At 49.5% G+C, this 115,343-nt stretch carries 111 protein-coding genes, 1 other RNA gene, 1 pseudogene and 1 other annotated feature (2 of these 114 running past the window's edge); of the genes and pseudogenes, 47 read left to right on the forward strand and 66 right to left on the reverse strand.

The window, feature by feature from the left end; genetic code table 11:
- Together C4F37_RS09475 and C4F37_RS09480 are read left to right on the forward strand one after the other, a co-directional pair.
- Positions 1-113, forward strand: the 3' portion of a protein-coding gene (locus C4F37_RS09475) for a monooxygenase (RefSeq protein ID WP_000212648.1). It extends 193 nt beyond the left edge of the window; only the last 113 of its 306 coding nucleotides appear in the window; its start codon lies beyond the left edge, outside the window; the stop codon is at positions 111-113.
- Between the two features lie 125 nt (positions 114-238).
- Positions 239-1,843 carry an FAD-NAD(P)-binding protein gene (locus C4F37_RS09480; RefSeq protein WP_001538798.1) on the forward strand — a complete coding sequence of 535 codons (1,605 nt, stop codon included), beginning with the start codon at positions 239-241 and terminating at the stop codon, positions 1,841-1,843.
- Positions 1,844-1,854: 11 nt separating this feature from the next.
- Here C4F37_RS09480 and ydhT read toward each other — a convergent pair whose 3' ends face one another.
- The 7 genes from ydhT to fumD form a co-directional block, all read right to left on the reverse strand.
- Complete coding sequence (gene ydhT, locus C4F37_RS09485) at positions 1,855-2,667, reverse strand: protein YdhT (protein ID WP_000587583.1); 813 nt, start codon at positions 2,665-2,667, stop codon at positions 1,855-1,857.
- Positions 2,668-2,670: 3 nt separating this feature from the next.
- Complete coding sequence (gene phsC, locus C4F37_RS09490) at positions 2,671-3,456, reverse strand: thiosulfate reductase cytochrome B subunit (RefSeq protein ID WP_001538799.1); 786 nt, start codon at positions 3,454-3,456, stop codon at positions 2,671-2,673.
- The gene (locus C4F37_RS09495; protein WP_001362847.1) at positions 3,453-4,121 is read right to left on the reverse strand and encodes a 4Fe-4S dicluster domain-containing protein; all 669 of its coding nucleotides are present in this window, start codon (positions 4,119-4,121) and stop codon (positions 3,453-3,455) included. Before C4F37_RS09495 ends, phsC begins: the two co-directional genes overlap by 4 nt.
- 63 nt (positions 4,122-4,184) lie before the next feature.
- Positions 4,185-4,823 (reverse strand): YdhW family putative oxidoreductase system protein, encoded by a 639-nt coding sequence (locus C4F37_RS09500; RefSeq protein WP_001374511.1) that lies wholly within the window; start codon positions 4,821-4,823, stop codon positions 4,185-4,187.
- Positions 4,824-4,835: 12 nt separating this feature from the next.
- A complete protein-coding gene (locus tag C4F37_RS09505; protein WP_001538800.1) occupies positions 4,836-6,938 on the reverse strand; it encodes an aldehyde ferredoxin oxidoreductase in 2,103 nt (700 codons plus the stop codon).
- Positions 6,939-6,958: 20 nt separating this feature from the next.
- A complete protein-coding gene (locus tag C4F37_RS09510; RefSeq protein ID WP_001538801.1) occupies positions 6,959-7,585 on the reverse strand; it encodes a ferredoxin-like protein in 627 nt (208 codons plus the stop codon).
- Positions 7,586-8,040: 455 nt separating this feature from the next.
- Positions 8,041-8,250, reverse strand: a complete 210-nt coding sequence (fumD, locus tag C4F37_RS09515) for a fumarate hydratase FumD (protein ID WP_000528342.1) — start codon at positions 8,248-8,250, stop codon at positions 8,041-8,043.
- 354 nt (positions 8,251-8,604) lie between these two features.
- Here fumD and ynhH point away from each other — a divergent pair, with 354 nt between their 5' ends.
- The 3 genes from ynhH to lpp all read left to right on the forward strand — a co-directional run bounded on the left by ynhH (position 8,605) and on the right by lpp (position 10,766).
- On the forward strand, positions 8,605-8,799 hold the full coding sequence (gene ynhH / locus C4F37_RS28155) for a protein YnhH (RefSeq protein ID WP_242788909.1): 195 nt from the start codon (positions 8,605-8,607) through the stop codon (positions 8,797-8,799).
- Positions 8,800-8,806: 7 nt separating this feature from the next.
- The gene (gene pykF / locus C4F37_RS09520; RefSeq protein ID WP_001295403.1) at positions 8,807-10,219 is read left to right on the forward strand and encodes a pyruvate kinase PykF; all 1,413 of its coding nucleotides are present in this window, start codon (positions 8,807-8,809) and stop codon (positions 10,217-10,219) included.
- A gap of 310 nt (positions 10,220-10,529) precedes the next feature.
- A complete protein-coding gene (lpp, locus tag C4F37_RS09525) occupies positions 10,530-10,766 on the forward strand; it encodes a murein lipoprotein Lpp (RefSeq protein ID WP_000648420.1) in 237 nt (78 codons plus the stop codon).
- A 63-nt stretch (positions 10,767-10,829) separates the two neighbouring features.
- Here lpp and ldtE read toward each other — a convergent pair whose 3' ends face one another.
- The 10 genes from ldtE to ydiJ form a co-directional block, all read right to left on the reverse strand.
- Positions 10,830-11,834, reverse strand: a complete 1,005-nt coding sequence (ldtE, locus tag C4F37_RS09530; protein WP_106106707.1) for a L,D-transpeptidase LdtE — start codon at positions 11,832-11,834, stop codon at positions 10,830-10,832.
- 148 nt (positions 11,835-11,982) lie between these two features.
- A complete protein-coding gene (gene sufE, locus C4F37_RS09535; protein ID WP_001196522.1) occupies positions 11,983-12,399 on the reverse strand; it encodes a cysteine desulfuration protein SufE in 417 nt (138 codons plus the stop codon).
- A gap of 12 nt (positions 12,400-12,411) precedes the next feature.
- On the reverse strand, positions 12,412-13,632 hold the full coding sequence (gene sufS / locus C4F37_RS09540; protein WP_001538803.1) for a cysteine desulfurase SufS: 1,221 nt from the start codon (positions 13,630-13,632) through the stop codon (positions 12,412-12,414).
- Positions 13,629-14,900, reverse strand: a complete 1,272-nt coding sequence (sufD, locus tag C4F37_RS09545; RefSeq protein WP_000907966.1) for a Fe-S cluster assembly protein SufD — start codon at positions 14,898-14,900, stop codon at positions 13,629-13,631. Before sufD ends, sufS begins: the two co-directional genes overlap by 4 nt.
- Positions 14,875-15,621, reverse strand: coding sequence for a Fe-S cluster assembly ATPase SufC (sufC, locus tag C4F37_RS09550; RefSeq protein ID WP_000948882.1), 747 nt, complete (start codon positions 15,619-15,621; stop codon positions 14,875-14,877). Before sufC ends, sufD begins: the two co-directional genes overlap by 26 nt.
- Before the next feature lie 9 nt (positions 15,622-15,630).
- Positions 15,631-17,118 (reverse strand): Fe-S cluster assembly protein SufB, encoded by a 1,488-nt coding sequence (gene sufB, locus C4F37_RS09555; protein ID WP_001304330.1) that lies wholly within the window; start codon positions 17,116-17,118, stop codon positions 15,631-15,633.
- 8 nt (positions 17,119-17,126) lie between these two features.
- Positions 17,127-17,495, reverse strand: a complete 369-nt coding sequence (gene sufA, locus C4F37_RS09560) for a Fe-S cluster assembly scaffold SufA (RefSeq protein WP_000367169.1) — start codon at positions 17,493-17,495, stop codon at positions 17,127-17,129.
- Between the two features lie 548 nt (positions 17,496-18,043).
- On the reverse strand, positions 18,044-18,232 hold the full coding sequence (locus tag C4F37_RS09565; protein ID WP_001296104.1) for a YdiH family protein: 189 nt from the start codon (positions 18,230-18,232) through the stop codon (positions 18,044-18,046).
- Between the two features lie 99 nt (positions 18,233-18,331).
- On the reverse strand, positions 18,332-18,742 hold the full coding sequence (gene menI / locus C4F37_RS09570; protein WP_000637986.1) for a 1,4-dihydroxy-2-naphthoyl-CoA hydrolase: 411 nt from the start codon (positions 18,740-18,742) through the stop codon (positions 18,332-18,334).
- Positions 18,739-21,795, reverse strand: a complete 3,057-nt coding sequence (gene ydiJ, locus C4F37_RS09575) for a D-2-hydroxyglutarate dehydrogenase YdiJ (protein ID WP_001538804.1) — start codon at positions 21,793-21,795, stop codon at positions 18,739-18,741. The genes menI and ydiJ overlap by 4 nt, the downstream gene beginning before the upstream one ends.
- Positions 21,796-22,008: 213 nt before the next feature.
- Here ydiJ and ydiK point away from each other — a divergent pair, with 213 nt between their 5' ends.
- The 9 genes from ydiK (at position 22,009) to C4F37_RS09620 (ending at position 31,286) form a co-directional block, all read left to right on the forward strand.
- Positions 22,009-23,121: an AI-2E family transporter YdiK gene (gene ydiK, locus C4F37_RS09580; protein WP_000248637.1), complete on the forward strand. Its 1,113-nt coding sequence runs from the start codon at positions 22,009-22,011 to the stop codon at positions 23,119-23,121.
- Positions 23,122-23,306: 185 nt separating this feature from the next.
- Positions 23,307-23,414, forward strand: an RNA gene (gene rprA, locus C4F37_RS09585) — antisense sRNA RprA.
- Positions 23,415-23,549: 135 nt separating this feature from the next.
- A complete protein-coding gene (locus tag C4F37_RS09590; RefSeq protein WP_001298235.1) occupies positions 23,550-23,906 on the forward strand; it encodes a YdiL family protein in 357 nt (118 codons plus the stop codon).
- Positions 23,907-24,005: 99 nt separating this feature from the next.
- Positions 24,006-25,220, forward strand: coding sequence for an MFS transporter (locus tag C4F37_RS09595; RefSeq protein WP_000795578.1), 1,215 nt, complete (start codon positions 24,006-24,008; stop codon positions 25,218-25,220).
- 226 nt (positions 25,221-25,446) lie between these two features.
- Entirely contained in the window at positions 25,447-26,712 is a 1,266-nt protein-coding gene (locus C4F37_RS09600) for an MFS transporter (RefSeq protein ID WP_001296106.1), read from the forward strand.
- Positions 26,713-26,723: 11 nt separating this feature from the next.
- Complete coding sequence (gene ydiB / locus C4F37_RS09605; protein WP_001773934.1) at positions 26,724-27,590, forward strand: quinate/shikimate dehydrogenase; 867 nt, start codon at positions 26,724-26,726, stop codon at positions 27,588-27,590.
- 30 nt (positions 27,591-27,620) lie between these two features.
- Positions 27,621-28,379 (forward strand): type I 3-dehydroquinate dehydratase, encoded by a 759-nt coding sequence (gene aroD, locus C4F37_RS09610; RefSeq protein WP_000860201.1) that lies wholly within the window; start codon positions 27,621-27,623, stop codon positions 28,377-28,379.
- A gap of 146 nt (positions 28,380-28,525) precedes the next feature.
- A complete protein-coding gene (locus C4F37_RS09615; protein ID WP_000805657.1) occupies positions 28,526-30,121 on the forward strand; it encodes an acyl CoA:acetate/3-ketoacid CoA transferase in 1,596 nt (531 codons plus the stop codon).
- A 13-nt stretch (positions 30,122-30,134) separates the two neighbouring features.
- Entirely contained in the window at positions 30,135-31,286 is a 1,152-nt protein-coding gene (locus C4F37_RS09620; RefSeq protein WP_000347850.1) for an acyl-CoA dehydrogenase, read from the forward strand.
- A gap of 42 nt (positions 31,287-31,328) precedes the next feature.
- Here the strand turns inward: C4F37_RS09620 and C4F37_RS09625 are convergent, their stop codons facing one another.
- Complete coding sequence (locus tag C4F37_RS09625) at positions 31,329-32,240, reverse strand: AraC family transcriptional regulator (protein ID WP_000284798.1); 912 nt, start codon at positions 32,238-32,240, stop codon at positions 31,329-31,331.
- 315 nt (positions 32,241-32,555) lie between these two features.
- Here C4F37_RS09625 and C4F37_RS09635 point away from each other — a divergent pair, with 315 nt between their 5' ends.
- Genes C4F37_RS09635 through fadK form a run of 5 tightly spaced genes read left to right on the forward strand, consistent with a single transcriptional unit; the run spans position 32,556 to position 37,615 of the window.
- Complete coding sequence (locus tag C4F37_RS09635; protein WP_000692162.1) at positions 32,556-33,320, forward strand: electron transfer flavoprotein; 765 nt, start codon at positions 32,556-32,558, stop codon at positions 33,318-33,320.
- Positions 33,321-33,339: 19 nt separating this feature from the next.
- Positions 33,340-34,278 carry an electron transfer flavoprotein subunit alpha gene (locus C4F37_RS09640; protein ID WP_000080731.1) on the forward strand — a complete coding sequence of 313 codons (939 nt, stop codon included), beginning with the start codon at positions 33,340-33,342 and terminating at the stop codon, positions 34,276-34,278.
- Positions 34,279-34,332: 54 nt separating this feature from the next.
- Positions 34,333-35,622, forward strand: a complete 1,290-nt coding sequence (locus C4F37_RS09645; RefSeq protein ID WP_001538805.1) for an FAD-dependent oxidoreductase — start codon at positions 34,333-34,335, stop codon at positions 35,620-35,622.
- On the forward strand, positions 35,619-35,912 hold the full coding sequence (locus C4F37_RS09650; protein WP_000081072.1) for a ferredoxin family protein: 294 nt from the start codon (positions 35,619-35,621) through the stop codon (positions 35,910-35,912). Before C4F37_RS09645 ends, C4F37_RS09650 begins: the two co-directional genes overlap by 4 nt.
- A gap of 56 nt (positions 35,913-35,968) precedes the next feature.
- Complete coding sequence (gene fadK / locus C4F37_RS09655; RefSeq protein ID WP_001538806.1) at positions 35,969-37,615, forward strand: medium-chain fatty-acid--CoA ligase; 1,647 nt, start codon at positions 35,969-35,971, stop codon at positions 37,613-37,615.
- A 56-nt stretch (positions 37,616-37,671) separates the two neighbouring features.
- Here the strand turns inward: fadK and ppsA are convergent, their stop codons facing one another.
- A complete protein-coding gene (gene ppsA, locus C4F37_RS09660) occupies positions 37,672-40,050 on the reverse strand; it encodes a phosphoenolpyruvate synthase (RefSeq protein WP_000069357.1) in 2,379 nt (792 codons plus the stop codon).
- A gap of 332 nt (positions 40,051-40,382) precedes the next feature.
- Between ppsA and ppsR the strand changes: the two genes are divergently transcribed.
- The 3 genes from ppsR to hemP all read left to right on the forward strand — a co-directional run bounded on the left by ppsR (position 40,383) and on the right by hemP (position 42,742).
- Positions 40,383-41,216 carry a posphoenolpyruvate synthetase regulatory kinase/phosphorylase PpsR gene (gene ppsR / locus C4F37_RS09670; protein WP_000368046.1) on the forward strand — a complete coding sequence of 278 codons (834 nt, stop codon included), beginning with the start codon at positions 40,383-40,385 and terminating at the stop codon, positions 41,214-41,216.
- Positions 41,217-41,372: 156 nt separating this feature from the next.
- Positions 41,373-42,419, forward strand: a complete 1,047-nt coding sequence (gene aroH, locus C4F37_RS09675; protein WP_001082226.1) for a 3-deoxy-7-phosphoheptulonate synthase AroH — start codon at positions 41,373-41,375, stop codon at positions 42,417-42,419.
- Between the two features lie 131 nt (positions 42,420-42,550).
- Positions 42,551-42,742 carry a hemin uptake protein HemP gene (gene hemP / locus C4F37_RS09680; RefSeq protein WP_001313872.1) on the forward strand — a complete coding sequence of 64 codons (192 nt, stop codon included), beginning with the start codon at positions 42,551-42,553 and terminating at the stop codon, positions 42,740-42,742.
- Between the two features lie 3 nt (positions 42,743-42,745).
- Here hemP and selO read toward each other — a convergent pair whose 3' ends face one another.
- The 14 genes from selO to thrS all read right to left on the reverse strand — a co-directional run bounded on the left by selO (position 42,746) and on the right by thrS (position 55,507).
- Positions 42,746-44,182 (reverse strand): protein adenylyltransferase SelO, encoded by a 1,437-nt coding sequence (gene selO, locus C4F37_RS09685; RefSeq protein ID WP_001538808.1) that lies wholly within the window; start codon positions 44,180-44,182, stop codon positions 42,746-42,748.
- Between the two features lie 62 nt (positions 44,183-44,244).
- Positions 44,245-44,958 (reverse strand): anti-FlhDC factor, encoded by a 714-nt coding sequence (gene ydiV, locus C4F37_RS09690; protein WP_001298229.1) that lies wholly within the window; start codon positions 44,956-44,958, stop codon positions 44,245-44,247.
- Positions 44,959-45,204: 246 nt separating this feature from the next.
- The gene (locus C4F37_RS09695) at positions 45,205-45,669 is read right to left on the reverse strand and encodes a C40 family peptidase (RefSeq protein WP_001209785.1); all 465 of its coding nucleotides are present in this window, start codon (positions 45,667-45,669) and stop codon (positions 45,205-45,207) included.
- Positions 45,670-45,746: 77 nt separating this feature from the next.
- A complete protein-coding gene (gene btuD / locus C4F37_RS09700) occupies positions 45,747-46,496 on the reverse strand; it encodes a vitamin B12 ABC transporter ATP-binding protein BtuD (RefSeq protein WP_000029464.1) in 750 nt (249 codons plus the stop codon).
- Positions 46,496-47,047, reverse strand: coding sequence for a bifunctional thioredoxin/glutathione peroxidase (gene btuE, locus C4F37_RS09705; protein ID WP_001154199.1), 552 nt, complete (start codon positions 47,045-47,047; stop codon positions 46,496-46,498). The genes btuD and btuE overlap by 1 nt, the downstream gene beginning before the upstream one ends.
- 61 nt (positions 47,048-47,108) lie before the next feature.
- Positions 47,109-48,089, reverse strand: a complete 981-nt coding sequence (btuC, locus tag C4F37_RS09710; protein WP_000956502.1) for a vitamin B12 ABC transporter permease BtuC — start codon at positions 48,087-48,089, stop codon at positions 47,109-47,111.
- A gap of 100 nt (positions 48,090-48,189) precedes the next feature.
- On the reverse strand, positions 48,190-48,489 hold the full coding sequence (ihfA, locus tag C4F37_RS09715; protein WP_001229265.1) for an integration host factor subunit alpha: 300 nt from the start codon (positions 48,487-48,489) through the stop codon (positions 48,190-48,192).
- A gap of 4 nt (positions 48,490-48,493) precedes the next feature.
- Entirely contained in the window at positions 48,494-50,881 is a 2,388-nt protein-coding gene (gene pheT, locus C4F37_RS09720; protein WP_000672319.1) for a phenylalanine--tRNA ligase subunit beta, read from the reverse strand.
- 14 nt (positions 50,882-50,895) lie between these two features.
- Complete coding sequence (gene pheS, locus C4F37_RS09725) at positions 50,896-51,879, reverse strand: phenylalanine--tRNA ligase subunit alpha (RefSeq protein WP_001538809.1); 984 nt, start codon at positions 51,877-51,879, stop codon at positions 50,896-50,898.
- A 209-nt stretch (positions 51,880-52,088) separates the two neighbouring features.
- Positions 52,089-52,213, reverse strand: a sequence feature (Phe leader region).
- Positions 52,163-52,207 carry a pheST operon leader peptide PheM gene (gene pheM, locus C4F37_RS09730; RefSeq protein ID WP_001386830.1) on the reverse strand — a complete coding sequence of 15 codons (45 nt, stop codon included), beginning with the start codon at positions 52,205-52,207 and terminating at the stop codon, positions 52,163-52,165. It overlaps the preceding feature by 45 nt.
- 116 nt (positions 52,214-52,329) lie before the next feature.
- Positions 52,330-52,686, reverse strand: coding sequence for a 50S ribosomal protein L20 (gene rplT, locus C4F37_RS09735; protein WP_000124850.1), 357 nt, complete (start codon positions 52,684-52,686; stop codon positions 52,330-52,332).
- A 52-nt stretch (positions 52,687-52,738) separates the two neighbouring features.
- The gene (gene rpmI, locus C4F37_RS09740) at positions 52,739-52,936 is read right to left on the reverse strand and encodes a 50S ribosomal protein L35 (protein ID WP_001124225.1); all 198 of its coding nucleotides are present in this window, start codon (positions 52,934-52,936) and stop codon (positions 52,739-52,741) included.
- Between the two features lie 96 nt (positions 52,937-53,032).
- Entirely contained in the window at positions 53,033-53,575 is a 543-nt protein-coding gene (gene infC, locus C4F37_RS09745) for a translation initiation factor IF-3 (protein ID WP_001700733.1), read from the reverse strand.
- A gap of 3 nt (positions 53,576-53,578) precedes the next feature.
- On the reverse strand, positions 53,579-55,507 hold the full coding sequence (thrS, locus tag C4F37_RS09750; protein ID WP_001144202.1) for a threonine--tRNA ligase: 1,929 nt from the start codon (positions 55,505-55,507) through the stop codon (positions 53,579-53,581).
- Positions 55,508-56,029: 522 nt separating this feature from the next.
- Here thrS and C4F37_RS09755 point away from each other — a divergent pair.
- Positions 56,030-57,059 (forward strand): annotated as a pseudogene (locus C4F37_RS09755) (ShET2/EspL2 family type III secretion system effector toxin).
- A 170-nt stretch (positions 57,060-57,229) separates the two neighbouring features.
- Positions 57,230-57,337 carry a small membrane protein YniD gene (gene yniD / locus C4F37_RS09760; protein WP_001142445.1) on the forward strand — a complete coding sequence of 36 codons (108 nt, stop codon included), beginning with the start codon at positions 57,230-57,232 and terminating at the stop codon, positions 57,335-57,337.
- 52 nt (positions 57,338-57,389) lie between these two features.
- Here yniD and C4F37_RS09765 read toward each other — a convergent pair whose 3' ends face one another.
- Positions 57,390-58,148 (reverse strand): DUF481 domain-containing protein, encoded by a 759-nt coding sequence (locus tag C4F37_RS09765; protein ID WP_000771396.1) that lies wholly within the window; start codon positions 58,146-58,148, stop codon positions 57,390-57,392.
- A 286-nt stretch (positions 58,149-58,434) separates the two neighbouring features.
- On the opposite strand from C4F37_RS09765, the gene pfkB reads away from it, so the two are divergent.
- From pfkB to C4F37_RS09780, 3 genes are all read left to right on the forward strand, one after another.
- The gene (pfkB, locus tag C4F37_RS09770; protein WP_001298221.1) at positions 58,435-59,364 is read left to right on the forward strand and encodes a 6-phosphofructokinase II; all 930 of its coding nucleotides are present in this window, start codon (positions 58,435-58,437) and stop codon (positions 59,362-59,364) included.
- Positions 59,365-59,464: 100 nt separating this feature from the next.
- A complete protein-coding gene (ghoS, locus tag C4F37_RS09775) occupies positions 59,465-59,755 on the forward strand; it encodes a type V toxin-antitoxin system endoribonuclease antitoxin GhoS (protein ID WP_000146146.1) in 291 nt (96 codons plus the stop codon).
- A 105-nt stretch (positions 59,756-59,860) separates the two neighbouring features.
- Positions 59,861-60,721: a fructosamine kinase family protein gene (locus tag C4F37_RS09780; RefSeq protein ID WP_000267670.1), complete on the forward strand. Its 861-nt coding sequence runs from the start codon at positions 59,861-59,863 to the stop codon at positions 60,719-60,721.
- Between the two features lie 40 nt (positions 60,722-60,761).
- On the opposite strand, the gene C4F37_RS09785 is transcribed toward C4F37_RS09780, so the two are convergent.
- Positions 60,762-61,298, reverse strand: a complete 537-nt coding sequence (locus tag C4F37_RS09785; RefSeq protein WP_000222172.1) for a YniB family protein — start codon at positions 61,296-61,298, stop codon at positions 60,762-60,764.
- Positions 61,299-61,444: 146 nt separating this feature from the next.
- Between C4F37_RS09785 and hxpB the strand changes: the two genes are divergently transcribed.
- From hxpB to tcyP, 3 genes are all read left to right on the forward strand, one after another.
- A complete protein-coding gene (gene hxpB, locus C4F37_RS09790) occupies positions 61,445-62,113 on the forward strand; it encodes a hexitol phosphatase HxpB (RefSeq protein WP_001557001.1) in 669 nt (222 codons plus the stop codon).
- Positions 62,114-62,276: 163 nt separating this feature from the next.
- The gene (locus tag C4F37_RS09795) at positions 62,277-62,867 is read left to right on the forward strand and encodes a metal-dependent hydrolase (protein WP_001295408.1); all 591 of its coding nucleotides are present in this window, start codon (positions 62,277-62,279) and stop codon (positions 62,865-62,867) included.
- A gap of 132 nt (positions 62,868-62,999) precedes the next feature.
- On the forward strand, positions 63,000-64,391 hold the full coding sequence (gene tcyP / locus C4F37_RS09800; protein WP_001538812.1) for a cystine/sulfocysteine:cation symporter: 1,392 nt from the start codon (positions 63,000-63,002) through the stop codon (positions 64,389-64,391).
- Positions 64,392-64,437: 46 nt separating this feature from the next.
- On the opposite strand, the gene cedA is transcribed toward tcyP, so the two are convergent.
- Positions 64,438-64,701, reverse strand: coding sequence for a cell division activator CedA (gene cedA, locus C4F37_RS09805; protein WP_001241562.1), 264 nt, complete (start codon positions 64,699-64,701; stop codon positions 64,438-64,440).
- Between the two features lie 182 nt (positions 64,702-64,883).
- On the opposite strand from cedA, the gene katE reads away from it, so the two are divergent.
- Positions 64,884-67,145 carry a catalase HPII gene (gene katE / locus C4F37_RS09810; RefSeq protein WP_001538813.1) on the forward strand — a complete coding sequence of 754 codons (2,262 nt, stop codon included), beginning with the start codon at positions 64,884-64,886 and terminating at the stop codon, positions 67,143-67,145.
- A 46-nt stretch (positions 67,146-67,191) separates the two neighbouring features.
- On the opposite strand, the gene chbG is transcribed toward katE, so the two are convergent.
- The 7 genes from chbG to osmE all read right to left on the reverse strand — a co-directional run bounded on the left by chbG (position 67,192) and on the right by osmE (position 73,070).
- Positions 67,192-67,950 carry a chitin disaccharide deacetylase gene (gene chbG / locus C4F37_RS09815; RefSeq protein ID WP_000440434.1) on the reverse strand — a complete coding sequence of 253 codons (759 nt, stop codon included), beginning with the start codon at positions 67,948-67,950 and terminating at the stop codon, positions 67,192-67,194.
- A 12-nt stretch (positions 67,951-67,962) separates the two neighbouring features.
- Positions 67,963-69,315 carry a 6-phospho-beta-glucosidase gene (gene celF / locus C4F37_RS09820; protein ID WP_000078752.1) on the reverse strand — a complete coding sequence of 451 codons (1,353 nt, stop codon included), beginning with the start codon at positions 69,313-69,315 and terminating at the stop codon, positions 67,963-67,965.
- A gap of 103 nt (positions 69,316-69,418) precedes the next feature.
- Positions 69,419-70,261, reverse strand: coding sequence for a transcriptional regulator ChbR (gene chbR, locus C4F37_RS09825; RefSeq protein WP_000983641.1), 843 nt, complete (start codon positions 70,259-70,261; stop codon positions 69,419-69,421).
- Positions 70,262-70,268: 7 nt separating this feature from the next.
- Complete coding sequence (gene chbA / locus C4F37_RS09830; protein ID WP_000968919.1) at positions 70,269-70,619, reverse strand: PTS N,N'-diacetylchitobiose transporter subunit IIA; 351 nt, start codon at positions 70,617-70,619, stop codon at positions 70,269-70,271.
- Between the two features lie 50 nt (positions 70,620-70,669).
- Complete coding sequence (gene chbC, locus C4F37_RS09835; protein ID WP_000073030.1) at positions 70,670-72,028, reverse strand: PTS N,N'-diacetylchitobiose transporter subunit IIC; 1,359 nt, start codon at positions 72,026-72,028, stop codon at positions 70,670-70,672.
- Between the two features lie 84 nt (positions 72,029-72,112).
- On the reverse strand, positions 72,113-72,433 hold the full coding sequence (gene chbB, locus C4F37_RS09840) for a PTS N,N'-diacetylchitobiose transporter subunit IIB (protein ID WP_000412169.1): 321 nt from the start codon (positions 72,431-72,433) through the stop codon (positions 72,113-72,115).
- A gap of 298 nt (positions 72,434-72,731) precedes the next feature.
- Positions 72,732-73,070, reverse strand: coding sequence for an osmotically-inducible lipoprotein OsmE (osmE, locus tag C4F37_RS09850; RefSeq protein WP_001039046.1), 339 nt, complete (start codon positions 73,068-73,070; stop codon positions 72,732-72,734).
- Positions 73,071-73,271: 201 nt separating this feature from the next.
- Here osmE and nadE point away from each other — a divergent pair, with 201 nt between their 5' ends.
- Together nadE and cho are read left to right on the forward strand one after the other, a co-directional pair.
- Complete coding sequence (gene nadE, locus C4F37_RS09855; protein ID WP_000175018.1) at positions 73,272-74,099, forward strand: ammonia-dependent NAD(+) synthetase; 828 nt, start codon at positions 73,272-73,274, stop codon at positions 74,097-74,099.
- A gap of 229 nt (positions 74,100-74,328) precedes the next feature.
- Complete coding sequence (cho, locus tag C4F37_RS09860) at positions 74,329-75,216, forward strand: excinuclease Cho (protein WP_000252384.1); 888 nt, start codon at positions 74,329-74,331, stop codon at positions 75,214-75,216.
- On the opposite strand, the gene ves is transcribed toward cho, so the two are convergent.
- From ves to astC, 7 genes are all read right to left on the reverse strand, one after another.
- Positions 75,176-75,751, reverse strand: a complete 576-nt coding sequence (ves, locus tag C4F37_RS09865) for an environmental stress-induced protein Ves (RefSeq protein ID WP_001538814.1) — start codon at positions 75,749-75,751, stop codon at positions 75,176-75,178. The two genes, cho and ves, sit on opposite strands and share 41 nt — an antisense overlap.
- A 202-nt stretch (positions 75,752-75,953) precedes the next feature.
- Positions 75,954-76,439, reverse strand: coding sequence for an ATP-independent periplasmic protein-refolding chaperone Spy (spy, locus tag C4F37_RS09870; protein ID WP_001228972.1), 486 nt, complete (start codon positions 76,437-76,439; stop codon positions 75,954-75,956).
- 329 nt (positions 76,440-76,768) lie between these two features.
- On the reverse strand, positions 76,769-77,737 hold the full coding sequence (gene astE, locus C4F37_RS09875) for a succinylglutamate desuccinylase (RefSeq protein ID WP_000368502.1): 969 nt from the start codon (positions 77,735-77,737) through the stop codon (positions 76,769-76,771).
- Positions 77,730-79,073 (reverse strand): N-succinylarginine dihydrolase, encoded by a 1,344-nt coding sequence (gene astB, locus C4F37_RS09880; protein WP_001773935.1) that lies wholly within the window; start codon positions 79,071-79,073, stop codon positions 77,730-77,732. Before astB ends, astE begins: the two co-directional genes overlap by 8 nt.
- The gene (gene astD, locus C4F37_RS09885) at positions 79,070-80,548 is read right to left on the reverse strand and encodes a succinylglutamate-semialdehyde dehydrogenase (RefSeq protein WP_001538816.1); all 1,479 of its coding nucleotides are present in this window, start codon (positions 80,546-80,548) and stop codon (positions 79,070-79,072) included. Before astD ends, astB begins: the two co-directional genes overlap by 4 nt.
- Positions 80,545-81,579, reverse strand: a complete 1,035-nt coding sequence (gene astA / locus C4F37_RS09890; RefSeq protein WP_001538817.1) for an arginine N-succinyltransferase — start codon at positions 81,577-81,579, stop codon at positions 80,545-80,547. Before astA ends, astD begins: the two co-directional genes overlap by 4 nt.
- Positions 81,576-82,796 (reverse strand): succinylornithine/acetylornithine transaminase, encoded by a 1,221-nt coding sequence (astC, locus tag C4F37_RS09895; protein WP_001538818.1) that lies wholly within the window; start codon positions 82,794-82,796, stop codon positions 81,576-81,578. The genes astA and astC overlap by 4 nt, the downstream gene beginning before the upstream one ends.
- 445 nt (positions 82,797-83,241) lie before the next feature.
- Here astC and xthA point away from each other — a divergent pair, with 445 nt between their 5' ends.
- The 9 genes from xthA (at position 83,242) to ynjE (ending at position 91,587) form a co-directional block, all read left to right on the forward strand.
- A complete protein-coding gene (xthA, locus tag C4F37_RS09905; RefSeq protein WP_000673927.1) occupies positions 83,242-84,048 on the forward strand; it encodes an exodeoxyribonuclease III in 807 nt (268 codons plus the stop codon).
- A 166-nt stretch (positions 84,049-84,214) separates the two neighbouring features.
- Positions 84,215-84,925, forward strand: coding sequence for a TVP38/TMEM64 family protein (locus C4F37_RS09910; protein WP_001304313.1), 711 nt, complete (start codon positions 84,215-84,217; stop codon positions 84,923-84,925).
- A gap of 4 nt (positions 84,926-84,929) precedes the next feature.
- Positions 84,930-85,607, forward strand: coding sequence for a lipoprotein YdjY (gene ydjY, locus C4F37_RS09915; protein WP_000939207.1), 678 nt, complete (start codon positions 84,930-84,932; stop codon positions 85,605-85,607).
- A gap of 13 nt (positions 85,608-85,620) precedes the next feature.
- Positions 85,621-86,328: a TVP38/TMEM64 family protein gene (locus C4F37_RS09920; RefSeq protein WP_000977153.1), complete on the forward strand. Its 708-nt coding sequence runs from the start codon at positions 85,621-85,623 to the stop codon at positions 86,326-86,328.
- The gene (locus tag C4F37_RS09925) at positions 86,328-86,876 is read left to right on the forward strand and encodes a carboxymuconolactone decarboxylase family protein (protein ID WP_000524093.1); all 549 of its coding nucleotides are present in this window, start codon (positions 86,328-86,330) and stop codon (positions 86,874-86,876) included. Before C4F37_RS09920 ends, C4F37_RS09925 begins: the two co-directional genes overlap by 1 nt.
- Positions 86,877-86,885: 9 nt before the next feature.
- Positions 86,886-88,052: an ABC transporter substrate-binding protein gene (locus tag C4F37_RS09930; protein ID WP_001538819.1), complete on the forward strand. Its 1,167-nt coding sequence runs from the start codon at positions 86,886-86,888 to the stop codon at positions 88,050-88,052.
- Entirely contained in the window at positions 88,025-89,560 is a 1,536-nt protein-coding gene (locus C4F37_RS09935; RefSeq protein WP_001557005.1) for an ABC transporter permease subunit, read from the forward strand. Before C4F37_RS09930 ends, C4F37_RS09935 begins: the two co-directional genes overlap by 28 nt.
- The gene (locus tag C4F37_RS09940; RefSeq protein ID WP_001538821.1) at positions 89,560-90,213 is read left to right on the forward strand and encodes an ATP-binding cassette domain-containing protein; all 654 of its coding nucleotides are present in this window, start codon (positions 89,560-89,562) and stop codon (positions 90,211-90,213) included. The genes C4F37_RS09935 and C4F37_RS09940 overlap by 1 nt, the downstream gene beginning before the upstream one ends.
- Before the next feature lie 66 nt (positions 90,214-90,279).
- The gene (gene ynjE / locus C4F37_RS09945; protein WP_106106708.1) at positions 90,280-91,587 is read left to right on the forward strand and encodes a thiosulfate sulfurtransferase YnjE; all 1,308 of its coding nucleotides are present in this window, start codon (positions 90,280-90,282) and stop codon (positions 91,585-91,587) included.
- Between the two features lie 8 nt (positions 91,588-91,595).
- On the opposite strand, the gene C4F37_RS09950 is transcribed toward ynjE, so the two are convergent.
- Complete coding sequence (locus C4F37_RS09950; RefSeq protein ID WP_001313900.1) at positions 91,596-92,216, reverse strand: CDP-alcohol phosphatidyltransferase family protein; 621 nt, start codon at positions 92,214-92,216, stop codon at positions 91,596-91,598.
- Positions 92,217-92,302: 86 nt separating this feature from the next.
- Here C4F37_RS09950 and nudG point away from each other — a divergent pair, with 86 nt between their 5' ends.
- Positions 92,303-92,710 (forward strand): CTP pyrophosphohydrolase, encoded by a 408-nt coding sequence (gene nudG / locus C4F37_RS09955; RefSeq protein ID WP_000781864.1) that lies wholly within the window; start codon positions 92,303-92,305, stop codon positions 92,708-92,710.
- Here nudG and C4F37_RS09960 read toward each other — a convergent pair.
- Positions 92,676-92,948, reverse strand: coding sequence for a YnjH family protein (locus C4F37_RS09960; protein ID WP_000085248.1), 273 nt, complete (start codon positions 92,946-92,948; stop codon positions 92,676-92,678). The genes nudG and C4F37_RS09960 overlap by 35 nt on opposite strands.
- A gap of 235 nt (positions 92,949-93,183) precedes the next feature.
- Between C4F37_RS09960 and gdhA the strand changes: the two genes are divergently transcribed.
- Positions 93,184-94,527, forward strand: a complete 1,344-nt coding sequence (gdhA, locus tag C4F37_RS09965; protein WP_000373044.1) for an NADP-specific glutamate dehydrogenase — start codon at positions 93,184-93,186, stop codon at positions 94,525-94,527.
- Positions 94,528-94,582: 55 nt separating this feature from the next.
- Here gdhA and C4F37_RS09970 read toward each other — a convergent pair whose 3' ends face one another.
- The 5 genes from C4F37_RS09970 to C4F37_RS09995 all read right to left on the reverse strand — a co-directional run bounded on the left by C4F37_RS09970 (position 94,583) and on the right by C4F37_RS09995 (position 102,252).
- On the reverse strand, positions 94,583-96,526 hold the full coding sequence (locus tag C4F37_RS09970; RefSeq protein WP_001538823.1) for a J domain-containing protein: 1,944 nt from the start codon (positions 96,524-96,526) through the stop codon (positions 94,583-94,585).
- Positions 96,523-98,223 (reverse strand): Hsp70 family protein, encoded by a 1,701-nt coding sequence (locus C4F37_RS09975; protein ID WP_001538824.1) that lies wholly within the window; start codon positions 98,221-98,223, stop codon positions 96,523-96,525. The genes C4F37_RS09970 and C4F37_RS09975 overlap by 4 nt, the downstream gene beginning before the upstream one ends.
- Before the next feature lie 366 nt (positions 98,224-98,589).
- Positions 98,590-100,536 carry a DNA topoisomerase III gene (topB, locus tag C4F37_RS09980; protein ID WP_001538825.1) on the reverse strand — a complete coding sequence of 649 codons (1,947 nt, stop codon included), beginning with the start codon at positions 100,534-100,536 and terminating at the stop codon, positions 98,590-98,592.
- Between the two features lie 4 nt (positions 100,537-100,540).
- Positions 100,541-101,584 (reverse strand): selenide, water dikinase SelD, encoded by a 1,044-nt coding sequence (gene selD / locus C4F37_RS09985; RefSeq protein WP_001298241.1) that lies wholly within the window; start codon positions 101,582-101,584, stop codon positions 100,541-100,543.
- Positions 101,585-101,700: 116 nt separating this feature from the next.
- Positions 101,701-102,252, reverse strand: a complete 552-nt coding sequence (locus C4F37_RS09995) for an NAD(P)H nitroreductase (protein ID WP_000339292.1) — start codon at positions 102,250-102,252, stop codon at positions 101,701-101,703.
- A gap of 160 nt (positions 102,253-102,412) precedes the next feature.
- Here C4F37_RS09995 and sppA point away from each other — a divergent pair, with 160 nt between their 5' ends.
- The 3 genes from sppA to pncA all read left to right on the forward strand — a co-directional run bounded on the left by sppA (position 102,413) and on the right by pncA (position 106,104).
- The gene (gene sppA, locus C4F37_RS10005; RefSeq protein WP_001259833.1) at positions 102,413-104,269 is read left to right on the forward strand and encodes a signal peptide peptidase SppA; all 1,857 of its coding nucleotides are present in this window, start codon (positions 102,413-102,415) and stop codon (positions 104,267-104,269) included.
- A 166-nt stretch (positions 104,270-104,435) separates the two neighbouring features.
- Positions 104,436-105,452, forward strand: coding sequence for an asparaginase (ansA, locus tag C4F37_RS10010; RefSeq protein WP_001538827.1), 1,017 nt, complete (start codon positions 104,436-104,438; stop codon positions 105,450-105,452).
- 10 nt (positions 105,453-105,462) lie between these two features.
- Positions 105,463-106,104 carry a bifunctional nicotinamidase/pyrazinamidase gene (gene pncA / locus C4F37_RS10015; protein WP_001135068.1) on the forward strand — a complete coding sequence of 214 codons (642 nt, stop codon included), beginning with the start codon at positions 105,463-105,465 and terminating at the stop codon, positions 106,102-106,104.
- 92 nt (positions 106,105-106,196) lie between these two features.
- Here the strand turns inward: pncA and C4F37_RS10020 are convergent, their stop codons facing one another.
- From C4F37_RS10020 to C4F37_RS10060, 9 genes are all read right to left on the reverse strand, one after another.
- On the reverse strand, positions 106,197-107,555 hold the full coding sequence (locus C4F37_RS10020) for an MFS transporter (RefSeq protein ID WP_001357805.1): 1,359 nt from the start codon (positions 107,553-107,555) through the stop codon (positions 106,197-106,199).
- Between the two features lie 117 nt (positions 107,556-107,672).
- The gene (locus tag C4F37_RS10025; protein WP_000719088.1) at positions 107,673-108,431 is read right to left on the reverse strand and encodes a DeoR/GlpR family DNA-binding transcription regulator; all 759 of its coding nucleotides are present in this window, start codon (positions 108,429-108,431) and stop codon (positions 107,673-107,675) included.
- Between the two features lie 136 nt (positions 108,432-108,567).
- Entirely contained in the window at positions 108,568-109,548 is a 981-nt protein-coding gene (gene ydjG, locus C4F37_RS10030; RefSeq protein ID WP_000723717.1) for an NADH-dependent methylglyoxal reductase, read from the reverse strand.
- A 9-nt stretch (positions 109,549-109,557) separates the two neighbouring features.
- The gene (locus C4F37_RS10035; RefSeq protein ID WP_001298227.1) at positions 109,558-110,505 is read right to left on the reverse strand and encodes a sugar kinase; all 948 of its coding nucleotides are present in this window, start codon (positions 110,503-110,505) and stop codon (positions 109,558-109,560) included.
- Positions 110,506-110,509: 4 nt separating this feature from the next.
- Positions 110,510-111,346 (reverse strand): ketose-bisphosphate aldolase, encoded by an 837-nt coding sequence (locus C4F37_RS10040; RefSeq protein ID WP_000878891.1) that lies wholly within the window; start codon positions 111,344-111,346, stop codon positions 110,510-110,512.
- A 20-nt stretch (positions 111,347-111,366) separates the two neighbouring features.
- Complete coding sequence (locus tag C4F37_RS10045; RefSeq protein ID WP_001557010.1) at positions 111,367-112,410, reverse strand: NAD(P)-dependent alcohol dehydrogenase; 1,044 nt, start codon at positions 112,408-112,410, stop codon at positions 111,367-111,369.
- Between the two features lie 16 nt (positions 112,411-112,426).
- Positions 112,427-113,806, reverse strand: a complete 1,380-nt coding sequence (locus C4F37_RS10050; RefSeq protein ID WP_000435292.1) for an MFS transporter — start codon at positions 113,804-113,806, stop codon at positions 112,427-112,429.
- A gap of 26 nt (positions 113,807-113,832) precedes the next feature.
- Positions 113,833-114,909, reverse strand: coding sequence for a zinc-binding dehydrogenase (locus C4F37_RS10055; RefSeq protein ID WP_001520669.1), 1,077 nt, complete (start codon positions 114,907-114,909; stop codon positions 113,833-113,835).
- A gap of 369 nt (positions 114,910-115,278) precedes the next feature.
- A protein-coding gene (locus C4F37_RS10060) for a YeaC family protein (RefSeq protein WP_001046792.1) crosses the window boundary here: on the reverse strand, positions 115,279-115,343 show its end. It continues 208 nt past the right edge of the window; the window shows 65 of its 273 coding nt (coding positions 209-273); its start codon lies off the right edge, out of view; it ends in the stop codon at positions 115,279-115,281.

Here is a 115,343-nt window from a genome sequence, read left to right on the forward strand (position 1 = left end):
ATCTGGAAAAACATACTGCCCGACTGAAAAATCTTGGCGTTGAGGAAGTTGTCGCCAAAGTTTTCGATGTCAATGTGCCACTGAGTCAAATCAATCAGGCAAAACTTGCCTGACAGATTTTAATCAAGGGCGGTTAGTGCCCTTTTCATCCCTGTCTGAAATTTCTCAAATTCTAAAAATCTCAACCAAACTTACCTGATAACACTAAATTCGAAAGAATGCGTACAGGTAAGTAACAATGAAAACAATTGCTATTGTGGGTGCCGGGCCTACAGGGATCTACACCTTATTCTCGCTTCTACAGCAACAAACGCCACTTTCTATTTCTATCTTCGAGCAGGCTGACGAAGCCGGTGTCGGGATGCCATACAGTGATGATGAAAACTCAAAACTGATGCTGGCAAACATTGCCAGTATTGAAATACCGCCGATTTATTGCACGTATCTCGAATGGCTACAAAAGCAAGAAGCCAGCCATCTCCAGCGTTATGGCGTTAAAAAAGAAACCTTGCACGATCGTCAGTTTTTACCGCGAATTCTGCTGGGCGAATATTTCCGCGATCAATTTTTACGATTAGTAGACCAGGCACGACAGCAAAAATTTGCAGTGGCTGTTTATGAATCATGCCAGGTTACCGATCTGCAAATTACAAATGCTGGCGTCATGCTCGCTACAAATCTGGATTTACCCAGCGAGACGTTTGATTTAGTGGTGATCGCAACGGGGCACGTCTGGCCTGATGAAGAAGAAGCAACCAGAACGTATTTTCCCAGCCCGTGGTCAGGCCTGATGGAAGCAAAGGTCGATGCGTGTAACGTGGGTATTATGGGAACATCCTTGAGCGGACTGGATGCGGCAATGGCAGTGGCTATTCAGCATGGTTCGTTCATTGAAGATGATAAACAACACGTCATTTTTCACCGCGATAACGCAAGTGAAAAGCTAAATATTACGTTAATGTCGCGCACAGGTATTTTACCCGAAGCCGATTTCTATTGCCCTATTCCCTACGAGCCCTTACACATCGTCACTGATCAAGCATTAAATGCTGAGATTCAAAAAGGCGAAGAGGGCCTTTTGGATCGGGTATTTAGATTGATAGTAGAGGAAATCAAATTTGCTGATCCAGACTGGAGCCAACGCATAGCCTTAGAAAGCCTGAATGTCGATTCCTTTGCTCAAGCCTGGTTTGCCGAGCGCAAACAACGCGACCCATTCGACTGGGCAGAAAAAAATCTCCAGGAGGTCGAACGCAATAAACGAGAAAATCATACTGTTCCCTGGCGTTATGTCATTCTGCGCCTGCATGAAGCCGTACAGGAAATTGTTCCACATCTGAATGAACACGACCATAAACGGTTCAGTAAAGGCCTTGCCCGGGTTTTCATCGATAATTATGCGGCAATCCCTTCAGAGTCTATTCGTCGACTATTGGCCTTACGTGAAGCGGGAATCATTCATATTCTCGCTCTCGGTGAAGACTACGAAATGGAAATTAACGAGTCGCGCACCGTCCTGAAAACGGAAGACAACAGTTACTCGTTTGACGTTTTTATTGATGCCCGCGGGCAGCGTCCGCTTAAAGTGAAAGATATTCCTTTCCCTGGACTACGCGAACAATTACAGAAAACAGGGGATGAAATCCCTGATGTTGGCGAAGATTATACGTTACAGCAACCCGAAGATATTCGTGGGCGCGTAGCGTTCGGCGCGTTGCCCTGGTTGATGCACGACCAGCCTTTCGTTCAGGGACTTACGGCATGTGCAGAAATTGGAGAGGCGATGGCTCGGGCGGTCGTAAAACCTGCATCCCGTGCGCGTCGGCGTCTTTCGTTTGATTAAAGGTAAAGCTATCAGCACTCAACAAACTGATGTTGTTCATTAAGACGATAGCGGACTCCGGCTCGAATATTGTTTTCACCTTCAATGGCGACGGCGAAGCGAACTCTTTCGCCGTCATGATATGCGAGTGCGGCGCATCCCCCTGGCCCGAGAATAATTGAGTCGACCACGCCCGTGCTCACTACTGTTGAATTTTCACCGCTGGCAATGATGTGTACATTGTCGCCGCAGTTGGCAATTCTGGCGTTTGCGCCAAAGCTGGCGATTTGCACCAGGTCACCATTACTGGCGACATGACACCGTTCACCCAATGTACAAACGCGTACTCGCATTCCGGTATTCGCAATCCGACTGCTATCTCCAGCGCTGCTTATCCGCGAAGAATTACCGGTTACAGCAACCCGTGCGCGTGCACCGGAGCTGCCAATGTGACTGTTAAAGCCGACACTTCCAATCCGCACGCTATAACCCATACTGGCAATTTGCGCGGCATACCCAGCGGTTGCGATTCTGGCGTTATCCTCACAACAGCCGATGCGAGCATGATCGTCGCTGCGGGCAAACTGACTGCAAAATAGTCGTTCTCCGGGATCTGTGGCCAGTTTTTGCATAGAAGAAACTTCCTGATGCGCGAAGTTTTCATCCGCCAGCCATTTTTTCCACGCATACTCAACCAGACTCTCCGCCCAGTCCGTATATCCTTCCTCAATCAGTGCATGATGAATATCGGCATAACTACCGCCACGTGGGAAATGGCGCAGAAACCAGCGATACATCACCGCTCCGATACGCCATTCTCGCAGGTCTGCTCGTGTAATGATCATTCGTTAGTGCCGGTGATAGCCATCGACCATACTTTTAAAGGTTTCGTGTGGCGTACGCCCCGTGGTGCAAAGATAAAGATGACCGAAGATAAAAAAGAGGCTTATAAATGCCAGAGCAAAATGCGCCTGCAATAACCAGTATCTTACGCCAGGAAACACATCTCCCACGGCTTGCGGATAGAGACACAGCAGCCCCGTCAATAGTAACAACGGCAGCAATCCATACATGACACCAACATAGGCAACCTGCTGTAAGGGATTAAATTTAGACTGGGTTGTTGCCGGGAAAGGATGTTCTTCCCCCTGCATAATGCCAAACAAATAGAATCGCGTTTGTTTTGCCGCTCGCTCCAGCCACCCCTGACGACGAATGCGATAGTGGTGACCATTACCCCCAACGGCATTGATCAGAACAAAGCCGAGCCAGCATGCCAGTAACAAAAATCCGCAAACTTCATGCACCGCAACCAGACTTTTAACCGCAGTTGCGCCCACCAGCGCAAAGTGATTTATCAGCCCACTTGCCAGCAACAATACAAAGAGTAACGCATTCGACCAGTGCCATAATCTGACCGCTTTGCTGTAAAGATAAACCTTCTCACCATGGTCGGTGGCTGATTTCTTCACGCCACGAGCACGAAGCAAGGCATGCAGCCCCAGCACCAACCACATCCCTACCAGCAATAGTCCGGCAATGATCAACCACACCGGCCAAAATTGGGGAGTGAACAGTGGCACATAGTTCGCCAACTGGCTCTGAAACTGTTCAGCATGTTGCGACAGGTTCATACATTTTCCTTTTTAATCAAATGTTGACCGAACCGGCGATACAGATGCGGTTTCCCGGCACCAGGTAGCTGATATTGATAGTATTTATTTTCCTGCAACCACGCCTGAATTTCTGGGCTATCTTCGCGACCAAAGATCAATGCGTGTTCCGGACAGGCGCTGACGCAAATGGGCGGAAAGCCTTTTGCCAGTCGGGACTCAGCGCAGAAATCACATTTATCTGCCACTTTAGTGACAGGGTTAAGGTAGCGAACCTGGTAAGGACAAGCGCCAATGCAATAACTGCAGCCGATGCACTGCGATTTTTCTACCCGTACGATCCCCTGCTCATCACGCCACGATGCCGCTGTCGGACAAACGTCGATGCACGGAGCATCTTCGCAGTGCTGACATGACTGGCGAAAAAAGTGATACTGCGTTTCGTTGTCGTTATCGGTGACTGGAATGTGTGCTATCGATAAACGGCTTCCCTGAGCGGGGACGTGGTTAGTTTTACGGCATGCGCGGGCGCAAATATTACAGCCATTGCACCGTGACTCGTCATGAATCATGGCATACCGAACTTCCTTTTCTTGCCTCGTGTTCGCTAACAGAGAAGACGCAGAACCAGTAAAAAAGATTACTGTTCCCATCCCCAGAACAAATTTGCGTCGAGTGAAGGACATCTGATTATCCCCTAATGCAGTGGCTGCTACTGTCCACCCTATCCATGACATCTCCCTGAAATTTCAGGGGTTCTGAAACTGCTCTACCTCGAACCATTCGCATAAGCCATACGCCTTGCCATAGGTCATAAATCGCTCGCTAAACAAGTACAACACCGCCGTCGATGACTCCACCTGCCGTATATCGGCATATTCAGGTGCAACATCCATCGCGGCGATCGCGGCTTCAATCTGCGCTTCCTGGAAGTAATATGGCGCTTGCATCAGCATGGCGACTTTGTAAGGACGAGGATACGTCTGGCACTCAAAACGAACGGCGTGTGCAATAGCGCGACAAATGTCCTGCTCCACAACTTGCAAAGACATCGCCGCGTAGTTTTCACTCATGGCCTGCGTTGAGTAATAGTAATCATCCTGGCTTCCCGTCAAACAAGCGATATCCGCGTAGTCTCCGTTCTGCTTAATGTTTTCCAGCAAAACTGACAGTTCCTCTTCTGCAACCGAATAGGGCGGCGAGAGAAACACGGCGCGCGCCACCAGCTGCCCAGCCGCAGAATGCTGACGAATGAACTCTGCCAGGATTTCAGCAGGTTCTGGTTCGGTTACCGTATCAACGGGGTGACGCATCCCCTGCAACCATTGCCGCTTCGCCTCATCAACTTCGCTGACTTTCGCTAACGGCAATTCATCCTGATGGTTCATCTCACCCATTCCTTACGCAGGCAGTAGATTGTGTGCTGCCAGATCGGCGGCAATATCTTCCAGCCCCAGACGCTGCAATGTTTCACGGGTCGGACAACCAAGCTGTGGGTCCCAGCCCATTTCTTTGTAGAACATCGTGAGCGAAGCATGCATATCGTCACGATCCATTTTGTCAGTACCTTCAGTAAAGACCGGGTTCTGCGGATCCTTGTCGAATACCCAGGAACAGATAAGATCGTGTTCATTACGCATATCTTTAGTTTGCATCAGTTTTACCGTGTAGGCGCGATGCAACGTAAAGATACGCTCTGCAACTAAATCTAATTTTTCCTGAGTCATATCTTCGCCAGTGATCGCTTTGAAGAATTTGGCTTCAAGCGCCAGATCGCCCCGGTAATTACGGCTTTTCAGCGGCGAAACGGTCATTGGCCAGACCCAGTTGCACAGGGTGACGGCGTTATGCAAACAGACCCGCAACAGCGACCACTTAGCATATTTAATTTTTGCGTCATTGATTGGCGTGTAGTTTTTGGTTTCATCGTAAGCATCTTCAGAACCAAAAAGTTCTTTCGCCACTTCACGTTGCAGTTTCAATGGCAAGCCGGAACCAATAAAGTTGATATGGGTATGCGTCATGCAGTCACGGTTGAACATACAGTTAACAATGGAACCGACCTGCGCTGACGCTTCATTGGCATGGTGAACCGGATAGCCAAACGGCGACCAGAGTTTATTTTTCGCGTAGCCCCAGTACTCTTCACCCAAATTCCAGCGTTCTGCGATGGTATATGAACCATCAGCCAGGTGACTCAGCTCACCCACACGATGCGCCAGACGGTAGTAAAAATCTTTAATGAAGTTAACGTCACCCGCTTCCAGTTGATCCCAGCGAATTTCCGCATACTCTTCAGCTGGTAGAACACGCTTGAACACCCCTTTGCTGTAACAATAAGTAAAGTCGCGATGCAGCTGCCCATAGTTACACCATAGGCCGTAGTCATCGAATAGATTCAGACCAACCAGGTTACCAATCACACGACCATCGTCTTTATCTTCAAAATCTTTCGGCCCGTTTGGGAAGATAGTGGTATGGACAAAGTTTGCTACACAAGTGTTACCACCGGTGCCAGGCACGCCAAACTCTTTCACCCGAGGAATATTCATTTGGGTCATACAACGGATCGGGCAAGAGTGGCAGCCGCTCATTTTTACTGTGTATTTCTCTGCCGCCGGACCTAAGTCAAAAACGGATTTATAGGTACGAAAGCCGACCGTATTCTGATTGCCTGGCGGAATTTCCCCCGTTTCAATCGGACCACCTTCAGCCGCGCCCCAAAACAGCCCTTTACGTGCTGTCCAACGTGACTTGGGATCTGAATACTCTGCCCACGATTGCGGCGTACTTGGCACGACATGGTTGTTATTCGCACCGATAAGTTCAGTCATCATGTAATCGTTGAGACGCTTCATCTCCTGACGATCGGCAATGTTGACCCCTTTCGTCCCTTCAACCGCAATCGCTTTCAGGTTTTTCGAACCCATTATTGCGCCAGTTCCCGCACCGCCGCTGTGGTTACGGCTATTCAACATGCCAGAGAGAGGAACAAGGTTTTCCCCAGCCTGACCAATAGCCGCCACACAGGTTTCCGGACTGGTCAAGCGACAAATTTCTTCCGTCGTTGCGCGCGTCCCTTTTCCCCATAAGAAATCGGCTTTTTCAAGGCTAACTTTGTCATCTTTAATCTTCAGCCATACCGGTGATTTCGCTTTCCCTTCGATAATAATGACGTCGTATCCAGCGAATTTCATTTGCGCTGCAAAAAAGCCCCCCATATGGGCATCGACGACTAAATTTCCTTTGGTAAAAGTAGAAAGTGAGGTGATATTTACGCGAGAACTACAGGGGGCACCAGATCCAGTTAATGGGCCGGTAGCAAAAACTAATTTATTCGCTTCATCGAAAGGTTTCGTGCCTGGCGGTACTTCGTCATACATAATTTTGTAGCCGAAGCCCATGCCACCGACAAAACTTTTAAACTTACTGGAATCTTCGAGGGTAATATTTCCTGTCGTGAGATTGACTCTTAATATATTACCTGTCCAACCGTTAGCCATGATTTTTTCCTTTGCAAGATTCACACAGTAATATTTTTCCACTCGATAATTTTTAACGCCCCTGTTGGGCAGGCGTTTGCGCATTCACCGCATAACACACATTTCGAGGATTTTTTACTTTCAGTATTTACGGTGGCCATCATCCACGGGCATGCCGTAGTACAGGCGCTACAGCCAATACAACGTTTATGATCGACGGTAATACAGCCTTCTTTCTGCTGCCAGGTAATCGCACCAATCGGGCAGACGTTCATGCATTGCGGCTCTTTGCATTGACGGCAGGTATCCGCGGTATAGTTGAGATCGCCATACAGGCCGCCGCCAGAGCCAACCCCGTTGTCGCCAAAGAAATAATTGCGATGGATTTTGATACGGGAGAAGAATGTCCCTACTGAGCCATCGTTGAAGTTGGTACAAGAGATTTCACAGCGGTGGCAACCCGTGCATCGCGCACGTTGGGTCACCAGCACCCCTTTGGGTGTATTTATCAACCCTACTGTGCCGCTATCAATATCTTCCTGTTTGCAACCCAAAAGTGACAGTAAAGCAGGGGCAATTGTTAAACCAGCAAGGCCTTTTCCTGATATACGCAAGAATTCTAATCGCGTTAAGCCAATATTTAATAGTGGACGATCAACCGGGTTCATTTATTTCGCATCCTCTTCGCAAACACAGTGCTGACAATTCAGCAGCCTGATATTAGGCACTCAACTAATACGCTGCTGACTCTGTCCTCAACACCAGATATTTTCCCTAACCCGATAGTGTATGAGAAAAGATTTAACGCTGATAAACTAATCCTTTATGGCTAGGAGAAAAAATAATGTGATTATTCTGGGCTCTTAACATTGATCGTTATCAATTAAAATCACAAAGCAAGAAATTATAAGTGAACTGATATTTATTATCATTTGAAATAAATTTAACTTAACCGACAATTATTTGTGAAGTTCATCGCAGAAAATAAAAATAACTTTATCGCTATAAATTAAAATATACACCGAAATTCGTATAATTTCAGCAGTTGTTATTTAGAATGATTAACTGGACCGCAACTGAACTAACAATATCAGGATGAAGCTTACCGCCTCATCCTGAATGGTCATTTTACCAGTGCGTTAATGACTGTTTCCATCGCCTGCTTTTCCAGCTCACTGCGCTGAATGCGTTTATTGGCTAATGCTGTACGTAATACGCCTGCGATAACAATATGCTTTGGTTCCTGCCCCAGATCGCGCATTTCCAGCACAACTTTACCGACAACTCTGCACATTTCTCGGTACAGTTCATCCTCTTTTGTCCGGTTTCCCATTCTTTATACCTATTTATCATGCCAACTATCAGCATATATCAATCTAACCAATTAAACAAAAATCAAACAAAATCAGACAAATAACGTGATAAATTATTTTAACTGTAGCAATTGAGCGATGATGTATTTATACACCGGATGAACTTTCACTTATCCTCACACTGACAACCCCGGCACCAGACGTTGCGCAAACAACGAAGTTTTTGCGTAACCTTTTCCCTGGAACGCTGAATCTTTGATAACAATTTATTGTCTTACAAGTTGTATATTTTTTGAAACGCTGTTTTTGTTTTCCTTTTGGATTAATTTCAGCGTATAATGCGCGCCAATTGACTCTTGAATGGTTTCAGCACTTTGGACTGTAGAACTCAACGACTCAAAAACAGGCACTCACGTTGGGCTGAGACACAAGCACACATTCCTCTGCACGCTTTTTCGATGTCACCTATCCTTAGAGCGAGGCACAACCACTTTCGTAATACCGGATTCGCTTTCCGGCAGTGCGCCCAGAAAGCAAGTTTCTCCCATCCTTCTCAACTTAAAGACTAAGACTGTCATGAAAAAGACCAAAATTGTTTGCACCATCGGACCGAAAACCGAATCTGAAGAGATGTTAGCTAAAATGCTGGACGCTGGCATGAACGTTATGCGTCTGAACTTCTCTCATGGTGACTATGCAGAACACGGTCAGCGCATTCAGAATCTGCGCAACGTGATGAGCAAAACTGGTAAAACCGCCGCTATCCTGCTTGATACCAAAGGTCCAGAAATCCGCACCATGAAACTGGAAGGCGGTAACGACGTTTCTCTGAAAGCGGGTCAGACCTTTACTTTCACTACTGATAAATCTGTTATCGGCAACAGCGAAATGGTTGCGGTAACGTATGAAGGTTTCACTACTGACCTGTCTGTTGGCAACACCGTACTGGTTGACGACGGTCTGATCGGTATGGAAGTTACCGCCATTGAAGGTAACAAAGTTATCTGTAAAGTGCTGAACAACGGCGACCTGGGCGAAAACAAAGGTGTGAACCTGCCTGGCGTTTCCATTGCCCTGCCAGCACTGGCTGAAAAAGACAAACAGGACCTGATCTTTGGTTGCGAACAAGGCGTAGACTTTGTTGCTGCTTCCTTTATTCGTAAGCGTTCTGACGTTATCGAAATCCGTGAGCACCTGAAAGCGCACGGCGGCGAAAACATCCACATCATCTCCAAAATCGAAAACCAGGAAGGCCTCAACAACTTCGACGAAATCCTCGAAGCCTCTGACGGCATCATGGTTGCGCGTGGCGACCTGGGTGTAGAAATCCCGGTAGAAGAAGTTATCTTCGCCCAGAAGATGATGATCGAAAAATGTATCCGTGCACGTAAAGTCGTTATCACTGCGACCCAGATGCTGGATTCCATGATCAAAAACCCACGCCCGACTCGCGCAGAAGCCGGTGACGTTGCAAACGCCATCCTCGACGGTACTGACGCAGTGATGCTGTCTGGTGAATCCGCAAAAGGTAAATACCCGCTGGAAGCGGTTTCTATCATGGCGACCATCTGCGAACGTACCGACCGCGTGATGAACAGCCGTCTCGAGTTCAACAATGACAACCGTAAACTGCGTATTACCGAAGCGGTATGCCGTGGTGCCGTTGAAACTGCTGAAAAACTGGATGCTCCACTGATCGTGGTTGCTACTCAGGGCGGTAAATCTGCTCGCGCAGTACGTAAATACTTCCCGGATGCCACCATCCTGGCACTGACCACCAACGAAAAAACGGCTCACCAGTTAGTACTGAGCAAAGGTGTTGTGCCGCAGCTGGTTAAAGAGATCACATCTACTGATGATTTCTACCGTCTGGGTAAAGAACTGGCTCTGCAGAGCGGTCTGGCACACAAAGGTGACGTCGTAGTTATGGTTTCTGGTGCACTGGTACCGAGCGGCACTACTAACACCGCATCTGTTCACGTCCTGTAATATTGCTTTTGTGAATTAATTTGTATATCGAAGCGCCCTGATGGGCGCTTTTTTTATTTAATCGATAACCAGAAGCAATAAAAAATCAAATCGGATTTCACTATATAATCTCACTTTATCTAAGATGAATCCGATGGAAGCATCCTGTTTTCTCTCAATTTTTTTATCTAAAACCCAGCGTTCGATGCTTCTTTGAGCGAACGATCAAAAATAAGTGCCTTCCCATCAAAAAAATATTCTCAACATAAAAAAGTTTGTGTAATACTTGTAACGCTACATGGAGATTAACTCAATCTAGAGGGTATTAATAATGAAAGCTACTAAACTGGTACTGGGCGCGGTAATCCTGGGTTCTACTCTGCTGGCAGGTTGCTCCAGCAACGCTAAAATCGATCAGCTGTCTTCTGACGTTCAGACTCTGAACGCTAAAGTTGACCAGCTGAGCAACGACGTGAACGCAATGCGTTCCGACGTTCAGGCTGCTAAAGATGACGCAGCTCGTGCTAACCAGCGTCTGGACAACATGGCTACTAAATACCGCAAGTAATAGTACCTGTGAAGTGAAAAATGGCGCACATTGTGCGCCATTTTTTTTGCCTGCTATTTACCGCTACTGCGTCGCGCGTAACATATTCCCTTGCTCTGGTTCCCCATTCTGCGCTGACTCTACTGAAGGCGCATTGCTGGCTGCGGGAGTTGCTCCACTGCTCACCGCAACCGGATACCCTGCCCGACGATACAACGCTTTATCGACTAACTTCTGATCTACAGCCTTATTGTCTTTAAATTGCGTAAAGCCTGCTGGCAGCGTGTACGGCATTGTCTGAACGTTCTGCTGTTCTTCTGCCGATAGTGGTCGATGTACTTCAACATAACGCATCCCGTTAGGTTCCACGGAATATTTCACCGGTTCGTTGATCACTTTCACCGGTGTTCCCGTCCGCACGCTGGAGAATAAAGCTTTAATATCCGGTGCATTCATGCGAATACAGCCCGAACTGACGCGCAAACCGACGCTGTCCGGCGCACTGGTGCCATGAATGAGGTATTCGCCATTACCATGCGCGAGGCGCAGTGCGTAACGTCCTAGTGGGTTATTGGGCCCGGCAGGAACGACCGGTGGTAATTTAATGCCACGCTCCAGCGAACGTTGACGAATGCCCGCCGTAGGCGTCCAGGTTGGGTTAGGGATTTTCTGCCCCACACGCGTTTCCATCACCGGCGTTTCCAGCCCCTGCAAACCAATACCTATCGGATAAACCTGCACGATATTTTCTCCCGGCGGATAATAATAAAGGCGCAGCTCTGCAAGGTTTACAATAATCCCCTGACGCGGCGCATCAGGTAATAATAGTTGTGAAGGAATAGTTATCGTCGTACCGGGTTTTGGCACCGGGGCGATAGTGTTATTGGCTTCAAGGATCAACATTGCCGCAGTATCAAAACGTCGGGCGATGGCCTGAAGTTTTTTTTCCCCTTCTTGCACCGTATACGTTTGATTTTGCCCAACCAGTCGACTGCCGGTTGGTGGTAGCGGATAATCAACCGCCCAGGCAGCCTGGATGGCGCTAAAAGCGCCGATAAGCGTGAGTGTAAGCAAAGACGCGCGTTTCATTGTAAACCTCCTGTATTTGCCGGAGACTCACGCTGAAACGTCGGATGGCGCTTATGTTCACCTGAAACCAAAACACTCCTGTGCAGGCCAGTGTAAACATTGACCACCCGGCAATGTGAGCCAACCGGATGAAAGCTGTCCCTTTAGTTTAGCTAAGTGCAGCGGCTTTGGCGCGAATTGCGCGAATCATCGCTTCCAGACCTTGTGAGCGTGATGGGGTGAGATGTTGGGTGAGCGCCATTTTTTCAAACCACGGGCGCACATCGAAATTGACAATATCCTGCGGCGTCATTTGATCGTAAAGAATAAAGACGACCGCAATAAGCCCTTTTACAATGGCCGCATCGCTGTCGCCCTGTAATTCAATAATTCCCTGCGCATTTTGACGCATCACAATCCACACCTGACTCTGGCAGCCCTGGATGCTATTTTGCGGGCTTTTGTCTTCGTCACGTAATTCTGGCAGACGCTGACCCAACTCAATAATGTAGAGATATTTCTCTTCCCAGTTGGCGCAGCGTAAAAAATTACGCAGCAATTTTTCTTTATCCGGCAATAAAGCCATAGTGCCTCCCTGTTATCCCAGCAGACGGTGAATACGTTGCAGGCCGGTCACCAGACGATCCACTTCTTCATGGGTGTTATACATGGCCAGCGATGCCCGACACATCGCAGGGACGTTGTAATAGGCCATTAATGGCATTGCGCAGTGATGTCCGGTACGCACAGCAATGCCGTAATTATCGAGAAAACTGCCAACATCATAGGCGTGGTGTTTACCGAGATTAAAAGCAATAACGCCAAGCCTGTTTTGTGGGCCATAGAGAGTGAGATCCGGTACAGATTCCAACTGTGATAGCGCGTAATGCATCAGATTCTGTTCATACTCGGCTATGTTATTAAGCCCCAGCGCCGAAACATACTCCAGCGCCGCGCCAAGACCAATGATACCTCCGGTATTGGGTGTACCGGCTTCAAACCGCCATGGTGCTTTGGTCCAGGTAGTGCCTTCACTCAGGCTGACGGTGGCGATCATAGAACCGCCCCCTTCCCACGGCGGCATCTCCTGCAACAAGGCTTCTTTGACATAAAGAATGCCAATTCCGGTAGGGCCATACAGTTTATGCCCGGAGAACACATAAAAATCGCAATCCAGCGCCTGAACATCCAGCGGATGATGCATCACCGCCTGAGCGCCATCCACCAGCACTTTTGCGCCATGTTGATGCGCAAGTGTGATCATCTCCGCCAGCGGATTTTCTGTCCCAAGCACGTTGGAGACATGAGTAATTGCCAGCAGGCGAGTTTTCTCATCAAACAGCGTAGGCAGCGTCTCCAGTTGCAGAGTACCGTCGGGGTTGAGCGGGATCACACGCAGCTCTGCGCCAACGCGTGCACAAAGCATCTGCCAGGGGACAATGTTAGCGTGGTGCTCCATCTGACTGATGATGATGTTATCGCCCGCCCGCACATTGCTGTTGCCCCAGCTATTGGCGACCAGATTGATCCCTTCCGTCGTGCCGCGGACGAACACCAGTTCTTCCGCCGAACGGGCATTAATAAACAGCGATGCCCGCTTGCGCACGTTCTCCATTTTCTCGGTCGCCTGGGCGCTTAAGGTATGAATACCGCGATGCACCGCCGCGTAGCCGTGACGATAAAACTCAGCCTCGGCGTCAATCACCTGGCTTGGTTTCTGCGCACTGGCGGCACTGTCGAGATAAGCCAGCGGCAAACCGTTTACCTCACGAGAAAGCACCGGAAAGTCGGCCCGCACTTTGTCGACGGAAAAAGTCATCTTGCACCTCCTGGCAGTCGTTGACCGATTCGGGCCAGCACCTGCTGTTTAAGCCCCTCATCACGCAGTGCTTCCGTCAGTTCGGCAGCAAAGGCGTAAATGATCATCTGCTGGGCATCTTGCTGATTGATCCCGCGCGAGCGCAGATAAAACATCTGTTCGTCATCAATACGCCCCACCGTCGCGCCGTGGCTGCATTTCACATCATCTGCATAGATTTCCAGCTGCGGTTTAGTATCCACTTCCGCCAGTTTGCCCATCAGCAGATTATTGTTGGTCATCTGACCATCCGTTTTGATGGCGTGCTGCGCGACGTTGATCAAACCGTTAAATACCGCGCGGCCTTTGTCGCTGACGATAGTTTTGTGCAACTGTCGGCTGTTACAAAAACCTTTATTGTGTTCCAGCCAGGTACGAGTATCACACACCTCGTTTTTCACCGGCATCGCCAGGCTATTGATCCGCACCGTGCTGTTTTCGCCATTGAGTTGCGTACTGGTGTTGTGTCGTAACACTGCGCCACCCAGCAGGAAACTGTGGCTAAATGCGGTGGCATCATCAGCCAGCAACAAATCGTTATGAGCAAAGTGGTGACTGAGCGGGTTTTCAAACGCCAGCTTGATATGCTGCAAATGGGCGTTCGCTGCGACGTTGATAGTGAACCGTGCGCCGGTGAAGTGACGAGCATCATTAAGGCTGACAAAATGTTCGATCACCGTTGCTTCGGCACCTTCCGCCAGATCCAGATGATGCCGGTAATGGGCAGTATTCACCTCTTCACCTGCCACGCCTTGGGTGATATGCATTAACAGCAATGGCTTTGCCGGCCGTTGACCGCGCTTCACGGCGATATGCGTCACGCTTTGTGCCAGGCTTTCCGTCAAATGCAGAAACACTTCCGCCTGAATAGCGTCGGGTAACCCCTGACGGTCGTCGTTAATGCTCACTTCATATCCGCTGCCTTCAGTTGCATCGCTCAGTGCGGGCACGTAACGTCCATCGACAAACACCAGCCGCACGGCGTCTAATGTTAACGCTAAGGCATCACGCTGCTGTGGGGATATCTCCCCCGCAATGCTGACAAACTGGCTATTGGTCAGCCCGTCCAGCGGCGTATATTTCCAGTTTTCATGTTTACGTGTCGGCAGTCCGGTACGCAGCAATTGTTGTAAATGCTGCTGTGCTTGCGGGGAGCGTTTCGCCCCTTCAGCTTCAAACAAATGATGCCACTGTTGCAGTGCGTTACTGCTGTTCGGTAAGCCAGCCATAACCCTGCTCCTCCAGTTGTTTGACCAACGTGAAATCGCCGGATTTCACAATTCGTCCCTGATACAGCACATGGACGTAATCAGGCTTGATGTAGTCGAGAATGCGTTGGTAGTGCGTAACAATGATGAATGAACGCTTGCCGTCACGCAGCGAGTTCACGCCATCGGCAACCACTTTTAATGCGTCAATATCCAGCCCGGAGTCTGACTCATCAAGAATGCATAACTCCGGTTCCAGCACCGCCATTTGCAAAATATCGTTGCGCTTTTTCTCGCCGCCGGAAAAACCAACGTTTACCGAACGGGTTAATAAATCTTCCGGCATCTTCAGGAGAGCGATTTTCTCTTCCATCAAATCCTGAAAATCAAAGCGGTCGAGCGTTTCCTGGCCGCGATAGCTGCGCACCGCATTAAGTGCCGTTTGCAGGAAAAACTGGTTACTGACGCCGGGAATTTCCACCGGATACTGGAAGGCCATAAAGATGCCTTCACCTGCACGATCTTCCGGCGACAGCGCAAGCAAATCTTTGCCTTTAAACTCAACCGTGCCGCTCGTCACTTCATAATCTTCTCGCCCGGCAAGCGTTGCCGATAAGGTACTTTTGCCCGAACCGTTTGGCCCCATAATGGCGTGAACTTCGCCGGGACGAACGTCGAGGCTTAATCCACGCAGGATAGCTTTATCTTCCACGCTGACGTGTAAATCTTTAATACTTAACATGTTTATTCCTTATCCGACGCTGTGTTCAAGACTGATGGCGAGGAGTTTTTGTGCTTCAACGGCAAATTCCAGCGGCAGTTCTGAGAACACGTCTTTGCAGAAACCGTTAACAATCATCGAGATGGCGTCTTCTTCGCTGATCCCGCGTTGCAGGCAGTAAAACAGTTGATCTTCACCAATACGTGATGTCGTTGCCTCGTGCTCCAGTTGTGCGCTGTTATTGCGACATTCGACATACGGGAAGGTATGCGCCCCACAATTAGCGCCAATCAGCATTGAGTCGCACTGAGTGAAATTGCGCGCATTGGTTGCCGTCGGCATGATTTTCACTAAGCCGCGATAACTGTTCTGACTATGTCCGGCAGAGATCCCTTTCGATATAATGGTCGATTTGGTGTTTTTACCGATGTGGATCATCTTGGTGCCGGTATCCGCTTGCTGATGACCGCTGGTCAGCGCCACTGAGTAAAACTCACCAATGGAGTTATCGCCGCGCAAAATGCAGCTGGGATATTTCCACGTAATCGCTGACCCGGTTTCTGATTGCGTCCATGACATTTTGCTGTTTTCGCCTTCGCACAAAGCACGCTTGGTGACGAAGTTGAGAATACCGCCGGTGTTGTTATCGCCAGGGAACCAGTTTTGTACCGTGGAATATTTCACCTCGGCGTTTTTATGGATGATGACTTCCACCACCGCCGCGTGTAACTGATAGCTGTCACGCACCGGAGCGGAACAGCCTTCAATGTAGCTAACGTAGCTGTCTTCGTCGGCCACCAGAATGGTGCGCTCAAACTGCCCGGTTTTTTCCGCGTTAATGCGAAAATAGGTGGAAAGTTCCATCGGGCAACGCACGCCTTTAGGCACATAAATAAACGTACCGTCAGAGGCTACCGCCGCATTAAGTGCGGCAAAGAAGTTGTCATTCCCCGGCACCACGGTGCCGAGATATTTACGCACCAGTTCCGGGTGATCGTGGATCGCCTCGCCAAAGGAACAAAAAATAATTCCCTGCTCCGCCAGTTTTTCGCGATAAGTAGTGGCAACCGAAACAGAGTCGAAAATGGCATCCACTGCCACCTCTTTGCCTTCCCGCACGGGAACGCCCAACTGCTCAAACGCCGCCTCCACCTCTTTACTTAAAAAGGCGTTCGCGCCAGTTTGCTGCACCGCGCCGGGTTCAGACGCGCAGTTGTCGTCACAATTACCGCACGATGGTGCCGAGTAGTAGCTGTAATCCTGATAATTCAGCTTGTCGTAGTGCGCTTTCAACCAGTGCGGTTCTTCCATCTCCAGCCATGCGTGATAGGCGTTGAGACGAAACTCCAGCATCCACTCCGGCTCATTACGCTTCGCCGAAATTGCGCGCACCACCTCTTCGTTTATCCCCTTTGCCAGCTCATCGGTGGCTAACTGGGTGAAGAATCCTTCTTTATAATTCAGCGGGCCGCCGGTCCAGGTTTTGACATCGTCAGTTGCTTCAGTATTACGAGACATAGTACCGCCTATACCCCAAAGCTTTCGCCACAGCCACATTCATTCTGGGCTTTAGGGTTGTGAAATTTGAATATCTGATTAAGTCCTTCGCGAACGAAATCGACTTCCGTGCCATCAATAAAAGGCATCGCTTGCAGCGGGACAAACAGCTTCGCGCCGTCGTGTTCAAACAGCAGATCGTCTTTGTCCGGCTCGCTAACACTATCGAGCACATAGCCAAAGCCCGCGCAGCCTGTTTGCTTCACGCCTAAGCGCACGCCGATCATACCCGGCTGCTTTGCCACCAGCTCGCGGATGTGGACAGCGGCTGCGGGTGTCAGCGTTAAGCCCTGCCAGGCGAAATCCTGTGGATTAAAGGTTCCTGAATGCATGTCCATCGATTTACCTCACTTCATCGCTTTCAGCGTATAACAGCATGTTAGTGATAATGATTATCAGTTCAACCCAGCAAACGCAGGGGCTTTAGCGTAAAACATGCTTTTTTCCTGCTTTTAATAAGCATAGACCCTGATGTGTGGGTTAACAGGCACGCTAAGAATTAGGTATCTCATTGTTAGATAATGATTATTATCTAAGGAGCATTAAGGCTGTGATGAAAAAGAAAAAGTTGTATTGAAAATGACTATTTAAGAGATAGGTAAAAAAGTGCAGCGTTCAGAAATAAGAAAACCCTTAAGTCTGTGCGACACAGGCTTAAGGGTTTCTACCCCATCCGGCGCTTATCTCCGGCACTCACAGTAGCTTAGCTCTTGAAGGGGCGATAAGGATAATCTCATAAAGCTAACCCACTGTTTTAACACAAACTGCGATTTGTATTATTTTTGAACGTTATCAGGCGGGTAGATAGGCTGTATTAAAAAGGCCCTCGAACCTGGACGAAGATTAATCCAGGCCGATTTGGCGAACTCGCGACATTAAATCAGGATCAATGCACGCCCAGACGCCAGGCGAAGTAGATTTCTTCTTTTAATTCAGCAGAAGAGAGAGTAAGCAGGTCAGCAAATTCAAGTTCTAATTGTTTCAGACGCTTGAGATATTGGGCAGGTGAAAGATTGCTTTGGTCACGGCGTAAAAATTCAATGGCCAGTTGGGTGGGATCAAGTTGAGTAGACATAGCATCCTCGCTTTTAGACAAGACCTGCACAGTATACCACCGTTTACTGTGCAGATAATAACCAAAAGCAATATGCGTCACACTTTTCTGGTGACAACGTCACAAAATAGCGGTCGTCAATCGTGACGAACAGCACAAACGCCCTTTCTCATCGAAGATTTCAATCTGCCAGACCTGGTGACGCGAACCGAGATGCAACGGTTTGCATACGCCGCGCACCCGCCCTTCTCGTGCCGAGCGGACGTGGTTAGCATTGATTTCCAGACCAACCACTTTTTGCTCACCTTCGGTACATAAATAACCGGCAACGGAACCGATACTTTCGGCCAGTACCACGGATGCACCTCCATGCAGCAACCCGAAAGGCTGCTTTGTCCGTGAGTCTACTGGCATTGTCGCTTCAAGGGTGTCATCACCAATATGTTCAAAGCGAATATCCAGCAATCCCACCATGTTTCCTTCCCCCATAGCATTCAGTGCTTCCAGGGTGATTTTTCGTTTCCATATCATTTAATAATCTCCAGTAAAGCCTGCACAGGATGGCGTACCCCTGTGCCTTCAACCCGTTTTACCTGACTACGGCAGGAATATCCGGTCGCCAGACAGCGGTTACGCGGCAGTCGCTGCATAGCCTGATGCCAGGATAATTCATAGATCCCGAGCGAATTTTTATGGTTTTTCGCTTCATGTCCGTAAGTCCCTGCCATGCCGCAGCACCCCACGCTGACATTTTCCAGTTTCGCGCCAAAACGGGCAAATATCGCGGCCCATTGTGCTGGCGCGCCCGGCAAGGCGGTAACTTCGGTACAGTGACCAAAGAAATACCATGATTCACCGCTGACTGTAGCCACTGGCTGTGACTCAAGTGCGCTTGCCAGCCATTCATTTGCCAGTAAGACGTTAAACTCGCCACGCTCCTCGCCCAGAGCCAGTTTATATTCATCGCGATAACAAAGTACCAGCGCCGGGTCGACGCCTACCATTGGCATACCCAGCTTCGCCATACGGTTGAGGAAATCCGCCGTCTTTTTCGCCGTCTTCGCAAAACGATTAAGAAAACCTTTGATATGCTGGGCTTTTCCATTTGGCGAAAATGGCAGTAACACGGGCTGGAAACCTAATTTTTCGACCAGACGGACAAAATCCGCCACCACTTGAGCATCGTAATAGCTGGTAAAGGGGTCCTGCACCACCAGCACCGTGCGCGCTTTCTGCTCTGCATTGAGAGCTTCAAGCTGTTCCAGCGTCATGTTTGCCGAGCGATGCCCCACCATTTGTTGTTGCAGCGAGGGGACCGACAGCAGCGGCAAATCAACCATGCCAATATGTTTTTCCGAGAGTTTGCGCACCAGCGGCTGGTTAATGAAGAAGTTAAAGGTTTTCGGCGCGCGTGCCATCAGCGGTGCGTAGCTCTCGACCGTAGCGACAAGGTGGTCGCGCAGAGGGCGTAAATAACGGGTGTGATAGAGCTGCAGAAAACGAGAGCGAAACTCCGGCACATCAATTTTGATGGGGCACTGGGTCGAACAAGCTTTACAGGCCAGACAGCCCGACATCGCCTCTTTGACTTCGTGTGAGAAGTCATATTCGCCTTTATTCGCATGCCAGCTATTGCGCGTGCGGGCAATTAACGTCCGCAAACTGACGCCGGATTCAGGCAGTTCTTGTTCCAGTTTGAGTGGGTCAACGCCGCGATCCGCCAACAAACGCAGCCATTCACGTACCAGCGTTGCGCGCCCTTTCGGTGAATGAATCCGGTTCTGGGTGATCTTCATCGACGGACACATCGGACTACGAGCATCAAAGTTGAAGCATAAACCGTTGCCGTTACACTCCATTGCACCACGCCACTGCTGGCGTACCGCAATGGGGATCTGTCGATCGAATGTACCGCGCTTCACCGCGTCCACTTTCATCATCGGCGCATCGAGACCTTCTGGCGGGCAAATCTTCCCGGGGTTGAGTCGGTTATGCGGATCAAACGCCGCTTTCACTTTACGCAGTTCTGCAAAAAGTTCCTCACCAAAAAACGCCGGGCTGTATTCGGCGCGAAAACCTTTGCCGTGTTCGCCCCACAACAAACCACCGTATTTCGCGGTAAGCGCCACTACATCATCAGAGATTTGCTTCATCAAAATCTCCTGTTGCGGATCGCACATATCCAGTGCTGGACGGACGTGCAAGACACCTGCGTCGACGTGACCGAACATACCGTAGCTTAAGCCGTGGCTGTCGAGCAGCGCGCGAAATTCAGCAATATAATCCGCCAGGTGTTCCGGCGGTACGCAGGTATCCTCAGCAAACGGAATTGGCTTAGCAGCACCTTTGGCATTGCCAAGCAGACCAACGGCTTTTTTGCGCATCGCATAGATACGTTCAACACCCGCCAGCTCGCGGCACACCTGCCAGCCGATCACTCCTGCCTGTTGGCTGGCAATCAGCTCATCAAGCCGCACACAGAGTGCATTAACTCGCTCGTCAATCAGTGCCTCATCATCACCGGCAAATTCCACAATGTTCAGCCCGAGCATCTCTTTATCAGGCACATCGGTAATCAACTCGCTGACGGAATGCCAGACAATATCTTCCCGCGCAAGGTTGAGCACTTTTGAGTCCACCGTCTCTACCGAAAGCGCCCGCGCCTCAACCATAAACGGCGCGTTACGCAGCGCGGAGTCAAAAGAGTCATATTTGACGTTCACCAGACGGCGTACTTTAGGCAAGCGCGTAATATCCAGTCGCGCTTCGGTAATAAAGGCCAGCGTCCCTTCTGAACCCGTCAGAATGCGCGTCAGGTCGAACCCGGTCATCTCATCGTTAAAGACATGACGCAGATCGTAACCGGTAAGAAAGCGGTTAAGCTTGGGGAAGTTGTCGATGATTAACTGGCGTTGCTGACGGCAACGTTGATAAACCGTGTTATAAATTCGCCCGATTATGGTATTGGATTTACCCAGCGTTTCCGCCAGTTCGACGGGTAAAGGTTGCGTATCGAGAATATCGCCCCCCAACAACACCGCGCGTACGCCAAGTACGTGATCTGACGTTTTGCCATAGACCAGCGATCCCTGACCGGATGCATCGGTATTGATCATCCCGCCGAGCGTTGCCCGGTTGCTGGTCGAAAGTTCTGGCGCAAAAAAGTAGCCAAAGGGTTTCAGGTACTGATTGAGTTGGTCTTTAATCACCCCGGCCTCAACGCGCACCCAGCCCTCTTCAGGGTTAATTTCGATGATGCGGTTCATATGGCGGGACATATCAACAATAATCCCCTGGTTGAGCGCCTGACCGTTAGTGCCGGTGCCGCCGCCGCGGGGGGTAAAGATCAACGATGAATAGCGTTCCTGCGCGGCAAGACGGGCGATCAGCGCTACATCTGCGGTTGAACGCGGAAATACCACCGCATCGGGGAGAAGTTGGTAAATACTGTTGTCAGTCGACATTGTCAGACGATCGGCATAACTTGTCGCCGTATCGCCGGTAAAACCCTGTTGCTCCAGCTCTTGCAAAAAATTAAGCACCAGTTGAACGACGCCGGGTGCCTGGGAAATCTGTGGAATCATTATATTGACCCTTTCCTGCGGTCTGTGATGAGAGATTAATCGTTTGCGTGTTGCCTGAGTTGTTGTACCACATTTTTTTCTAACACGCCCATCAGAATTAAGGGCAGAATCGACCTGTTAAAAACCGCTGAAATTGCTCATCATTATGCAGGTGAGTTTCGCGTGTTCACGTCGCGTCGACGATTTGACGCACAAAAAAGGTGAAAAGTAGTTATGGTAAATGTTCGTCAGCCCAGGGATGTCGCACAAATTCTGCTTTCGGTGCTGTTTTTAGCCATCATGATTGTGGCATGTCTGTGGATTGTACAACCCTTTATTCTCGGCTTTGCATGGGCCGGTACAGTGGTTATCGCCACCTGGCCGGTATTGTTACGTTTGCAAAAGATCATGTTTGGTCGCCGCTCTCTCGCCGTTCTGGTGATGACGCTGTTATTAGTGATGGTGTTTATCATCCCTATTGCTTTGCTGGTTAACAGTATCGTCGACGGCAGCGGCCCGCTAATTAAAGCCATTTCCAGTGGTGACATGACGTTACCCGATCTGGCGTGGCTTAATACCATTCCGGTGATTGGCGCGAAGCTATATGCAGGCTGGCACAATTTGCTGGATATGGGGGGGACGGCGATCATGGCGAAAGTCCGTCCTTATATTGGCACCACCACCACCTGGTTCGTTGGGCAGGCGGCGCATATCGGGCGCTTTATGGTGCATTGTGCGCTGATGCTTCTCTTCAGCGCCCTGCTGTACTGGCGCGGTGAACAGGTGGCACAAGGCATTCGCCATTTTGCAACCCGTCTGGCAGGCGTTCGCGGAGATGCCGCCGTGCTGCTGGCGGCACAGGCTATCCGCGCGGTGGCGCTGGGTGTGGTGGTGACGGCGTTAGTACAGGCAGTGCTTGGCGGTATCGGCCTCGCCGTATCCGGCGTACCTTATGCAACTTTGCTAACGGTGTTAATGATCCTCTCCTGCCTTGTCCAGCTTGGACCGTTGCCGGTACTGATTCCGGCGATTATCTGGCTCTACTGGACTGGCGATACCACCTGGGGAACGGTATTGTTAGTTTGGAGCGGTGTGGTTGGCACGCTCGATAACGTCATCCGCCCAATGTTAATTCGCATGGGTGCCGATTTACCGCTGATCCTGATCCTCTCTGGCGTTATTGGTGGTTTGATTGCTTTCGGGATGATCGGTCTGTTTATTGGTCCGGTTCTGTTAGCCGTTTCCTGGCGTCTGTTTGCCGCGTGGGTGGAAGAAGTCCCACCGCCGACGGACCAACCGGAAGAAATTCTCGAAGAACTTGGCGAAATCGAGAAATCGAATAAGTAATTTCTCATCAGGCGGCTCTGCCGCCTGATTGTTAACCCCTGCTAATTGATATTTGCTTGCTCTTCCCCATATTTTCCTGCTTACCGCTATTCAGCTGGTAGTACCTGTCGCAAATTCTTTACAGTTTTTAAACTAATGAGACGAATCTGATCGACGCAAAAAGTCCGTATGCCTACTATTAGCTCACGGTTATAAATCAACATATTGATTTATAAGCATGGAAATCCCCTGAGTGAAACAACGAATTGCTGTGTGTAGTCTTTGCCCATCTCCCACGATGGGCTTTTTTTTAACATTTTTCTGCTTCGCTACCTCGCCCCTCACTCTTTCCAATAATGTTGCACAAGATACTGTGACTCTCTTCAAGCCGTCAGCAGGCTGATAATGTTATTTATATTTTATTGTTTATTTCATGCAGCCATTACACGATGAACGCTTATGAACTCCAGGCACTTCGCCATATTTTTGCCATGACTATTGATGAATGCGCGACCTGGATTGCCCAGACCGGTAACAGTGAAAGCTGGCGTCAGTGGGAAAATGGCAAATGCGCCATTCCTGATTGTGTAGTCGAGCAACTGTTGGCTATGCGTCAGCAACGAAAAAAACATCTTCATGCCATCATAGAGAAAATAAATAACCGCATCGGCAACAACACCATGCGTTTTTTCCCCGACTTAACCGCGTTTCAACAAGTCTACCCTGATGGCAATTTTATTGACTGGAAGATCTATCAATCGGTAGCCGCTGAATTATATGCACACGATCTGGAGCGGCTTTGTTAATTTCTCCACAGAAAGGAATTGTCGTTGTTACAACAATAATGAACGGATACTGACACAACATCGCTACACTTTTTAAAGCACCTTTGCTAAGTAGAACCTATGAAAAATCCCTATTACCCTACCGCACTTGGGTTGTATTTTAATTACCTGGTGCATGGTATGGGCGTCATTTTGATGAGCCTGAATATGGCCTCGCTGGAGACGCTTTGGCAGACTAATGCCGCGGGCGTCTCGATAGTTATCTCATCACTGGGCATTGGTCGATTAAGTGTCTTGCTTTTTGCAGGATTATTATCCGATCGCTTTGGTCGCCGCCCTTTTATCATGCTCGGGATGTGCTGCTATATGGCCTTCTTTTTTGGCATCCTGCACACCAATAACATCATTATCGCTTATGTTTTTGGCTTTCTGGCGGGAATGGCAAACAGTTTTCTCGATGCAGGCACCTATCCCAGTTTGATGGAAGCTTTTCCACGCTCACCGGGTACAGCCAATATTTTAATTAAAGCATTTGTTTCCAGCGGACAGTTTTTATTACCGCTAATTATCAGCCTGTTAGTGTGGGCTGAACTGTGGTTCGGTTGGTCCTTTATGATTGCCGCAGGCATTATGTTTATTAACGCTCTGTTTTTATACCGTTGTACGTTCCCACCCCATCCGGGTCGTCACTTACCTGTCATAAAGAAAACCACCAGCTCTACGGAACATCGCTGTTCAATTATCGATTTAGCCAGTTATTCCCTATATGGCTATATCTCAATGGCAACGTTTTATCTGGTTAGCCAGTGGCTGGCACAATACGGACAATTTGTCGCTGGCATGTCATACACCATGTCGATCAAATTACTCAGTATCTACACCGTGGGTTCGCTACTGTGTGTATTTATTACTGCTCCACTCATTCGTAATACCGTTCGCCCAACAACATTACTGATGCTGTACACCTTTATCTCATTTATCGCCCTGCTCACCGTCTGCCTGCATCCCACATTTTATGTGGTGATAATATTTGCTTTCGTCATCGGTTTTACCTCCGCAGGCGGTGTTGTACAAATTGGCCTGACGTTAATGGCGGAACGTTTTCCCTACGCTAAAGGAAAAGCAACGGGGATCTATTACAGTGCGGGCAGCATTGCAACATTTACCATTCCGTTGATTACGGCTCATCTTTCGCAAAGAAGTATTGCCGATATTATGTGGTTCGATACCGCCATCGCGGCTATCGGCTTTATACTGGCACTGTTTATTGGCTTACGCAGTCGCAAAGAAACGCGGCATCACACGCTAAAGGAAAATATCGCTCCGGGTGGGTAATGCAATATTCTTTTCAGGTTATGCAAGATCTTACGGATAAATAACTCTTTCTGCGCTAACTAAGGAAAATCGCGATCAAAAACAAACTATGACATGCAATATTCCTGGAAACATAAACTTTATGCCATGTACCCAGGGAAAATTATCTTCAGTATAGTAATTATGTAAACCGTCGGAGAACAATACGTACGGTAACGAAATTATCTTTCAGCAAGGAGCTGTGAAAATGTCTCAAAATAAGGCTTTCAGCACGCCATTTATCCTGGCTGTTCTTTGTATTTACTTCAGCTATTTCCTGCACGGCATTAGTGTTATTACGCTTGCCCAAAACATGACATCTTTGGCAGAAAAGTTTTCCACTGACAACGCGGGCATTGCCTATTTAATTTCCGGTATCGGATTGGGGCGATTGATCAGTATTTTATTCTTCGGAGTGATCTCCGATAAGTTTGGTCGTCGGGCGGTGATATTAATGGCAGTAATAATGTATCTGCTATTCTTCTTTGGTATTCCTGCTTGCCCGAATTTAACTCTCGCCTACTGTCTGGCAGTGTGCGTAGGTATCGCTAACTCAGCGCTGGATACGGGTGGCTACCCCGCGCTTATGGAATGCTTTCCGAAAGCCTCTGGTTCGGCGGTCATACTGGTTAAAGCGATGGTGTCATTCGGACAAATGTTCTACCCAATGCTGGTGAGCTATATGTTGCTCAATAACATCTGGTACGGCTATGGGCTGATTATTCCGGGTATTCTGTTTGTACTGATCACGCTGATGCTGTTGAAAAGCAAATTCCCCAGCCAGTTGGTGGACGCCAGCGTAGCTAATGAATTACCGCAAATGAACAGCAAACCGTTAGTCTGGCTGGAAGGTGTTTCATCAGTACTGTTCGGTGTAGCCGCATTCTCGACCTTTTATGTGATTGTGGTGTGGATGCCCAAATATGCGATGGCTTTTGCTGGTATGTCAGAAGCTGAGGCATTAAAAACCATCTCTTATTACAGTATGGGTTCGCTGGTCTGTGTCTTTATTTTTGCCGCACTACTGAAAAAAATGGTCCGTCCCATCTGGGCTAATGTATTTAACTCTGCACTGGCAACAATAACAGCTGCCATTATCTACCTGTACCCTTCTCCATTGGTGTGTAATGCCGGAGCCTTTGTTATCGGTTTCTCAGCAGCTGGCGGCATTTTACAGCTCGGCGTTTCGGTCATGTCAGAGTTTTTCCCCAAAAGCAAAGCCAAAGTCACCAGTATATATATGATGATGGGTGGACTGGCTAACTTTGTTATTCCGCTGATTACCGGTTATCTGTCGAACATCGGCCTGCAATATATCATTGTTCTCGATTTTACTTTCGCGCTGCTGGCCCTGATTACCGCAATTATTGTTTTTATCCGCTATTACCGCGTTTTCATTATTCCTGAAAATGATGTGCGGTTTGGCGAGCATAAATTTAGCACCCGGTTAAACACAATTAAGCATAGAGGTTAAAGGAGTTAATTATGGATGTTACCGCAAAATACGAATTGATTGGGTTGATGGCCTATCCCATCCGCCACAGTTTATCGCCCGAAATGCAGAATAAAGCCTTAGAAAAAGCGGGATTGCCATTTACCTATATGGCCTTTGAAGTGGATAACGATAGTTTTCCCGGAGCAATTGAAGGATTAAAAGCCCTCAAAATGCGCGGAACTGGTGTATCAATGCCGAACAAACAACTGGCGTGTGAATATGTTGATGAATTAACGCCAGCGGCCAAACTGGTGGGAGCCATCAACACCATCGTTAATGATGATGGCTATCTGCGTGGCTATAACACCGACGGCACGGGTCATATTCGCGCCATTAAAGAGAGCGGTTTTGATATCAAAGGCAAAACGATGGTGCTATTAGGGGCCGGTGGTGCCTCAACGGCAATTGGCGCGCAGGGGGCAATTGAAGGTTTAAAAGAAATTAAACTCTTTAACCGTCGGGATGAGTTCTTCGATAAAGCTCTCGCCTTCGCGCAGCGGGTTAACGAAAACACCGATTGCGTCGTGACAGTCACCGATCTCGCCGATCAGCAAGCCTTTGCAGAAGCCCTGGCTTCCGCCGACATTTTAACCAATGGCACCAAAGTGGGTATGAAACCCCTTGAGAATGAATCATTGGTTAATGATATCAGTCTGTTACATCCGGGACTTCTGGTCACTGAATGCGTGTATAACCCTCATATGACGAAGTTATTGCAGCAGGCGCAACAAGCGGGTTGCAAAACGATTGATGGATACGGCATGTTGTTGTGGCAAGGGGCTGAACAGTTCACGTTATGGACTGGCAAAAATTTCCCTCTGGAATATGTTAAACAGGTCATGGGGTTCGGTGCCTGACAGGCTGACCGCGTGCAGAAAGGGTAAAAAATGAAAACCGTAACTGTAAAAGATCTCGTCATTGGTACGGGCGCACCTAAAATCATCGTCTCGCTGATGGCGAAAGATATCGCCAGCGTGAAATCCGAAGCTCTCGCCTATCGTGAAGCGGACTTTGATATTCTGGAATGGCGTGTGGACCACTATGCCGACCTCTCCAATGTGGAGTCTGTCATGGCGGCAGCAAAAATTCTCCGTGAAACCATGCCAGAAAAACCGCTGCTGTTTACCTTCCGCAGTGCCAAAGAAGGCGGCGAGCAGGCGATTTCCACCGAGGCTTATATTGCACTCAATCGTGCAGCCATCGACAGCGGCCTGGTTGATATGATCGATCTGGAGTTATTTACCGGCGATGATCAGGTTAAAGAAACCGTCGCCTACGCCCACGCGCATGATGTGAAAGTAGTCATGTCCAACCATGACTTCCATAAAACGCCGGAAGCCGAAGAAATCATTGCCCGTCTGCGCAAAATGCAGTCCTTCGACGCCGATATTCCTAAGATTGCGCTGATGCCGCAAAGTACCAGCGATGTGCTGACGTTGCTTGCCGCGACCCTGGAGATGCAGGAGCAGTATGCCGATCGTCCAATCATCACGATGTCGATGGCAAAAACTGGCGTAATTTCTCGTCTGGCTGGTGAAGTATTTGGGTCGGCGGCAACTTTTGGTGCGGTAAAAAAAGCCTCTGCGCCAGGGCAAATCTCGGTAAATGATTTGCGTACGGTATTAACTATTTTACATCAGGCATAAGCAATAATATTTTCGGCGGGAATACCCTCTCCCGCCGAACTAAAAAAAGTATTTTTAACCGTATTTAATAAAAATATTTCGTGAGTCTCTGTGCGCTAATTCTCCATCTGGCGTAGGGAAAATCACACCTGAATCAGGAATTAACAATGAAACCTGTAAAACCACCTCGTATTAATGGACGAGTGCCGGTCCTGTCGGCACAGGAAGCGGTGAATTATATTCCCGACGAAGCAACACTTTGTGTGTTAGGCGCTGGCGGCGGTATTCTGGAAGCCACCACGTTAATTACTGCTCTTGCTGATAAATATAAACAGACTCAAACACCACGTAATTTATCGATTATTAGTCCAACAGGGCTTGGCGATCGCGCCGACCGTGGTATTAGTCCGCTGGCGCAAGAAGGTCTGGTGAAATGGGCATTATGCGGTCACTGGGGACAATCGCCGCGTATTTCTGATCTCGCAGAACAAAATAAAATTATTGCTTATAACTATCCACAAGGTGTACTTACACAAACCTTACGCGCCGCCGCAGCCCACCAGCCTGGTATTATTAGTGATATTGGCATCGGAACATTTGTCGATCCACGCCAGCAAGGCGGCAAACTGAATGAAGTCACTAAAGAAGACCTGATTAAACTGGTCGAGTTTGATAACAAAGAATATCTCTATTACAAAGCGATAGCGCCAGATATCGCCTTCATTCGCGCTACCACCTGCGACAGCGAAGGCTACGCCACTTTTGAAGATGAGGTGATGTATCTCGACGCATTGGTTATTGCTCAGGCGGTGCACAATAACGGCGGTATTGTGATGATGCAGGTGCAGAAAATGGTTAAGAAAGCCACGCTGCATCCTAAATCTGTCCGTATTCCGGGTTATCTGGTGGATATTGTGGTGGTCGATCCGGATCAAACCCAACTGTATGGCGGTGCGCCGGTTAACCGCTTTATTTCTGGTGACTTCACTCTTGATGACAGCACCAAACTTAGCCTGCCCCTAAACCAACGTAAATTAGTTGCACGGCGTGCATTATTCGAAATGCGCAAAGGCGCAGTGGGGAATGTCGGCGTCGGTATTGCTGACGGCATTGGCCTGGTCGCCCGGGAAGAAGGTTGTGCTGATGACTTTATTCTGACGGTAGAAACAGGTCCGATTGGCGGTATTACTTCACAGGGGATCGCCTTTGGCGCGAACGTGAATACCCGCGCCATTCTGGATATGACGTCCCAGTTTGATTTTTATCACGGTGGTGGTCTGGATGTTTGTTATTTGAGTTTTGCTGAAGTCGACCAGCACGGTAACGTCGGCGTGCATAAATTCAATGGTAAAATCATGGGCACCGGTGGATTTATTGATATCAGTGCCACTTCCAAGAAAATCGTTTTCTGCGGCACATTAACTGCGGGCAGTTTAAAAACAGAAATTACCGACGGCAAATTAAATATCGTCCAGGAAGGACGGGTGAAGAAATTTATTCGGGAACTACCGGAAATAACTTTCAGCGGAAAAATCGCTCTCGAGCGAGGGCTGGATGTTCGTTATATCACTGAGCGCGCCGTATTCACGTTAAAAGAAGACGGCCTGCATTTAATCGAAATCGCTCCTGGCGTCGATTTACAAAAAGATATTCTCGACAAAATGGATTTCACCCCAGTGATTTCGCCAGAACTCAAACTGATGGACGAAAGATTATTTATCGATGCGGCGATGGGTTTTGTCCTGCCTGAAGCGGCTCATTAACAGGAGTATAATGATGGATTTTTCTTTAACTGAAGAACAAGAACTGCTGCTGGCCAGTATTCGCGAACTGATTACGACTAACTTTCCGGAAGAGTATTTCCGCACCTGCGATCAAAACGGGACATACCCGCGTGAGTTTATGCGGGCACTGGCGGATAACGGTATTTCCATGCTTGGCGTGCCGGAAGAATTTGGTGGTATCCCTGCGGATTACGTCACCCAAATGCTGGCGCTGATGGAAGTGTCAAAATGCGGTGCTCCGGCATTTTTGATTACCAACGGTCAATGTATTCACAGTATGCGCCGTTTCGGTTCTGCAGAGCAGCTACGTAAAACGGCAGAGAGCACCCTGGAAACGGGTGATCCCGCCTATGCCCTGGCATTGACAGAGCCAGGCGCAGGCTCAGACAACAACAGTGCCACTACCACTTACACGCGTAAAAACGGCAAGGTTTACATCAACGGACAGAAAACCTTTATTACCGGTGCGAAAGAGTACCCATATATGCTGGTGTTGGCGCGCGATCCGCAACCGAAAGATCCGAAAAAGGCCTTTACTCTGTGGTGGGTCGACTCCAGTAAACCCGGCATTAAAATCAATCCACTGCATAAAATCGGCTGGCATATGCTCAGCACCTGCGAAGTCTATCTCGACAACGTGGAAGTTGAAGAGAGCGACATGGTGGGCGAAGAAGGAATGGGTTTCCTCAATGTGATGTACAACTTTGAGATGGAGCGCCTGATCAACGCCGCGCGCAGCACCGGCTTTGCCGAATGCGCATTCGAAGATGCCGCCCGCTATGCCAACCAGCGTATCGCTTTTGGTAAGCCCATTGGTCATAACCAGATGATCCAGGAAAAACTGGCGCTGATGGCGATTAAGATCGACAACATGCGCAACATGGTGTTGAAAGTGGCATGGCAAGCCGATCAGCATCAGTCACTGCGCACCAGCGCGGCGCTGGCAAAACTGTACTGCGCACGTACCGCAATGGAAGTCATTGATGATGCGATTCAAATCATGGGCGGTCTGGGCTATACCGATGAGGCGCGCGTCTCCCGCTTCTGGCGTGATGTCCGTTGTGAACGTATCGGCGGCGGTACAGACGAAATTATGATTTACGTAGCAGGTCGGCAGATCCTGAAAGATTATCAGAACAAATAATCTGCAGGCGGCGCAGCTTCTTAACAAACTGCGCCGCCAGATTTATCCGGCAAGACTTACTGGTTGAGGAAATTCAGATAGGATTTCTTGTTCCGCAAAACAGTTTTTAAATTGCCTGCGGTAATCGCTGGGCGAACAGCCGACATGGCGCAAAAACAGTTTGGCAAAGTGATCGACATTTTCATAACCCACACGCCAGGAGATCTCTGCCTGTGATAATTCAGTATTAGTGAGTGACCATTTCGCTTCCGTCATACGCCGTTGAATAACATAGTTAATAGGGGAAATACGATACTCTTTGGTAAATTCATGGCAGATATAACTGACGCTGGCACGAAATTTTTTCGATAACTGCTCTAAAGTGATTTTTTCGCGATAGTTATTATTCAGATAGAAAAGAATATCTTTTATCAGAACATCTTTTTTAATATATCCCTGCTCCGAACGATAAGCATTTTTAAAGTTTTCGTAGTAAAGAATTGCTAACGTATAGGCAAATGCGTCCCATAACGAAGATGTTTGGCTATTTTTACTTTGCGGCAAAATCACACTTAGCTCATTAAATAAGGTTTTAATGACTTCTTTTCCCTGTCCTGCGGCAATTACCGGGCAAGAATGCGGTTGCAGTAGCTGATTTTCCTCAGCCCCCTGAAACTGAAAGCCGTACAGCGCACAGGTACACGTCGTTGCCGGATCGTTAACGTCAGAGGCCACCGCATGCAACCTGCCACGTTCTATCACCACAATGTCATCGGCATGCGCGACATATAACGAAGAATCGATGGTAAACCTTGCTACCCCTTTCTTGACGTAAATCAGCTCGGTTTCATTGTCATGAACGTGATGTCCAGACTCCCATTTTGGATCATCGCTAAATGCGAAACGTGAAAGCCGTGGCGTTTTACCGGCGACAAACAGCGTTTCACTGGCATTATCAAAACAGCGTTGATACATGACAACCTCCCTATTCCATGAGCAAACAAAAACAATATATGCCGGATAAAATACGGCGTGTATTGCGGTTATACAACCGCGTTTAGCGAGAGCTAAACAAGATTATTTACACTGAATGCAAGATTGCACGGTCATGGAATAACTATATTGCCGCAAATTGCACTTTTGTTTTAGCGATCGCATTTTTTTTGCAAGATTGTTGGCAAGGAAAACAGCTTGCTCCGTCGAAAACCCCGCACCGCTATCGCACACTATTTTCAGGCCATTTTTACCTTCCATCGGAGATGGTTCCGTATGCGACTCACAGGAGAAATCATGAAAATAATAACCTGCTTTAAGCTGGTGCCTGAAGAACAGGACATTGTTGTCACTCCAGAATACACCCTGAATTTCGACAATGCCGACGCCAAAATCAGCCAGTTCGATCTCAATGCCATTGAAGCTGCAAGCCAGCTTGCAACAGATGACGATGAGATAGCCGCGCTGACCGTCGGCGGCTCTTTGTTGCAGAACTCGAAAGTGCGCAAAGACGTGCTATCCCGCGGGCCGCACAGCCTGTATATGGTGCAGGATGCACAACTTGAGCATGCACTGCCTCTCGATACCGCAAAGGCGCTGGCGACAGCAGTTGAAAAGATCGGCTTCGATTTACTGATCTTTGGTGAAGGTTCCGGCGACCTTTATGCCCAGCAGGTTGGCTTGCTGGTCGGAGAACTTCTGCAACTTCCGGTGATTAATGCAGTGAGTGCTATTCAGCGTCAGGGCAATACACTGGTGATTGAACGCACGCTTGAAGATGATGTTGAAGTTATTGAACTCTCTGTTCCAGCCGTGCTCTGCGTCACCTCCGATATTAACGTACCACGTATTCCTTCGATGAAAGCCATCCTCGGCGCGGGTAAAAAACCGGTAAATCAGTGGCAGGCAAGTGATATTGGCTGGAGCCAGAGCGCACCACTTGCTGAACTGACCGGTATTCGCGTACCGCCGCAAACAAAACGTAAGCACATCATTCTCGATAACGATTCGCCGGAGGCCATTGCCGAGCTGGCGGAACATCTGAAAAAAGCCCTGAACTGAAGCCTACGGAGAAGAAACGATGAGTCAATTAAACAGCGTCTGGGTCTTTAGCGATAATCCTGAACGTTATGCTGAACTGTTTGGCGGCGCTCAGCAATGGGGCCAACAGGTGTATGCCATTGTACAAAATACCGAGCAGGCGCAGGCGGTTATGCCTTATGGGCCAAAATGCATTTATGTTCTTGAGCAAAACGACGCGCTGCAACGTACTGAAAATTACGCCGAAAGCATTGCTGCCCTGCTGAAAGATAAACACCCCGCTATGTTGCTGTTGGCCGCGACGAAACGTGGTAAAGCTCTGGCCGCACGGTTAAGTGTGCAACTGAATGCGGCGCTGGTGAACGATGCCACGGCGGTGGATATTGTCGATGGTCACATTTGCGCCGAACACCGGATGTATGGCGGGTTAGCGTTCGCTCAGGAAAAGATCAACAGCCCGCTGGCGATCATTACCCTTGCACCCGGTGTTCAGGAGCCGTGCACCCGTGATATCTCTCATCAGTGCCCGACAGAAACGGTACCTTATGTTGCCCCGCGTCATGAAATTCTCTGTCGCGAACGCCGTGCGAAAGCGGCAAGCAGCGTGGACCTGAGCAAAGCAAAACGTGTGGTTGGCGTCGGTCGTGGTCTGGCGGCGCAGGATGACCTGAAAATGGTCCACGAACTGGCGGCAGTGCTGAATGCTGAAGTCGGCTGTTCACGTCCAATTGCCGAAGGCGAGAACTGGATGGAGCGTGAACGTTATATCGGTGTCTCCGGCGTGTTGCTGAAATCCGATCTCTACCTGACGCTGGGGATCTCCGGGCAGATCCAGCATATGGTTGGCGGCAACGGCGCAAAAGTGATTGTCGCCATTAATAAAGATAAAAATGCGCCAATCTTCAACTATGCCGACTACGGTCTGGTGGGCGATATCTACAAAGTCGTCCCTGCCCTGATTAGCCAGTTGAATCGCTAATTCCCTTTCAACCACATCTCCCGCTGTAAACGCAGCGGGAAGGGAGCATAACGCATGTCGGATGACAAATTTGATGCCATTGTGGTCGGTGCGGGCGTTGCCGGTAGCGTTGCCGCACTGGTCATGGCGCGAGCCGGGCTGGATGTCCTGGTGATAGAACGCGGCGACAGTGCCGGATGTAAAAACATGACCGGCGGGCGTCTTTATGCCCACACACTTGAAGCAATTATTCCAGGCTTTGCAGCATCAGCGCCGGTAGAACGCAAGGTCACACGCGAGAAAATCTCCTTCTTAACCGAAGAAAGCGCCGTTACCCTCGATTTTCACCGCGAGCAACCAGATGTTCCGCAACACGCGTCTTATACCGTATTGCGTAATCGTCTGGACCCGTGGTTGATGGAACAAGCCGAGCAGGCGGGCGCGCAGTTTATCCCGGGCGTACGCGTCGATGCGCTGGTTCGTGAAGGAAACAAGGTCACTGGCGTCCAGGCCGGGGATGATATTCTCGAAGCGAATGTGGTGATTCTGGCTGATGGCGTTAACTCGATGCTTGGCCGCTCGCTGGGAATGGTTTCCGCTTCCAATCCGCATCATTACGCTGTTGGTGTTAAAGAGGTTATAGGCCTGACACCAGAACAGATCAACGATCGCTTTAATGTTACGGGCGAGGAAGGTGCCGCCTGGCTGTTTGCCGGTTCCCCTTCTGACGGCCTGATGGGCGGCGGATTCCTCTATACCAACAAGGATTCCGTATCGTTGGGGCTGGTTTGTGGATTGGGTGATATCGCCCATGCGCAAAAAAGCGTGCCGCAAATGCTGGAAGATTTTAAACAACACCCCGCCATTCGCCCGCTGATTAGCGGCGGCAAACTGCTTGAATATTCCGCGCATATGGTGCCGGAGGGCGGTCTGGCAATGGTGCCGCAGCTGGTTAACGATGGCGTGATGATCGTTGGTGACGCCGCAGGCTTCTGCCTGAATTTGGGTTTTACAGTTCGCGGCATGGATTTAGCCATTGCATCAGCTCAGGCTGCCGCCACAACGGTGATCGCCGCCAAAGAACGCGCGGATTTCTCCGCCAGCAGTCTGGCGCAATACAAACGTGAGCTGGAACAAAGTTGTGTTATGCGCGATATGCAGCATTTCCGCAAGCTCCCGGCGCTGATGGAAAACCCGCGCCTGTTTAGCCAATACCCACGAATGGTCGCCGACATCATGAACGATATGTTCACCATTGACGGCAAACCAAACCAGCCGGTACGCAAAATGATCATGGGACACGCGAAGAAAATTGGGCTGATCAACTTGCTGAAAGATGGCATTAAGGGAGCAACCGCGCTATGAGCCAGAACGCTACGGTTAACGTCGACATCAAATTAGGCGTCAATAAATTCCATGTTGATGAGGGCCACCCGCATATCATTTTGGCGGCAAATCCCGATATCAATGAATTCCGTAAATTAATGAAAGCTTGCCCTGCCGGACTTTATAAGCAGGATGACGCAGGAAACATTCATTTCGATTCCGCCGGTTGTCTGGAGTGCGGCACCTGTCGGGTGCTGTGCGGCAACACTATTCTCGAACAGTGGCAATATCCCGCAGGCACCTTCGGTATTGAATTTCGCTACGGCTAATCATGCATCCCACAGGCCCGCATCTCGGGCCTGATGTTCTGTTTCGAGAGTCCAAAATGAAAGTGACATTAACGTTCAACGAACAACGTCGTGCGGCGTATCGTCAGCAAGGGTTATGGGGCGATGCTTCACTGGCCGATTACTGGCAGCAGACCGCTCGTGCGATGCCAGACAAAATTGCCGTGGTCGACAATCATGGTGCAACGTACACCTATAGCGCGCTCGATCACGCCGCGAGCTGTCTGGCAAACTGGATGTTAGCGAAGGGTATTGAATCAGGCGATCGCATCGCATTTCAACTGCCAGGCTGGTGTGAATTTACCGTTATCTATCTTGCCTGCCTGAAAACCGGTGCGGTTTCCGTGCCGCTGTTACCTTCCTGGCGGGAAGCAGAACTGGTGTGGGTGCTCAATAAGTGTCAGGCAAAAATGTTCTTTGCACCGACGTTGTTTAAACAAACGCGTCCGGTAGATTTAATCCTGCCGCTGCAAAATCAGCTTCCACAACTACAACAAATTGTCGGCGTGGACAAACTGGCTCCCGCCACCTCTTCCCTCTCATTAAGTCAGATTCTCGCCGACAATACTCCTCTGACCACGGCGATAACGGTCCACGGCGATGAATTAGCCGCTGTGCTATTTACCTCCGGAACCGAGGGTCTGCCAAAGGGTGTGATGCTAACGCATAACAATATTCTCGCCAGTGAGCGGGCTTATTGCGCGCGGCTAAATCTGACCTGGCAGGATGTCTTTATGATGCCTGCGCCACTTGGTCACGCAACGGGCTTTCTGCATGGCGTAACAGCACCTTTTTTGATTGGTGCTCGCAGCGTGTTGTTAGATATTTTCACTCCTGATGCGTGTCTCGCGCTGCTTGAGCAGCAGCGTTGCACCTGTATGCTCGGCGCAACGCCGTTTGTCTATGATCTTTTGAATTTACTAGAGAAACAACCCGCAGACCTTTCAGCGCTGCGCTTCTTTCTTTGCGGAGGTACCACAATCCCCAAAAAAGTGGCGCGAGAATGCCAGCAGCGCGGCATTAAATTATTAAGTGTTTATGGTTCCACAGAAAGTTCGCCGCATGCGGTGGTGAATCTCGACGATCCTTTGCCGCGCTTTATGCACACCGACGGTTACGCTGCCGCAGGTGTAGAGATTAAAGTGGTCGATGACGCACGCAAGACTTTACCGCCAGGTTGCGAAGGTGAAGAAGCCTCGCGTGGCCCCAATGTGTTTATGGGGTATTTTGATGAACCTGAATTAACCGCCCGTGCGCTGGATGAAGAAGGCTGGTATTACAGCGGCGATCTCTGCCGCATGGATGAGGATGGCTATATAAAAATAACCGGGCGCAAGAAAGATATTATTGTCCGCGGCGGCGAAAATATTAGCAGCCGTGAAGTAGAAGATATTTTATTGCAGCATCCTAAAATTCACGATGCCTGTGTGGTTGCGATGCCCGATGAACGTTTAGGTGAACGTTCATGCGCTTATGTCGTGCTGAAAGCGCCGCATCATTCATTATCGCTGGAAGAGGTGGTGGCTTTTTTTAGCCGTAAACGGGTCGCAAAATATAAATATCCTGAACATATCGTGGTAATCGAAAAACTACCGCGCACTGTCTCAGGTAAAATACAAAAGTTTTTGTTAAGGAAAGATATTATGCGGCGATTAACTCAGGATGTCTGTGAAGAGATTGAATAAGTTTCATCTTCGGGGATCACATAAACCCGGCGACAAAACGCCGCCGGGTATTTATTTTATTTCTTCAGTTCAGCCAGGCTTAACCAGGTTTGCACCACGGTGTCCGGGTTCAGAGACAGGCTATCGATCCCCTCTTCCATCAACCATGCAGCAAAGTCTTCGTGGTCGGATGGACCCTGACCGCAAATCCCGACATATTTGCCCTGTTTCTTCGCGGCACGAATCGCCATCGACAGCAGTGCTTTCACCGCATCGTTGCGCTCATCGAACAGTTCGGACACCACGCCGGAGTCACGATCCAGACCGAGCGCCAGCTGCGTCATGTCGTTTGAGCCAATTGAGAAGCCGTCGAAATATTCCAGGAACTGCTCTGCCAGCAAGGCGTTGGACGGAATTTCACACATCATGATGATTTTCAGCCCGTTCTCGCCACGTTTCAGCCCCTGACGCGCCAGTTCCTCAACCACCGCTTTCGCCTGATCAACGGTACGCACGAACGGGATCATGATCTCAACGTTAGTCAGCCCCATGTCGTTGCGCACACGTTTCACTGCTTCACACTCCAGCGCGAAGCAGTCGCGGAAGCTGTCGGAAACATAGCGGCCCGCGCCACGGAAGCCGAGCATCGGGTTCTCTTCATCTGGCTCGTAACGCTCACCACCGACCAGATTGGCATATTCGTTCGATTTAAAATCAGAAAGACGGACAATGACGCGCTTCGGATAAAACGCGGCACCCAGCGTCGCGATCCCTTCAGTCAGACGACCAACGTAAAATTCACGCGGAGAATCAAAACCTTTCATCATCTCGCGGATTTCGTTTTGCAACTGCGGTTCCTGATCGTCAAACTCAAGCAGTGCGCGTGGGTGGACGCCAATCATACGGTTGATGATAAATTCCAGACGCGCAAGGCCCACGCCTTCGTTCGGCAGGCAGGCGAAGTCGAAAGCACGGTCCGGGTTACCGACGTTCATCATCACCTTCAACGGCAGGTCCGGCATCGTTTCTACGCTGGAGCTTTTCACGCTAAATTCCAGCAACTCCGCATAGACGTAACCGGTATCACCTTCGGCACAAGAAACAGTGACGTTCTCGCCGTCTTTCATCCGTTCTGTTGCATCACCACAGCCCACTACCGCCGGAATGCCGAGTTCACGAGCGATGATCGCCGCGTGACAGGTACGACCGCCACGGTTGGTGACGATGGCAGATGCTTTCTTCATGATCGGTTCCCAGTCCGGGTCGGTCATGTCAGTAACCAGCACGTCGCCAGGTTCGATGCGGTTCATTTCGCTGATGTCATGGATGACTTTCACCGGACCCGCGCCGATGCGATGACCGATAGCACGGCCTTCGGCGATAATCTTACCCTGTGAATGCAGCGTATAACGCTCCATGACCTGACCGCGTGAGCGCACGGTTTCCGGACGCGCCTGCACAATGAACAGTTTGCCGGTGTGGCCATCTTTCGCCCACTCAATATCCATCGGGCGACCGTAGTGTTTCTCAATTTGTACGGCCTGTTTTGCCAGTTCCTGCACTTCTTCGTTGGTCAGCGAGAAGATGTCACGCTGTTCCAGCGGTACGTCTTCGATTTTAACCTGCTTGCCGTGCTCCTGGGTCGGCGCGTAAACCATGCGGATTTTTTTCGACCCCATGGTGCGGCGCACGATAGCCGGGCGATTCGCCGCAAGTGTCGGTTTATGCACATAAAACTCATCCGGGTTAACCGCACCCTGCACGACCATTTCACCAAGGCCCCATGCGGAAGTGATAAACACCACCTGGTCAAAGCCGGATTCGGTATCAATGGAGAACATCACGCCAGAAGATGCGAGGTCGGAGCGCACCATCCGCTGAACACCGGCGGAGAGCGCCACGCCACGGTGATCGTAACCCTGGTGCACACGATAAGAGATGGCGCGATCGTTAAACAGAGAAGCAAATACATGTTTCACTGCCACGAGAACGGCGTCAAAACCCTGAACGTTGAGGAAAGTTTCCTGCTGACCGGCAAAAGAAGCGTCCGGCATATCTTCTGCAGTAGCGGAGGAACGCACCGCAAACGAAGCGTTTTCGTCATCGGCGGAAAGCTGTGCATAGGCTTCGCGGATGGCGTTTTCCAGCTCAGGCTGGAAGGGAGTGTCGATAATCCACTGGCGGATTTGCGCGCCCGCTTTCGCAAGCTGGGTAACATCGTCAATATCCGTTTTATCCAGCAGTTCATAAATGCGCTGGTTTACGCCGCTTTGGTCCAGAAACTGGTTAAACGCGTCGGCGGTTGTGGCGAAACCATTCGGAACGGAAACACCCATTCCGGAAAGGTTAGTAATCATTTCACCCAGGGAGGCATTTTTGCCCCCAACCCTGTCTACATCATTCATGCCGAGTTGGTTATACCAAAGCACCAGCGGTGACGAGCCATTGTTGGACATCGAACAATCCTTTTGTGATAAATGAACGGTTTGAGAAACACATTTCTGCGCATTTATCTTTGCATATTTAACCGGATGAAAAAAACGGTGAATCGTTCAAGCAAATATATTTTTTTACTTTTTAAGACTGATCCCAGCGTTGCGCAAATCTGCTCTCTTCGACAATTTCCACATAAACCATCGGTATAAACGAAACCATAAAAATGAAATGCTGTTTTCATAAAAAATAAAATTTAAGTTTCATTTTATAAACCAGACATAACGTTCTACGCTTCTGTGCGTTTTTAATTTATGCTTTCATAGAATTATGTCTGCATCACGGGAAGAACAAAATGGATAATGCTGTTGATCGCCACGTTTTTTATATTTCTGATGGTACGGCAATAACTGCGGAGGTATTAGGACACGCAGTAATGTCACAATTTCCCGTCACTATCAGCAGCATTACGCTGCCGTTTGTCGAAAATGAGAGCCGTGCACGGGCAGTGAAGGATCAGATTGACGCAATTTATCACCAGACAGGTGTGCGCCCGCTGGTCTTCTACTCCATCGTGTTGCCGGAGATTCGCGCTATCATCTTGCAAAGTGAAGGCTTTTGCCAGGATATCGTTCAGGCGCTGGTTGCCCCGCTACAACAAGAGATGAAACTGGATCCAACGCCGATTGCTCATCGTACCCATGGCCTTAACCCTAATAATCTCAATAAATATGATGCGCGCATTGCGGCGATTGATTACACCCTTGCCCACGATGACGGTATTTCGTTGCGCAATCTGGACCAGGCTCAGGTGATCCTGCTCGGTGTTTCTCGCTGTGGTAAAACCCCCACCAGTCTGTATCTGGCAATGCAATTTGGTATCCGCGCGGCAAATTACCCCTTTATTGCCGACGATATGGATAATCTGGTGCTACCCGCGTCGCTCAAACCACTTCAGCACAAATTGTTCGGCCTGACTATCGACCCGGAACGTCTGGCGGCGATTCGCGAGGAACGTCGGGAGAACAGTCGCTATGCCTCGCTTCGTCAGTGCAGGATGGAAGTCGCGGAAGTGGAAGCGTTGTACCGTAAAAATCAGATCCCGTGGATTAACAGTACCAATTATTCGGTAGAAGAGATTGCCACCAAGATCCTCGATATCATGGGCCTTAGCCGCCGAATGTACTAGAGAACTAGTGCATTAACTTGTTTTTTTGTTATCATGCTAACCACCCGGCGAGGTGTGACACACCTCGCACTTGAAATCAGCTGCGATTGGTTTATCGTGATGCGCATCACTTCCCGGTAGTCCTGCCGTAGAAGCAACAAATTTCTGAGACTTGTAATGAACAGAACTGACGAACTCCGTACTGCGCGTATTGAGAGCCTGGTAACGCCCGCCGAACTCGCGCTACGGTATCCCGTAACGCCTGGCGTCGCCACCCATGTCACCGACTCCCGCCGTAGAATTGAAAAAATACTGAATGGTGAAGATAAGCGACTGTTGGTCATTATTGGCCCCTGCTCGATCCACGATCTCACCGCTGCGATGGAGTACGCCACCCGTCTGCAGTCGCTGCGCAACCAGTACCAGTCACGGCTGGAAATCGTAATGCGCACCTATTTTGAAAAACCACGAACGGTTGTCGGCTGGAAAGGACTCATCTCCGATCCAGATTTAAACGGTAGCTATCGGGTAAATCACGGTCTGGAGCTGGCGCGCAAATTACTTTTACAGGTAAATGAGCTGGGCGTCCCTACCGCGACTGAGTTCCTCGATATGGTGACCGGTCAGTTTATTGCTGATTTAATCAGTTGGGGTGCGATTGGCGCACGTACTACCGAAAGTCAGATCCACCGCGAAATGGCTTCGGCACTCTCCTGTCCGGTGGGTTTTAAAAATGGTACCGATGGCAACACGCGGATTGCCGTGGATGCTATCCGCGCAGCCCGCGCCAGCCATATGTTCCTCTCGCCAGACAAAAATGGTCAGATGACCATCTATCAGACCAGCGGCAACCCGTATGGCCACATTATTATGCGTGGTGGCAAAAAACCGAATTATCATGCCGATGATATCGCCGCAGCCTGCGATACGCTGCACGAGTTTGATTTACCTGAACATCTGGTGGTGGATTTCAGCCACGGTAACTGCCAGAAGCAGCACCGTCGCCAGTTAGAAGTTTGTGAGGATATTTGTCAGCAAATCCGCAATGGCTCTACGGCGATTGCTGGAATTATGGCGGAAAGTTTCCTGCGCGAAGGAACGCAAAAAATCGTCGGCGGTCAGCCGCTCACTTACGGTCAATCCATTACCGACCCGTGTCTGGGCTGGGAAGATACCGAACGCCTGGTCGAAAAACTCGCCTCTGCGGTAGATACTCGCTTCTGAATGCGTGCCCATTCCTGACGGGATGGGCATTTCTGCGCAACTTGTTGTCTTCTCAACAAATTACTGCTTGCTCTGGCCCGCCATAATATTGATAATAAGAATCATTGTTATATAAGTTATTATTAATTTTTATGCGTTATACGGATAGCAGAAAACTCACGCCTGAAACGGATGCCAGTCACAAGACCGCTTCCCCGCAGCCCATCCGGCGAATTACCAGCCAGACACTGTTAGGTCCGGATGGCAAACTGATTATCGATCATGACGGGCAAGAATATCTGCTCCGTAAAACTCAGGCTGGCAAGCTGCTGTTGACCAAGTAGCCTTTAACTCGAGCAGCTGACTTCCAGCCGTTTACCCCAGTCGGGTGGACGACTGACATAGTCATCATCTCTGTCGCTGAAAGGATTTCGCAACGCCTCATGCAGGCGGTGCAATTCCGTCATATCATCCTTTTCTGCCGCTTCAATCGCCCGTTGCGCCAACCAGTTGCGCAACACCAGAGCCGGGTTAACGCTTTGCATCAGTTGCTGACGCTCACTATCGGTAATCTCGTCTTGTTGCAAACGCCCCCGATAACGGGCAAACCAGTCATCAAATGCCGCACGATCAATAAACTCATCACGTAGCGGTGACGCCGCGCTGTGCTGCTCGGTCAGACTCAGCATGCGGAATGTGCGGGTATAATCGCTGCGCTCTCGCGCCATCAGACTGAATAATTCATTCAGTAGCGCGTTATCCTCTTTTTGCTCCGTCATGAAGCCCAGTTTCTGCCGCATCCGTTGTCCATAATGCGTCAACAAAACCTGCTGATAGCTGTCCAGGGCCTCATTCACGCCATCTACGGCAACAAATGGCGACAATGTCTGCGCCAGACGCTGTAAATTCCACAACGCGACGGCAGGTTGATTATCAAAGCTGTAACGCCCTTGATGATCCGAGTGATTACAAATAAAACCGGGTTCGTAATCATCAAGAAAACCAAACGGCCCGTAATCAAGCGTCAGCCCCAGCAGCGACATGTTGTCGGTATTCATCACTCCATGAGCAAAGCCGACCGTCTGCCATTGGGCAATTAACGAGGCGGTACGTGCGACAACATCGGTAAACCAGAGACGGTATTTGTCCTCCTCATCATCAAGATGTGACCAGTAATGACGAATGGCAAAGTCAGCTAACTGACGAACCTTTTCCGGCTCGCGGCGATAGTAAAAATGTTCGAAATGACCAAAGCGCAGATGACTTGGTGCCACACGCATCAGCATCGCGCCTGACTCCACCGTTTCCCGATACACTGGCGAATCGCTGGTGACGATACTTAACGCGCGGGTCGTCGGAATGCCCAGATAATGCATCGCCTCACTGGCGAGACTTTCTCGTATCGTCGAACGTAAAACCGCCCGTCCATCACCCATTCGCGAATAAGGCGTCAGGCCAGCACCTTTCAGATGCCAGTCCATTGTAGTGCCATCAGCAAGCAGTTGTTCGCCGAGTAAAATGCCGCGCCCATCACCCAGTTGGCCCGCCCAGATGCCGAACTGATGACCACTGTAAACCTGCGCCAGTGGTGACATACCAGGCAGTAGGGTTTCGCCGCCCCAGACACCTGCGCCATTTTTAAACAGCGACGATGGAATACTCAGCGTGTTAGCGAGTTCGGTATTATGCCAAATCAGCCGGGCATTATTTAAAGGCGTAGGGGAAAGTGCTGTATAGGTTTCTGGCAATTCATCGCACCAGCGGGTAATAAAAGACAGGGTCATAGATCCTCCTGTTTGATAGTGTAGACGGTTACTCTCGTCCTAAACACCAGCAAACAGGAGGGTTATCGCTGAACCAACGTCGTTATCTGATTTATAGGAACCGCAGGCCACAGGCATCCCTGGAGAGCATGGAAATCAAAGGGGATAATCTGTGCCAATATTTCTGGCGTATCAATGCCCCCCGCGATGATGCAATTGCAACAAGGGGAAATTTGCGCCTGGATCGCACGAATAAACGGTTCGAAGGAACGATGCGTGATTTGTTGCTGAATAAAACTTTTATCCAGCATGACGCGGGTGAAAAGACCATCAAAAACCGCTTTCATTGTGCTATTACCTGCTCCCAAATTACCTAACACAAGGGGATACATTTGCGATAAGGATAAAAGATCGCGATTATCTTTTCCTTCATTGAAATGCGGGTAATTCTCATTAATCAACAGTTCAATAAACGGATATTTTAATAGTTCGCCTGCGAAATTATCCCTGTCTAATAATAATGTAGCCACGTGTGGCGTTAAATTAAGCCAGGCAAAGAGTTTATGTTGAATAAAAAAGTGTTGGCATGATTTTAGTAATTCCAACTGTTCAGAAAATAATTGCCAATGTTGCTCCTCGGTAAGTTGCGCTATAACCCGACTCGTCGGGATACGAACCGTACCATCTTCACTGGAGAAATGGGTAATTAACTCAACGCCGACAAGGTCTTGCTGGTTATCTCTTATCGGCAGGAAATAGCAATCAGAATGATAAAGATTCTCCAAAAAAATCTTCATGGTAACCGTCCCTCTCGAAGGATGTTTTTCAGTATCCGGCTAAAAGGGATGAGGCCATAAGACATAACAATTACAGAAGGAGTAACTTTCATTTGTTCCATGTTAACCACTTTTTCAGGGGGCCTTTTTTTAGATTATCCTGATTATAAACGAAGAATCCATTTACGGAATTTTTGTCTGCAAAATACTACTGTATTCAGGAGTAAATGGACGGCGATGTATCATCGCCGTCCATTTTTCGACATACTAGATTCGTCTCGCCTGCCAGAAATTTTTCTGCCAATAGACATTATCAAGTGAGGAACGCATCACTCCCTTGCTGGTAGAGGCGTGGATAAATTGGTTGTTGGTATCGTAAATACCTACATGCAAACCATTTTGTCCGGAACCCGTTTTGAAAAAGACCAGGTCACCTGGCAGCAACTCGTCTTTATCAATTTGCGTGCCAATAGAGGCTTGTTGTTTGGTTTCACGGGGCAGCTGCAAATCGAAACGATCGCGCATCGTCACAACCACAAATCCCGAACAGTCCACACCGCGCCGCGTCATGCCACCATAACGATACGGCGTGCCATGCCAGCTTTGTAGCTGGTCGTTCAAACCGGCAATAACGGTAATCGAATCAGAAAGTCTGGCATTTGGCGGCGGTGCTTTATGGTGGCTACACCCGGCCAGAAACAGTGCTGTGATCAAAATAAGGCAGAAACGCATTCCGTACGGTTCCTCTGTTTTTTATTCTTGCATTAATTTAGCGTCGTAATTACCCGATTTTCAAGATACTAATGAAATCAGATGGTCGAAATCAGCATTCTGTGACCTTCGATATCCAGACGGCGAAAATTCATCCCATAGGCCTGCGCCAGATTTGCCGGCGTGAGCACCTCTTCTCTGCGTCCACTGGCCAGCATTTTTCCACCTTTTAGCAACCACGCCCGATGCGCATGACGCAATGTGTGGTTGAGATCGTGACTGCTCATCACAATCGCCAGTCCTTGCTGACACAGCGCGCTCAGAATTTTGTCTAAGGCACTTTGTTGCGCAACATCAAGACTGTTCATCGGCTCATCAAGAAGCAGCAATTGGCCTGCGGGATTGGCTTGTGGTGTGATTTGCAGCACCACCGCAGCAAGACGTACGCGTTGCCATTCACCGCCGGAAAGTTGATTGGTGCTACGTCCGAGTTTGTCATCAAGAGCCAGCGCCCCTGCGACATCATTCAGTAGTTCGGTACGCGTTTTATCGTGCTGATGCAGTGTCAGGTAGTGCCAGACCGGCATTGCAAACGGCGGCGTCTGCTGTTGTGAAAGATAGGCGCGATGCAGCGCGAGCTTTGTTGCAGACCATGCTTCCAGTGGTTGCCCCGCGAACTGAATGCTTCCCTTACCGCTGGTCATTCCGGCCATTCGCGCCAGTAAGGTACTCTTACCCGCGCCATTCGGCCCCACCAGGTGCAGGATCTCCCCAGCCCGAACCTCGCCAGAAAGCGGCCCCAGGCGGGTAGATTCCGCAACATCCTGTAACTGCATCACAATAGACATTATTTTGCCAACGCCAGTTTAATGCTTTCCATCACAATGGGATCTTCCGGCGTCATATCCGGGGAAAAACGCTGGATGACCAATCCGTCCCTGCCAACTAAAAATTTCTCAAAATTCCATAAAATATCATCAGGGTACAGCGGTGCACGACCTTTGCTGACCATTCGGGCATAGAATCCGCTCTCTTCCGGCGCGACTGCAGTCGGCGCTGCGGCAATCAATTTTTGATACAGCGGATGACGTCCTTCGCCATTAACTTCAATCTTACTGAACATCGGGAACGTCACCCCCCATGTGGTGGTGCAATAAGTTTTAATCTCTTCATCGCTACCCGGTTCTTGCTCCAGAAACTGGTTACACGGGAATCCCAGCACCACAAAACCACGATCAGCCCAGGCTTTCTGAATATTCTCCAACTGCTCATATTGCGGCGTTAAGCCACACTTTGAGGCGACATTGACAATCAACAGCACATTACCGGCGTACTTCTCCAGCGTGGTCACTTTACCGTCAATATCTTTCACTACGGTCGTCAGAATGGAATCTTGCATCGTTTCTCCTGGGTGTGGTCAGTAAAAATCTTAGCTTTTAATCATAGACCGTGTTTTGCGGCTAACGTCCTGCTTTTAACAATAACCAGATAAACACCGGCGCACCCAACGTTGCGGTGACCACGCCAATTGGCAGCTCTGCGGCAGCTAATGCCAGGCGCGCTACAATATCGGCCAGCAGCAATGCGCTCGCCCCTGCCAGCGCGCAGCCGGGAAGTAATACGCGATGATCGGTTAAACCACACAGCCGGAGAATATGTGGGATCACCAGACCAATAAAGCCGATAGCACCCGCCAGCGCCACACTGACGCCAACCATCCAGCCGGTCGCTGCCACCAGCACATTGCGCCAGAACCACAGGGGTAAACCCAGTTGCCGCGCCGAGATCTCGCCAAGTGCTAACATATTCATCGGCCTGGACTGACAACAGATCCACAACAACACCGGGATCAATGCCAGCATCAGCCAGCTTTGCCGCCAGTCTACGCCGCCAAAACCGCCCATCATCCAGTACATCAGCTGACGTAAATCAACAGAGGTGGAAAAGTAGATAGCCCACGTCATTAGTGCGCTACAGATAATCCCTAATGCAACGCCAGCCAGCAATAACCGACTGGTCGAAAGATGACGACGGGCGAAACGTAAGAGTATTAAAGTGATGATAAGCGCGCCAGCAATCGCACACAGCCCTAGCGCCCAGTTGGGGAGTTGCCCTTGCCCAAGTAATACCGCGGCGATAAGCCCCACGCCTGCGCCGTTAGAGACGCCAAGTAGTCCAGGTTCTGCCAGAGGATTTTCAAACAACGCCTGCATTACAGCGCCGGATATAGCCAGCGCCGCACCAACCAGCAATACAGCCAGCGTACGTGGCAGGCGAATTTGCCAGACGAACAGTTCGCCACGAGGAGAAAACCAGTCACCTGGCAAAATCCATAGTTCACCGGCGCAAAGGCTTAAGAGAAGCGCCAGTAGCATCAAAACTGACAAGCATAATAACCAGCGAATATTTTGTCGCTGTTGTTGGCGGGCAAGTGTCAGCATGGTATCCGTTCTGCTGAAGTGTCATGGCGTTGATTTTACGGTGACTCTTCGACAGTGAAAAGAAAAAAGGCCGCAGAGCGGCCTTTTTAGTTAGATCAGATTACTCGTCTTTGGGCGAAGCGTTTTCGACCCGGCTTTTTAACTTCTGCCCGGGTCTGAAGGTCACCACGCGCCGTGCTGTAATGGGAATATCCTCGCCCGTTTTCGGGTTACGTCCCGGGCGTTGATTCTTATCACGCAGATCGAAGTTACCAAAACCAGAGAGTTTCACCTGTTCGCCGTTTTCCAGAGCGCGACGGATCTCTTCGAAAAACAGTTCAACCAGTTCTTTGGCATCCCGCTTGCTAAGCCCAAGCTTATCAAACAGATATTCTGACATTTCAGCTTTTGTAAGCGCCATAGGTTCAATCCCTCAATGATGCCTGGAATCGCTCTTTTAATGCCTCTACACATTTGGCGACGGTAGCGGCAATCTCCTCTTCTTCGAGTGTACGGCTGGTATCTTGCAGGATCAGGCTTATGGCGAGGCTCTTATACCCCTCCGCAACACCCTTACCGCGGTACACGTCAAATAAGTTTACGCCAACTACCTGATTTACGCCAACTTTCTTACATTCGGATAAAATATCCGCTGCGGGAACGTTTTCTGCGACCACCACCGCGATGTCACGACGGTTCGCCGGGAAGCGAGAAATCTCGCGCGCCTGAGGCACCACGCGGTCTGCGAGCTTGTTCCACTCCAGTTCGAACACCAGAGTGCGACCGTTGAGATCCAGTTTACGTTCCAGTTCAGGATGAACAACCCCAACAAAACCAATACGTTCACCTTTCAGATAAATCGCTGCGGATTGCCCCGGATGCAGTGCCGGATTCGCTTCTGCACGGAACTCAACCTCATTCAGTTTACCGGTCAGGTCGAGAACGGATTCAAGATCGCCTTTCAAATCATAGAAATCAACGGTCTCTTTTGCCAGGTTCCAGTGCTCTTCGTAACGGTTACCGCAAATCACACCGGCTAACATCAGATCCTGACGAATACCCAACGGTGCCTGAGTATCTGGCACGAAACGCAGACCGCTTTCGAAAATGCGTACACGATTCTGCTGACGGTTCTGGTTGTACACCACGGTTGCCAGCAGGCCGGTCCACAGGGAAAGACGCATTGCTGACATTTCAACAGAGATCGGGCTTGGCAGCAGTAAGGCTTCAACGCCTGGATGGATCATCTGCTGCACTTTCGGGTCAACGAAGCTGTAGGTGATCACTTCCTGATAGCCTTTGTCGTTGAGCAGCGTTTTTACGCGCTTGAGCGACAGGTCAGCTTCACGGTGAGTCCCCATAATCAGGCTTGCCTGTACCGGCTCATCCGGGATGTTGTTGTAGCCGTAAACACGCGCGACTTCTTCGACCAGATCTTCTTCAATCTCCATGTCGAAACGCCAGCTCGGCGCAACTGCCTGCCACTCGTCTTTGCCTTCGGTCACTTCGCAGCCGAGACGACGCAGAATGTCTGTTACCTGCTCATCAGCAATATGATGGCCGATCAGGCGATCCAGTTTGCTACGACGTAAAGTGATGGTTGCACGCTTCGGCAGCGTTGCTTCGTTAGTGATATCAATTACCGGACCCGCTTCACCACCGCAGATGTCGATCAGCAGACGGGTCGCACGTTCCATCGCTTTGTGCTGCAGTGCCGGATCAACGCCACGCTCATAACGGTGAGACGCATCAGTATGCAGGCCATGACGACGAGCACGACCGGTGATAGACAGCGGGCTGAAGAAAGCGCATTCCAGCAGAACGTTTTGCGTTTCGTCATTCACGCCAGAGTGTTCGCCACCAAATATGCCGCCCATCGCCAGCGCCTTGTTGTGGTCGGCGATGACCAGGGTGTCAGCATCCAGCTTCGCTTCAGTGCCGTCGAGCAACACCAGCGTTTCGCCCTCTTTCGCCATCCGCACCACAATGCCGCCTTCAATGCGATCTTTATCGAAAGCGTGCATTGGCTGGCCCAGTTCGAGCAGCACATAGTTGGTGACGTCAACAACTGCATCGATAGAACGGATCCCGCAACGACGCAGTTTTTCTTTCATCCACAGCGGAGTTGGCGCTTTAACGTTAATGCCTTTTACCACACGGCCAAGATAGCGCGGGCAGGCATCCGGCGCTTCTACTGCAATCGGCAGCGTGTCGTCGATGGTCGCACCAACCGGAACGATTTCCGGTTCAACCAGCGGCAGCTGGTTCAACACGGCAACGTCGCGCGCAACACCAATGATACCTAAGCAGTCGGCACGGTTTGGCGTCACGCTAATTTCGATGGTGTTGTCATCGAGTTTCAGGTATTCGCGGATGTCGGTGCCAATCGGCGCATCCGCAGGCAGCTCGATAATGCCGTTATGATCGTCAGAAATTCCCAGCTCAGAGAAGGAGCACAGCATCCCTTCAGACGGTTCGCCACGCAGTTTCGCGGCTTTAATTTTGAAATCACCCGGCAGAACAGCACCAATGGTCGCTACCGCCACACGCAGGCCCTGACGGCAGTTTGGCGCACCGCAGACGATGTCCAGCAGGCGATCGCCGCCGACATTCACTTTTGTCACACGCAGTTTGTCAGCGTTCGGATGCTGCGCACACTCAACCACTTCACCAACGACCACGCCGTGGAAGCTACCGGCAACCGGTTCTACACCATCAACTTCCAGGCCCGCCATCGTGATTTGATTTGCCAGCGCGTCGCTATCAATCGCCGGGTTCACCCATTCGCGTAACCACAGTTCACTGAATTTCATAATCTATTCCTGCCTTATTTAAACTGTTTGAGGAAACGCAGATCGTTTTCGAAGAATGAACGCAGGTCGGTGACGCCGTAACGCAACATGGTCAGACGCTCCATCCCCATCCCGAAGGCAAAACCAGAGTAAACTTCCGGGTCGATGCCAACGTTACGCAGCACGTTCGGATGCACCATCCCGCAGCCCAGTACTTCCAGCCATTTACCGTTTTTCCCCATGACGTCCACTTCTGCAGAAGGTTCGGTAAACGGGAAGTAGGAAGGACGGAAGCGGATCTGCAAATCTTCCTCAAAGAAGTTACGCAGGAAGTCGTGCAGCGTGCCTTTCAGGTTGGTAAAGCTGATGTTGGTATCAACAATCAGACCTTCCATCTGATGGAACATCGGCGTGTGAGTCTGGTCGTAGTCGTTACGATAAACGCGGCCAGGCGCGATGATACGAATCGGTGGCTGCTTGGCTTTCATGGTGCGGATCTGTACGCCAGAGGTCTGGGTACGCAGCAGGCGGGTAGCGTCAAACCAGAAAGTGTCGTGGTCAGCGCGCGCCGGGTGGTGACCAGGAATGTTCAGAGCATCGAAGTTATGATAATCGTCTTCGATTTCCGGCCCGGTTGCCACGGTAAAGCCAAGCTCACCGAAGAAACTTTCGATACGGTCGATGGTACGGGTCACCGGATGCAGCCCACCGTTTTCAATGCGACGACCCGGCAGGGAGACATCAATCGTTTCCGCCGCCAGACGCGCATTCAGTGCGGCGCTTTCCAGTTCCGCTTTACGCGCATTCAGCGCCTGCTGAACCTGCTCTTTCGCTTCGTTGATAACCGCACCAGCTGCCGGACGCTCTTCTGGCGGCAGCTCACGCAGGGTCGTCATCTGAAGGGTTAAGTGCCCTTTTTTACCCAAATATTCGACGCGCACATTATCTAACGCGGCAACATCTGACGCCTGGCTAATGGCCGCCTTCGCACTGGCAACCAGTTCTGCGAGATGTGACATGTTTTTCCTCATTGTGTCAGTGGTGACACTGGTTCGTTGGACTTAGAGCCCATCCCATCAGGCTATTTTACTTGCCATTTTGGTCCCGGGCAGTGCTCGAAATCCTCACGTACTTAAGTACGCTCCGGTTTCTCCGCGCTGGCCGTGTCCAGACTGGCTGCGACAATTACGCCTGATGAGACAGGCTTTTTATTTTTCAAAACGCGCATACAAAAAAAGCCTCCACTGGGAGGCTTTCAGGCGCTGTTTTCCGTTTCTCTTCTCACGCGCTAGCCTCCTGGAGTCAGGTGCTAAAGTAAAAAAAGAAGCGGAAAATAGCAGCATTCATTGCTTGCGTTACCTTTTGGTACTCTTCAAAAGACCTTTATTGAAAAGGCTACGGCGATAAAAGTCAATGTTTTGATGGCGTTGAAACGAAAAGAGGGAGACTAGCTCCCTCTTTCAACTGGCTTATGCCAGAGCTGCTTTCGCTTTTTCAACCAGAGCGGTGAACGCTACTTTGTCGAATACTGCGATATCAGCCAGGATCTTACGGTCGATTTCAACAGAGGCTTTTTTCAGGCCATTGATGAATTTGCTGTAAGAAATACCGTTCTGACGTGCTGCTGCGTTGATACGCGCAATCCACAGTTGACGGAACTGACGCTTACGTTGACGACGGTCGCGGTAAGCATACTGACCAGCTTTGATAACAGCCTGGAAGGCAACGCGGTATACGCGAGAACGCGCACCGTAGTAGCCTTTAGCTTGTTTCAAAATTTTCTTGTGACGTGCGCGTGCAATAACACCACGTTTTACGCGAGCCATATGTGCTCTCCTGTATCTATATTCTAATTAAAAAGTTAAAAACGTTAACGGCTTATGCGTACGGCAGGCACGCGATTACCAGGCCCAGATCGCCTTTGGAAACCATGGCTTTCGGACGCAGGTGACGTTTACGTTTGGTCGCTTTTTTGGTCAGAATGTGACGCAGGTTAGCGTGCTTGTGCTTAAAACCACCTTTACCGGTTTTTTTGAAGCGCTTAGCAGCACCGCGTACGGTCTTAATTTTTGGCATTTTAATAACTTCCACTTCGCATTGTTAATAAACGAAACAAAGGCGAACAATGCCTGTGAAGCCCAAAGGCTCCACAGACAGTGCTACTTGAAGGCCTTACTGTTTCTTCTTAGGAGCGAGCACCATGATCATCTGGCGGCCTTCGATCTTCGTTGGGAAGGATTCGACCACTGCCAGTTCTTGCAAATCGTCTTTCACGCGATTAAGCACTTCCATACCGATTTGCTGGTGCGCCATCTCACGACCGCGGAAACGCAGCGTGATTTTGGCTTTATCACCCTCTTCGAGAAAGCGAATCAGGCTGCGGAGTTTTACCTGATAGTCGCCTTCATCTGTACCAGGACGGAATTTAATTTCCTTAACCTGGATAACTTTTTGCTTTTTCTTCTGTTCCTTAGAAGACTTGCTCTTTTCATAGAGGAATTTGCCGTAATCCATTATACGACAAACCGGCGGCTCGGCGTTAGGGCTGATCTCGACTAAGTCTACTCCGGCTTCTTCTGCTTTCTCCAGAGCTTCTCTCAGACTCACAATACCAAGCTGCTCGCCTTCCAGACCTGTTAAGCGAACTTCCTGGGCGCGAATTTCGCCATTGATACGGTTAGGGCGCGCCGTTTGAACTCGTTTTCCGCCTTTAATACCTTATTCCTCCAATTGTTTAAGACTGCGGCTGCGAATCTCTTGTTGCAGCTTCTCGATCACTTCATTTACGTCCATGCTTCCCAGGTCTTTACCACGGCGGGTGCGAACGGCAACTTTGCCTGATTCCACCTCTTTATCACCACAGACCAGCATATATGGGACGCGACGCAAAGTGTGCTCGCGGATTTTAAAGCCAATCTTCTCATTTCTCAAGTCTGCTTTAACACGAATGCCCGCATTTGATAGTTTTTGCGTCAGTTCGTTAACGTATTCAGACTGAGAATCGGTAATATTCATGATAACAACCTGAACTGGCGCAAGCCAAGTCGGGAAGAAACCAGCAAATTCTTCGGTCAGGATACCGATGAAACGTTCCATCGACCCCAGAATTGCGCGGTGAATCATTACCGGTACTTTACGTTCATTGTCTTCGCCTACATAAGAAGCGCTCAGACGAGAAGGCAAAGAGAAGTCCAGCTGTACTGTACCGCACTGCCATGCACGATCGAGGCAGTCATACAGGGTAAATTCAATTTTCGGACCGTAGAAAGCGCCTTCACCCAGTTGATATTCAAACGGGATGTTGTTTTCTTCCAGCGCAACCGCCAGGTCCGCCTCAGCACGATCCCACATTTCGTCGCTGCCAATACGTTTTTCAGGACGAGTGGAGAGTTTGACGACGATCTTCTCGAAGCCAAAAGTGCTGTACATATCATAGACTAAACGGATACATCCGTTAACTTCATCGCGAATTTGTTCTTCAGTACAGAAAATATGCGCGTCATCCTGGGTAAAACCACGCACGCGCATCAGGCCATGCAGCGAACCTGACGGCTCGTTACGGTGGCAGCTACCAAACTCGGCCATACGCAGCGGCAGATCGCGATAAGACTTCAGCCCCTGGTTGAAAATTTGTACGTGCCCCGGGCAGTTCATCGGCTTAATGCAGTATTCACGGTTCTCAGAAGACGTGGTGAACATTGCATCTTTGTAGTTGTCCCAGTGACCGGTTTTTTCCCACAGGACACGGTCCATCATGAACGGACCTTTAACTTCCTGATACTGGTACTCTTTCAGTTTAGAACGAACAAACACTTCCAGTTCACGGAAGATGGTCCAGCCGTCGTTGTGCCAGAATACCATACCCGGCGCTTCTTCCTGCATATGGTACAGGTCGAGCTGTTTACCGATTTTACGGTGGTCGCGTTTCGCGGCTTCTTCCAGGCGTTGCAGGTAAGCGTTAAGCGCTTTTTTGTCTGCCCACGCCGTACCGTAAATACGTTGCAACATTTTGTTATTGCTGTCGCCACGCCAGTAAGCCCCTGCCGTTTTCATTAGTTTGAAATGATGGCAGAAACGCATGTTCGGTACGTGCGGACCGCGGCACATATCGACATATTCTTCATGGAAGTACAGACCTGGCTTGTCATCATGGGCGATGTTTTCGTCAAGAATGGAGACTTTGTAGCTCTCCCCACGGTTGGCGAAAGTTTCACGCGCTTCATGCCAGCTGACTTTCTTCTTAATGACGTCGTAGTTTTTCTCAGCAAGCTCATGCATCCGCTTCTCGAGTGCTTCGACATCTTCCTGGGTTAACGTGCGGTCAAGATCAACGTCGTAATAAAAACCGTTGTCAATAACCGGGCCGATTGCCATTTTGGTATGCGGCCAAAGTTGTTTAATCGCGTGCCCTAACAGGTGCGCACAGGAGTGACGAATGATCTCCAGACCTTCTTCGTCTTTGGCGGTAATGATCGACAGTTGTGCGTCGTTTTCAATCAGATCGCAAGCATCAACCAGTTCGCCATTAACGCGCCCTGCGATACAGGCTTTCGCCAGACCTGGACCAATGTCCAGCGCAACATCCATGGGGCTTACAGCGTGGTCGTAATGGCGTTGGCTGCCATCAGGAAGAGTTATAACAGGCATTTTATATCCTTATTTGCAGTGGTGACCCACACGAAAGATCACATACAAAGAAAAATTTGTTTATTAACAGTTCATTGCGAAACCATCTAGCCAACAAATGCTAAATTGGTTCGCAATCAGGTACACAAATGAAAGACATTAACCTCTCACCTTCCACCCGGTTGAACGATGTTAACACTAAAAAAAGGGAGATTGTACCTTTCCGTTTCACATTGATTCGATTCGCAATTCGTTTGTAGTGAGTACACCAGCAAAACGCTTAAAGAACCACTGATAACATCACAGAGTGTCTGAAAGGTTTACTACGAGCGGATTTACAGCAGCATAAACTGAATCCAGCAAAGTTCGTTGCGTGATTTGGCGGTAGTATTTAAACGATCATGAGATTAATGACGAAGTAGTCATATCGCAATGATAAAAGTGACATAATTCTTATAGCAATTTTTCGTGCGCATTTCGTTCTGGCGATAATAATCAATCATCATCCTCAAAATCTCCAGACATATATAAGGCGAATAGATTATGAGTAAAAACGATATCATTATCGGAACTCATTATAAGTCTCCTCTTAGAATGCACATCGATAGCGACATACTAACGCCTTCATCAGAGCCTATTAATCAATTTGCGCGCCAGCTCATCACCCTACTTGATACCTCTTATTTAAGTTCGATGCTGTCATACTGTGTTACTCAGGAATTTACCGCAAGCTGTCGAAAAATTTCACAAAATTGTTATTCCACTGCCCTTTTTATCATTAACTTTGCCACTTCACCCATCCATGCAGAAAATACACTCATTACATTACACTATAAAAAAGAAATCATTTCCTTATTCCTGGAAACCACGCCTATTAAAGCTAACCATTTGCGAAGCATACTGGATTATATTGAACAGGAACAGTTAACTGCCGAAAAACGTAACCATTGCATGAAACTGTCCAAAAAAATTCATAGAGAAAAAACCATACAGCCAACAGTAAATCTCAATGATAGTGCATTTTTTCGCAATCTCCTTCTGACACTATTTTTTGTCGCCATCCGTCATTACAATACGCCCTTGATTCATTGCGAAATGGAAAAGGCAAAGTCAACCTGATTAAACATTACTCCTCTGTTGAATCCATACAGCAGCATGTTCCCTTAGTCCGGGACGCGGAATTCAGAGCATTACTTCGCCATCCTCTTGCAAGGAGTCGCGTTATCGCGAGTCAGGATTTTGGCTTTGCTTTAGATATTTTCTTCTGTCGAATGATGGCAAACAATGTCAGTCATATGTCCGCGATTTTATATATAGACAATCATACTTTGTCAGTAAGTAAAGATGTCGTGTTATCTTATATATCAACGTTGGGTACTTTTGAAAAAAATATTCTTTTAGCCAACGTCAGTTATTTACACTGTTGGCCGCTAAAAATCATGACAACATGTCAGCTGTTCATATAGCCATTCATCATAATCATCATAAAACTGTAGAAACATATTATGCTGCTATAAACGTAATCAGCCAAAGCCTGAGTTTTAGTGCTGATGAACTAAAGACGTATTTATAACCCGCTATTTATGATATTTGTATATCGATACATAATTTTTTTCATAAAATGCAGAAACAGTGACCAGGTGTACAACGCCACCCGACGACTGTAATAACAAAAAATCCCTTGATGCCTGTCCCTTTTGTTACACTCCGTTATCACGCACAAGAGATATGCAGGACACTGGTATGCCGACTAAACGCTTTGATAAAAAACACTGGAAGATGGTGGTGGTGCTACTGGCAATCTGTGGCGCTATGTTGTTGCTACGTTGGGCTGCAATGATTTGGGGCTGAGCAGTGACAAACGAAAACAGCCAGACCGCATAACACGGTCCGGCAGATAATTTTACATGCTGTAACCCAACGATAAGGTTGTCCGACGATCGGTATGTTCCGGTGCAGACTCTGGAGGTTCAGAGTTCCATGTAACGTTGTAAGCCACCTTCAGTCCAAAATGTTCATTAATAGCAACATTTAATGCGCTTTCGGAGTTCAGCGTTGTGTCTTCCGCGCCAAAGACCGAAACACCCTGCGTAAATTTAGCGTTGTCAGTCAACTGCCATGCATAAGCCCCGGAGGCATAGCCCAGCGGCTGGGTTTCACTGGCATTGTCGGTATATTTGTCGTAACGCACACCAGGGCCGAATTCAAAGCGGAAACTGTGTACCGGGCCATTCAAAAACTGGCGACCATAACCCGCGGTCAACACATCGCGCTCTCGATAGCCGTTATAACGGTCTGTCAGCCAGCTTGCCTGACCAAATAAATAGTCATAATCAGTTAAATTAAAACGGCTACGCCCGCCCGCCGCATATTTTTCTGAAGAACGCTCATCATTAGAAGAAGTATTACTGGCGTTCCCCCACAGCGACCAGGCAGTGGTTTGTCCATACCAGGTCATAGTGGTGTCAGCCGTAAGTGAGGAGCTTTTCGTATTGCCTGATTGTGCAAGATATCCTGCGTTCAGATTACCTTCGAAAGGTTTTTTAGCGCTGGCAGGATCGTCCATGACAGTAAAAACGGAATCATCGGCAGCTGCATTCAGTGACGCAAACATGCCCCCCGCCAACATAACGATGGCAGGAACTGTCTTCAAAAGCTTCATTTATCAAGAGTCCGTACAACAAAAAAAGAGACCATCGCGGTCCCGGAAACTTTCTTAAGGATCAAAGATTAGCGTCCCTGGAAAGGTAACGAATTATAAAAAGGCGCGAATAACTTAGCAATGTATTCTTATTTCATTTTTTGAATAAGCATGTGGCGAAAACAGATTTTTATTTATATATATTTATCTGCAAAATTTTAAATAAAGCTCCAATAAATCATATTGTTAATTTCTTCACTTTCCGCTGATTCGGTGCCAGACTGAAATCAGCCTATAGGAGGAAATGATGGTACGTATCTATACGTTGACACTTGCGCCCTCTCTTGATAGCGCAACAATTACCCCGCAAATTTATCCCGAAGGAAAACTGCGCTGTACCGCACCGGTGTTCGAACCCGGTGGCGGCGGCATCAATGTCGCCCGCGCCATTGCCCATCTTGGAGGCACTGCCACAGCGATCTTCCCGGCGGGTGGCGCGACCGGCGAACATCTGGTTTCACTGTTGGCGCATGAAAATGTCCCCGTCGCTACTGTAGAAGCCAAAGACTGGACCCGGCAGAATTTACACGTACATGTGGAAGCAAGCGGTGAGCAGTATCGTTTTGTTATGCCAGGCGCGGCATTAAATGAAGATGAGTTTCGCCAGCTCGAAGAGCAAGTTCTGGAAATTGAATCCGGGGCCATCCTGGTCATAAGCGGAAGCCTGCCGCCAGGTGTGAAGCTGGAAAAATTAACCCAACTGATTTCCGCTGCGCAAAAACAAGGGATCCGCTGCATCGTCGACAGTTCTGGCGAAGCGTTAAGTGCAGCACTGGCGATTGGTAACATCGAGTTGGTTAAGCCTAACCAAAAAGAACTCAGTGCGCTGGTAAATCGCGAACTCACCCAGCCAGACGATGTCCGCAAAGCCGCGCAGGAAATCGTTAATAGCGGCAAGGCCAAACGGGTTGTCGTTTCCCTGGGTCCACAAGGGGCGCTGGGCGTTGATAGTGAAAACTGCATTCAGGTGGTGCCACCACCGGTGAAAAGCCAGAGTACCGTTGGCGCTGGTGACAGCATGGTCGGCGCGATGACACTTAAACTGGCAGAAAATGCCTCTCTTGAAGAGATGGTCCGTTTTGGCGTAGCTGCGGGGAGTGCAGCCACACTCAACCAGGGAACACGCCTGTGCTCCCATGACGATACGCAAAAAATTTACGCGTACCTTTCCCGCTAACAAAAACATTCCCCCAGCATTGGGGGAATCACCACCAACCTGTCGGCAACGCGTTTCTCCGACTATGCTCAAAAGTCATGTGATAACAAAGGGGTGAACTATGGCCAGTGGCGATCTTGTCCGTTATGTAATAACCGTCATGTTGCATGAGGATACATTGACTGAAATTAACGAGTTGAATAATTACCTGACTCGCGACGGTTTTTTGCTCACCATGACGGATGATGATGGAAATATCCATGAGCTGGGGACTAACACTTTTGGACTTATCAGTACCCAAAGTGAAGAAGAAATTAGAGAACTGGTTTCGGGGCTTACCCACAGTGCAACCGGCAAAGATCCTGAAATCACCATCACGACCTGGGAGGAATGGAATAGCAACAGAAAATAAATGGTTTTTGGGCAATAATCAGTCTGTGGTGTGCGTTAGCTCGTGTTTTTACACCGCATTCTTGCGCTAACCTTATGATCTGGCAGACAACATGGGAGAGACATCATGTGGCAGGCAATTAGTCGTCTTTTGAGCGAGCAGTTAGGTGAAGGCGAAATCGAACTGCGTAATGAACTGCCTGGCGGAGAAGTCCATGCCGCATGGCATTTGCGCTATGCAGGACGTGACTTTTTCGTCAAATGTGATGAAAGGGAACTGCTTCCCGGTTTTACCGCCGAAGCCGACCAACTGGAGTTACTGTCGCGTAGTAAAACCGTCACCGTGCCTAAGGTTTGGGCAGTTGGCGCTGACCGTGACTACAGTTTTCTGGTGATGGATTATCTCCCACCTCGCCCGCTGGATGCGCATAGTGCATTTATTCTTGGTCAGCAAATTGCGCGTTTACATCAATGGAGCGACCAACCACAATTTGGCCTCGATTTCGATAACGCGCTCTCCACAACTCCACAGCCCAACACCTGGCAACGTCGCTGGTCAACTTTTTTTGCTGAACAACGGATTGGCTGGCAGCTGGAACTGGCGGCAGAAAAAGGGATCGCTTTCGGCAATATCGATGCCATCGTCGAGCATATTCAGCAGCGTCTCGCCTCGCATCAACCGCAGCCTTCTCTGTTGCACGGCGATTTATGGTCCGGCAACTGTGCGCTGGGTCCGGATGGCCCGTACATTTTCGACCCGGCCTGTTACTGGGGTGACCGAGAGTGCGACCTGGCGATGTTACCGCTGCATACTGAACAGCCGCCACAAATCTATGACGGCTATCAGTCAGTATCCCCGCTACCTGCCGATTTCCTTGAACGTCAACCGGTTTACCAACTCTACACGCTGTTAAATCGTGCAAGGTTATTTGGCGGTCAGCATTTGGTTATTGCTCAGCAGTCACTGGATAGATTATTAGCAGCATGATATGGGTTGAGGATAATGGCCGCTCCGTGCGGCCTTTTGATTAAATAAACCCAAGCAGAGAAAAGAACACATAACCTGCAGCAATACAAATAACCGGCAGGATATACAGCGAGAAAAACTGCAGGAAAATAGTATGGTGCGGAACAACAATACGTGACTCAATTTGTTCACGCGTTAGCCCCTCTTCCCCTTTGGCTTTTTCCAGAATGAGTTGATCTTCAACACCTTCCCGCAAGAAGCGCGCCTGGCGACTCATCCGGGCTCCGGAATCCTGCAACGCCAGTCCGACAAAAATCAGGATGAAAATCACCCAGAACATAACGTTCACGCCACCATTAAAATTGGGCGTCGGAGAGTTGTACCAGAACAGATTCAAAAAAGGCGTATTCGCCTGCATCATATCGATCATGACATGAGTAAAGTCGAGCATGACCGCATTAATGCCTTCCTGGTTTTCCTGCCGGGTATTCATAAATTTCAGCAAAGAAATCAATGTAGAGATCAATGCAGGTATAAAAATCACCCAACCCAAAATCCTTTTCAAAACAGCAATGCGTCCAGCTTGTTGATACGTCATGAGTTCTCCTTGATTAAGACGCGTCGTTTCACTTAGTTTACCTGTAGATATCTGTTTTCGCCCATTCTTTAAAGGCGATATGATAGGCGCTTAATCATAAGCACGGCTTAATACCTTACATATAATGCTCTAAAGGAGAGGTTGTAATGTCAACCCCGCGTCAGATTCTTGCTGCAATTTTTGATATGGATGGATTACTTATCGACTCAGAACCTTTATGGGATCGAGCCGAACTGGATGTGATGGCAAGCCTGGGGGTGGATATCTCCCGTCGTAACGAGCTGCCGGACACCTTAGGTTTACGCATCGATATGGTGGTCGATCTTTGGTACGCCCGGCAACCATGGAATGGGCCAAGCCGTCAGGAAGTAGTAGAACAAGTTATTGCCCGTGCCATTTCACTGATTGAAGAGACACGTCCATTATTGCCAGGTGTGCGTGAAGCCGTTGCGTTATGCAAAGAACAAGGTTTATTGGTGGGGCTGGCCTCCGCGTCACCGCTGCATATGCTGGAAAAAGTATTGACCATGTTTGATTTACGCGACAGTTTCGATGCCCTCGCCTCGGCTGAAAAATTGCCTTACAGCAAGCCGCATCCGCAAGTATATCTCGACTGCGCAGCAAAACTGGGGGTTGACCCTCTGACCTGCGTGGCACTGGAAGATTCGGTAAATGGCATGATCGCCTCTAAAGCAGCCCGCATGCGTTCCATCGTCGTTCCTGCGCCAGAAGCGCAAAATGATCCACGTTTTGTATTAGCAAACGTCAAACTCTCATCGCTGACAGAACTCACCGCAAAAGACCTTCTCGGTTAATGACCAGGGGGCAGTGATCACACTGCCCCTGGTTCTTTATCTGAATTTGCATTCAACTGACGGATTAATCGCCAATTTAAGAGAAAGAGTTACACCGTCACCACTTCCGTGCACTGTATAAAAACCCTATACTGTACGTATCGACAGTTTAGTGAGTTTTATCATGACGGCGGAAGGTCACCTTCTCTTTTCTATTGCTTGTGCGGTATTTGCCAAAAATGCCGAGCTGACGCCCGTGCTGGCACAGGGTGACTGGTGGCATATTGTCCCTTCCGCAATCCTGACGTGTTTGTTACCGGACATCGATCACCCAAAGTCGTTTCTTGGGCAGCGATTAAAGTGGATATCAAAACCGATCGCCCGCGCTTTTGGGCATCGTGGTTTTACCCACAGTCTACTGGCGGTATTTGCGCTGCTGGCAACCTTTTACCTTAAAGTTCCTGAAAGCTGGTTCATTCCGGCTGATGCGTTGCAGGGTATGGTGCTGGGTTATTTGAGCCACATACTTGCCGATATGCTGACACCCGCCGGTGTTCCCCTGCTCTGGCCATGCCGCTGGCGTTTCCGCTTGCCTATCCTGGTTCCCCAAAAGGGCAACCAACTGGAACGTTTTATCTGCATGGCATTATTTGTCTGGTCGGTATGGATGCCCCATTCATTACCCGAAAACAGCGCTGTTCGTTGGTCATCGCAAATGATCAATACCTTACAGATCCAGTTTCATCGGCTTATTAAGCATCAGGTTGAATACTAAAAAGGCAAAAATCGCCTTTCTGGAATAAGCAATTCCATTTGAATATAAGAGCCAGCTCACAGTTCTGTTAATCTTGCGCCAACACTATGACTGTTACGCAGTGATAGAAATAATAAGATCAGGAGAACGGGGATGAACTTTCCATTAATTGCGAACATCGTGGTGTTCGTTGTACTGCTGTTTGCGCTGGCTCAAACCCGCCACAAACAGTGGAGTCTGGCGAAAAAAGTGCTGGTGGGTCTTGTGATGGGTGTGGTTTTTGGCCTTGCCCTGCATACCATTTATGGTTCTGACAGCCAGGTACTTAAAGATTCTGTACAGTGGTTTAACATTGTTGGTAACGGCTATGTTCAACTGCTGCAAATGATCGTTATGCCGCTAGTCTTCGCCTCTATTCTGAGCGCGGTTGCCCGTCTGCATAACGCATCTCAGTTAGGCAAAATCAGTTTTCTGACCATCGGTACGCTTTTGTTTACCACGCTGATTGCAGCGCTGGTCGGTGTGCTGGTCACCAACCTGTTTGGTTTGACGGCTGAAGGTCTGGTTCAGGGTGGTGCAGAAACTGCACGTCTGAACGCCATCGAAAGTAACTATGTTGGTAAAGTCTCTGACCTGAGCGTTCCGCAGCTGGTCTTGTCCTTTATCCCGAAAAACCCGTTTGCCGATCTGACCGGAGCCAATCCGACGTCAATTATCAGCGTGGTAATTTTTGCCGCATTCCTCGGCGTAGCTGCGCTGAAACTGCTGAAGGATGATGCGCCGAAAGGTGAACGCGTCTTAACCGCTATCGATACCCTGCAAAGCTGGGTGATGAAACTGGTTCGCCTGGTCATGCAGTTGACCCCTTACGGTGTTCTGGCGCTGATGACCAAAGTGGTTGCAGGTTCTAACCTGCAAGACATCATCAAACTGGGAAGTTTCGTTGTTGCGTCCTACCTCGGTCTGCTGATTATGTTTGCAGTGCATGGCCTTCTGCTGGGCATTAATGGCGTGAGCCCGCTGAAGTACTTCCGTAAGGTATGGCCAGTACTGACGTTTGCCTTTACCAGCCGTTCCAGTGCTGCGTCTATCCCACTGAATGTGGAAGCACAAACGCGTCGTCTGGGTGTTCCTGAATCCATCACCAGTTTCGCCGCCTCTTTCGGTGCGACCATTGGTCAGAACGGTTGTGCCGGTTTGTATCCGGCAATGCTGGCGGTGATGGTTGCGCCTACGGTGGGCATTAACCCACTGGACCCGATGTGGATTGCGACGCTGGTCGGTATTGTCACCGTTAGTTCCGCAGGCGTTGCCGGTGTCGGTGGTGGTGCAACTTTCGCCGCACTGATTGTGCTGCCTGCGATGGGCCTGCCGGTAACGCTGGTGGCATTGTTAATCTCCGTTGAACCGCTTATCGACATGGGTCGTACGGCGCTAAACGTTAGTGGCTCGATGACCGCTGGCACGCTGACCAGCCAGTGGCTGAAGCAAACCGATAAAGCCATTCTGGATAGCGAAGACGACGCCGAACTGGCACACCGTTAATCCTGATTTGTTACGTTAAACGCCTGTCATCCCGACAGGTGTTTTTTTATTCTTCGACCTCATTTTCCTGACGAATCTGATTTGCCCAACGCTGGGCGGATTCAGGCACAGTAAACGCCGGTGAGCGCAGAAATGACTCCCCCATCAGTACAAACGCAACATATTTGCCACGCAGCATCCAGACATCTCGAAACGAATCCATCTTTATCGCATGTTCTGGCGGCGCGGGTTCCGTGCGTGGGACATAGCTAATAATCTGGCGGTTTTGCTGACGGAGCGGTTTCTTCATTACTGGCTTCACTAAACGCATATTAAAAATCAGAAAAACTGTAGTTTAGCCGATTTAGCCCCTGTACGTCCCGCTTTGCGTGTATTTCATAACACCGTTTCCAGAATAGTTTCCGAAGCGGGATCTGGCTGGTGGTCTATAGTTAGAGGGTTTTTTGACCAAAACAGCGGCCCTTTCAGTAATAATTTAAGGAGACGAGTTCAATGTCGCAACATAACGAAAAGAACCCACATCAGCACCAGTCACCACTACACGATTCCAGCGAAGCGAAACCGGGGATGGACTCACTGGCACCTGAAGACGGATCTCATCGTCCAGCGGCTGAACCAACACCGCCTGGTGCACAACCTACCGCCCCAGGGAGCCTGAAAGCCCCTGATACGCGTAACGAAAAACTTAATTCTCTGGAAGACGTACGCAAAGGCAGTGAAAATTATGCGCTGACCACTAATCAGGGCGTGCGCATCGCCGACGATCAAAACTCACTGCGTGCCGGTAGCCGTGGTCCAACTCTGCTGGAAGATTTTATTCTGCGCGAGAAAATCACTCACTTTGACCATGAGCGCATCCCGGAACGTATTGTTCATGCACGCGGATCAGCAGCTCACGGTTATTTCCAGCCATATAAAAGCTTAAGCGATATCACCAAAGCGGATTTCCTCTCAGATACGAACAAAATCACCCCAGTATTTGTTAGGTTCTCTACCGTTCAGGGCGGCGCTGGCTCTGCCGATACCGTACGTGATATCCGTGGCTTTGCCACCAAGTTCTATACTGAAGAGGGTATTTTTGACCTCGTTGGCAATAACACGCCAATCTTCTTTATCCAGGATGCACATAAATTCCCCGATTTTGTTCATGCGGTAAAACCAGAACCGCACTGGGCAATTCCACAAGGGCAAAGCGCCCACGATACTTTCTGGGATTATGTTTCTCTGCAACCTGAAACTCTGCACAACGTGATGTGGGCAATGTCGGATCGCGGTATCCCGCGCAGTTACCGCACTATGGAAGGCTTCGGTATTCATACCTTCCGCCTGATTAATGCCGAAGGGAAGGCAACGTTCGTACGTTTCCACTGGAAACCACTGGCAGGTAAAGCCTCACTCGTTTGGGATGAAGCACAAAAATTAACCGGACGTGACCCGGACTTCCACCGCCGCGAGTTGTGGGAAGCGATTGAAGCAGGCGATTTTCCTGAATACGAACTGGGCTTCCAGTTGATTCCTGAAGAAGACGAATTCAAGTTCGACTTCGATCTTCTCGATCCAACCAAACTTATCCCGGAAGAATTGGTGCCCGTTCAGCGTGTCGGCAAAATGGTGCTCAATCGTAATCCGGATAACTTCTTTGCTGAAAACGAACAGGTGGCTTTCCATCCAGGGCATATTGTCCCCGGTCTGGATTTCACCAACGACCCGTTATTGCAGGGGCGTTTGTTCTCTTATACCGATACACAAATCAGTCGTCTTGGTGGGCCGAATTTCCATGAAATTCCGATTAACCGCCCGACCTGCTCTTACCATAATTTCCAGCGTGACGGCATGCATCGTATGGGGATCGACACTAACCCGGCGAATTACGAACCGAACTCGATCAACGATAACTGGCCGCGCGAAACACCGCCGGGGCCGAAACGCGGCGGTTTTGAATCATACCAGGAACGCGTGGAAGGCAATAAAGTTCGCGAGCGCAGTCCATCGTTTGGCGAATATTATTCCCATCCGCGTCTGTTCTGGCTAAGTCAGACGCCATTCGAACAGCGCCATATTGTCGATGGTTTCAGTTTTGAGTTAAGCAAAGTAGTTCGTCCGTATATTCGTGAGCGCGTTGTTGACCAGCTGGCGCATATTGATCTCACTCTGGCCCAGGCGGTGGCGAAAAATCTCGGTATCGAACTGACTGATGACCAGCTGAATATCACCCCACCTCCGGACGTCAACGGTCTGAAAAAGGATCCATCCTTAAGTCTGTACGCCATTCCTGACGGTGATGTGAAAGGTCGCGTGGTAGCAATTTTGCTTAATGATGAAGTGAGATCGGCAGACCTTCTGGCCATTCTCAAGGCACTGAAGGCCAAAGGCGTTCATGCCAAACTGCTCTACTCCCGAATGGGGGAAGTGAGTGCGGATGACGGTACGGTGTTGTCTATAGCTGCTACCTTTGCCGGTGCGCCTTCGCTGACGGTCGATGCAGTCATTGTCCCTTGCGGCAATATTGCGGATATCGCTAACAACGGCGATGCCAACTACTATCTGATGGAAGCCTACAAACACCTTAAACCGATTGCGCTGGCAGGAGACGCGCGCAAGTTTAAAGCAACAATCAAGGTCGCTGACCAGGGTGAAGAAGGGATTGCGGAAGCTGACTGCGCCTCTGGTAGTTTTATGGATGAACTGTTAACGCTGATGACAGCACACCGCGTGTGGTCACGCATTCCTAAGATTGACAAAATCCCGGCGTAAATATGGATAAGGTCACGCCCCCTGGGGAGTGACCTTACCACCTTACTTACACATCATGATAACTACCCAACCGATAACCACGCTCAGCAATCGCATATTTCAACGACGCTGAAGTCAGCACATGCAGTTCCGTTAACCGAGGGAAGCAATAAGCACTCTGGCGAATCGTATTATCGACAAACGCCGGATGGCACATAACTTCCAACGAGCGTTCCCCACGATGGCTGGAATCATCAAGCACTTGCAGGAACAATGCCTCGCTAATCTCTTCACCATAAAACGCGCTACTGAATCCCTGCGAACTGCGCAGATTAGCCGGTAAATCACCATCGTTAGATAGCGGTTGACGGTCGATGCGCAACGCAATCCCCTCTTCAGCCACAAACTTTGCCACAATCGGGAAAATCTGCGGGAACATATGCACATGATGATGGCTATCAAGATGCGTAGGTTTGCGTCCAAATAGCTCAATGAAACGCAAATACTGACTGGCGAGCTCCTGAGTAATTTCTTCCAGCGGTAAAGCATCTTCTTCTGCCAACTGCCAGATCCATTTTCCCAGCACACCATCGCGGGTTAACCCCGGCATAGCTGTCAGAGGCTTGCCCATAGTAAGGACAAAGTGCATCCCTATGGCCAGACTCGGTTCATCACGGCTCAACTGCACCGCATGGTCAATAGCCTGCCCATTCACCAGCGCCGTCGTCGACGTGACAATCCCATTGCGACAGGCCTCGATAATGCCGTAGTTCTGACCTTTGCTTAAGCCAAAATCATCGGCATTAACAATCAGTAAGCGTTCCATAATCAGCCTCGGTTAATGTGCTTTTTTAAGCTCTGCGATGCAGTCGGCAAAATTTGGCAGCCATTTCTCGTGCGCCAGAATCATCTCGCGTGCCAGCAGCTCAGCATCGCGATCGGAATGCACCAACGGACTAAGGTTTAGCGCCAGTAAGACATCGTTAAATTCTCCACTAAGTGCGGCGTTGCTGGCAGCAATCTCGAAGCCTTTGATGGTGTGAATCAGCCCCATCACTTTATCATCGAAATGCGTAATGCGCGGATGTGGCGTCGCGCCATCGCGCCCCAGCGTACAGGTCATTTCTACCGCCCAGTCTGCCGGAATATTATCAATATGCCCATGATGCGGGATATTAACGTAATGTTCTGCTTGCTTGTCGTTATAGATAGCGTTGATCACTTCGCACGCAGCATCAGAATAATAAGCCCCACCGCGCTGTTCCAGTTCTTTCGGCTTAACGTTCAACTCCGGGTTTTTATATAGCTCAAAAAGTTGTTTCTCGACTTTCTGTACTACCTGCGCTCGTGCGCCGCCTTTGTAGTATTCGCCCATTTCAATAGCCAGCATCTCTTTTTGCTTGAAGTAATAAAGCAAATAAGAACACGGCAACAGATTCATAGAACGAATTAAGCCTTCGCTAAATGGCAGATCGAAAATATTTTTAACGCCAGATGCTTTTAACTGCCCGGATGCCACACCATCAAGCAATTCGGCAAAGCGTGATTTGCCATTTACCAGCACATCCTTAATGAACACCATATGGTTGAGGCCGAACAGATCGATAGATAAATCATCGCTGTCTTTCAGCATCAGAACATCGCGAATAAACATCTTCATGCCGATCGGAATATTACACACGCCGATAAAGCGTTTAAATCCGGTATGACGATAAACGGCTTCAGTGACCATTCCCGCCGGGTTAGTGAAGTTAATCACCCATGCATTCGGACATAGTTCTTCGACATCTTTTACGATGTCAAAAATCACCGGAATGGTACGCAGACCTTTAAACAGACCGCCCGCGCCGTTAGTTTCCTGACCAAGATAACCATGACTTAATGGAATACGTTCATCCAGTTCCCGCGCCGGTAATTGGCCAACGCGCAGTTGGGTAGTAACGAAATCAGCATCTTTCAATGCTTCGCGGCGATCCAGCGTTTTATAAAGCTTCATCGGGACGCCAGCGTTATCAATCATCCGTTGGCAGAGATCAAAAATAATATCCAGTTTCGCTTTACCACCTTCGACATCCACCAGCCATAATTCGCTGACCGGCAATTCGTGATAACGCTTAATAAATCCTTCCAGTAACTCCGGGGTATAGCTGCTCCCGCCACCAATAGTGACGACTTTTAATTTCTGGCTCATAATTTCTCCCTTCAGTACAGAATACTGATATCTGGCATATCTGCCCCCCGGACATAAATAATCCAGCAACAGGACAGATATGTGAATTGTCAGGTATAACGACTTACTGATTAAATTCAGTCAATTTCTTACGATAGCTCTTAGGCGTAAAGGATGTTAATTTCTTAAACGTTTTAATAAACAAGCTCGGGCTACTATAACCGGCCTCAAACGCAATATCCGTCACTGAATAGTTGGTCATTTCCAGTTGTTTTTTGGCAAAATTAATACGGATTTCATTAATAATCTGCATTGGCGTTTTACCATAGTATCGTTGAGTCGCTCGCGTCAAATATTCCTGTGATTTGGCTGACAACGTCACCATATTCTCCAGCGCCGATTCACTAAACTGCTCTTTATCATGCATCTTTTCTACCGTACTTTTCAGCCACTGCGGTATATCATCAATCACCTGTTCTTCGCGGTAATGACGTAAACGGTTAATGACATAAAAAGTAACCATCTCAACAAACTCTTCAAGCCCTGTTTCGCGGAAATTCAATGAAGAAATCACTGTTTCCACATAGGTGAGAAAAGCGTTATTGGTCCGGTATACCTGCGAAGCTACAAAGCAATAAGGCAACAACGGCAGGTAATGCTGCTCAAAAAAGCGTTTACTGATCCCAACGTTCAATATACGCGTGGCACCAAATTCATAAAAACTTTGATGGTGCGAACCTAACGGAATAAAAACAAAATCGCCCCGTTCCAGTAACACGCGCTTACCGTTAATCTCCTGGAAATAACGCCCGGTTAATACCAGAGTAAATTCATAATAGTCGTGCTGATGCAGTCCGCTGATACTCTCAGTTTTATTGTAGATAAACACATGGAAGTTTTTGCCATTAAACAACTGCTGTTCTCGGGCAGTGGCAATTTCCGGCGCGTTAATCACTGGCTGCATCATCGACTCCTTATGCCTTCAGTTTTTCATGAAGCTCAATTAATTCAGTAATCAGTTCACGCGCAAGCATGGACGTCATTAAATGATCCTGAGCGTGGACTAGCACCAGACTCACTTTCATCTTACCTTCGCCAGCATCGCCTTCAATCAGTTTCGTCTGTACCAGATGCGCTTCATTCAATGCCATCCGTGACTGATCCATCATCGCTTTTGCTGCGGCAAAATCGCCCTGCTTCGCCTGTTTCAGTGCCGCATACGCCAGGCTACGCGCTTGTCCGGAGTTGATGATAAGCCCCATCACCACTTCTTCCAGCTCTTCAGCTTCCGTTTGCGTATCGGGAATATTATCGAGATCCATCATACATCGTTCCTCTCTATTCTTACCGGCACGATTACCCGTACCGGCATCGATTAAAATTTCAGGGCGTTAGCGATATCTTCTTCGCTCTCTTCTTTATCAATCGCGTTTTGTGCTTTGTTAGCGACCACAACAAAGGGCAGATAAATTAACGTTGCGATACCAAGGTTGAAGAGTGCGACCAGCAATGCGGCGACGCTACCGTTGGTGTTAAAGAAGGCTCCCAGACCGGTGGGCATGGTCCACGGTGCAATATTGGTCACCGGTGGAATAATGCCCATGTAGTACGCTGCCAGGGTGATTGCCGCCAGAATCGGTTGTACCAGTACAAACGGGATAAACATCACCGGGTTCATGATAATTGGCAGACCAAACAGAATCGGTTCGTTAATCTGGAAGATGCCGGACGGCAGCGCCAGTTTTGCCACCTGACGATAATCAGCACGGCGAGAAGCGATAAAGATAGCCAGGATCAGGCCTAAAGTCGCACCACTGCCACCAAGGAAAATAAAGGAGTCCAGCATCGGCTTGGCCCAGATATGGAAGGTCTTACCGGCTGCCAGCGCCGCTTCGACGGAACCATATTGCTGATAGGTCGCGATATTTTCCAGCGCCCACGGCGTCATAATGCCGTTGTCCAGTGCGGTCAGCGCCAGCGCGCCATGAATACCGAAGAACCAGAGCAGTGGAACAAAGATCACATAGGCCCAGCCTACCACGCTACCCAACGATGCCAGTGGGGTTGAGATGGTATCCATAATGATCTGATGGAAGTTGGTGCCCCAGGTATTCAACGCCCAGGCAATAATCCCCATCACGGAAAGAATAATAAAACCGGGAATTAATGCTGAGAAAGAGCGCGAAACCGATGTCGGAACGCTATCAGGTAACTTAATGACCCAGTTACGATGAACAATAAAGGTAAACATTTCTGCCACCACCAGGCCAATAATAATCCCGGAGATGATATTCGCCCCACCTAACCAGTTTGCGCCAACCGCATAGGCCTCACCGACACTATATGGGGTGACGGTCATAAATGCTGCAACGGATAACAACCCGGCCGCCAGCGCATCGACTTTACGCTCTTCTGCCAGCGCCATGCCAATAAAGAACGGGGCCATTAAAGACATTATCCCTAATGTTCCGTTATATACGTTGCCGCCAATACCTTTCAGACCATTAAGTGTTTCAATGGTTGAGGCATCCAGGCGAATACCTAAGGAATAAAAAAACGACCCCTCCCCAAAGCTTAGAAAAACGTTGTTAATTAATACAAACATGGCCCCCGCAAGGGTTAACGGCATTAAGCGAATAAAGCCATTTTTGATTGCATTAACGTGTGGCTGCTTTCCTATTTTAACTGCAAAAGGGAGGAGTACCTTTTCAAGCGATGCAATAACATTACTCATAGAAAAATACCCTTAAAAACCGCAATTTAAATATTGCGGTATTGATTTATGAAATAACTCTTTGACGGGAAAATTTAAAATAAATTAATTTGCTGCGGCTTTTTTAATCGCTGCAACCGCAGCCTTAAGCACGCCTAAACCATCGACTTTGCCATAAAGCAGCGAGTCAATTACTTCAACCGGTTTGTTGGGTAACAAACGCTGGATTTCGGGCAACATATAAGCAATCTGCGGCCCTAATAACACGACATCGGCATTCTGACCTTTTTCACCAGCCAGTGTTTCCGGAAATGCTTCAATAATGACCGGAACTTCATATTTTTCTGCCTGTGCGCGCATTTTTGATACCAGTAAAGAGGTAGACATGCCCGCAGAACAAAACAGATAAATGTGTTTCTTTTCCATAAAACTGCCCTCATCGACGATTATCTGTCAGCCAGACACTCCGCAAGCCTTAACCTGCTTCCATGCTCTGGGTAACTTGCGAAACCAACATGACTTTTTTTGTGGCTGAAAGGAGTATACGGTATAGGCCTGAGCAATAGTATTTCTTTGACCTTATAAATTGTCTCTCCTTGACCTGTGGTTATGACCCTCTTCACATTTCGGGCAAATAATTCGCGAAGATAATTAAGAACACAGGCCAAAAAAAACCGGCGCAATGGCCGGTTTCCGTTGTTACTCAAGCTTTCAGGCGAAGTGATTACTTCGTAGCCTGTGGATCAGTGTCGTATTCAGCACAGGTCTGATAACCGGAGTTGATGACATGTCCGGTATCATCTAACGCGACAAAGTAGGTTTCTGCTTTACCATCACGTTGACCCAGGATGTAGGTCTGGCAAGTACCACGAGCATGGATCATGCTCACTTCAGACGAAGGTTTACCCGCAATTTGTGCAACCTGCGCCCGGCTCATGCCTTTTTTGACGTCTTTCACCACAGGCTGTACAAACTGGTCTTTGGTACGATCATAAGCCGTACAACCCGCCAGCATGGTTAATACCGCCGCTGCACTCAGAATTCCTGCCATATTCTTGTTCATATTCCGTCCTCTTGTTTATCAGCGTGTTAGATAAGCCTGGAATACATTGGGCGCTTTTTCAAGCCCGTGAACGAAACGGCTCCTCTTTCAGAGGATTCCTGTATGACGTTTTAACCACCATTCAGCCCGCTGTCGCTTGTCGTTTCAGTAGCAACGGGTTAGCTTTAAGGAAGTTTTGTCTTTTCTGTCTGGAGGGGTTCAATGACATTGCAACAACAAATAATAAAGGCGCTGGGCGCAAAACCGCAGATTAATGCTGAAGAGGAAATTCGTCGTAGTATCGATTTTCTGAAAAGCTACCTGCAAACTTATCCGTTCATTAAATCACTGGTGCTCGGGATCAGCGGCGGTCAGGACTCCACGCTTGCCGGTAAGCTGTGCCAGATGGCGATTAATGAGCTGCGCCAGGAAACCGGCAACGAATCACTGCAATTTATTGCCGTACGCCTGCCCTATGGTGTTCAGGCCGACGAACAAGACTGCCAGGATGCCATCGCCTTTATTCAACCGGATCGCGTATTAACCGTTAATATCAAGGGCGCGGTACTCGCCAGCGAGCAGGCATTGCGGGAAGCAGGCATTGAACTGAGCGATTTTGTCCGTGGCAATGAAAAAGCGCGTGAGCGGATGAAAGCACAATATAGCATTGCGGGTATGACCAGCGGTGTCGTGGTGGGCACCGATCATGCAGCAGAAGCTATTACCGGATTCTTCACTAAATATGGTGACGGCGGTACGGACATTAATCCGCTGTATCGTCTCAACAAACGTCAGGGTAAACAGTTACTGGCGGCATTAGGTTGCCCGGAACACCTTTATAAGAAAGCGCCAACGGCCGATCTTGAAGATGATCGCCCTTCACTGCCAGATGAAGTGGCACTCGGCGTGACCTATGACAATATCGACGACTATCTGGAAGGGAAAAACGTACCTGAACAGGTCGCCAGAACAATAGAGAACTGGTATCTGAAAACCGAACATAAACGCCGTCCGCCAATTACCGTTTTCGATGATTTCTGGAAGAAGTAATAATTTGCACATATTGGTTTGTGCGAAAAAGAGTACTTTGTTCACGCCGGATGCGGCGTGAACGCCTTATTCGACCTACAAAACTATGCAAATTCAATACATTGCAGGAGTCGAATAGGCCTGACAGGCGTAGCACGTCAGACGGTGTAACCTTTGTCATCAACCCGCCTCTTTTTTAATCGCTTCCCGGCTGTTATACTGGATAGATAACCAGCATTCGGAGTCAACAGTGGTACGGCGTTTAACTTCTCCGCGGCTCGAATTTGAAGCTGCGGCAATTTATGAATATCCCGAACATTTACGTTCATTCCTTAATGACTTACCCACCCGACCAGGGGTGTATCTGTTTCATGGCGAAAGTGACACCATGCCGCTCTATATCGGCAAAAGCGTTAATATCCGCAGTCGGGTGCTTTCTCATTTACGCACCCCGGATGAAGCCGCCATGCTACGGCAATCCCGGCGAATTAGCTGGATCTGCACCGCAGGCGAAATCGGCGCTCTGCTCCTTGAAGCGCGATTAATCAAAGAACAACAGCCGCTGTTTAATAAACGGTTGCGCCGCAATCGCCAGCTCTGTGCCCTGCAATTAAATGAAAAGCGCGTCGATGTGGTGTATGCCAAAGAGGTGGATTTTTCACGAGCCCCCAACCTGTTTGGCCTGTTTGCCAATAGGCGCGCAGCTTTGCAAGCATTGCAGAGCATCGCTGATGAACAAAAACTTTGTTATGGCCTGCTGGGACTGGAACCGTTAAGCCGCGGGCGTGCTTGTTTTCGTTCTGCATTAAAACGTTGCGCTGGGGCGTGTTGCGGTAAAGAGAGCCATGAGGAACATGCGCTACGTTTGCGCCAGTCTCTGGAACGTTTGCGAGTCGTTTGTTGGCCGTGGAATGGTGCGGTGGCGCTGAAAGAACAGCACCCGGAAATGACTCAATATCATATTATTCAAAACTGGCTGTGGCTGGGGGCGGTTAATTCGCTGGAAGAAGCGACAACGTTAATTCGGGCACCCGCCGGGTTTGATCACGACGGTTATAAAATTCTTTGTAAGCCGCTGCTTTCCGGTAACTATGAAATTACTGAACTTGATCCGGTGAATAACCAGCAAGCCAGTTGATTTCACTGAACAACAGTTTACCTTGCGGTTGTAAAAGCCGCAGGGTGTGCCTGCCATCGAACCAGCACGCGCCCTGGTCGGTAGTGAGCAGTTTATCGCCCAATTGCCACGCCCCGTTAATGACAAACACTACCCCGCCGCGTGAGCCAAAGGTAGTAAACGTACGTTCGGCAATTCTGACTTTCGCCTTACAGACATCCAGTCGTGTCATGATGTTGAAATCCATCGACATCTGCCCTGCCGTCAGTTTCGCTTTTACCACCAGGTCCGCTGCAAAGGAAAAAGGTTGTAACGGTTTTAAGGTATGGTTAAAGCGGTCTGCGCTTTCAAGGAACATCTCGCCGCCTTCCAGCAACGTCACTATCCTTTCCATACCGGGAAACAAAGAAAACTCCCCATTCGCCGCGATGGATGTAATGCTGGCACGCCAGTAAAAATCACGTTTTGCCGGTGGGAAAGTGCAAATTTCGCGCGTTTCACCGGCAGCGTTTCGCCACAGATTCACCGACATTTTACGCATATCAAAGTATTCCATACTCGCTCCCGGCCCGTTCTTTTCATTGTTATCGTTCAGGTAACCGTGGATGGTTATCGGCAACTCGGGTGATTTACGTTAGTGGCGATCAGGCTTTTTTTGCATCTGTTTGAGAAGAGAAAAGAAAACCGCCGATCCTGTCCACCGCATTACTGCAAGGTAGTGGACAAGACCGGCGGTCTTACGTTTTTTGGCTGAAAGATTATTCAGCAGTTGCAGGCATTTTACCTTTTGCCGCTGGACGTTCTGTCAGACGCTTCTCAAAATTAGCATTAAATTGCTTTTTCTGTTCCGGCGTCAGGATGTTGTAAATCTTGTTCTGGGTTTCCATGTGCGCCAGCATGTTAGCTTTGCGCTGTTCTTCCATTTTTGCGATCTGCGCTTCAGCTTTTGCTTTATCGAAGGTATCGCTGGCAATGATGTCATGCATTGCGCGGCGTTCTTCCAGCGGCGGACGTTTCATCTGGTCACGCTGGCCTTTCATGATTTCGCGGATCTGCTGTTTCTGCGCGTCGGTCAGGTTCAGGTCTTTGAACATCATGTCCTCATGCGGACCGAACTTGCCTTTATGGTGCATCATCGGCTTCGCGTCAGCCGGTGCTGCGGTAGTGGTGTCTGCGGCATGGGCCAGGTTAGCCGCGCCAAGAGCTAGGGTAGAGGCAACAAACAGTGCAGTTAATTTACGCATATTCTATATCCTTCCTTTCAGTTATTTATTACGGCTTTCTTAAGTAGCGTGCCGTGTTGACGAGATTAACTTTACTGACTTTAGCGTCAATTAATCAGAGCAACGGTAAAACAATGAAAGTGTAAAAAACACTTTTGCGCCAATTATGGAGAAAAAAAGAAAATTTGATGGAGAGTGATGAAAGAATATTACAACACGATGATTTTGCAGAGATTATGAAGAACTATACCGGATGACTGGTGATAAATAAAGCAAATAACCAGGATTAATCTGTATTAATTTATAAGAAAGCAACTTAATACCCGCAGAATGATTTCTGCGGGTAAGTATTAGCTTATTTTTTCGAGCATTAATCCCGCACGTAATCCCAACGCTACCAACGGATTAGGGAATAACACATACTCTACATCATGGGTTACGGTAAAACGTTCCTCCCCGTCCTGCGCCAGCAATGTTCCTTTCTCAAACGGCATAAAATTCAGCGTGTCATTTGCCATATGCATTTCGAAGGACGGCGAGTGGCGAGTAATTTGCGAAACCACCCGATAACGGAGCGGCGGTGTTCTCACGATACCGACACTCTCACCAGATAGCAGCGCAGCAATTGCGCTGGCAGTTACTGCAAACTGGCGAAGATCGTTTTGCCCAAAGGGCAACGCTTTGCCAAGTTCCAGCGTACAGGCCAGCGCGCCAAAATGTCTGGCGCTGAAATGGGTAAACGTACCACCAGGCTCCTGATGGAACACCAGCGCCTCCAGCCCCGCCGCACCCAGCCACGTCAGAAATTTCTCGTCCCAGGGAATGTCGCGTTGCGGTAATACACCGAACTGCGGATGCAAGGAGCCACGAATTGCGGTATGTAGATCAAGGTGCCAGCGCACAGATTCTTTGCCCTGGTCATAAAAATCTTCCAGGCACTGTTCCAGTTCGCGCGCCCGACAGGTTTCCCCGCTTTCAGCAAACAGTTGCCAACGACCGCCAAACATTCGATTCATATCGCTATGGCAATAACGTTTCCCTTGCTTCAGCGCAGGAGGATTCCCGAGGATCACCAGTAACCGCCAACGTAACGGGATCTCACCGTGAGATATCGCGCCAAGCAACGCGTCCAGCATTTCCACAGGTGCCGTCTCATTACCGTGGATCCCCGCTGAAATCACCAGCGCGCCTTGCGGTGGCGTTAATGGCGTCAGTTCCAGCACACCATCGCCCAGCCAGCGCCAGCGAACGCCGTTGATTTCTCGCTCGGTTATAACCGGTTTTTTACCCGTTAAGGTTAGAGCAAGAAAATTATCCATTGCCCCCTCCCTCGCGCTGGAATGGATAAACCGAACCAAGATCCAATAATTGAGTCAGTGTATCCAGCGCTTCCCTTCCTTCGCGCAGCAATTGTGGATCGGCAAGATCCGCCGCAGTAAGACGATCGCGGTAGTAACGATCCACCCAGTCATTGAGCGCATTAAACAGCGTATCGTTCATCATCACCGCCGGATTCACCGCCCGGCGTTCTTCTTCTGTCAACACCACGCGCAACCGCAGGCACGCCGGGCCACCGCCATTCGCCATGCTTTCACGTAAATCAAAAACTTTTAGTGAGCTTATTGGGTTGTCAGCAGCAAGCAATTCATTGAGATAACGCCATACTCCAGCATGTTCCCGACATTCCTGAGGCAGCACCAACATCATGGAACCATCATCGCGGCTCAGCAGTTGGCTGTTAAACAGATAAGCAGACACCGCATCTGACACGGAAACCTGCGCCGTGGGCACCTCTATTGCCATAAAACCACTGACCCGTGCACGCAGATTTGCCAGTAACTGTGACTGGCGAGCGAACGCCTGTTGATGGCAAAACAGCACCTGGCGGTTACTCACGGCAATCACATCATTATGAAAAACGCCCTGGTCGATAACGTCGGGGTTTTGCTGGGCGAAAATCACCTGCTGTGGATTCACCTGATTCAGCCTTGCCACCGCCTCGCTGGCTTCGCGAGTCTGCCGCGCCGGATAGCGGGACGGTCGGGTATCATTGCCCTCCTCTCGCCCGTAAACAAAAATCTGCATTCCCGGTTCACCGTAATGACCGCCGAGACGATTATGATTCGCGGCTCCTTCGTCACCGAGCAAAGCCACCTGCGGCAACGCCGAATGGACGCTAAATTTCTCTTCGTCGTTAAAAATCGCTTTTAACAGCGATTCGGTGACGGGGGCTTCCAGCGAACGGTGAAATTTATTGTTCAGGTTAGCAACAGTGAGATGCACTTTGCCATCCAGCGTATCGGCGGATGGCGCGATCGTTGCCGCATTGGCTACCCACATTGGCGAAGCGGAACTGACGCTGGAAAGCCAGTGCGGTGCCTGGCGTGCAACTTTTTCCAGTACCTGCTCATCGCTACCCCTGAATCCCAACTGACGCAGCACCGGAATAAACGGACGCTCGTGCGGCGGGATCACGGCCTGGGGGAATCCCGCATCGGCAAGTTTTTTCATTTTCAGTAAGCCCTGTTTTGCCGCCAGTCGCGGGTTAGACACCTGAAAACGGTGACGGGTAGAGGCTTCATTACCAAACGACAGGCCCGCGTAATGGTGCGTCAGCCCTACCAGCCCGTCAAAATTGACTTCCCGGGCGTTCATCGCACCACCTCATCGGAAAAATCCAGCCCGGGGTTAAGCGTTGCGGGCAACGTTAACGAGTCCGACTCCAGGCTCGCCATCGGCCAGGCACAATAATCTGCGGCATACCCGGCGCTGGGGCGATGATTGCCGGAAGCGCCAATGCCGCCGAATGGCGCGGTACTGGCAGCACCGGTAAGCGGTTTGTTCCAGTTAACAATCCCCGCCCGTGCCTCCAGCAACAGTTGATCGAATTTTTCCCGCTCGGGGGAAACCAGACCGCAAGAGAGGCCGAAGCGAGTGTTATTCGCCATTCGAATCGCTTCATCGAAATTGTCATAACGCCAGACGCGCAATAACGGCCCAAACACTTCTTCATCCGGCACGCCAGTAACGCCTGTCATTTCAATGATCCCCGGCGTCAGCAACGATGTCCCTGCTTGTAATAAGCGCGGCGCAAGCAGGGTCCGTCCGCCCATCGCCTCCAGTTCCTGCCAGGCAGTAACCACCTGCTGTGCGGCCTGCTCAGAAATCAGCCCACCAATAAATGGCTGCGGTTCGTCATCCCAAGTGCCCGGCGTTAACCGCTGGCTGACGGCAACCAGGCGAGCAAGAAATGCATCGCCCTGCGTTCCACTTTTCAGAAATAAACGGCGGGCGCAGGTGCAGCGTTGCCCGGCAGTGACAAACGCCGACTGAATGGTCAGATGGACAGCGGCATCGATATCCGCCACCTCATCGATAATTAGCGGGTTATTACCGCCCATCTCAAGGGCGAGAATTTTCTCCGGCTGACCGGAAAGCTGGCGATGCAGCTGGTAGCCGGTATTGGCGCTGCCGGTAAACAGCAAGCCGTCGAGATCCTCCAGCGCACTCAGCGCCTGACCCGTTGCACGCCCGCCCTGCACCAGGTTCAGCACGCCCGGCGGCAAGCCAGCCTGCTGCCATAAACGCATTACCGCGTCGCCACTCCACGGTGTCAGTTCGCTGGGTTTAAAGATAATGGTGTTACCTGCCAGCAATGCCGGAACGATATGTCCGTTCGGCAAATGACCAGGGAAATTATACGGCCCAAACACCGCCAGCACGCCGTGCGGGCGATGTCGCAGGCTCGCCGCGCCGTCCGGCATTTCGCTACGCTGCTCACCGGTACGAACGTGATACGCCTTAATTGATATCGCGATTTTATTGATCATCGCCGTCACTTCGGTTGCCGCTTCCCAGCGCGGCTTACCGGTTTCTCTGGCAATAATCGCGGTTAATTCGGCTTTATTGCTTTCCAGCAATCCGGCAAAGCGTTCAACTCTTACCTGACGATCGCCAAAGGAGAGACGCGCCCAGCGCGGAAACGCCGCACGGGCAGCCCGACAAGCCTGCCCGACCTGAGCGGCATCGGCATCATTGCCCTGCCATAACACCTCGCCCGATACCGGATTACGCTTCACACGCGATGCGCCCTGGCCCGTAACCCAGTCACCGTTGATCCATAAAGTCATGCTGTTTTCTCCTCTGCGCACAGGCGCACCAGACGAACGCGATCCCCTGCGTGGCATTTGAGAGCATCCAGTTGTGCAGCGGTTAAAATCAAACGCCCGGTCGCTGGATCGGTACGCACCAGCACCACGCGGAAATGGTGATAATTTTCATTGGCGACCAGGCAGGCCGGGAATTCGCCCTGCGCAGGCTGCCCTTCAGCCACTTCCACCAGCCGACTTTTACGGATGGCGCGCACGCGGTCGATATCACATTCAAGTGTCGGCCCGCCGTCAAAGATGTCGATATAGTTACGGTAGCGAAAACCTTCTTTCTCCAGCACCGCACGGGCAGGCGCGGTTTGCGGATGTACCTGACCGATGACGTCCTGGGCTTCCTGGGATAAAAAGTGGGTATAGATCGGATGTTTCGGCATCAGTTCTGCAATAAATGCCTTTTGCCCGGTGCCGCAGAGAAAATCAGCGCGGCTAAAATCCATCGAAAAGAAGCGTTTACCGAGGCTTTGCCAGAACGGTGAATAGCCGTGTTCGTCAATCACCCCGCGCATTTCGGCGACCACTTTGTCATTAAACTTGTCGCGAAAAGCCGCCATAAACATAAAGCGCGATTTCGACAGCAAATAGCCGTTGCCCTCTTTGCGCCACTCCGGGTCGAGAAACAGCGTGCACAGCTCGCTGCTGCCGGTGTGATCGTTACTGAGAAACAGCGTCGGCAATGCGTTATAGACATTCAGCTCTTTCGAAGCGTGAACCAGCGTGCCGACACGATAGTTGTACCAGGGATCGTTCAGCCCAACCGCCACCTCAATGGCGCAAATCCCCGCCACAGTGCCTGTCTCACTATCTTCCAGTACAAACACATAACCCTGCTCACTTTTGGGCAGTTCGCCTTGCCAGGTTTTGATTGCCCTTTCAATACGCACCGAAAGCGTGGCTTCATTGGCGGGAAGCGACGTCAGGCCGCCGCCCGTTTTGCTGGCAAGCTGCATCAGCGCCGCAACGTCTGAGCGTTCAACGGGACGAATGACCATCATGATGAACCTCGGCTAACAAAGTGTTCGCAAGCAGCTGCAAAGCGATCCAGTCCGGTCGTCACCTCTTCTTCGCTGACATTGAGCGCAGGCGCAAAGCGCACCACGTTGCTCCCCGCAATCAGCACCATCACGCCTGCTTTCACCGCTTCCTGAGAGATCTGTTTCGCTTGCCCGGCGTAATCGGCATTCAGTACACAGCCAATCAAAAGACCTAAGCCGCGAACTTCACTGAACAAACTGTAGTGGTGATTAATGGAATTTAGACGCTCAACAAACCAGTCGTGACGCTGTTTAACCCCGTTAAGCATCTCTGGCGTGTTGATGAGATCCAGCACTTTGCCTGCCACCGCCGAGGCCAGCGGATTGCCGCCATAGGTGGTGCCGTGAGTGCCAACGGTCATCACGCTGGCGCACTCTTCGGTTGCCAACAACGCACCAACCGGGAAACCGCCGCCCAGCGCTTTGGCGGTAGTTAACAGATCAGGCGTCACGCCGTAGTGCATACAGGCATACAGTTCCCCGGTGCGCCCGACACCGGTTTGTACTTCATCAAAGATCAGCAACGCATTGTGGCGGTCACACAATTCACGCAGACCTTGTAAAAATGCGTTGCTGGCTGGCACCACACCGCCTTCCCCCTGGATGGGTTCGACAATCACCGCACAGGTGGCGTCGTCAATCAGCGCACTGGCAGAGTTAATATCGTTATATGCAGCATGACGAATATCCGGCGGCAGTGGCGCAAAATCCTGTGAATAGGCTGGCTGCCCACCCGCACTGACAGTAAACAGCGTGCGACCATGAAACGCATTTTTGAACGCCACGATGCCGCTCTTATGGCTGCCGTAGCGGTCGTGAGCGAATTTACGCGCCAGTTTTAGTGCCGCTTCGTTGGCTTCCGCACCGGAGTTACAAAAGAAGACGCGATCGGCAAACGTGGCGTCGATCAATTTTTTCGCCAGTCGCAGTACCGGCTCGTTGGTGTAACCGTTGCCGGTATGCCAGAACTTACTCGCCTGTTCGTTCAGCGCCTCACGCAGTTCCGGATGCGCATGGCCCAGCGCGTTCACCGCAATGCCACCCGCGAAGTCGATATACTCTTTCCCCTGCTGATCCCACAAGCGTGAACCTTCGCCACGTACCGGTATAAACGGTGCCGGAGCGTAAACAGGTATCATCCATTCATCAAAGTTTTCACGCGTAATTGGCTGAGACATAGCGACCTCTACAGTAAATAATTCGTTATTTATATGTTAATAATAAGTAATGTTTGCGCTGTAAATGTAGATTGCAGGGTTCGTGCCAGCCAGTGATAAAAGTGCATAAACGGCGGAGGCTAACTGGAAATCAAGCAGTTATAACCACATCATATGCATTTAAAGTGCATATAAAGTGAATACGTTTGCGATGTGGGTGAATAAAAAGAATAAAAAACGCAATGTTATGCAGAAGTAAAATATAATTCTGGAATTGTGATCATTGACGAAATTTACTGGAAATTACTGCGCCATTCTGACGCAACGCGCACCAAAAGCGGGCATTTTTTGCGCCATCGTTGACATCATTAACAACCATCGATCAAATCACTTAACAACAGGCGGTAAGCAAAGCGAAATTCTGCTACCATCCACGCACTCTTTATCTGAATAAATGGCAGCGACTATGAAATTTGTCTCTTTTAATATCAACGGCCTGCGCGCCAGACCTCACCAGCTTGAAGCCATCGTCGAAAAGCACCAACCGGATGTGATTGGCCTGCAGGAGACAAAAGTTCATGACGATATGTTTCCGCTCGAAGAGGTGGCGAAGCTCGGCTACAACGTGTTTTATCACGGGCAGAAAGGCCATTATGGCGTGGCGCTGCTGACCAAAGAGACGCCGATTGCCGTGCGTCGCGGCTTTCCTGGTGACGACGAAGAAGCGCAACGGCGGATTATTATGGCGGAAATCCCCTCGCCGCTGGGCAATGTCACCGTGATCAACGGTTACTTCCCGCAGGGTGAAAGCCGCGACCATCCGATAAAATTCCCGGCAAAGGCGCAGTTTTATCAGAATCTGCAAAACTACCTGGAAACCGAACTCAAGCGTGAAAATCCGGTGCTGATTATGGGCGATATGAATATCAGTCCTGGCGACCTGGATATTGGCATTGGCGAAGAGAACCGTAAGCGCTGGCTGCGTACCGGAAAATGTTCTTTCCTTCCGGAGGAACGCGAATGGATGGAGAGGCTGATGAGCTGGGGGTTGGTCGATACCTTCCGCCATGCGAATCCGCAAACAGCAGATCGTTTCTCATGGTTTGATTACCGCTCAAAAGGTTTTGACGATAATCGCGGTCTGCGCATCGACCTGCTGCTCGCCAGCCAACCGCTGGCAGAATGTTGCGTAGAAACCGGCATCGACTATGAAATTCGCAGCATGGAAAAACCGTCCGATCACGCCCCCGTCTGGGCGACCTTCCGCCGCTAATTTAGCTGATCTCCTGGCTCAAACTGGGTCAGGAGAATTAACCTTGAGAAAAATCAACAAACTGTCAGTAATGATTTGTTGCCTGCCGTCCTTTGTTATACCGTCACTGCGTTTTTAGTTGTCTGACCACTTCTCTATTATCAAGTTTGATATAGGAAACTCCACGATGAACGCTGAGCGTAAATTTCTTTTAGCCTGTCTTATTTTTGCGCTGGTCATTTACGCTATCCACGCTTTCGGTTTATTCGATCTGCTCACCGATTTACCCCACTTACAGACACTCATTCGCCAGAGCGGATTGTTCGGCTATAGCCTCTATATTCTGTTATTCATCATTGCCACCCTCTTTCTGTTACCAGGAAGCATACTGGTGATCGCGGGAGGAATAGTTTTTGGCCCGCTCTTAGGGACACTACTATCATTAATTGCCGCCACGCTGGCCTCCTCGTGCTCATTCCTGCTGGCGCGCTGGCTGGGACGTGATTTACTGCTGAAATACGTTGGTCATAGCCATACCTTTCAGGCCATTGAAAAAGGCATTGCGCGTAACGGTATTGATTTTCTTATTCTGACCCGCTTAATACCGTTGTTTCCTTACAATATTCAAAATTACGCTTACGGATTAACCACAATCGCCTTCTGGCCTTATACCCTTATTTCGGCACTCACGACCCTACCCGGTATTGTTATTTATACCGTGATGGCAAGCGATCTCGCCAATGAAGGCATTACGCTGCGCTTTATTTTACAACTCTGTCTGGCGGGCCTGGCGCTGTTTATTCTCGTCCAGCTCGCAAAACTCTACGCCCGACACAAACATGTGGATCTGTCTGCTTCTCGCCGCAGCCCACTTTCTCACCCAAAAAATGAAGGATAGAACGATGTTGCAACATTATTCAGTGTCATGGAAAAAAGGACTGGCTGCACTCTGCTTACTGGCTGTTGCTGGGCTTAGCGGCTGCGATCAAAAAGAGAATGCGGCTGCAAAAGTGGAATACGACGGACTTTCGAACAGCCAACCGCTGCGTGTCGATGCCAATAACCATACGGTAACCATGCTGGTGCAAATTAATGGTCGTTTCCTCACCGACGACACTCGTCACGGTATTGTGTTTAAAGATGGCTCCAACGGACATAAATCGCTGTTTATGGGTTATGCGACCCCGAAAGCATTTTATGAAGCCCTGAAAGAGGCAGGTGGTACGCCGGGCGAAAACATGACGATGGATAATAAAGAAACGACTCATGTCACAGGCAGCAAACTGGATATTTCGGTCAACTGGCAAGGGGCGGCAAAAGCGTATTCCTTCGATGAAGTGATTGTTGACAGTAATGGCAAGAAACTGGACATGCGCTTTGGCGGTAATTTAACGGCAGCAGAAGAGAAGAAAACGGGTTGCCTGGTGTGTCTGGATAGCTGCCCGGTCGGCATCGTCAGCAATGCAACATACACTTATGGTGCGGTGGAAAAACGCGGCGAAGTGAAATTCAAAGGCAATGCCTCAGTTCTCCCGGCGGATAACACGCTGGCAACGGTTACCTTTAAAATCACCGAATAAAGCAGGATAACGGATGATGAAGATGCAATCGCGTAAAATCTGGTACTACCGTATAACCCTCATCATCCTGTTGTTCGCTGTGCTGCTGGCATGGGCGCTGCTTCCCGGCGTCCATGAGTTTATCAATCGCAGCGTTGCGGCGTTTGCCGCCGTGGACCAACAGGGTATAGAACGCTTTATTCAGTCTTACGGCGCACTAGCGGCAGTTGTCTCGTTCTTGTTGATGATTTTACAGGCCATTGCTGCACCGCTACCTGCGTTTTTGATCACCTTTGCCAATGCGTCGCTGTTTGGTGCGTTCTGGGGCGGCTTACTGTCGTGGACCAGTTCGATGGCCGGCGCGGCACTGTGCTTTTTTATCGCCAGAGTGATGGGCCGCGAAGTGGTGGAAAAATTAACCGGCAAAACCGTACTTGACAGTATGGACGGCTTTTTCACTCGCTACGGCAAACACACCATCCTGGTATGTCGGTTATTGCCTTTTGTCCCTTTCGATCCAATCAGCTATGCTGCCGGTTTGACTTCAATACGTTTTCGCTCGTTTTTTATCGCCACCGGGCTTGGTCAATTACCGGCGACTATTGTTTATTCCTGGGCGGGCAGCATGTTAACAGGCGGTACTTTCTGGTTTGTCACCGGACTGTTTATTCTGTTTGCCCTGACCGTGGTGATTTTTATGGCGAAGAAAATATGGCTTGAGCGCCAGAAGAGGAATGCCTGATGGGTTTACCGCCGCTTAGCAAAATTCCTTTCATTTTACGTCCGCAGACGTGGCTGCATCGTCGCCATTACGGCGAGGTGCTAAGCCCGATTCGCTGGTGGGGGCGGATCCCGTTTATCTTTTATCTGGTGTCGATGTTTGTCGGCTGGCTGGAGCGCAAACGCTCACCGCTCGATCCGGTAGTACGATCGCTTGTCAGCGCGCGCATTGCGCAAATGTGCCTGTGTGAGTTTTGCGTGGATATCACCAGTATGAAAGTCGCCGAGCGTACCGGCAGCACCGATAAACTGCTGGCAGTGGCTGACTGGCGGCAAAGCCCGCTCTTTAGCGATGAAGAACGGCTGGCGCTGGAGTACGCCGAAGCCGCAAGCGTAACGCCGCCAACGGTCGATGATGCCCTGCGCGCCCGACTGGCTACGCATTTTGACGCTCAGGCGCTCACCGAACTGACGGCATTGATAGGCCTGCAAAATCTGTCAGCCCGTTTTAATTCTGCCATGGACATTCCCGCTCAGGGGCTGTGCCGTATTCCTGAAAAACGTTCTTAAGGAGAGAAGATGCGCCTTTGTGGGTGGTTGCTGGGATTGTTATCGCTGTTTTCTTTGGCAACACATGCCAGTGACTGGCAGGAAATAAAAAATGAGGCCAAAGGACAAACCGTCTGGTTTAACGCCTGGGGCGGCGATACCGCAATTAACCGCTATCTCGACTGGGTTAGCGGCGAGATGAAAACCCATTACGCTATAAACCTGAAGATTGTTCGTCTCGCGGATGCCGCAGACGCGGTGAAACGCATTCAGACCGAAGTTGCTGCCGGACGTAAAACGGGCGGTTCGGTGGATCTGCTCTGGGTGAACGGCGAAAACTTCCGCACCTTAAAAGAGGCCAATTTATTACAAACGGGCTGGGCGGAGACTCTGCCCAACTGGCGCTATGTCGACACACAGCTTCCGGTGCGGGAAGATTTTTCAGTGCCTACAGAAGGGGCTGAATCGCCCTGGGGCGGCGCACAACTGACGTTTATCGCCCGCCGCGATGTTACGCCACAGCCACCACAAACGCCGCAAGCCTTACTGGAGTTTGCTAAAGCCAATCCCGGCACGGTTACCTATCCCCGCCCACCGGACTTTACCGGCACGGCGTTTCTTGAACAGTTGCTGATTATGCTAACGCCAGATCCCACAGCATTAAAAGAAGCGCCGGACGATGCGACTTTCGCCCGCGTCACTGCGCCCTTGTGGCAATATCTTGATGCACTGCATCCGTATTTATGGCGCGAAGGAAAGGATTTCCCGCCTTCGCCCGCGCGGATGGATGCTCTGCTGAAAGCTAACACATTGCGCCTGTCGCTGACCTTTAACCCTGCACATGCGCAGCAAAAAATCGCCAGCGGCGATTTGCCTGCAAGCAGTTACAGTTTTGGTTTTCGCGAGGGGATGATTGGCAACGTCCATTTCGTCACCATTCCTGCCAACGCGAATGCCAGTGCTGCGGCGAAGGTAGTTGCCAATTTCCTGCTCTCACCCGATGCGCAACTGCGTAAAGCAGATCCCGCTGTCTGGGGCGATCCTTCTGTTCTCGATCCGCAAAAACTGCCTGACGGGCAGCGCGAAACATTGCAATCGAGAATGCCGCAGGATCTGCCGCCGGTACTGGCTGAACCGCACGCAGGTTGGGTAAATGCGCTGGAACAAGAATGGCTACACCGTTACGGTACGCATTAATCTTTTTGCTGTGGGCGATGATAGCGGTGATTTATGCACCGCTGATCCCGGCAGCTCTCACGCTGATATCGCCTGCTTTGTCGTTGACGCACTGGCAGGCGTTATTTGCCGATCCACAGTTACCGCAGGCATTACTGGCGACGCTGGTGTCGACAACCATTGCGGCGGTCGGGGCGTTGTTGATTGCCCTGCTGGTGATTGTGGCGTTGTGGCCAGGGCCGAAATGGCAGCGTATGTGCGCCCGTCTGCCGTGGCTGCTCGCCATTCCCCATGTGGCTTTTGCCACCAGCGCCCTTCTGCTCTTTGCTGACGGAGGGCTGCTTTATGACTATTTCCCGTATTTCACTCCGCCAATGGACAAATTGGGTATTGGGCTGGGCCTCACCCTGGCGGTGAAAGAAAGCGCATTTCTGCTGTGGATCTTAGCGGCAGTATTGAGCGAAAAACGGCTGTTGCAGCAACTCATTGTGCTGGATTCGCTGGGCTACAGCCGCTGGCAATGCCTGAACTGGTTGCTGTTGCCCTCCGTCGCGTCTGCGCTGGCAATGGCGATGCTGGCGATTGTCGCCTGGTCGCTGTCGGTCGTGGATGTGGCGATTATTCTTGGGCCAGGTAATCCCCCGACGCTGGCGGTAATTAGCTGGCAGTGGTTAACTCAGGGCGACGCCGATCAACAAACGAAAGGTGCACTCGCCAGCCTGCTGCTGATGCTGTTACTCGCCGCCTACGTTTTGCTGGGCTATCTGCTATGGCGTGGCTGGCGGCGTACTATTCCCCGCGTAGATGGCGTTCGTAAGCCTGCCACGCCTTTATTGCCAGGCAATACGCTGGCGAGTTTTTTACCCTTAACCGGTGTGCTGTGTGTGGTTCTGCTGGCGATCCTCGCGGATCAGTCGACGATCAATAGTGAAGCGCTCATCAACAGCCTGACAATGGGGCTGGTGGCGGCATTCATCGCTTTGCTCCTGTTACTGCTGTGGCTGGAATGGGGGCCACAGCGTCGCCAGTTGTGGCTATGGTTGCCCATTTTATTACCCGCTCTGCCGCTGGTGGCGGGCCAGTACACGCTGGCGCTATGGCTGAACCTGGATGGAAGCTGGACGGCGGTGGTCTGGGGGCATCTGCTATGGGTAATGCCGTGGATGCTGTTTATCCTGCAACCCGCCTGGCAGCGCATTGATTCACGGTTAATTTTGATTGCGCAAACACTGGGCTGGTCGCGGGCCAAAATCTTCTTTTACGTAAAATGCCCACTCATGTTGCGCCCTGCGCTGATTGCCTTCGCGGTGGGATTTTCAGTCAGTATTGCGCAGTATATGCCGACGCTGTGGCTGGGCGCGGGGCGTTTTCCGACGCTCACCACTGAAGCGGTGGCATTAAGCAGCGGCGGCAGCAACGGTATTCTCGCCGCCCAGGCTTTATGGCAACTGCTGTTACCGCTTATTATTTTTGCCCTGACCGCGTTAGTCGCAAAATGGGTAGGTTATGTCAGACAAGGACTCCGCTAATGCTCTGCGTGAAAAATGTTTCGCTACGTTTACCAGAAAGCCGCTTGCTGACAAACGTTAACTTTACAGTAGATAAAGGTGACATTGTCACGTTAATGGGACCATCCGGCTGCGGGAAATCCACTCTGTTTTCGTGGATGATTGGTGCGCTGGCTGGACAGTTTTCTTGTACAGGGGAGCTATGGCTTAATGAGCAACGGATTGACATGCTACCCACCGCACAGCGTCAGATTGGCATTCTTTTCCAGGATGCACTGTTATTTGACCAGTTCAGCGTCGGGAAAAATTTACTGCTGGCGCTACCGGCGACACTTAACGGGAATGCCCGACGTAATGCCGTGAATGATGCACTTGAGCGTTCAGGCCTTGACGGAGCGTTCCATCAGGATCCTGCCACTTTGTCTGGCGGTCAGCGAGCGCGCGTTGCTCTGCTTCGCGCCCTTCTCGCTCAGCCAAAAGCGTTGCTACTGGATGAGCCATTCAGCCGTCTTGATGTGACTCTGCGCGATAATTTTCGCCATTGGGTGTTCAGCGAAATTCGCGCCATGGCGATCCCTGTTGTGCAGGTGACGCACGATCTTCAGGATGTTCCTCCTGATAGCCCCGTTCTGGATATGGCGCAGTGGTCAGAAAATTACAACAAACTGCGATAACGCAAAGTTTTTCCCGATGCGTCAGTTCAGAATGGCGCTCTCAAAACTACAATGTCGGGATTTTCGATGAAACGTGTTTCTCAAATGACCGCGCTGGCAATGGCTTTAGGGCTGGCTTGCGCTTCTTCGTGGGCCGCTGAACTGGCGAAGCCTCTTACACTTGACCAGCTTCAACAACAAAATGGCAAAGCGATTGATACTCGCCCCAGCGCGTTTTATAACGGCTGGCCACAAACCTTAAATGGCCCTTCCGGTCATGAACCTGCCGCCTTAAACCTCTCTGCTAGCTGGCTCGACAAAATGAGCACCGAACAGCTCAACGAGTGGATCAAGCAACATAACCTGAAAGCCGATGCCCCGGTGGCGCTGTACGGTAATGACAAAGATGTCGACGCCGTCAAAACGCGACTGCAAAAAGCAGGTTTTACGCATATCTCCATCCTGAGTGACGCGCTAAGCGAACCTTCCCGTCTGCAAAAACTGCCGCACTTTGAACAGCTGGTATATCCGCAGTGGCTGCATGACCTGCAACAAGGTAAAGAGGTTACGGCGAAACCTGCCGGTGACTGGAAAGTCATTGAAGCGGCCTGGGGCGCTCCAAAATTTTACCTTATCAGCCATATTCCCGGCGCTGACTACATCGACACCAACGAAGTGGAAAGCGAACCGCTGTGGAACAAAGTTTCTGATGAACAACTGAAAGCGATGCTGGCAAAACACGGTATTCGCCATGACACCACGGTCATTCTGTACGGGCGTGACGTATACGCTGCAGCGCGTGTGGCGCAAATTATGCTTTATGCCGGCGTGAAAGATGTGCGCCTGCTGGACGGAGGCTGGCAAACCTGGTCCGACGCGGGTCTGCCCGTTGAGCGCGGAACGCCACCGAAAGTGAAAGCGGAACCGGATTTCGGCGTGAAGATCCCGGCACAACCGCAACTGATGCTTGATATGGAACAAGCGCGTGGACTGCTGCATCGCCAGGATGCATCGCTGGTGAGCATTCGTTCGTGGCCAGAATTTATCGGTACGACCAGCGGTTACAGCTATATTAAACCAAAAGGTGAAATAGCCGGAGCACGTTGGGGACACGCAGGTAGCGACTCGACGCATATGGAAGATTTCCATAACCCGGATGGCACCATGCGCAGCGCCGATGATATAACCGCTATGTGGAAAGCATGGAATATCAAACCAGATCAGCAAGTTTCATTCTACTGCGGCACTGGCTGGCGCGCGTCAGAAACCTTTATTTACGCACGCGCAATGGGCTGGAATAACGTCTCCGTTTACGACGGTGTCTGGTACGAATGGAGCAGCGATCCAAAAAATCCGGTAGCAACCGGTGAACGCGGCCCGGACAGCAGTAAATAACATTGCAATTACTGACGCTGGAGCGACTTCAGCGTCAGATACCCACTCCACACCCGCGTAAAGGTCGTCATCCAGCACAACGCACCAAATACCCACGCAAACCACGGAAAACAGGCCGGAAAGAGGCAACTCAGAACAAACAGCAAAATCGTCTCGCTGCCTTCGGTTAACCCGCCCAGATAATAAAACGATTTATGCGCATAACCAGGATTATCAATCTGATGTTTCGCCGCCAGCGCAGCAAAAGCGAGAAAACTGCTGCCCGTGCCGATAAACGCAAACAGCAGCCAGCCGCCTACCAGGGCGTTTTGCTCCGGTGCGGCGAGGATAAACCCAAAAGGCACCAGCGCGTAAAAAAGAAAATCGAGAGAAATATCGAGAAAGCCGCCCGCGTCGGTAAGCCCTCTGCGCCGCGCCAGCGCACCGTCCAGACCATCAAGCAGCCTGTTCAACAAAATGGCGACTAGTGCCGCCAGATACCAGCCCAGCGCCAGAAAAGGCAGTGCCAGCACGCCGATGGCAAATCCCACTAATGTTAAACCATCTGGCGTAATGCCCGGTTTATCAAGAACCCGCACGCACTGATGCAACAACGGTTTAATCCGGGGATGAAGATGGCGGTCTAGCACAGGCACTCCTTAAATATAAAGCCTTTCTGATTGAGCAACAGTGCGGATATTATGGCATTTTTCGCTTATCTGCCCGTGTGTAATTTATGAAAATGATTGAAGTTGTTGCCGCCATCATCGAACGTGATGGCAAAATTTTACTCGCGCAACGCCCTGCCCATAGCGATCAGGCGGGATTATGGGAGTTTGCCGGTGGTAAAGTCGAGCCGGATGAAAGCCAGCGGCAGGCGCTGGTGCGTGAGTTAAACGAAGAACTGGGCATCGAAGCAACTGTTGGTGACTATGTTGCCAGCCATCAGCGAGAAGTTTCGGGGCGGATTATCCATCTTCATGCCTGGCACGTACCCGACTTCCACGGGACGTTACAGGCACATGAACATCAGGCGCTGGTCTGGTGCTCACCTGAAGAGGCGCTGCGATATCCGCTGGCCCCTGCTGACATTCCATTATTAGAGGCGTTTATGGCTTCACGCGCCGCCAGACCAGCGGATTAGTGCTTAGGGTTTTGTCATCCCGTTGGCATTGCAGCAGTATTCCTTCGGCTTTAATTACTGCCCCTTCAGAATAATTTTGATCCTGATAAACGCAGCACTGAGTACAGGGCTGCGCTGACTGCCCGCCTGAACTGAACACTTCTGGCGGTACGTTTACCTCCACGTCCGGATGATAATGCGGGTTAGCCAGTGTAATTAATGGAAATGCTAATACTACGGCGATCAATGCTCGACTCACAGGGAACTCCTTAACGTTATTGTCTCTTCTACAGATAACGGTAGCCGGGCGGCAAAACTTTAGCGTCTGAGTTATCGCATTTGGTTATGAGATTACTCTCGTTATTAATTTGCTTTCCTGGGTCATTTTTTTCTTGCTTACCGTCACATTCTTGATGGTATAGTCGAAAACTGCAAAAGCACATGACATAAACAACATAAGCATAATCGTATTAATATATAAGGGTTTTATATCTATGGATCAGACATATTCTCTGGAGTCATTCCTCAACCATGTCCAAAAGCGCGACCCGAATCAAACCGAGTTCGCGCAAGCCGTTCGTGAAGTAATGACCACACTCTGGCCTTTTCTTGAACAAAATCCCAAATATCGTCAGATGTCATTACTGGAGCGTCTGGTTGAACCGGAGCGCGTGATCCAATTTCGCGTAGTATGGGTTGATGATCGCAACCAGGTGCAGGTCAACCGTGCATGGCGTGTGCAGTTCAGCTCTGCCATCGGCCCGTACAAAGGCGGTATGCGCTTCCATCCGTCAGTTAACCTCTCCATTCTCAAATTCCTCGGCTTCGAACAAACCTTCAAAAATGCCCTGACTACTCTACCGATGGGCGGTGGTAAAGGCGGCAGCGATTTCGACCCGAAAGGAAAAAGCGAAGGCGAAGTTATGCGTTTCTGCCAGGCGCTGATGACTGAACTGTATCGCCACCTGGGCGCGGATACTGACGTTCCGGCAGGTGATATCGGCGTTGGTGGTCGTGAAGTCGGCTTTATGGCGGGGATGATGAAAAAGCTCTCCAACAATACCGCCTGCGTCTTCACCGGTAAGGGCCTTTCATTTGGCGGCAGTCTTATTCGCCCGGAAGCTACCGGCTACGGTCTGGTTTATTTCACAGAAGCAATGCTAAAACGCCACGGTATGGGTTTTGAAGGAATGCGCGTTTCCGTTTCTGGCTCCGGCAACGTCGCCCAGTACGCTATCGAAAAAGCGATGGAATTTGGTGCTCGAGTGATCACTGCGTCAGACTCCAGCGGCACTGTAGTTGATGAAAGCGGATTCACGAAAGAAAAACTGGCGCGTCTTATCGAAATCAAAGCCAGCCGCGATGGTCGAGTGGCAGATTACGCCAAAGAATTTGGTCTGGTCTATCTCGAAGGCCAACAGCCGTGGTCTGTACCGGTTGATATCGCCCTGCCTTGCGCCACCCAGAACGAACTGGATGTTGACGCCGCGCATCAGCTTATCGCCAATGGCGTTAAAGCCGTCGCCGAAGGGGCAAATATGCCGACCACCATCGAAGCGACTGAACTGTTCCAGCAGGCAGGCGTACTGTTTGCACCGGGTAAAGCGGCTAATGCTGGCGGTGTAGCAACATCGGGCCTGGAAATGGCGCAAAACGCTGCGCGCCTGGGCTGGAAAGCCGAGAAAGTTGACGCACGTTTGCATCACATCATGCTGGATATCCACCATGCCTGTGTTGAGCATGGTGGTGAAGGTGAGCAAACCAACTACGTGCAGGGCGCGAACATTGCCGGTTTTGTGAAGGTTGCGGATGCGATGTTAAGCCAGGGCGTGATTTAATCGTTATTACAATCGTCTGGTTTTCCTTATAACCAGACGATTTTCCCTGAGTTAATTAAATCCTTAGCAGACGTTTGCAATTTGCAGCCGTTTGTTCTGCATCCTGAATATCCTGTTCAGACATTAAGCATCGCAACGCATCTTTTTCAATCCAGGGGTTGTTATTTCCGGCAATTGTTAGCCACATCCATGCTTGTTTATTATCAATTTTAGTGCCCGTCCCCTGAGCATACATTGCCGCAGTCTGGTGCTGCGCCTCGGTCGACCCTAAACGCGCCGCTTTTTCGTACCAGTGCAGCGCATGATTTTCATCTTTTATGGTATCTTTTGTACCGTACAGATACATTTCAGCTAACAAAAATATCGCCTCTATTCGACCACGCTGCGCTGCACCAGTAAGCCATTGAGTAGCCTCTGCGTTATTTTCAGGATCATCATTGTTGGTTAAATAATATTTCCCCAATTCATACATGGCATCCCCTGCCCCATCTGCCCCATTTTTTGCTGCTTTGGTAAACCAGTACAGCGCTTTTTCCTGGTCCTGTGAAATACTCTCACTTCCGCTATACAACCTGGCAGTATGATATTGCGCATGTAAATATCCCTGTTCTGCTGATTGCAAAAACCAACGATGGGCCTGAACCTCATCGCGCTCCACGCCAATCCCTTGTATATACATTTGTCCCAACTCATACTGGGCAACCTCATGTCCTTGTGTGGCGGCAGATAAATACCACTGCAATGCTTCTTCATAATTTCGTAATGGCTCAACAGCAAAGCGTGAGATACGGGCAAGCTCATATTGCGCAGATGTGTTGCCATTTTGGGCAGCAAGTAAAAACCATTTTCGTGCCTCACAAATATTCTTATCCGTGCCCCTTCCATCGCTATACATGATACCCAGCGCATACAGAGCATCGATAACATTATGCTGCGCGGCGCGGGTAAACCAGTTAAAGGCTAATTTTAGATCCTGTGAAACCTCATCACCTTCGTAATACATTTTGCCAAGAGAATACCAGGCTAGCGAATAGCCTTGCTCTGCAGCATGTAAGCAGGACTGGTATACAGAAGATGGATAATAAAAAAGACCTTTTAATTTTATGGCATTTAGCAGCTTTTTATATCCACTATGATGTTGCATTGCTAAATTATTGAAGCGTTCTGTTAATTTCCACTTGCGAATCATTTTTTCTTTTCGCAAGGAATATGATAAACACTCTATTAACAATGCCATATAGTTGTCTGATAGTTCAAATTCAGCAACTTTATTTAATACTGCGATATCAAACCATTTCAGGCTCTCTTCATTATCCTTTAATGATTGATAAATCGTAGCCATTTCCTTCCCGTTTTCCATTTCTTCCAGTGGAGACAAGTTACTGGCAAAGAAAGGGGTAATTTGTTTTTCGATGCGATAATAAAGAAGACAACTTTCGTTAATTTCTGTCTGGATTACGGGTTGACGACTGCCTGCGACTAAATGCCATCTAAAAGTTTGTGCAGCAGCGAGAGTTAATAATGGCCGGAATACCCGATGAAGATGCAGTAATAACGCTTCTTCAAAGCACATTCGTGAGCTGAGATCTTTTTTCTCAAGGAAAGATAACGCCTTAGCAAGTTGCATGGGGGCGTGTTCGGGAATAGCTTCATTCTCCTCACAGAGCATATCCAGCACGGCTTGCCAGGTGACTTCCCCCTCTGATTTAATAGTGACATCAGGAAGTGGATGACCAGAAAAGGTGTTGAGTGCGCGAAATGTCATCACAGGACGAGGATGAACAATACCCCTGGACATATTGATCGGTTGCTCTTCTTCATCTTCTTGCCACTGATCTTCGTCGTCATAACGTAAAGCCTGTTCATAAGCATCGTGCAATTGTTGCCAGGCTGCGGGATCATCTTCCGGGCGGCAATTTTTTACCAGTTGCGCATAACGACGCTTAATATCTCGTTCTTCCGCACCTGGTTGTAAAGCTAATATTTCCCAGCAGTTCATTGCAGACGTTCTCTTTCCAGAGAGTCTAATGTAGGTTCAACTTTAGTCCGAAAATCAGCAAGTTGATCAGGATCCTGCTTCTCGAGTAGATAACTGAAATGACGGGAGCAATTGCTTATCCAGTCTCGCGTTTCCGCCAGGGTGAGTTGATAGAGATTATCAAGACGGGCAATAAAGGCCTGGTTTATCTGTTCATCGCGTGGGTGAATTTTTAACAGGCTTAATTTGGACAACGACTGCTGTATTTGTTCTGCCGTTAATGCCCCTGGATTCTGTTCAATAACCAGACTATTTTTAGCACCTGTCAGTGGCACGCTGATATCGACATCAAGAATACCGTTAATGTCGTACGTAAAACGAACATCAATACGCACATCACCGGCCGGTTTTGGCGGAACATTCACTGACAACTCCGCAAGGAAAATATTATCAGCCACCATCCTGCTTTCACCCTGGTAGATTTTAAAATTAACCTCTGTTTGTTGATCATGTGCCGTGTAAAAGGCACGAACGCGACTACAAGGAATACTCCTGTTACGCTCAATAACGGGTGCAAAATAGCCTGATTCGCGGGTATGCCCCAGCGATTTAGAGGTATCAACGCCAAGCGTATAAGGGCAAACATCAGTCACTACAACATCTCGTAATTCGCTGTGCCGCGCTTTAAGTGCAGCCTGAATAGCCGCGCCCTGGGCAATGACTTCATCCGGGTTTAAATGCATTGCCGGTATACGACCAAATAATCGTGTCACAAGTTTGCGAATCAGTGGCATACGTGTAGTGCCACCCACAAGAACAACCTGGTCTAATTGGCTAATATTAATTTTGGCATCGCGAATTGCCCGCTCCAGTGGCATATGGATTCGTTCGAAAAAGGTCTGTAATAAAAATTCAAATTTTTCTGTAGTCAGATGCCAGTAATATCGCCTTCCTTCAATCTCCACACTGAAAGTGGCTTCATCTCGCACACTCAGCACGCGTTTGACACGCTCAGCCTCGATGCGTAAATGCCGCTGGAGTGTCGGTTCACGCCATTCAATATTTTCAGGAAGATCCCGACGTGAGCAATATGCATCGATCAGGATATCGACAATATCTTCACCACCTAAAAAGTTATCCCCGGCACTGGCACGTACTTCCATAATATTGTCAAACAACCCCAGTATGGAGACATCAAACGTACCACCACCTAAATCGAATACCAGAAATTGATGTTCATCATCCTTATTATGCAAACCATACGCCAGTGCAGCGGCGGTTGGTTCGTTAATTAAACGTTCGACATTTAAGCCTGCCATTGTCGCAGCGGCTTTTGTTGCTTTACGTTGCATATCACCAAAATATGCGGGAACGCTAATCACCGCTTCAGTGACTTCTTCGCCCAAATAGTTTTCTGCATCTTCTTTTAGCTGACGTAATATCAACGATGAGAGTTCTTCCGCACGAAATTCCCGTCCGCCCAGTTTTAACGTCTTTGATGTGCCCATCATGCGTTTAAAATTTGATGCGCAGTTTTGTGGTTTGATGAGTTGCAGGTCACGAGCTGCCTCCCCTGTCAAAACCATACCATCTTCGTCAACACAAACTACGCTGGGTGTTAAAAACTTACCTAACGCATTGGGGATCAGTTCACTTTGTCCATTTCGCCAGACAGCTGCCAAACTGTTAGTTGTACCCAGGTCGATACCGATAATCATAATTATCCTCTTCAAATAAATGAACTGATCATTTTATAGAGCAGTTATATATATTCATTTTGTGAATAATGTTCACAATCCCTGCATTTGAAAATAATTTATAATGATGCAATCCATAACATAAATTACGTGAATGTAAAGACATTTCGTTTATAATTTTAACTATGGGTACTTATATCATATACTCTAAATAATTCGAGTTGTAGGAAGTCAGAAAGTAAGTGAATCCCGAGGAGCTTACATGAGTAAGTGACTGGGCTGAACGAACGCAGACGCAGCACATGCAACTTAAAGCATGACGAGTATAACCAATAAAGCCAATGGCAGAATATCTACCATTGGCTTTATTTAAGAGTGGAAAACGAATTAATTAGCAGAATCCGTATTATCTGTTTTGGGCTTTGCCGCTTTTTTCACACGCTTATTGGGTGCTTTTTTAACAGCCCCCCCACCCGATGCCACAATTCCTCTGAACTGCCTGACCGGAGTGCTACGAGCCTGATCAATCAGTTGGTAAAGCGTCCCCACCAGCGGCTGCATAAAGTCCTGATAGCGACACTGCTTTTCGCTGATTTGCGTCAGCACCGATTCCCAGTGCGCGGTCATGTCCGGTCGCGTCGCCATTTCTGGCAGCGAATGGAATAGCGCTTTTCCGGCGTCGGTGGAGTGGATATAGCGCCCTTTTTTGGTCAGGAAACCACGCTTGAACAACAGTTCAATAATCCCGGCACGGGTTGCTTCTGTCCCCAAACCATCGGTCGCACGAAGGATCTTTTTCAGATCTTTGTCCTGCACAAAGCGTGCGATCCCGGTCATCGCCGAAAGCAGTGTTGCATCGGTAAAATGGCGTGGCGGCTGGGTTTGCCGCTCTACCACTTCACCTTTTTCGCACAACAATTCATCGCCTTTCGCCACCACAGGCAGCGGCGTGCCGTCGTTTTCTTCATCGCGCTCTTTGCTGCCTAACAGCGTGCGCCAGCCTGCTTCAGCAAGAAAACGGGCTTTAGCGACAAATTTGCCTTTGGCAATGTCCAGTTCGATAACACACTTGCGGAACACCGCATCCGGGCAGAACTGCATCAAATACTGACGGGCAATCAGGTTATAGACCTTCGCTTCGTTCTCCGTCAGGTTGATCGCAGAACTCCGTGCGGTCGGAATGATGGCGTGGTGCGCATCGACCTTTTTGTCATCCCAACAGCGGTTGCGTATATCTGGATCTACCACTGGCTGCGGCAACAGATCCGGTGCATGAACGCTGATAGCATTCATCACCGCGTGGCGTCCGGCAAAATGTTCTTCTGGCAAATAGCGGCAATCGGAACGCGGATAAGTGATTAGCTTGTGCGTTTCGTACAGCTTCTGGCAGATATCAAGCACGTTCTGCGCGCTCAGACCAAAACGTTTAGCCGCTTCAATCTGCAACGCCGAAAGCGAAAAAGGCAGCGGCGCGGATTCTGATTCCCGTTTATCGTTATAGCTGGTGACAATAGCTGGTTGACCACTAATGCGGTTAACCACATGCTCCGCCAGTGGACGATGTAACAAGCGCCCTTCTTCATCCTGGTACGGTTCACACGCTTCGCTCGGTTGCCAGATAGCGGTAAACCGCTCATCTGCAGGTGTCACGATATGTGCTTTGACTTCAAAGAAGTCTTTCGCCACGAAGTTTTCAATCTCTTCGTCGCGGCGCACCACCAGTCCGAGTACGGGCGTCTGCACGCGTCCCACGGAAAGCACGCCCTGATAACCGGCATTGCGGCCGAGAATGGTATACGCACGGGTCATATTAATGCCGTACAGCCAGTCAGCCCGCGCCCGCGCCAGTGCAGAAACGCACAGCGGTACAAACTCGCTATTGGAGCGAAGACGATCGATCGCCCGCTCAACCGCCTGCGGGTTCAGGTCGTTTATCAAACAACGCTGTACCTGCTGGCGCTTTTCCGGTGCTAGTTGCAGGTAGTCCAGCACTTCATCCACCAGCAGTTGCCCTTCGCGATCCGGGTCTCCGGCGTGAACGATTTCGCTGGCTTCATGCAGGAAGTGTTTGATGACATTAAGTTGTTTAGTCACGGAGGGTCGGGGCTGTAATTGCCACTTTTCCGGGACAATTGGCAAATCCGCAAGATTCCAGCGCGCATAGCGGCTGTCGTAGGCGTCTGGCTGCGCCTGCTCAAGCAGGTGACCGATACACCAGGTCACCACCTGACCATTACCGCACTCGATAAAGCCATCGCCTTTCCGGTGCGGTTTAGGCAGGACATCAGCAATGGCGCGCGCCAGACTCGGTTTTTCGGCAATAAACAACCGCATTGAATTAACGGATCTCAACCATGGCACGACCGCCGCGCGCTGGCACCAGTTCGCCAATCGCCGTCAGTTCAATGCCAAACTCGGCGGCTGTAGCTTTGACCTCATTTTCTGCTTCCGGCATGACCGCCAGCAGCAAACCGCCAGAAGTTTGCGGATCGCACAGCAGATCGCGCACTTCACGCGGCATTTCACCCATCAGATGACCGTAGCTGGCAAAGTTACGTTCGGTGCCGCCAGGCACTGCGCCCAACTTAATGTACTCTTCAACCCCCGGCAATTTCGGGATCGCGTCATAGTCGACGCGCGCCTGCACACCTGCGCCCTGACACATTTCGCTTAAATGCCCCAGTAAACCAAAACCCGTAACGTCGGTCATCGCTTTTACGCCTTCGATGTTGGCAAAGGACGCGCCTGCGATGTTCATCCGGCACATCACTTCCGTCGCCAGTCCCTGATGTTCTGGTTTCAGCAGTGATTTTTTCTCAGCCGTGGTAAGAACGCCAATCCCCAGCGGTTTCGTCAGGAACAGTTTGCATCCGGCTTGTGCGGTACTGTTTTTCTTCACCCGCTCGGTCGGTACGATCCCCGTTACCGCCAGACCAAAAATCGGCTCCGGCGCATCGATGGAGTGACCGCCAGCCAGCGCAATCCCCGCCTGACGGCATGCATAGCGTCCACCTTCGGTCACTTCGCGGGCAATTTCCGGGGAAAGTTTGTTAATCGGCCAGCCGAGGATCGCAATCGCCATAATCGGTTTGCCGCCCATAGCAAAGATATCGCTGATGGCGTTAGTCGCCGCAATGCGGCCAAAATCGAAAGGATTATCAACGATCGGCATAAAGAAGTCGGTGGTACTGATAACGCTGGTGCCATTGCCCAGATCGTATACCGCCGCATCGTCGCGGGTTTCATTACCCACAAGCAAATTCGGATCAACAAACTTCGCCTGCTCACTGTGCAGGATGGTTTCCAACACTTTTGGGGAAATTTTACAGCCGCAACCAGCGCCGTGGCTGTATTGGGTCAAACGAATCGAGTTCTCGCTCATGGACATCTCCTGTCAATGCAATCCGGGTATGGTAACCCTCATTCCATGAAGTGATAAGTGAGAGTGTCTGAATTCCTGCGCCTTTGCTCACAATCCAGACAGTTTCGCGACAATTATCAGAAATAAGTCACAAACGGCGTCGGGTCCGGGACGTTTATCGACGTAGATGCTTTCAACTGCGGCGTACCGAGGTAGAGAAAACCGACAATTTTATCCTGCTCACGGCAACCGAATGCTTCACGGACTACCGGACTTTCAGTTAATGCACCACTGCGCCAGATGCCGCCAAACCCCTGGGCAACTGCTGCCATTTGCATCGCCATGACCGCGCATCCCGCAGACATTTCCTGTTCCCAGCGCGGGACTTTATGATTTTCTTCGCATTTCGCCACCACCGTTATGATGAGCGGTGCGCGGAACGGCGCATTACGCGCTTTGTCGATTGCTTTGTTATCACTACCGGCAGCAATCGCCCCCTGCTCCAGTACAGCGCTGAAACGCTCGCGCCCTTCCCCTTCAATCACAAAGAAATGCCACGGTTGCATGGACTTATGGTCCGGCGCACGCATACCCGCACGCAGGATGTTTTGCAGTTGTTCACCCGTTGGCGCGGGTTCAGCCAGGCGGGAGGCGCTACGGCGATTGATCAATAGTTCGAGTGCATCCATTTGATTAACTCCTGTCATGATATTTATTCACAAAATTAACACGAGAGTGGATTTTGTTACAGCCCAGTCCGCAATTCCTGCTGACAAGTGCCGGTTGGGTCATTACGATAACCACATCTATTGCGCCTGAAACAGGTGTGACCTTAAGTTGGGAGAATACATGCGAACCCTTTGGCGATTTATTGCCGGATTTTTTAAATGGACGTGGCGTCTGCTGAATTTCGTCCGTGAAATGGTACTTAACCTGTTCTTTATTTTTCTCGTGCTGGTTGGTGTGGGGATCTGGATGCAGGTCAGTGGTGGTGATTCGAAAGAAACGGCCAGTCGTGGCGCACTGCTGCTGGACATTTCTGGTGTGATCGTCGATAAACCCGACAGTTCTCAGCGGTTTAGTAAATTAAGCCGCCAGCTGCTTGGTGCCAGTTCCGATCGTCTGCAGGAAAACTCACTGTTTGATATCGTCAACACCATTCGCCAGGCGAAGGACGACCGCAATATCACCGGTATTGTGATGGATCTGAAAAACTTCGCAGGCGGCGACCAGCCGTCTATGCAGTACATCGGCAAAGCTCTGAAAGAGTTTCGTGATAGCGGGAAACCGGTTTATGCCGTTGGCGAGAACTACAGCCAGGGGCAATATTATCTCGCCAGTTTCGCCAATAAAATTTGGCTGTCTCCGCAAGGCGTGGTTGATCTGCACGGCTTTGCCACCAACGGTCTGTACTACAAATCGTTACTGGATAAGCTGAAAGTTTCCACCCATGTGTTCCGCGTGGGTACGTATAAATCTGCCGTTGAACCGTTTATTCGTGATGATATGTCGCCGGCAGCCCGCGAAGCTGACAGCCGCTGGATTGGTGAGCTGTGGCAAAACTATCTGAATACTGTTGCCGCTAACCGCCAGATCCCTGCTCAGCAGGTATTCCCTGGCGCGCAAGGGTTGCTTGAGGGTTTAACCAAAACCGGTGGCGATACCGCGAAATATGCGCTGGAAAACAAGCTGGTCGATGCACTGGCATCGAGTGCCGAAATCGAAAAAACTCTGACCAAAGAGTTCGGCTGGAGTAAAACTGATAAAAATTATCGCGCCATCAGTTATTACGATTACGCATTGAAAACGCCGGCAGATACTGGTGACAGTATCGGTGTCGTCTTCGCTAATGGCGCAATTATGGATGGCGAGGAAACTCAGGGGAATGTTGGCGGTGATACCACTGCGGCACAAATCCGCGACGCTCGCCTTGACCCGAAAGTGAAAGCGATTGTTCTGCGTGTTAATAGTCCCGGCGGCAGCGTTACCGCGTCTGAAGTGATTCGCGCTGAACTGGCAGCAGCCCGGGCAGCGGGTAAGCCTGTGGTTGTATCGATGGGTGGCATGGCGGCATCTGGTGGTTACTGGATTTCCACACCAGCTAATTACATTGTGGCTAACCCCAGCACCCTGACCGGTTCTATCGGTATCTTCGGCGTGATCACCACCGTAGAAAATAGTCTGGATTCGATTGGTGTTCATACTGATGGTGTCTCAACTTCACCGCTGGCAGATGTTTCTATCACCAGGGCACTGCCGCCGGAAGCGCAGCAGATGATGCAGTTAAGCATTGAGAATGGCTATAAACGCTTTATCACGCTGGTTGCTGATGCGCGTCATTCAACGCCGGAGCAGATTGATAAAATCGCCCAGGGTCACGTCTGGACCGGTCAGGATGCAAAAGCTAACGGGCTGGTCGATAGTCTCGGGGATTTCGATGATGCGGTCGCCAAAGCAGCAGAGCTGGCAAAAGTGAAACAGTGGCATCTGGAATACTACGTTGATGAACCGACCTTCTTCGACAAAGTGATGGACAACATGTCTGGTTCTATCCGGGCAATGTTGCCAGATGCGTTCCAGGCCATGTTACCTGCACCGCTGGCCTCGGTAGCCTCTACCGTTAAAAGTGAAAGCGACAAGCTGGCCGCGTTTAACGACCCACAAAACCGTTATGCGTTTTGCCTGACCTGCGCCAACGTGCGTTAAGTCTTGTACTAAGTGGCCGACAGATCGTCGGCCACATTACTTTTTACGTCGACGAATCCTCTTCCCGCTGTCTCGCCACATATTTCCTTATCCTCATAGTATCAGGTGCGCTCCCCCTGCCTCACGTATATACTTTTGCTCTTTCGATATCATTCATATCAATATCATGCAAAAGAAGTCAATTTACGTCGCCTACACGGGCGGGACCATCGGGATGCAGCGTTCCGAGCAGGGTTATATTCCGGTGTCAGGTCATCTACAGCGCCAACTGGCGCTGATGCCGGAATTCCATCGCCCGGAGATGCCAGATTTCACCATTCATGAATATACGCCATTGATGGATTCTTCTGATATGACGCCAGAAGACTGGCAGCATATTGCTGAAGATATTAAAGCGCACTATGACGATTATGATGGTTTTGTCATTCTGCACGGTACAGACACGATGGCGTATACCGCCTCTGCACTGTCGTTCATGCTCGAGAATCTCGGTAAACCGGTCATTGTGACAGGGTCACAAATCCCGCTGGCTGAGTTACGCTCTGACGGACAAATTAATCTGCTGAATGCGTTGTACGTTGCGGCGAATTATCCTATCAACGAAGTAACTCTCTTTTTTAATAATCGACTGTATCGTGGCAACAGAACCACCAAAGCCCATGCCGATGGTTTTGATGCGTTTGCCTCTCCAAACCTTCCTCCGTTACTGGAAGCAGGTATCCATATTCGCCGTTTGAATACGCCACCCGCCCCGCACGGTGAAGGGGCATTGATCGTTCATCCAATCACGCCGCAACCAATTGGCGTAGTAACGATTTATCCGGGGATTTCTGCTGACGTCGTGCGCAATTTTCTGCGCCAACCTGTGAAAGCATTGATTCTGCGCTCATATGGCGTGGGTAATGCGCCACAAAACAAAGCCTTCCTGCAGGAATTACAAGAAGCCAGCTATCGCGGTATTGTGGTGGTCAACCTGACACAATGTATGTCCGGTAAAGTGAACATGGGTGGTTATGCCACTGGTAACGCCCTCGCCCATGCCGGCGTTATTGGCGGTGCAGATATGACTGTAGAAGCCACGCTAACCAAACTGCATTACCTGCTTAGCCAGGAACTTGATACTGAAACCATTCGCAAGGCCATGAGCCAAAACCTGCGTGGCGAACTGACGCCGGATGATTAAGGAGACTGCAATGCCCCCTCGCGCCCTGTTACTGGTCGATTTACAAAATGATTTCTGTGCTGGTGGCGCGCTCGCCGTGCCGGAAGGTGACAGTACGGTGGATGTCGCTAACCGCCTGATTGACTGGTGCCAGTCGCGCGGTGAAGCGGTTATCGCCAGTCAGGACTGGCACCCGGCGAATCACGGCAGTTTTGCCAGTCAGCACGGTGTAGAGCCTTATACGCCGGGCCAACTCGACGGTTTGCCACAAACCTTCTGGCCCGATCACTGTGTGCAGAACAGTGAAGGCGCACAATTACATCCGTTACTGAAGCAAAAAGCGATCGCAGCGGTGTTCCATAAAGGCGAAAATCCTTTAGTTGACAGTTACAGTGCCTTTTTTGATAACGGCCGTCGGCAGAAAACTGCGCTCGATGACTGGTTGCGCGCTCATGTAATCAATGAATTGATCGTTATGGGTCTGGCTACTGACTATTGCGTTAAGTTTACCGTGCTGGACGCGTTACAGTTAGGCTATAAGGTGAACGTGATTACCGATGGTTGTCGTGGCGTAAATATCCAGCCACAGGACAGTGCGCACGCGTTTATGGAGATGTCAGCAGCTGGGGCAACGCTATATACGCTGGCAGACTGGGAAGAAACGCAGGAGTAATTTTACGCTGGCCTACAATTCTGTACTGGCATTGTAGGCCAGATAAAACACATCAGTGATACATCTGGTAATTGACGCCATCAACGAAAGATTTAATTCACCTCAGAAATCTCTTCCAGCGACACCTTCCGCGTTTCGATGCCAAAAATGGAGAGAACCAGCGCACAGAGCACTAACATGACACCAAGCACCATAAACACCGTGATCGACCCATAATGTGTTAATAATGCCGCAACGCCATAGGGCGTGAAGACTGCGACGATCCGTCCGACGGCATTAACGAAACCCGAACCACGCAGGCGTAAATGCGTTGGCCAAAGTTCCGGGATATAAACCGCCGACGCGAAGCACACATACATGTATAAAAAGAAGATCATCACCAGGCCATAGATTAAAATCGCCCACTCTGTAGTCTGAATTGAATAGATATAGCCTAACACAGCAATAATAATAAGTAAGGCAGAGCCAAATAATCGACGAGGAAAATGATCAATAATTAATGCCGCAATAAATATCCCTACCGGAGCGCCAATCATAATAACAGCGGTCATTAATATTGATTTATCAACATCAATGCCGGAGTTAACAAATATGGTCGGTATCCATACGGTGATGGTATAAAGCGAAATGTTCATTGCAATTAAAACAGTAATCGCGACTAATGTACGTCGTAACATTTCCCCTTTAAACAGGAGCCAGAAGGTACCCTTGATTACCTTAACCTTGCTGTTGCTCTGGTTCAAAGTAAGCGGGGGTAAACGAATACTCTTCTCTCTTTCAATTTGCTGCTCTACTTCACGAAGTTGGCTTTCTGCACCTGCGATTTGCCCTTTCCCTGCCAGCCATCGTGGCGACTCAATAAAGTATTTACCTGAGAGAAACCAGGCTAACAGTATGCCAATACCGCCCAGCAGAAACATTATCCGCCAACTAAAAAAAGCGATAACCACCACGCCTATCGCCGCAGACAGCATGGGCGACCAGTTACCAACAAATGAGAGCCGCGCGGACCATTTTCCACGCACCGTCGCGGGGATAAACTCCGTAAATGAGGCATAGCCAACCATAATCAGCGCCCCCATTCCTGTTCCCATCAGGAAGCGAAAGAAGATGAGCCAGTGCATATCAGGGACAAAAGCGGCCCCTGTTGCCGCAATACCGACGATGAGAAGATTTATGCGAAACGCCCTGCGCCGTCCAAAGTAGTCACCAATAAACCCACCGGTAAGAGAGCCGATGAAATAACCAAACATTAATGCCGAGGTAAAGGCGGCATTGAGGAAATTATTTGACCATCCATTGCTTACCAGCTTTGCTAAGACGACATTACCGGAGTAACTCAAAAACCCCGTTAATAACAGACTAAAGCTTATTATACCAAATATACGATAATGAAACCGGGCCAAAGGCAAGCGGTCCAGTCTTGCGCCAATTTGATCATATTGTTCCATTGGGTGCCTCGGATTTGCTAAAAAAGGTAGCAATTGCGGCAAATTCACTTGCCGCATCTTTATCATCATTTTATTTCCAGGCGCAGGAACAAATAATATTGACAATGTGTGCTTAAATTACCACACCAGCTGGATATTATTGTCTTTGCAAAATGCTATCCACTCTGCACCCGGTGATTTATCAGTTATTATGTAATTAATATGACTAAAGTCAGCTAACTGGACAAAAGCTTTGCGATCAAACTTAGAGTGATCAACCAATAACGCAACTTCTGTCGCCTGACGGATCATTGTCTTTTTGATTTCAGCTTCCGCTTCATTAGAGTCCAGCGCGCCGCTGTTAATATCAAGACCTTTACAACTCATTACCATGATATCGACATGGTAGCGGCTGATGATCTCTTTAGTAATTCTTCCTTGCAGTGAAAGTGTATTTTTGTTTAGTTCCCCACCCGTTGAAACGACTTTAATTTCTGACTGAGCCAGAACATGAATCGCTTCCGCCGAGTTGGTTAGCAACGTCAGGTCACTACGGTCCTGTAACAATTTGAGCAATTCCATTACGGTACTACTGGAATCGGCTGCCATGGTGGTTTTATTGTCGATAAAGGGGAGTGCCTTGCGTGCAATAAGCTGCTTCTCTTCATAAAACGATGAAGCGCGCTTATAAAAATGGATATTCTCCGTCAACATCGCTGTATTTAAAACAGCACCACCATAGGTTCTGGTCAAAAAGCCTTCATCTTCCAACTTCTCAAGATCGCGGCGAATGGTTTCTTCGGTTACCTGAAAAATCCCACTCAAATTTGAGACTGTCACCTTTTTATCGTTGGCAACCATTTGCTTAATTGCCTGAATCCTGTCTTTTGCCGCCACGATTACACCCCTGTATCTTTTTACATCACATTAGCGCAATTATCGCATAACCGATGTTTACTTTCAAAATAACCTGTTTGAATCACAGATTTTCATCACAGTTTTCACAGAAACAGAGGTGAATCGTGTTGAGTATTTAACGCTCCAGGGCCTCTGCCATTTCCCTCATCAATGTTGCGTCTGCATCCGATAAGTTGATATTCAGTGCCGCGACATTTTCACGTACCTGTTCCGGCGCAGTAGCCCCACTAAGAATGGAGATTAAATCACTCTGTTTTAATATCCACGCCAGTGCCAGAGTGGGAATTGTGCACTGATAACGAGCACAGAGTGGCTGCCACTGTTCAAGCATATCAATCACTTTCAGCATGTTTTCACGCTGGAACCAGACTTTATTTGCCCGAGCGCCGCCCGGAACGTAATCACGCGTGATGGTCCCGGTCAACAATCCCTGCTCTAGCGGAGAGTAGACCTGTACCACAATGCCATTATCACGACATAGCGGCAGCAGTTCGTTTTCCATTGCCCGGTCGAGGATACTGTATTTCGCCTGAATAATATCCAGTTCACCATGTTGCAGATACTCGCGGATATGGTCAGCATCGACGTTAGCAGCGCCTATAGCGCGAATTTTCCCTTCGGCCTTTAACGCATTAAGCACTGCGACAGTTTCAGCTATCGGCGTAAAAAATGGCGGCACCGACTGCCAGTGCGTCATGTAGATATCGATGTAATCAATACCCAGACGTTGCAAGCTGGCTTCTACCTCTTCGCGGATAGATTCCGGAGAAAGGTTTTTATACAACTGCCGATCGCCAACTTTGTTGAATAAACTCCCTTTTCGTTCCCAGACAATGCCGCATTTGGTTTCTACTACAACCTGTTCACGGGGCAGTTTTTTTAACGCCTGACCAACGATAACTTCACTATTGCCAAAGTTATATCCTGGCGCAGTATCAATCAGGTTAATGCCGCAACGATGGGCTTCAAGAATCGTATCAATGCATATTTGTCGATCGAGATCGCCATTCCATGCAGGACCGCCGCCAATGGCCCATGTCCCCAACCCCATTCGCGAAAGCGTTATATCCGTTGTGCCTAAAGGTATCTTTTTCATTTGCCTTCATTATCCTTCGTATTCTTCCAGCAATTGTTCGACCAGCTTTCTGTTTTTTACACCAGTGGTGGCGCCGATGCTTAGAACCGAGATAGCCGCCGTTGCATTGGCAAAGCGTGCGCATTCACGCAGATTTTTACCTTCTAACAGTGCTGCAATAAAACCTGAAGCAAAGTTATCGCCCGCACCAATGGTGTCGATAGCGGTTATTCCTGCGACCGCCGGCACCTTCATCGTCATGTCACCACGCTTGATAAAGCAGCCGTCTTTACCCGTTTTAATCACCACCGTTTTTACGCCGCACGCAAGAAAGCAGTCAGCAATTTCATCCAGTGTCTCTTTCCCGGTGAGTAATTTTGCCTCGGCAAAATTAGGAAACAGATAATCGACATAACTCAATGCTTCGCAAATATCATTCAGCGTTTCATTCAACCGCGGTTTGATCATATCGGCACAGATAATCATCTGCCGGGCTTTAGCTTGCGTAAAAATTTCTGTTAGCGCTCTACCATCCAATAGAGGACTGTTGAAAATACTGGCCAGTGATAATAATTTCGCCTGAGAAAACCGCGCAAAATCAACATCGTCAATATTCAATTTCCACAGACTGCCGTTACGGTTTGTGACAAAGGTCCGCTCACCATCCTCCGTCACCAGTCCAACGTTAATAGAGGTATCTATGCTGACGTCCTGCTTCAGGCTTTGAATATCAATATTCTCTTTGCGGCAATGGTCGAGAATAAATTGCCCTGCGGCATCTTTACCAATACGACTCATTAATGCTGTGCGATGGCCCAGACGAGAAATAATTGTTGCTTCATTTATTGCATCACCCCCGGTGGTCATTGCGATTCTTTCAAGAGGATAAGAATCCACATCAAAGATATTTTTACTGACCGGTTGCAATGGAATATCAACAATAGCGGCACCTATACAAATAACGTCGAGATTATCCATATTATTATTCCGCTTTGCCATCAGAACCGAACAGTTTAATTTTATCCAATGCCCGTTCTTTTACAGCTTTACGCACTTCACGTTCTAAATGCAGGAAAGGCTGATCCTGGTTTTCTTTCACTGCTACCATTGCGGCCTGACAGAGCTCCGTATGAATGTTGATTTTCGCAATACCCAACGAAATTGCAGTTTTAATGTCGGCATCACTGATCCCTGATGCGCCATGCAAAACCAGCGGAACAGAAACAGCATCGCGTACGCGTTTGACGACCTCAAAGTTCAATTGTGGCTCTGACGTATAAACCCCATGCTGGTTGCCGATGGCGACAGCCAATGAGTCACAGCCCGTACGTTCAACAAATTCAGCCGCCTGGTCAGGATCGGTATAGTGATAGCCCGCCAGCGCTTCCTCATAAACGGTTTCATTACCAACATGCCCTAATTCCGCCTCTACCGGAATACCCAGCGGATGGAAGAAATCAACAGCCTCTTTGGTTAAACGAATATTTTCTTCGAAATCAAATGCAGAAGCATCACGCATTAATGAATTCATACCATGAGTCCAGGCGTTATGAATAATCTCCATACTCCGACCATGATCCCAATGAGTTATTACCGGCACCGTTGCTTTTTGTGCCATTGATACCATCATGTGAGAGAAATCTTCAAATGAGGTGTTGCCGACAAAACCTGTGCCAAAAGAAATAATAACCGGTGATTTCGCTTCTTCGGCTGCGTCGATAACGCCCATCAACATTTCTGCATTCCATACGTTAAAATGGGCAATTGCATAATGTTTATTTGTGGCATCGTTTTCCCAATATCTGATATCTGCGAGCATGTTCTGTTCTCCCGTATTAATTAATCGCTAATTTTAATAACGCCTTTAATAATGTCGCGTTTGTTGTTAACTGACTCTTCAAATGCCTGTTGTACATCCCGATAATCGTAAATATGCGTCACCATCGATTTCACATCGAATCGCCCTGAAGAAATAGCTTCAATCGTGACCGGATAACGATTGGCATAGCGGAATACCGTCTGGATAGTGACTTCGCGATTGATTTTGAGGAAATTGATTGCCGAATCGCCGGGTACAGTACCAACAATCATAATTTTACCGCCGCGCATGACCAGATAAGGTGCCTGTTTAACGGTGACCGCAGAACCCGCTGTTTCAAAAACAATATCTGCGCCCATGTCTTCGGTAAATTGCTGACAGCGTGCAATAGTGTCTTCTTTTGCGCCGTTAATAACCACTGTCGCGCCGAGCTGTTCCGCCATTGTCAGACGTTTTTCCAGCACATCAACGACGGCAATTTCCGTTGCTCCCAGGCATTTGCACGCTTGCAACGTCATCAAACCAATACAACCCGCTCCCAGAATAATTATCTTCTTACCAGGTTTAACATTTGCCAGCATCGCGGCATGCATCCCGACTGCGGCAGGCTCCACCAGCGCCCCTTCCATCGTGTCCATATTGTCTGGCAGTTTGTAAGTAAAGCTCTCCGGATGACACAGATAGTGCGTTAATGCGCCGCGGTAGTTGGGTTGTGTCGCCATAAAATCAACGTCCGGGCAAATGTTATATTTGCCTTCCAGACAGTAACGACAGTGACCGCAAGGAACGCCAGGTTCGATATTTACCCGATCCCCCGGTTTAAATTTGCGCACGCGGCTTCCCACAGCCACAACCGTCCCGGCGCATTCATGACCCAGGCCAATTTCTTGATTTGGGTCTTTAGGCGGAATAAACGGGCCTGATTCAAAACCATGTACATCTGAACCACAAATACCGACATATTCCACTTTAATCAAAACTTCATCTTCTTTAGGCACAGGTATTTCTGCTGAAATAATTTTCATTGTGCCCGGCACCTGCAATATTGCTTTTGAATTTTTCATTTTGAATCCACCAGTATTATTTATTGGCTACTGCATCAATACTTAAACTTTCAACGGAGACACCTTTGGTTTCAATTCCAATGGTGGCGATAGCAATTGCGACAATAATTGAAACAGCCCCCAGAAGAATAAAGACTCCCGTTACGCCATAACTACTGAGCAGCACTGCAACGGCATAAGGCGCGGCAATACCACTGATTCGCCCTACCGCATTCGCCAGACCGGAGCCACGGAGTTTGGCCTCTGTCGGCCAGATCTCAGGGACATACACTGCCGAGGCATAGCAAACGTACATATAGACGAAAGTAATCAGGAAGAAACCAATCAGCGTTATGAGCAACATACTGGTTTGCAGTGAATAGATATATCCGAGCACCGCAATCAGGATTAATAGCCCCACACCCATTGTTTTACGCGGAATTTTATCCATCACCAGCATGGCAATAAAAATACCAAATGGCGCGCCAAACATACTCATGGTATTTAAAACAATCGAGTCTTTTAAATTAATTCCCTGGGTCATGAATATCGTTGGCAACCAGTTAATTAGTGTGTACTGCACAACGTTCATGGCAATCAGCACACAAGAGCCTAATATCACGCGTTTCAGTAATACTCCTGTCAGTAAGGCTGAATACGGCACCGCTTGTGGTGCTTTACCGTCATCAGCAATAACCACAGGCGGCAAAGGTTTACCCGTCTGGCGTATGACGCCTTCTTCTATACTCCGCATGACTTTCTCGGCTTCCTGATAACGTCCGCGCGATTCCAGCCAGCGCGGGGATTCAGGAAAGTAGCGCCAGGCCAGCGCCGTAGCGATAAGTGACAATATTGCAGGGATAAGCAGTTGTACCCGCCAGTTCCACTCTGCACTAATCAGCGGCGTGAGTCCCATCGCAATCAATGAACAGAGCGGATATGACCAGTTACCAATAAAGGAAACCCGACTGGACCACGTTCCGCGATTTCTTCCGGGCATATATTCGGTGAAACCAGCAAACAGTGTAACCAGTAAAGCTCCCAGCCCAACGCCCATCACAAAACGGCAGGCAATAAGGAAATCCATATTCGGTGAGAAAGCACCGACAACCATCGAAGCAATATGAATGGCCTCATAGAGGATAAACGCATTTCTGCGACCGGTTTTGTCACCGATGATGCCGCCCACCAGCGCACCGAGAAACATTCCGGCGGTCGTGATTGCTGAGAATGTGGCAGTGGTGGAATTATCTGTCCAGCCCAACGCTTTCAGCTGCGCGAGGATCAAGCCACCAACGGCATTACTCCAGCAGACAAGCAAGCCAAACGCGACGATGGCAAACATTGACGAATGCCAGCGGCAATCCGGTAAGCGATCCAGCCGTGCACCACAATGCGGTTTTGTTATCTGTTCCATGCGATAACGTTCCTTCAGGAGAGTAGTTATTCATCAAAGTCGTAAGTCATGATCACTTTGATTGCAGTTTTATCGACCATCGCATCAAACCCTTCGCGCCATTGCGACAGGCCGATACGATGCGTGATCATCGGTTTGACTTTGATCGCGCCGCTGGCTAATAGCCGGAGAGCGTTACGCCATGAGGTGGAGTCATAGGCCATATGCCCAATGATGCTTTTGTTCCAGGCGGTAATGTCATTAATCGAGAAATCAAGAGGTTTGAAGCCCATTCCAACGCGTACTACTTCCCCATTTGGGCGGAGCATTTCGATGGCTTGTTTCAGTGCGATATTGGCACCGGAGCATTCAATCACCAGTCCCAGATTGTCTTTGCCACAAATTTGCTGGCAGCGCGCCACCACATCTTCGGTAGAACCATTTACTACTGCCGTCGCACCCAGTTCTTTTGCAACCGGGAAGCGGACCGCCACATCTTCTTGCAGACCAACGACGACGATATTTACCGCCCCCATAATCCGCGCCATTTGTACGGAGAACAGCCCGAGTGGGCCAGTGCCGATGACGACAACATCCTGACCTGGAAGGAATTTCGATTGCTGCGCGATGGATTTATAGGCATTACAGATAGGGTCAAGTACGGCTGCGTCCTCATAATCAACACCATCAGGGATTTCCCACAACGCATGACGATGAATTTTGAGAATTTCACCAGGAACAAGACAATATTTGGAAAAACCACCGCCCCAGGTATTGTTATCCAGACCAAGGTTTACTTTTTCTGTACAACACAGAAAATCACCTTGTTCACAGGCCGGGCAAACGCCGCAAACGTGACCGCTGTTATCCGACACGACGCGTTGCCCCACTTTCCAGTCTTTGACTTTTTCACCAACCTGCGCAATACAACCTGCGAACTCATGGCCGCGGATAGAGTTAAACTCATCCGAACCGCTATCGACATTGTAGTGCTTCATGTCTGCGCCGCAGATTGCCGCGGCTTTAATTTCAATCACGACATCTTCCGGGCCACAAATGGGTTGTGGGACATCAATCATCTTGTAGCCGCCAAAGGCCTTGCCAAACCGAGCCAGTGCTTTCATTGCGTCATCCTCTGTGTTTTGTTTTGCTTAGATGGTCATCATACTTACCCACATGATTTTTGAGGTCAACATCAAATCTGTAAAACACAGATAATGATCTGCGTTTTACAACTTAGATCACAATTACGCAGAAAATGGCTGGGGCTGTTACAGGTTGATGGAAGGCGGGACGCAAAAAGAGCAAATTCGAGAGGGATTCCCGGCCAAATAGGCCTGAGACTTAAGTTCAGGAGAAGTCATTCAGGTGTGAACGCGACTGCAAGAGATCGGACAGGGACTTAGCCAGGTCGGGGCGAGATAATTGAGATGAGTCGTGGGGTCATTGTTGGCTATCCCCTTTATAACCGCGGCAAAAAGGGGATAAACCACTTACTTAAACATGGCAATAGGCTTTGCTGAGATACCAAAATCTTCTTTTAACTGCTGTTTGCTCT

Source organism: Escherichia sp. R1, from assembly GCF_003000935.1.
In the GTDB taxonomy this organism is placed as follows: Bacteria; Pseudomonadota; Gammaproteobacteria; order Enterobacterales; family Enterobacteriaceae; genus Escherichia; species Escherichia coli.

Excerpts from the sequence above, each read along its gene's own strand:
- C4F37_RS09505 (WP_001538800.1), bottom strand. The coding sequence starts at position 6,938 with ATGGCTAACGGTTGGACAGGTAATATATTAAGAGTCAATCTCACGACA.
- chbG (WP_000440434.1), bottom strand. The coding sequence starts at position 67,950 with ATGGAACGCTTACTGATTGTTAATGCCGATGATTTTGGCTTAAGCAAA.
- C4F37_RS09565 (WP_001296104.1), bottom strand. The coding sequence starts at position 18,232 with ATGTCTACTCAACTTGATCCCACCCAACTGGCCATTGAATTTTTACGC.
- thrS (WP_001144202.1), bottom strand. The coding sequence starts at position 55,507 with ATGCCTGTTATAACTCTTCCTGATGGCAGCCAACGCCATTACGACCAC.
- gdhA (WP_000373044.1), top strand. The coding sequence starts at position 93,184 with ATGGATCAGACATATTCTCTGGAGTCATTCCTCAACCATGTCCAAAAG.
- C4F37_RS09640 (WP_000080731.1), top strand. The coding sequence starts at position 33,340 with ATGAGTCAATTAAACAGCGTCTGGGTCTTTAGCGATAATCCTGAACGT.
- btuD (WP_000029464.1), bottom strand. The coding sequence starts at position 46,496 with ATGTCTATTGTGATGCAGTTACAGGATGTTGCGGAATCTACCCGCCTG.
- ynjE (WP_106106708.1), top strand. The coding sequence starts at position 90,280 with ATGAAACGTGTTTCTCAAATGACCGCGCTGGCAATGGCTTTAGGGCTG.
- C4F37_RS09595 (WP_000795578.1), top strand. The coding sequence starts at position 24,006 with ATGAAAAATCCCTATTACCCTACCGCACTTGGGTTGTATTTTAATTAC.
- C4F37_RS09780 (WP_000267670.1), top strand. The coding sequence starts at position 59,861 with ATGTGGCAGGCAATTAGTCGTCTTTTGAGCGAGCAGTTAGGTGAAGGC.
- ghoS (WP_000146146.1), top strand. The coding sequence starts at position 59,465 with ATGGCCAGTGGCGATCTTGTCCGTTATGTAATAACCGTCATGTTGCAT.
- C4F37_RS09510 (WP_001538801.1), bottom strand. The coding sequence starts at position 7,585 with ATGAACCCGGTTGATCGTCCACTATTAAATATTGGCTTAACGCGATTA.
- osmE (WP_001039046.1), bottom strand. The coding sequence starts at position 73,070 with ATGAACAAGAATATGGCAGGAATTCTGAGTGCAGCGGCGGTATTAACC.
- ppsA (WP_000069357.1), bottom strand. The coding sequence starts at position 40,050 with ATGTCCAACAATGGCTCGTCACCGCTGGTGCTTTGGTATAACCAACTC.
- tcyP (WP_001538812.1), top strand. The coding sequence starts at position 63,000 with ATGAACTTTCCATTAATTGCGAACATCGTGGTGTTCGTTGTACTGCTG.
- astA (WP_001538817.1), bottom strand. The coding sequence starts at position 81,579 with ATGATGGTCATTCGTCCCGTTGAACGCTCAGACGTTGCGGCGCTGATG.
- C4F37_RS09635 (WP_000692162.1), top strand. The coding sequence starts at position 32,556 with ATGAAAATAATAACCTGCTTTAAGCTGGTGCCTGAAGAACAGGACATT.
- C4F37_RS09935 (WP_001557005.1), top strand. The coding sequence starts at position 88,025 with ATGGCTACACCGTTACGGTACGCATTAATCTTTTTGCTGTGGGCGATG.
- chbR (WP_000983641.1), bottom strand. The coding sequence starts at position 70,261 with ATGATGCAGCCAGTGATTAACGCGCCGGAAATTGCCACTGCCCGAGAA.
- rpmI (WP_001124225.1), bottom strand. The coding sequence starts at position 52,936 with ATGCCAAAAATTAAGACCGTACGCGGTGCTGCTAAGCGCTTCAAAAAA.
- C4F37_RS09590 (WP_001298235.1), top strand. The coding sequence starts at position 23,550 with ATGAACGCTTATGAACTCCAGGCACTTCGCCATATTTTTGCCATGACT.
- chbB (WP_000412169.1), bottom strand. The coding sequence starts at position 72,433 with ATGGAAAAGAAACACATTTATCTGTTTTGTTCTGCGGGCATGTCTACC.
- nudG (WP_000781864.1), top strand. The coding sequence starts at position 92,303 with ATGAAAATGATTGAAGTTGTTGCCGCCATCATCGAACGTGATGGCAAA.
- sufA (WP_000367169.1), bottom strand. The coding sequence starts at position 17,495 with ATGGACATGCATTCAGGAACCTTTAATCCACAGGATTTCGCCTGGCAG.
- chbC (WP_000073030.1), bottom strand. The coding sequence starts at position 72,028 with ATGAGTAATGTTATTGCATCGCTTGAAAAGGTACTCCTCCCTTTTGCA.
- rplT (WP_000124850.1), bottom strand. The coding sequence starts at position 52,686 with ATGGCTCGCGTAAAACGTGGTGTTATTGCACGCGCACGTCACAAGAAA.
- ihfA (WP_001229265.1), bottom strand. The coding sequence starts at position 48,489 with ATGGCGCTTACAAAAGCTGAAATGTCAGAATATCTGTTTGATAAGCTT.
- fadK (WP_001538806.1), top strand. The coding sequence starts at position 35,969 with ATGAAAGTGACATTAACGTTCAACGAACAACGTCGTGCGGCGTATCGT.
- menI (WP_000637986.1), bottom strand. The coding sequence starts at position 18,742 with ATGATATGGAAACGAAAAATCACCCTGGAAGCACTGAATGCTATGGGG.
- sufB (WP_001304330.1), bottom strand. The coding sequence starts at position 17,118 with ATGTCTCGTAATACTGAAGCAACTGACGATGTCAAAACCTGGACCGGC.
- phsC (WP_001538799.1), bottom strand. The coding sequence starts at position 3,456 with ATGAACCTGTCGCAACATGCTGAACAGTTTCAGAGCCAGTTGGCGAAC.
- C4F37_RS09970 (WP_001538823.1), bottom strand. The coding sequence starts at position 96,526 with ATGAACTGCTGGGAAATATTAGCTTTACAACCAGGTGCGGAAGAACGA.
- C4F37_RS09615 (WP_000805657.1), top strand. The coding sequence starts at position 28,526 with ATGAAACCTGTAAAACCACCTCGTATTAATGGACGAGTGCCGGTCCTG.
- katE (WP_001538813.1), top strand. The coding sequence starts at position 64,884 with ATGTCGCAACATAACGAAAAGAACCCACATCAGCACCAGTCACCACTA.
- btuE (WP_001154199.1), bottom strand. The coding sequence starts at position 47,047 with ATGCAAGATTCCATTCTGACGACCGTAGTGAAAGATATTGACGGTAAA.
- C4F37_RS09940 (WP_001538821.1), top strand. The coding sequence starts at position 89,560 with ATGCTCTGCGTGAAAAATGTTTCGCTACGTTTACCAGAAAGCCGCTTG.
- yniD (WP_001142445.1), top strand. The coding sequence starts at position 57,230 with ATGCCGACTAAACGCTTTGATAAAAAACACTGGAAGATGGTGGTGGTG.
- ves (WP_001538814.1), bottom strand. The coding sequence starts at position 75,751 with ATGGAATACTTTGATATGCGTAAAATGTCGGTGAATCTGTGGCGAAAC.
- C4F37_RS09500 (WP_001374511.1), bottom strand. The coding sequence starts at position 4,823 with ATGAACCATCAGGATGAATTGCCGTTAGCGAAAGTCAGCGAAGTTGAT.
- selO (WP_001538808.1), bottom strand. The coding sequence starts at position 44,182 with ATGACCCTGTCTTTTATTACCCGCTGGTGCGATGAATTGCCAGAAACC.
- ydiJ (WP_001538804.1), bottom strand. The coding sequence starts at position 21,795 with ATGATTCCACAGATTTCCCAGGCACCCGGCGTCGTTCAACTGGTGCTT.
- astD (WP_001538816.1), bottom strand. The coding sequence starts at position 80,548 with ATGACTTTATGGATCAACGGTGACTGGGTTACGGGCCAGGGCGCATCG.
- lpp (WP_000648420.1), top strand. The coding sequence starts at position 10,530 with ATGAAAGCTACTAAACTGGTACTGGGCGCGGTAATCCTGGGTTCTACT.
- aroH (WP_001082226.1), top strand. The coding sequence starts at position 41,373 with ATGAACAGAACTGACGAACTCCGTACTGCGCGTATTGAGAGCCTGGTA.
- C4F37_RS09925 (WP_000524093.1), top strand. The coding sequence starts at position 86,328 with ATGGGTTTACCGCCGCTTAGCAAAATTCCTTTCATTTTACGTCCGCAG.
- fumD (WP_000528342.1), bottom strand. The coding sequence starts at position 8,250 with ATGGGAAACCGGACAAAAGAGGATGAACTGTACCGAGAAATGTGCAGA.
- spy (WP_001228972.1), bottom strand. The coding sequence starts at position 76,439 with ATGCGTAAATTAACTGCACTGTTTGTTGCCTCTACCCTAGCTCTTGGC.
- sppA (WP_001259833.1), top strand. The coding sequence starts at position 102,413 with ATGCGAACCCTTTGGCGATTTATTGCCGGATTTTTTAAATGGACGTGG.
- ppsR (WP_000368046.1), top strand. The coding sequence starts at position 40,383 with ATGGATAATGCTGTTGATCGCCACGTTTTTTATATTTCTGATGGTACG.
- C4F37_RS09910 (WP_001304313.1), top strand. The coding sequence starts at position 84,215 with ATGAACGCTGAGCGTAAATTTCTTTTAGCCTGTCTTATTTTTGCGCTG.
- nadE (WP_000175018.1), top strand. The coding sequence starts at position 73,272 with ATGACATTGCAACAACAAATAATAAAGGCGCTGGGCGCAAAACCGCAG.
- C4F37_RS10050 (WP_000435292.1), bottom strand. The coding sequence starts at position 113,806 with ATGGAACAGATAACAAAACCGCATTGTGGTGCACGGCTGGATCGCTTA.
- C4F37_RS09785 (WP_000222172.1), bottom strand. The coding sequence starts at position 61,298 with ATGACGTATCAACAAGCTGGACGCATTGCTGTTTTGAAAAGGATTTTG.
- C4F37_RS09645 (WP_001538805.1), top strand. The coding sequence starts at position 34,333 with ATGTCGGATGACAAATTTGATGCCATTGTGGTCGGTGCGGGCGTTGCC.
- C4F37_RS09695 (WP_001209785.1), bottom strand. The coding sequence starts at position 45,669 with ATGCGTTTCTGCCTTATTTTGATCACAGCACTGTTTCTGGCCGGGTGT.
- astE (WP_000368502.1), bottom strand. The coding sequence starts at position 77,737 with ATGGATAATTTTCTTGCTCTAACCTTAACGGGTAAAAAACCGGTTATA.
- pheT (WP_000672319.1), bottom strand. The coding sequence starts at position 50,881 with ATGAAATTCAGTGAACTGTGGTTACGCGAATGGGTGAACCCGGCGATT.
- pncA (WP_001135068.1), top strand. The coding sequence starts at position 105,463 with ATGCCCCCTCGCGCCCTGTTACTGGTCGATTTACAAAATGATTTCTGT.
- ydhT (WP_000587583.1), bottom strand. The coding sequence starts at position 2,667 with ATGATCATTACACGAGCAGACCTGCGAGAATGGCGTATCGGAGCGGTG.
- hxpB (WP_001557001.1), top strand. The coding sequence starts at position 61,445 with ATGTCAACCCCGCGTCAGATTCTTGCTGCAATTTTTGATATGGATGGA.
- astB (WP_001773935.1), bottom strand. The coding sequence starts at position 79,073 with ATGAACGCCCGGGAAGTCAATTTTGACGGGCTGGTAGGGCTGACGCAC.
- C4F37_RS09620 (WP_000347850.1), top strand. The coding sequence starts at position 30,135 with ATGGATTTTTCTTTAACTGAAGAACAAGAACTGCTGCTGGCCAGTATT.
- astC (WP_001538818.1), bottom strand. The coding sequence starts at position 82,796 with ATGTCTCAGCCAATTACGCGTGAAAACTTTGATGAATGGATGATACCT.
- C4F37_RS09795 (WP_001295408.1), top strand. The coding sequence starts at position 62,277 with ATGACGGCGGAAGGTCACCTTCTCTTTTCTATTGCTTGTGCGGTATTT.
- celF (WP_000078752.1), bottom strand. The coding sequence starts at position 69,315 with ATGAGCCAGAAATTAAAAGTCGTCACTATTGGTGGCGGGAGCAGCTAT.
- C4F37_RS09920 (WP_000977153.1), top strand. The coding sequence starts at position 85,621 with ATGATGAAGATGCAATCGCGTAAAATCTGGTACTACCGTATAACCCTC.
- btuC (WP_000956502.1), bottom strand. The coding sequence starts at position 48,089 with ATGCTGACACTTGCCCGCCAACAACAGCGACAAAATATTCGCTGGTTA.
- aroD (WP_000860201.1), top strand. The coding sequence starts at position 27,621 with ATGAAAACCGTAACTGTAAAAGATCTCGTCATTGGTACGGGCGCACCT.
- ydiK (WP_000248637.1), top strand. The coding sequence starts at position 22,009 with ATGGTAAATGTTCGTCAGCCCAGGGATGTCGCACAAATTCTGCTTTCG.
- C4F37_RS10035 (WP_001298227.1), bottom strand. The coding sequence starts at position 110,505 with ATGGATAATCTCGACGTTATTTGTATAGGTGCCGCTATTGTTGATATT.
- ansA (WP_001538827.1), top strand. The coding sequence starts at position 104,436 with ATGCAAAAGAAGTCAATTTACGTCGCCTACACGGGCGGGACCATCGGG.
- selD (WP_001298241.1), bottom strand. The coding sequence starts at position 101,584 with ATGAGCGAGAACTCGATTCGTTTGACCCAATACAGCCACGGCGCTGGT.
- chbA (WP_000968919.1), bottom strand. The coding sequence starts at position 70,619 with ATGATGGATCTCGATAATATTCCCGATACGCAAACGGAAGCTGAAGAG.
- sufC (WP_000948882.1), bottom strand. The coding sequence starts at position 15,621 with ATGTTAAGTATTAAAGATTTACACGTCAGCGTGGAAGATAAAGCTATC.
- sufS (WP_001538803.1), bottom strand. The coding sequence starts at position 13,632 with ATGACTTTTTCCGTCGACAAAGTGCGGGCCGACTTTCCGGTGCTTTCT.
- C4F37_RS09975 (WP_001538824.1), bottom strand. The coding sequence starts at position 98,223 with ATGATTATCGGTATCGACCTGGGTACAACTAACAGTTTGGCAGCTGTC.
- pykF (WP_001295403.1), top strand. The coding sequence starts at position 8,807 with ATGAAAAAGACCAAAATTGTTTGCACCATCGGACCGAAAACCGAATCT.
- C4F37_RS10040 (WP_000878891.1), bottom strand. The coding sequence starts at position 111,346 with ATGCTCGCAGATATCAGATATTGGGAAAACGATGCCACAAATAAACAT.
- C4F37_RS10020 (WP_001357805.1), bottom strand. The coding sequence starts at position 107,555 with ATGGAACAATATGATCAAATTGGCGCAAGACTGGACCGCTTGCCTTTG.
- C4F37_RS09495 (WP_001362847.1), bottom strand. The coding sequence starts at position 4,121 with ATGTCCTTCACTCGACGCAAATTTGTTCTGGGGATGGGAACAGTAATC.
- topB (WP_001538825.1), bottom strand. The coding sequence starts at position 100,536 with ATGCGGTTGTTTATTGCCGAAAAACCGAGTCTGGCGCGCGCCATTGCT.
- pheS (WP_001538809.1), bottom strand. The coding sequence starts at position 51,879 with ATGTCACATCTCGCAGAACTGGTTGCCAGTGCGAAGGCGGCCATTAGC.
- C4F37_RS09625 (WP_000284798.1), bottom strand. The coding sequence starts at position 32,240 with ATGTATCAACGCTGTTTTGATAATGCCAGTGAAACGCTGTTTGTCGCC.
- ldtE (WP_106106707.1), bottom strand. The coding sequence starts at position 11,834 with ATGAAACGCGCGTCTTTGCTTACACTCACGCTTATCGGCGCTTTTAGC.
- C4F37_RS10055 (WP_001520669.1), bottom strand. The coding sequence starts at position 114,909 with ATGAAAGCACTGGCTCGGTTTGGCAAGGCCTTTGGCGGCTACAAGATG.
- sufE (WP_001196522.1), bottom strand. The coding sequence starts at position 12,399 with ATGGCTTTATTGCCGGATAAAGAAAAATTGCTGCGTAATTTTTTACGC.
- C4F37_RS09765 (WP_000771396.1), bottom strand. The coding sequence starts at position 58,148 with ATGAAGCTTTTGAAGACAGTTCCTGCCATCGTTATGTTGGCGGGGGGC.
- C4F37_RS09650 (WP_000081072.1), top strand. The coding sequence starts at position 35,619 with ATGAGCCAGAACGCTACGGTTAACGTCGACATCAAATTAGGCGTCAAT.
- ydjY (WP_000939207.1), top strand. The coding sequence starts at position 84,930 with ATGTTGCAACATTATTCAGTGTCATGGAAAAAAGGACTGGCTGCACTC.
- sufD (WP_000907966.1), bottom strand. The coding sequence starts at position 14,900 with ATGGCTGGCTTACCGAACAGCAGTAACGCACTGCAACAGTGGCATCAT.
- hemP (WP_001313872.1), top strand. The coding sequence starts at position 42,551 with ATGCGTTATACGGATAGCAGAAAACTCACGCCTGAAACGGATGCCAGT.
- ydiB (WP_001773934.1), top strand. The coding sequence starts at position 26,724 with ATGGATGTTACCGCAAAATACGAATTGATTGGGTTGATGGCCTATCCC.
- C4F37_RS10045 (WP_001557010.1), bottom strand. The coding sequence starts at position 112,410 with ATGAAAAATTCAAAAGCAATATTGCAGGTGCCGGGCACAATGAAAATT.
- pfkB (WP_001298221.1), top strand. The coding sequence starts at position 58,435 with ATGGTACGTATCTATACGTTGACACTTGCGCCCTCTCTTGATAGCGCA.
- cedA (WP_001241562.1), bottom strand. The coding sequence starts at position 64,701 with ATGCGTTTAGTGAAGCCAGTAATGAAGAAACCGCTCCGTCAGCAAAAC.
- C4F37_RS09930 (WP_001538819.1), top strand. The coding sequence starts at position 86,886 with ATGCGCCTTTGTGGGTGGTTGCTGGGATTGTTATCGCTGTTTTCTTTG.
- xthA (WP_000673927.1), top strand. The coding sequence starts at position 83,242 with ATGAAATTTGTCTCTTTTAATATCAACGGCCTGCGCGCCAGACCTCAC.
- C4F37_RS09600 (WP_001296106.1), top strand. The coding sequence starts at position 25,447 with ATGTCTCAAAATAAGGCTTTCAGCACGCCATTTATCCTGGCTGTTCTT.
- ydiV (WP_001298229.1), bottom strand. The coding sequence starts at position 44,958 with ATGAAGATTTTTTTGGAGAATCTTTATCATTCTGATTGCTATTTCCTG.
- C4F37_RS09995 (WP_000339292.1), bottom strand. The coding sequence starts at position 102,252 with ATGGATGCACTCGAACTATTGATCAATCGCCGTAGCGCCTCCCGCCTG.
- ydjG (WP_000723717.1), bottom strand. The coding sequence starts at position 109,548 with ATGAAAAAGATACCTTTAGGCACAACGGATATAACGCTTTCGCGAATG.
- C4F37_RS09480 (WP_001538798.1), top strand. The coding sequence starts at position 239 with ATGAAAACAATTGCTATTGTGGGTGCCGGGCCTACAGGGATCTACACC.